The organism is Stenotrophomonas sp. TWI587 (genome assembly GCF_039674145.1).
Lineage (GTDB): Bacteria > Pseudomonadota > Gammaproteobacteria > Xanthomonadales > Xanthomonadaceae > Stenotrophomonas > Stenotrophomonas maltophilia_AY.
The window spans coordinates 285431-396813 of sequence record NZ_JBDJMW010000005.1 but is presented as its reverse complement, the minus strand read 5'-3'; the positions used below and the strand labels follow the sequence as shown (position 1 = coordinate 396813).

Below are 111383 nucleotides of genomic sequence, written 5' to 3'. Positions count from 1 at the left end.
CATCCAGGATGTAATCCGGGGTCGGGCACAGCAGGGTCACGTCCATGCCCATGCGGGTGGCGATGGTCAGGGCCGAGTTGGCCACTGCGGTGTTGAGCGGCTTGGGGTGGTACGTCCAGGTCAGCACGTACTTCTTGCCGCGCAGATCCTGGGTGCCGAAGTGTTCCTGCAGCGCCATCACGTGGGCCAGTTCCTGGCACGGGTGGGTGATGGTTTCCATGTTGATCACCGGCACCGGCGAGTACTTGGCGAAGCTCTTGAGCACTTCATCCTCGCGGTCCTTGGTCCAGTCGATGAACTTCGGGAAGGCGCGCACGCCGATCAGGTCCACATAGCGGCCCAGCACCTTGGCCACTTCAGCGATGTGCTCCTCGGTGTCCCCGTCCATGACCGAGCCCAGGTTGAACTCGATCGGCCAGGCGTCCTTGCCCGGCTGCAGCACGATCGCGTGGCCGCCCAGCTGGAACGCACCCAGCTCGAAGCTGGTGCGGGTACGCATGGAGGGATTGAAGAACACCAGGGCAATCGACTTGCCCTTGAGCTCGTCGCCCAGTTTGTTGCGCTTGAACAACGCGGCCTGGGTCAACAGGGCATCCAGGTCGGTGCGGCTCCAATCCTGGGTGTTCAGGAAGTGCTTCAGGGACATCGATCGATCCTTTGCGGCTGGTTTTCCACCGTTGCCGGCGGAGGTTGGGGGCGCCGGGGCGCGTTCAGGGCTCAACAAAACGTATACAGATGAAACTTTTCAGATCGCAGAAACGAAAAAACCCAGCGCGGGGGCTGGGTTTTCCGAACAGACAGCACGAAGCTCCGGTTACCCAGCGAAAATGTGGGGTTCCGGTCGGCGGGCACGCGACGTCATGCCCGTAGCCATACGGGCGGCGCTGGTGTCGTGCTGGAAGTCGGTGAGTCTCATGGCCGCCCATCTTTGCATGCACCCGGAGTCGGTGCAAGGCCTGAATGGCAATTCAGGTTGAAGGCGACGACGCCCGGGGCGCAGGCACGGGTCACGGGTTGGCGCCGCCGGCCTGCTCGTTGCCCACCCAGGGGGTGATCGAGACCCGAATTTTGAGCCGGTTGCCCGGATCCTCCGGCAGGCGGGAGCGGTACTTGGTGCCCTTGTAGACGTAGTCCACGTCATAGGCGATCGGCCGGCGGAACTCGCGGCCGACCGGGATGATCTTGCAGTCCCGGGTCAGCAGCGGCCCGGTATTGGCCGGCGGCTTCTCGACCACAACGGTCTCCGAATAGGTGCTCTCCTCGGTGCTGCCATCTTCCCGACGGAAGATCGAGCGCACCGAATCCATGAAGCGGCCGAAGCGGCCCTTGTCTTCCTGCGGCTCCTCGCCGGTGACGTTGACCGGGGCCAGGGTGCGGGTGGAAACCGGCTCGCAGTGTTCCTCGGTGCGCGTGGCCCGCAGGGTCTGGAAGATGGGCTCGACGTTGAGCACCTGGGCGTAGTCGAACTTGACGTTCTCCACGATGACCACCCGGTTGCGCACCTCACTGTCCTGGGCGCGCACCCCGAAGGCGGCACTTCCGAGCATGCAGACCAGCGTCAACAACGAAGCGGATTTCATTGGCAACAGGGAAAAGGACAAGGGGGATAGTGTAGGCAGTGGCAGGCACAAGGGGCTGAACATTACCCGTCCGTGACGTTTCTGCCCATAGTCCGGACCGTCCGCTGGGCCGGAAGCCCGCAACGGCGGGCTTCGTGCCCGAAGCGCGCCAGGTGTACCGGTGTCGTTTCAGTCAGGTACCCGCCGACAGCCCCGCCCCGGCCACATCCCCCCAAAGCCCCCGACACGTTCTAAAATCGACCGCTTACCCCCGCCCCAGACCCTCATGACCCTGCGCCTGCACAACAACCTGACACGCCAGCTCGAACCGTTCACCCCGCTCGATCCGACCTGTCCGACCCTGTATGTGTGTGGCCCCACGGTCTACAACTACGTCCACATCGGCAATGCCCGTGGTCCGGTGGTGTTCGGGGTCCTGGCCGATCTGCTGCGGCGCCGCTTCGGCGGCCTGCGCTATGCCCGCAACATCACCGACGTGGATGACAAGATCAACACGGCCGCACGCGAGCAGCAGGTCCCGATCAGCACCATCACCGACCGCTTCGCGGCCGCCTACCGCGAGGACATGGCGGCGCTGGGCGTGGTGCCGCCGGATATCGAGCCGGAAGCCACCGCGCACATCCCGCACATCGTCACCATGATCGAGCAGCTGATCGCCAACGGGCACGCCTACGCGGCTGAAGGCCACGTGCTGTTCTCGGTGAGTTCCTATGCGGACTACGGCAAGCTATCGCGCCGCGACCCGGACGAGATGCTGGCCGGTGCCCGCGTGGACGTGGCCCCGTACAAGCGCGACCCGGGCGATTTCGTGCTGTGGAAGCCCTCCAGCGACGACCTGCCGGGCTGGGCATCGCCCTGGGGCCGCGGCCGCCCGGGCTGGCACATCGAGTGCTCGGCGATGGCCGCCGCGCACCTGGGGCCGACCATCGACATCCACGCCGGCGGCGTGGACCTGCAGTTCCCGCATCACGAGAACGAGATCGCGCAGAGCGAGTGCGCGCACGGCGGGCAGACCTTCGCCCGGTTCTGGCTGCACAACGGCATGCTCAACTTCGGCGGCGCCAAGATGAGCAAGTCGATTGGCAACATCGAACGCGTGCATGATCTGGTCCGCCAGCATGCGCCCGAAGCGCTGCGCTATGCGCTGCTGTCGGCCCACTACCGGCAGCCACTGGACTGGTCCGATGCGCTGATCGAGCAGTCGGTGCGTACCCTGGACCGGCTGTACGGCACCCTGCGCGATCTGGTCGAGGTGGACGCCGCTGCGGTGATTCCGGCCGAGATCGAGGCCGCGCTGGATGACGACCTCAATACGCCGCAGGCACTGGCCGAGCTGGCCCGTATCGCCGGTGAGGCGCGCAAGGCCGCCGACGCCGACAAGGCACGCTGGAAGTCCGCGCTGCTCGGTGCCGGCCGGGCGCTGGGCCTGCTGCAGCAGGATCCGGGGGCATGGTTCGGTACTGCGGGCAGCAATGACGACGATGCGGCCATCCAGGCCCTGATCGACGCGCGGGCGGCTGCCAAACAGGCCCGCGACTTTGCCCGCGCCGATGCGATCCGCGACCAGCTGGCCGCCGAAGGCATCGTGCTGGAAGACACCGCCCAAGGCGTGCGCTGGTCGCGCAAGCGCTGAAAGACCGCCGCCCGACTGATCGTTCGGTGCCACCACACACGGCCCGATCCGCAGGGCGTTGCCACCCTACAGACCCGGCCATGGACGGCCGGGTGCCTCCTTCGAACCACCACGGCCTGACCACGGAAGGCAGCTACCGGCCCGGAGTCCCCCATGACCCTTGCTTCCCCGTTCCCGCTCGAACCCACCGCTGCTGAAGCCCAGGCCGCCATCGCCGAGGAATTCGCGTTCTTCGGTGACTGGTCCGAGCGCTACCAGTACCTGATCGACCTCGGCCGCAAGCTGCCCACGTTCCCAGAGGAATGGAAGACCGAGGAGCATCGCCTGCTCGGCTGCCAGTCGATGGTCTGGATCGTGCCGGAGGGCAATGCCGAGGCGCTGCGTTTCCATGCCATCAGTGATTCGGCGATCGTCTCCGGCCTGATCTACCTGGCCCTGCGCGTCTACTCGGGCCGTTCGGCGGCCGAGATCCTGGCCACCGAGCCGAGCTACATCCAGGACATCGGGCTGTCGCGCCACCTGTCGCCGACCCGCAGCAACGGCGTGGCGGCGATGCTGGCCTTCATCCGCGACACCGCTCAAGCGCAGTCGTGACGCTCTCCGCCGATCCGCAGGAGCCGGACAGCGCCCTGCAGCTTCTGGCCCGCCCGGGCTTTTCGCTGGTGCTGGCGTACCGCATCTTCGCGATGCTCTCCTACCAGATCGTTGCGGTGACGGTCGGCTGGCATATCTACGAAGTCACCCGCAATCCCTTTTCGCTGGGCCTGGTCGGCCTGGCCGAGGTGCTGCCATTCTTTTGCGTGGCCCCGTTCGCCGGCTACCTGGTCGACCACCTGCCCCGCCGCCGGCTGGGCATGGTTGCCTGCAGCGGGCTGGTGATGACTGCATTGGTGCTGACCGCGGTCGCCCAGGGCTGGCTGCCTTTCCACCGGGTGTGGCCGATCTATGCGGCGATCGCACTGACTGGCATGGTCCGCGCGTTCCTCTCGCCGATCTACAACGCGCTGTTCGCCCGCGTGCTGGAGCGCACGCAGTATGCGCGTGGCGCGGGACTGGGCGCAGTGGTGTTCCAGACCGGCATGGTGGTCGGCCCGGCACTGGGCGGCGCACTGGTGGCGTGGGGCGGCAAGGGCGTGGCCTATGGCGTGGCGGTGGGCGTGTCGCTGATCGCGCTGGGCTGCCTGGCGGCGCTGCGCGTCTCCGAGCCGGTGCACACGGGTCCGGCGGCCCCGATCTTCAAGAGCATCGCCGAGGGCGGCCGGTTCGTGCTGGGCAACAAGATCATGGTCGGGGCGATGGCGCTGGACATGTTTTCGGTGTTGCTCGGCGGCGTGGTGGCGATGCTGCCGGCGTTCCTGCACGAGATCCTGCACCACGGGCCGGAGGGGCTGGGGGTGCTGCGTGCCGCGCCGGCGCTGGGTTCGGTGTGTGTGGGGCTGTGGTTGGCGCGCAGGCCGCTGCAGCGCAATGCGGGGCGTGTGCTGTTGTTCGCGGTAGCCGGCTTCGGTCTGTGCGTGATCGGGTTCGGGCTGTCGTCGAATTTCTGGCTGTCGGCGGCGATCCTGTTGTTCTACGGTGCGTTCGACGGGGTTTCCGTGGTGGTGCGTTCGACGATTCTGCAGTTGGCGACGCCGGAGGAGATGCGCGGTCGGGTGTCGTCGATCAATGGCATTTTCATCAGTTCGTCCAATGAGTTGGGCGCGTTCTATGCGGGCACGATGGCGAAGCTGTTGGGGCTGGTCCCGGCGGTGGTGCTGGGCGGCTTTGCGGTGTTGAGCGTGGCGGGGATTACGGCGTGGAAGAATCCGACGCTGCGACGGTTGAATCTGCGCGATCTGCATTGAGGATTTGGCCAACGGGCTGACTGGCAGCTTGGCTGCCTTGCTCGAGGCCGCGCTGGTTGGCGGGCGTTGCGCGGTTGGCTTGCTACACCGTTGGTTTGAGCGCCTGCTTGTTCCTGTAATTGGGGCGGCCGGGCAGCGCAGTGCAGGACCCGCCGTGAACCCATCCATGGGGGCTCGCAGTGCGGCTTGCTCGTGCGTGCCATCCTGCACGCACGGCAAGGCCAGGGTTGGGCGTCCTGCCCAACCCGTCCGGCGCATGCGCCGGACCCATGCCGCACACGGTCCTTCACTGCGCTACCCGTCCACCCATGGACAGTAGGTTGCTTGCGCGGGATTAACGGCGAAGAGCAAACGGCGAACGGCAGATAGCTGACGTCTCACGGCTTATCACTCACGGCGTACGGCGCCGGTTGATGGCTGTTGGCTGTTGGCTGTTGGCTGTTGGCTGTTGGCTGTTGGCTGTTGGCTGTCAGCGCTTGGCTTTTGGCTGTTAGCTGCTGGCTTACGGCTTCGGCTCCCCTTCCGGGTGCCAGCGAATTGCGAATTACGAATTGCGCAATTCTCGGCGCGCCCGCCTCGCCGGTAGATTCACGCCATGCGTGGATATCGCGCGCACCGCTGCACAAGCATCCAGACCAGCGTTCGGTACCCAGGCAACCTTGGCAACTGACTCAGAGCGTGTCGGAAGCGGGAGTCCAGGCTCTTCCGGCCGCCCTCCCGTGAACGTATCGGGAGTGGGTCGGGTAGCCCGGTCCGGGACCGTGTGCGGCATGGATGCCGCACTACGAGCCCCCATGGATGGGTTTACGGCGGGTCCCGGACCGGGCTACCCGACCCACTCAAACGCCAAGTGGCAAGGCGCCAACACCCTTCGCGCCCAACCCCGATCCAACACAAACCAAAAGCAAACGGCCAAAAAAAACCCGGCCGAAGCCGGGTTTTTCGTAGAGCAGCACAACCAACAGCGCGATCAGTCGCCCTGCTGCTTCTGCAGATGCTCCCAACGCTCCTGCGCATCGATCGTGCGCTCAGCGGTCAAGCGGGCTTCCAGACGATCCAGGCCAATCTCTTCGCCCGTATCCACACAGAAACCATAATCGCCATCTTCCAGACGCTTCAGCGTGCTGTTGATCTTGCCGATCAGCTTGCGATAACGATCGCGGGTACGCAGTTCCAGCGAGTTCTCGGTCTCGCGGGTAGCGCGCTCGGCCTCATCGCCGATATCACGCACTTCTTCCTGCAGATTCGCGATGGTCTGCTTGGATTCCTCCACCAGATCATTGCGCCAGTGCTGCAGGCGCTGGCGGAAATACTCCAGCTGCAGCGGGCTCATGTATTCCTCTTCCGCGCTCGGCTTGTAACCGTCGGGCAGGATCGGACGACCGGTGGCTTCGTCAGTCTTGTATTCCACCACCTTCACCTTGGTGCGAGGGGCCGGAGCGGCCGAACGCGCTGCCACGGCAACGGCGACCTTGCCGACCGGACGGGACACGGGCTTGGGGGCGGACTCGGACTTGGCGGGGGTTTTTGCAGGCGATTTCGAAACGGGCACGGGATTCTTGTTTTGCGGGGCCTTGGAGGCGGGGGCCGCTGCCACCGGCGCCGGCGCGGAGGCCGGAGAGGTAACAGGTTTGGCCGCGCTCTTGGCCGGGACAGACTTGGCCGGCGCCGGCGATGCCGGCTTCGGTGCGGACTTCACTACGGGTGCTGCAACCGGCTTGGCAGCCGGCTTGGATGCCACGGGCTTGCTGGCGGTCTTGCTGGCCTTCACCGGCGTGGCCGGTGCCTGCTTGACTGCGGTCTTCTTCGCCGGTGCCGGCTTGGCCGCCGGTTTGGCGACAGCAGGCGTCACGGTCTTCTTGGCTGCCGTCTTGCTGGCAGCGGCTTTCTTGACGGGCGCCTTGCTCACCGGCTTGCCTGCCGCGCGCTTGGCGGGCGTGGCAACCGGCTTGGCGACCGTCGACTTCTTGGCAACGACCTTCTTGGCGACGGTCTTCTTGGCCACCACCGTCTTGGCAGCAGGCTTCTTGGCGACAGCCTTCTTGACGGTCTTGGCCGGCGACGTGCTGGCCGCCTTTTTAACGGGTGCCGTCCTGGCCGCCGGTTGTTTGGATGCGGGCTTGCCCGCCGGCTTGGCGGCCGGCTTCTTGGCAACGGTCTTGGCCGCCAACTTCTTTACAACAGGCTTGGCGGTTTTCTTGGCGGCCTTGACGGCCTTCTTTGCAGTTTTTTTAGCAGCCACGAAACGCTCTTCCTTGGATTCCCCGGGGCCCGGGAAAGCGGGCCTTTATAGCCTACCCGACCAGCAGCAGCAACCACACCGCCTACTCCGTTCAGCCCCGGAGTCGCAAGGCGTGCGACCGGTCCGCCTGGCAGGCGGGCCAACGTGCGCAGTTCGGTACCTGACCCGGCGACACCGCCGGGGCGGCCCGTCGCGCGCGTGGGTGCGGACGGGTCCAACGCCCCATCCTGCGACAAATGCGCCCTTCATGCCAACTGGAATAAGATTGGGGGGTGATCTCACGCCTGCTCATCGCCCTGCTGCGCTTCTACAAGCGCTTCATCAGCCCGCTGCTGGGGCCGCGTTGCCGCTTCATGCCCAGCTGTTCTGAATACGCCATGCAAGCCATCGCCACCCATGGCCCAGCGCGCGGCAGCTGGCTGGCCGCGCGCCGGCTGGGCCGCTGCCATCCCTTCCATCCCGGTGGCATCGACGAGGTGCCACCGCGCGCCGCGCACGACGCCACCTGCCGCTGCACAGGAAAACACTGAATGTCCTCCACGCTTATCGTCAACGCCCGCCTGGTCAACGAAGGCACCATCACCCAGGGTGACCTGCGCATCGAAGATGGCCGCATCGCGCAGATCGGCCCTGGCCTGGATGCCCGTCCCGGTGAAACCGTGGTCGATGCCGCCGGTCGCTGGCTGCTGCCGGGCATGATCGACGACCAGGTCCATTTCCGTGAGCCCGGCCTGACCCACAAGGGCGACATCGCGACCGAATCCGGCGCGGCCGTTGCCGGCGGCCTGACCAGCTTCATGGACATGCCCAACACCAACCCGCCCACGCTCAACGCCGAGATCCTGCAGGCCAAGTACGATGCCGCCGCCGGCCGTGCGCGCGCCAACTACGGCTTCTACATGGGCGCCAGCAACGACAACCTGGCCCATATCCAGTCGCTGGACCCCAAGACCGCGCCGGGCATCAAGGTGTTCATGGGCGCCTCCACCGGCAACATGCTGGTGGACAACCCGGAAACGCTCGACGCGATCTTCCGCGACGCGCCCACCCCGATCATCACGCATTGCGAAGACACGCCGATGATCGATGCCAAGGCCAAGGAGTACGCCGAGAAGTACGGCGATGCCCTCAGTGCCGAGCAGCATCCGGACATCCGTTCGCGCGAGGCCTGCCTCAAGTCCTCGCAGCTGGCCGTGTCGCTGGCCAAGAAGCATGGCACCCGGCTGCACGTGCTGCACATCTCCACTGCCGATGAGCTGGCCCTGTTCGAACGCGGCCCGCTGATCCGCGCCGATGGCAGCCGTAAGCAGATCACCGCCGAAACCTGCATCCACTTCCTGCGTTTCGACCGCAGCGATTACGCGCGGCTGGGCAACCTGATCAAGTGCAACCCGGCGATCAAGGAAGCCAGCGATCGCGAAGCGCTGACCCGCGCCGTGGCCGATGACGTGATCGACGTGCTCGCCACCGATCATGCGCCGCACACCTGGGAAGAGAAGCAGAAGCCCTATGCGCAGGCGCCGTCCGGCCTGCCGCTGGTGCAGTACGCGCTGGTCGCCGCGCTGGAGCTGGTGCACGAAGGCAAGCTGGAGATCACCCAGGTCGTGCAGAAGTTCGCGCACGCGCCGGCGCAGCTGTTCGACGTCAGCCAGCGTGGTTACCTGCGCGAAGGTTACTTCGCCGATCTGGTGCTGGTCGAAGACGTGCCCTTCACCGTCAAGCGCGAAGACGTGCTGTCCAAGTGCGGCTGGTCGCCGTTTGAAGGCACCACCTTCCGTTCCCGCATCGCCTCGACCTGGGTCAACGGGCAGCTGGCGTGGGATGGCGAAAAGCTGGTGGGTTCGCCGAACGGCCAGCGCATGAGCTTCGACCGCTGATGCGGGCACGGGTGTTGAGTGCGGCCCTGGCGGCCGCAGGCATCGCGGCGATGGGCAGCCTGCTGCCCTCGCCCGCCGTGGCCCAGGCCGATGCGCGCGTGGTATTTCCGGCCAGCGCCTCGCAGGGCGCGATGGTGATCGGCAAGGTGCCGGCCGGCAGCACCGTGCAGTACGGCGGGCGCACCCTGCGCGTGAGCGGGTACGGCAGCGTGGTGTTCGGCATCGGCCGCGATGAGAAAGGTCCGCTGCAGGTGCAGGTGACGCGCCCGGACGGCGGCAGTGAAACGGTCAGTGTCGCGGTCACCCCGCGCGACTGGCCGACCGAACGCGTCAACGGCGTACCGCCGAAAACCGTCAACCCGCCGCCGGCGATCGCCGAGCGGATCAAGCGCGAGCAGGCGCAGGTCACCGCCGCGCGTGCCCGCGATGACAATCGCGCCGACTTCGCACAGGCCTTCATCTGGCCGGTGCAGGGCCGCATCAGCGGCCGCTTCGGCAATGCGCGCGTCTATAACGGCCAACCCGGTTCGGGGCACTCCGGCATGGACATCGCGGTGCCGACCGGCACCCCGGTGAAAGCGCCGGCCGCAGGCGTCGTCACCTTCGCTGGCCCGGACCTGTACCTGACCGGCGGCACGCTGCTGCTGGATCACGGCTTCGGGATCAGCTCGAATTTCCTGCACCTGTCGCGCATCGACGTCAAGGTCGGTGACCGTGTCGAGCAGGGCCAGGTAATCGCGGCGGTCGGGGCGACCGGTCGCGCGACCGGCCCGCATCTGCATTGGGGCATGAACTGGTTCGATACCCGCATCGACCCGCTGCTGGTGCTGGAACGCGCAAAGTAACGGAGTGCCGGCCGCTGGCCGGCACGCACCTTCAGCCCCGCGCAGCCCACCAGGTCAGCCACAGCGTACGCATCGGCGTGGCCTGGTACTGGCGGTCCTGCGCCCAGGTCTGCTGGCGGGCACGGGCCAACGCGGCGTACAGCCGGCGAGGCCGCGGGCCGGCAACGCGCGCCGGCCACTTCGCCAGCAACTGCTGCGCCCACTTGCGCGGCGCGGCGGTGTCATCCTCGGCCAGCAGCGAACGCGGAATGGCGGCAACGCCGCTCTCGTGCAGGCGCTGGGCCAGTGTCTGCAGCAGCACCGGCGTGGCGACATCGCCGCGCGCCGGGGTATCGAACATCACCGCTTCGACCGCCGCCACCGCGGCCGCATAGGCCTGCAGCGAGCGCATTGCCTGCGCCGGATCGACCGGCACCGCCCGCGCTTCGATCAGATCCGGCAGGGTCTCGGCCAGCTGCGCCCACGGCGCGCGCACCGGCTCGAGCACACGCCCCAGCGGATGGCGGGACCGCTGTGCGGACCAACTGCGCAGCTCTTCGCCCCACCACGCCAGTTTGGCGTCGGACGGCATGGGGTCGCCGGCGGTATTGAGGATGTCGTCGAACTCCTGCAGCAGCGAGAACCACGCCACCACCAGGGTGCGCTGGCTCTCGGCCACGAAGCGTTCGGCCACCTGCCACTCGGGCCAGCGGGTCCGCCACTTGTCCAGGAAGCTGTCCAGGGCGCTGGAAGTACTCACGGTGTATTCCTTGAAAGGCTAGAGCGTGCGCGGAAGCGGCCACGCCTTGGCATGTTGCAGGTGTTCGGGACGTGCGGTCAGCGTATCGGCGCCCCAGGCCGCGGGATCGTCGGCGTCGAGCCGGTAACCCCACAGGGCGGCGACCGAGGCCATGCCGGCGGCGTTGGCGGCGACGATGTCGCGCTCGTCATCGCCCACGTAAATGCAGGTGCCGGGTGCGATGCCCATGCGCTCGGCGGCGGCCAGCAACGGCAGCGGATGCGGTTTACGCTGGGCCAGGGTGTCGCCGCCGATCAGTACCTTGCAGCGCTGTTCCCAGCCCAGCTGCGGCACGATCAGCCGAGCCAGATACTCGGGCTTGTTGGTGACGATGCCCCAGACACAGCCGGCGGCATCGAGTGCATCGAGCATGCCGGCGACGCCGTCAAACAGCACCGCGTGCTGTCCGATCAGGCCTTCGTAGCGTTGCAGGAACTCCGGCACCAGCGCATCGCGTTCGTCCTGCCCCAGCTCGGGAAAGGCCACCGAGACCATCGCGCGCGAGCCTTTGGAGACCACCGGACGCAGCGCTTCCAGGGTGATCGGCGCGCGCTCGCGGGCGGCCAGCATCGCGTTGGCGGTGGCCAGCATGTCCGGGGCGCTGTCCAGCAGGGTGCCGTCCAGATCGAACAGCACCGCTGGCGGAAAACCGAACTCAGACACGTGCAGCGTCCGGCTTGACCGCGTGGGCCAGGTAATTGATGTCGGTACGGGTGCTCAGGCGGGCACGATTGCGCCACGGCTCATAGGCCATGCCGCTGACATCACGCAGGTTGAAATCGGCCTCGCGCAGCCACTTGCCCAGCTCGGCCGGCTTGATGAAATCCTGGTAGTGATGCGTGCCCTTGGGCAGCAGCCGCGCCACGTACTCGGCACCGACGATTGCCACGGCGAACGCAGCCGGGGTGCGGTTGACGGTGGACAGGAACAGCTGACCACTCGGCTTGAGCAGGCGGTGGCAGGCGGCGATGATCGCGCCCGGGTCCGGCACATGCTCGAGCATTTCCATGCAGGTGACCACATCGAAGCTGCCCGGCTGTTCGGCGGCCAGGTCCTCAGCGGCCTGTACGCGGTAGTCGACGGTGACGCCCGACTCCAGCCCGTGCAGGCGTGCGACCTTGACCAGCTCCGGGGCCAGGTCGATCGCAGTGACGTCCGCGCCTTCCTTGGCCAGCGCTTCGCTGAGCAGGCCGCCACCGCAGCCGATGTCGAGCACGCGGGCGCCGCGCAGGGTCACGCGCTGGGCCACGTACTGCAGGCGCACCGGGTTCAGTGCATGCAGCGGCTTCTGCGGGCCATCGACGTCCCACCAGCGGTTGGCGAGCGCGGCGAACTTGTCCAGTTCGGCCTGATCGAAATTGGTGGAGGCATGGGGGGTATTCATGGGGATCCTTGGTGCATCAAGCACGGATGTGTCGGATACGCTCGCGCCACTGGCGGGCGTTGGCGACGATCGCAGCGGTGTCCATGCCGACCAGTTCGCGCTGGACCAGCTTGGGCTGGCCGGCGATCCAGACATCACTGACCTGATGGCGGCCGGCGGCGTAGACGAGCTGCGAGAGCACATGGTGCAGCGGTTGGGTTTCCAGTGCGGAGAGATCCACGCAGACCAGATCGGCCTGCTTGCCGACCTCGATCGAGCCGATGCGGTCGCCGAAGCCCAGCGCGCGGGCGCCGCCCAGCGTCGCCGCGCGCAGCGTGGTGGCCGCGTCCAGCGCGGTGGCGTCATTGGCCACGGCCTTGGCCAGGATCGCCGCGGTGCGGTTCTCGCTGAACATGTCCAGGTCGTTGTTGCTGGCGCAGCCGTCGGTGCCGATCGCCAGGTTCACACCAGCGCGCTGCAGGGCGCAGGCCGGGCAGAACCCGGAGGCGAGCTTGAGATTGGATTCGGGGCAATGCACCACGCTGACGCCACGCTCGGCGCACAGGTGGATTTCGGCCTCGGTCAGCTGGGTCATGTGCACCGCGATCAGGCGGTCGTTGACCAGGCCCAGGCGGTCCAGGCGCGCCAGCGGGCGCTGGCCGTGCAGCTTGATCGAGTCGCTGATTTCCTGCGCGGTTTCATGCGTGTGCAGGTGCACCTGCATGTCCAGCTGGTCGGACAACATGCGCACGCGTTCGAAATTGGCGTCATTGACGGTGTACGGTGCGTGCGGCGCGAACGAGGTGCCGATCAGCGGATCGTTGCGCCACTGGTCGTGCAGCTCGCCGGCCTTGGCGAAGTACTCGTCGTCGGTCTTTGCCCAGGCGGTCGGGAAATCGATGATTACCGCACCGACCAGCGCACGGAACCCGTGCTGCTTGTAGACGGCGGCCTGGACGTCGGAGAAGAAGTAGTTTTCGTTGGCGCAGGTAGTACCGCCGCGCAGCATCTCGGCGATCGCCAGGGTGGTGCCGTCGGCCACGAACTCCGGCCCGATCACCGCCGCTTCGACCGGCCAGATGTGCTGCTGCAGCCAGACCATCAGCGGCAGGTCGTCGGCGACGCCCCGCAGGAGGGTCATGGGATTGTGGGTATGCGCGTTGACCAGGCCCGGCATCAGCGCCGCGTCCGGGCGTGAGACGGTCTGCTTCGGCGCAAAGCGCTCGCGCGCCTCGGCACGTGGCAGGATCGCGATGATCTCACTGCCTCGCACCGCCACCGCATGGTCTTCCAGCACCACCGCATGCGGTTCGATCGGGACCACGTAACCGGCTTCGATCAGCAGGTCACAGGTTTCGGGAATGCGGGCGGTGTCGGTCATGCGGACTCACTTTGCTGGAGAAACAGGTCAGCCTGCGGCAGGGCCTACCTCGAACCTTCAGAAGACCGGCCCCCTGCTGGACGGCTACCGCGATGCTTCTGGAGGACTGGCCCCTGAGTCAGGGGCGGCCGCGAAGCGGCGGGGTGTGGGTGCTGGTGAGTCGGGGCCCACGATCCGCAGCGCGGACCGTGGGAGCGCCAGCGCGAATGCGCTGGCTCGAACCCGGATTACTTGCCTGCGCGCGCGGAGTATTCGCCCGAGCGCGTGTCGACCTTGATGATTTCATCCTGGTTGACGAACAGCGGCACGCGGACCACCGCGCCGGTTTCCAAGGTGGCCGGCTTGCCGCCGCCGCCCGAGGTGTCGCCACGGACGCCCGGATCGGTTTCGGTGATCTTCAGCTCGACGAAGTTCGGCGGCTGCACGAAGATCGGCTCGCCGTTCCACAGCGTGACGATGCAGGACTCTTCGCCCTTCAGCCACTTCTCGGCGCCGCCCATGCCCGCCTTGGTGGCCTGGACCTGCTCGAAGGATTCCGGGTCCATGAAGTGCCAGAACTCGCCGTCGCTGTACATGAAGTCCATGTTGGTATCCACGACGTCGGCCTTCTCCACGTCGTCGGTGGCCTTCATGGTCATTTCGACCACGCGGCCCGACTTGATGAAGCGGTACTTCATGCGGGTGAAGGCCTGGCCCTTGCCCGGCTTGACGTATTCGGTCTCGGTGATGACCGCTGGTTCATTGTTGACCAGGATCTTCATCCCGTTCTTGACGTCGTTCATGCCAACAGTGGCCATGCTGAAACTCCTGAATGGGCAAACGCCGCGCAGGCGCGGCGAGCCGGATAGAATGGGAAATCCCACCGACACCGGTGGGGTGACTCGATATTTCTGACCCACATGATAACCGCAGGCCCCCATTCCATGCAGCTTTCCGCCACGCCCCTGGCCGCCCCCGTCCGCTGGCAGCAACGGTGGCGCGAGGCGATCCGCGACCCGCGCGAGCTGCTGCGGCAGCTGGGGCTGGATCCGGCGGAACTGGGCGTCTCGGACGAGGCCACCGGCCAGTTCGCGGTGCGTGTGCCGCAGGGCTTCGCGGCCCGGATGCGTCATGGCGACCGCCACGACCCCCTGCTGCGCCAGGTCCTGCCGATCACCGACGAGCTGAAGGTCGTGCCCGGCTTCAGCCTGGATGCGGTGGGCGATGGCGCGGCCAAGAAGGCCACCGGGGTCATCCAGAAGTACCGCGGCCGTGCCTTGCTGGTCACCACCGGCAGCTGCGCGATCAACTGCCGCTACTGCTTCCGCCGCCATTTCGACTACGGCACCGAGAACGCGGCCCGCGAAGGCTGGCGCGATGCAGTGGAGGCGATCGCGCAGGACCCGGACATCGACGAGGTGATCCTGTCCGGCGGCGACCCGCTGTCGCTGGCGACCCACAAGCTGGTCGAGCTGACCCAGGCGCTGAAGCAGATTCCGCACCTGCGCCGCCTGCGCATCCACAGCCGCCTGCCGGTGGTGCTGCCCGAGCGCGTGGATGACGAGCTGGTGCAGTGGATCGCGTCGCTGCCGTGGCCGGTGGCGTTCGTGATCCATGCCAATCACGCCAACGAATTCGATGCGTCCGTGGATGCCGCCATGGCGCGCCTGCGCGCGGCCGGCGCCACCCTGCTCAACCAGGCGGTGCTGCTGCGCGGGGTCAACGATTCGATCGAGGCGCTGCAGGGCCTGAGCGAGCGCAGCTTCGCGGCGGGCGTGCTGCCCTATTACCTCTACCAAGTGGATCGGGTCGAAGGCGTGGCCCATTTCGAAGTAGCCGACGACACCGCCAAGGACCTGCATGCGCAGCTGACCGCGCGCCTGTCCGGCTACCTGGTCCCCAAGCTGGTCCGCGAGATCTCCGGCGACAGCAGCAAACGGCCGGTCTAACGTCAGCTGCCGGACTCGATCATCTGCACCACCTCGGTCGCGCTGACCGGGTGGCTCAGCCAGTAGCCCTGGCCCAGGTCGCAACCGCGCTGGGCCAGCAGGTCGAACTGCACTTCCTGCTCGATGCCTTCGGCGACCACAGTGATGCCCAGTGCATGGGCCATGGCGATGATCGCCGTGGTCAGGGCCAGGTCGTCCGGGTCGCGCTGCATGTCGGCCACGAAGCTCTTGTCGATCTTGACCCCGTCCACCGGCACCTGCCGCAGGTGGCTCAGGCCCGAGAAGCCGGTTCCGAAATCGTCGAGCCACACCTTCACGCCGGTCCGGTGCAGCTTGTCGAGCAGGGCGGCGGCCAGCATCTCATCGCCGATCACCGCCGTTTCGGTCAGCTCCAGGTGCAGGCGCGAGGCCGGCAGGCCGGTGTCGCGCAGGCAATCCGCGACCAGCGTCGGCAGCTCGCCGCCGCGCAGCTGGCGCGGTGACACGTTGACCGAGACGAACAGGCCTTCGCCATCGGCACCCGGCGGCCACTGCACCGCCTCGGTACAGGCTGCGCGCAGCACCTTGGGACCGATCACTTCGATCAGGCCGCTCTGCTCGGCCACTTCGATGAACACCGAGGGTGGAATCGTGCCCAGGGTCGGATGCTGCCAGCGCAGCAGGACTTCCACGCCGACCATGCGGCGGTCGCGGGTGCGGAAGATCGGCTGATAGGCCAGCCGCAGCTCGCCACGCTCCCACGCGCCGCGCAGCTCCTGCTCCATGTGCACGCGGCGCTCGACCGCGTGGTCCATCGCCCGGCTGTAGTAGCGGTAGCAGTTCTTGCCGGCCATCTTGGCCTGGTACATCGCGATGTCGCCGTTCTTGAGCAGCGTGGTGGCATCGGCGGCATCGTCCGGGAACAGGGTCACACCGATCGAGGTGCCCAGGAACAGCTCCCTGCCCTGCACCACCAGCGGCTGCCCCAGCTCGCGGACCAGGAGTTCGGCCAGCTCGCGGGCGCGCGCGGCCACGTCGCCCTCGCCGATCAGGATCACGAACTCATCACCACCGAAGCGGGCCAGCAAGGCCTCATCACCACCGGCCTGCGCGACGGCAGCGCTGATGCGCTGGGCGAACTGCAGCAGCGCTTCATCGCCGGCTTCATGGCCGAGCGTGTCATTGACGCGCTTGAAGTCATCCATGTCGGCGAACAGCAGCCCCAGACGATGCCCCGACGCGCGCGCGGCCATCAGCCGGTGGTCCAACGCCTCACGGAAGGCGAGACGGTTGGTCAGGCCGGTCAGCGCATCGGTGTAGGCCATGTGCCGCACTTCGCGGTCATGCCGGGCGATGGCCTGGCTCATCCGCCCGAACGCCCGCACCAGCTCGCCCACCTCATCCTGGCGATGGCTCTGGCGCATCTGCAGGTTGTAGTCGCCGGCTTCGATCTGGCGTGCCGCGCCGGCCAGCCAGCGGATCGGGGTGACCAGCGTGCGCTGCACATAGATGATCACCACCACGCCAATGCCGACCAGCAGGCCCAGCATCAGCAGCAACCAGCCCAGATGCCGTTTGCCGACCTGCTGCAGGCGCTCGCCCAGGGTCTGGTTGGCCTTCTTCTCCATCGCCTGGACGTCATCCAGCGCCATGCCCACGCGGACACCGCCAATGCGCTGGTTGCCGATCATGATCGGCATCGCGTTGTCGAGCACCTTGGGTGATTGCTGGACCACCAGCTCGCGCGCCTGGACCGCACCGGTCGCCAGTGGATCGCGCATCGGCTGACCGAACTCGAGCACGTCCACCGAGCCGTCGTGGATCAGCCGACCGTCCTCGTCGAACACCAGCACGTAGCGCACCACCTGCTGGCGCGAGGTGTTGCGTACCAGCGCGCCGACCTGCTCCAGATCGTTGTAGTACAGCGGGTTGGCCAGCGCATCGGACAGCTCGCGCGCCAAGGCCTCACCCCGGCTGCGCACGCTGCGGTCGAACAGGTCATGGATCACGTTGCCGCTGAGGTGCTGCACCTCGCCCTGCATCGTCGCCTGACGGCCCAGCACCACGGCCACGATGGCCACCACCACCAGCATCGCGCCGCTCATCGCCAGCACGAACTTTGCCTGCATTCCGGAACCCAACCGACTCATTCCACTTCCATCCGCACGCGCGTCAAGCCCAGTTTCAATTCATCCAGCCGGTGTTGCATCTGCGCATCCACACGGTGGAACCCGGAGGTACCAAAAAACACTTTGAGTGCACTGCGCCCCTGTGGATCCGAGGCGGCCTCCAGCAGGACCTGCTGCAGACGGTCGCGGACCCGCGGATCGAGCCCTTCGCGCACCATTTCAACCGCGCGGGGATAGGGCTCGGTCTGGTGGATGACCCGGAAATCGCGCACGAAGTTGGCCGGGATGCGCTTGCCATCGGACCAGTCCACGCTGCTGACCGCACCGGCATCCACCAGCCCCTTGTGCACGAAGGTGGCGATGTTGGCTTCCGAGCGCGCAAATACATATCCGACCGTGTCCGGCGCGGCCGTGTCGCCCAGCGAGGCCAGGATCTCCGGGGTCTCGCCATGCTGCAGCAGGGTCATTACCGGCACCAGATAGGCGCTGGTGGAGGCCACGTTCTGCAACGCCAGGGTGTGTCCGCGAAGATCCTCCAGCGTCTGGATGGGGCTTTCCCGGCGCACGAAGAACACCGTGTGGTACTCGCGCACCCCACTGCGCTCGGTCAACAGCAGTGGCCTGGCGCCGCTGCGCAGGCCCAGCGCGACGGCGGTGCCGGAGGTTTCTGTGACCCAGTCGACCCGGCCGCGGCGCAGATAACTGGCCATCTGCTGGGCGTCCCGTGCCATCAGGATGCGGCCTTCGGTAATGCCGACATCGCGCATGCGCGGAATCACGTAATCCAGCAGCGGCTGCAGCTGTGCATAGTGAGACTTCGGGTCGTCGCTGATCCTTCCCAGCACCAGCTCATGGGCGGGACCGGCCCAGGCCGACCCCGTCGTCGCGGCGAGGGCCAGACACAGCAATACGCTCTGCAGCAGCCTTCGCAGTCCCGACAAGCCCATCACTCCCCCCAAGGAATCGAGACAGACTACCCGAAAAAGTGAGAACTGCGTCGGCTTACAGAGGCTTATTTGTCGCCAATCTCGCCATGCGCTGTGCATCGGACAGAATGCCGCGCAGCAGCCGCACTTCCTGCTCGCTCAGCTCGGTGCGCAGGAACAGGCGGCGCAACTTGCGCATGGCCGATTCGGGTGCGCGGCCCTTGTGGAAATCGATCTCATCCAGGGTATCGCCAAGCTGACCGAACAGGCCTTCGACCTGGGCATGGCTGGCCGGCGCTTCGCCGAAGCCGGGATCGGCTGGGGCTGCGACCGGGGCGTCGGCCGCGCCGAGAATGGCCATGCGCACTTCATAGGCCAGCACCTGGACGGCGGCGGCCAGGTTCAATGAGCTGAACTCCGGGTTGGAGGGGATGTGCACGGCGGCGTGGCAGAGCTGCAGCTCTTCGTTGGTCAGGCCGGTGCGTTCACGGCCGAACACGAAGGCGACTTCGGCCGGCTCGGCGGCCTTGGCCAGCACGCGCTGGGCCGCCACGGCCGGCAGCAGCTCTTCGAGCTGGACCCGGCGCGAGCGGGCGGTACAGCCCAGCACGAAGCGGCAATCGGCCACGGCCTCGGCCAGGGTCGCCACGACCGGGGCGTCGCCGAGGACGTCTTCGGCGCCGGCCGAGCGGCGGAAGGCCTCTTCGTCCAGCGGTTTTTCCGGGGCGACCAGGACCAGGCGGCCCAGGCCCATGGTTTTCATGGCACGTGCGGCCGCCCCCATGTTTCCGGGGTGCTGGGTGCCGACCAGGACGAAGCGGATGCGGGCGGGAGCGGTTTGAACGGACATGAACAGGCCAAATGCGAGCAGGACAGCGACAAATGGTAAACTGTGCGACCGGCCTCTGCGCCGGGACCGCTCTTTTCCCCCGCCAAACCCCTACTCTGCCTTTACGGGAGCTTTTCGCCATGCAGAAACCCGCCGTCACCGTCATGGTCAAGGCCGCCCGCCTCGCCGGCAACGTCCTGTTGCGCAACATCAACAAGCTCGAGGCGTTGAACGTCGTGCAGAAGGGCCGCATGGACTATGCCAGTGAAGTCGATGCAGATGCGGAAAAGGTCATCGTCAAGGAACTCAAGCGCGCCTATCCCGAGTACGGGATCATGGGTGAGGAAGGTGGCGTGCAGTCGGTCAACCGTTACATGTGGGTCATCGATCCGCTGGACGGCACCAGCAACTACCTGCGCGGCTTCCCGCATTACTGCGTGTCCATCGCCCTGGTCGAGAACGGTGAACCGATCGACGCGGTGATCTTCGATCCGCTTCGCAATGAGCTGTTCACTGCCAGCCGTGGTGCAGGCGCGGTGTTCAATGACCGCCGTATCCGTATTGCCGAGCGCAAGGATCTGGGCGGCGCGATGATCCATACCGGTTTTGCCCCGCGTGAGCGCCAGCGCACGAGTGCGCAGCTGAAGGCGGTGGATGCGCTGCTGGTGCAGGCTGAAGACGTGCGTCGCACGGGTTCGGCGGCGTTGGATCTGGCCTATGTGGCCTGTGGCCGTGCCGATGCGTATTTCGAGGCCGGCGTGAAGGCCTGGGATATCGCCGCCGGTGTGCTGCTGGTCCGTGAGGCCGGTGGCCGGGTGTGCGATTTCAAGGGTGCGACGCCGGCCCGTATGGACAGCCGCGGCCCGGAAACCCAGCAGATCGTGGCTGGCAATGTGAAGATCAGCGATGCGCTGCAGAAGGTGCTGGTCAATACGGGCTACGCGGCGGAGTTCGACGCGAAGTTCTGATCGGGTTGCGCCTGATCTGATCTGCAGGATGACGGCGCCTTCGGGCGCCGTTGTCGTTTGTGGGCTGCGTTTTATGACAGCAACGGCAGCGCTTCCATTGCTGAGGGGCTGTGGCCGGCGGATAGCCCGGGCCAATACACGCCGTAAACCCGTCCATGGGGGCTCGACAAGCGGCATCCATGCCGCTTGACGGTCTTGGCCCGGGCTATCCGCCGGCCTCCCGAAAGATGTTGGTGTGGCGGATGGAAGAGCTCGACGCTTCTGACATCTATTGGACGGCACTGACATCTTTTGATCGCGGGCGCTCGCCCAACAAAAACGCCCGGCGGAAGCCGGGCGTTCTGTTCTGCGCACTGCGGTGTGGGTTACACCACGGTGTTGTTGGCGGCGCGCAGGGCGGCGATGCGCTCGTCCAGCGGGGGGTGGCTCATGAACAGCTTCTTGGCGGCGCCGCCGGCGATGCCGAAGGCGGCGATCTGGGTCGGCAGGGTGCTTTGGCCGTGGTTGACCTTGAGGCGCTCGAGGGCGGCGATCATTTTCTGGCGGCCGGCCAGGTGGGCACCGCCGGCGTCGGCGCGGAACTCGCGGTGACGGGAGAACCACATGGAGATCATGGTGGCGAACAGGCCGAACACCATTTCCAGGACGAACACGATGATGTAGTACGCGAAGCCTCGGCCACCGCCTTCGCGGTTGCCGGACAGGGCGCTGTCGATGAAGCCGCCGACGATGCGGGCCAGGACGATCACGAAGGTGTTGAGCACGCCCTGCAGCAGGGCCATGGTGATCATGTCGCCGTTGGCGACGTGGGCGATTTCGTGGCCGAGCACGGCTTCGGCTTCGTCTTCGCTCATGTTGTGCAGCAGGCCGGTGGACACGGCGACCAGGGCTTTGTTGCGGTTGGCGCCGGTGGCGAAGGCGTTGATTTCCGGGCCTTCGTACACGGCCACTTCGGGCATGCCGATGCCGGCTTCGCGGGCCTGGCGCTCCACGGTGGCCAGCAGCCAGCGTTCGGTGGGGTTGCGCGGCTCGGTGATCACCACCGCGCCCGTGGAGCGCTTGGCCATGAACTTGGAGAGCAGCAGCGAGATGAACGAGCCGCCGAAGCCGAAGATGGCCGCGAAGATCAGCAGGCCGCTCATCTGGTTCGGATTGACGCCCAGTACCGACATCACGATGCCGGCCAGGATCAGCACCGCAAAGTTGGTCAGCAGGAAGAGAGCAATGCGACTGAACATGGGAAAAGGACGCTCATGGGAGGTTGATGAATGCAAATCTGCGGTGACTTCAGCTTGAATTCAAGTCGCAAACTGACCGACGATTCATAGTTCATGTCCATGCCCCCCTACTGCGGCCGATTTGCGCCCTCTCCTACCGGCCCCCTGCACCCCGGCTCGCTGCTGGCTGCGCTGGGCAGCTGGCTGCTCGCGCGGCATGCGGGCGGCCACTGGCTGGTGCGGGTGGAAGACGTCGATCCTCCTCGAACGGTGCCCGGCGCGGTCAGCGGCCAGCTGGCCACCTTGGCGGCATTCGGACTGAACAGTAACGGGCCGATCGTGCATCAGAGCCAGCGCGATGCGCTGTATCAGCAGGCGCTGGACCGGTTGCTGGGTAAGGGCAAGGCGTTTGCGTGCCACTGCAGCCGCAGTGAACTGGCCGCGCAGGGCGGCATCCATCACCAGTGCGTCGCCCGTGCCGAGCGCGCGCAGCCCGCCATCCGGCTGCGGGTGCCGCCCGCCAGCGTGGTGAGCTTCGATGATGGGCTGCAGGGCACGATCGTGCAGGACGTGCACGCCGAGGTCGGCGACTTCGTGCTGCGCCGGGCGGACGGTTATTGGGCCTATCAGCTGGCGGTCGTGGTGGACGATGATGCCCAGCACGTGACCGATGTGGTGCGTGGGGCCGATCTGCTCGACTCCACACCGCGCCAGATCCTGCTGCAGCAGGCCCTCGGGCTGCCGACCCCGCGCTATCTGCACTTGCCGCTTCTGCTAGGCCCGCAGGGGCGCAAGCTCTCCAAGTCCGAGGCGGCACTACCGGTGGACCCGGCCCGGCCACTGCCGGCCCTGCGCAGGGCATGGGTGCAGCTGGGTCAGGATCCGGCGATCGGTGCGCGGGCCGATGCTGTGGACGGGTGGCTTCAGCAGGCGGCTGCCGGCTTTGATCCGGCCCGGTTGCCACCGGGCGACATTTCAACCCTGCACGTGGCTGGCGAGGTTGCCCCTTTTGCCCCCTGATGTTGCAGAATCGCTTTCCCCCTTGTTGGCCCTGCCTTTCGGAGTAGCTGCTCATGACATCTCGCGTCGCACTGGTCACCGGTGGTACCGGCGGTATCGGTACTGCCATCTGCCAACGCCTGGCCGACCAGGGCCATCGGGTCGCCACCAACTACCGTGACGAAGCCAAGGCCAGGGCCTGGCGCGAGAAAATGCTGGCGCGCGGCTGCGACGTGGCGATCTTTCCGGGCGACGTGTCCGACCCCGGCACCGCCGAGAGCATGGTGCAGGCCGTCGAAGCAGCGCTGGGCCCGGTCGAAATCCTGGTCAACAACGCCGGCATCACCCGCGATACCACCTTCCACCGCATGCGTGCGGACCAGTGGCACGACGTCATCAACACCAACCTCAACTCGGTGTTCAACGTCACGCGCCCGGTGATCGAGGGCATGCGCCGCCGTGGCTGGGGCCGGGTCATCCAGATCAGCTCGATCAACGGCCTGAAGGGTCAGTACGGGCAGGCCAATTACGCCGCCGCGAAGGCCGGCATGCACGGCTTCACCATTTCGCTGGCGCGCGAAAATGCCGGGTTCGGCATTACCGTCAATACGATCTCGCCGGGCTATGTCGCCACCGACATGGTGATGGCCGTGCCGGACGAAGTGCGCGCCAAGATCATCGCCGACATCCCCACCGGCCGCCTCGGCAAGCCGGAGGAAATCGCTTACGCGGTGGCCTTCCTGGTCAATGACGAAGCCTCATGGATCACCGGCTCCAATCTGGATATCAACGGCGGCCACCACATGGGGTGGTAAACGCCGAAATTGCTGCACCCCATGCTGCGCAACATAAATGCGACCCCTTGCTACCTATGGCGGTTGCATAGGCTGCTGCACTGCGCCATGCTGCGCGCCTACTGTGATGAGTGACTGCTTCATGGCTGCGACCCGCATTATCAAGAAGTACCCGAACCGCCGGCTCTACGACACGGAAATCTCCAGCTACATCACCATAGAGGATGTGCGCCAGCTGATCCTGGACGGTGAGGACTTCGAGGTGCGTGACGCCAAGAGCGGCGATGACCTGACCCGCTCGGTGCTGCTGCAGATCATCGCCGACCAGGAACAGGACGGCGAACCGATGCTGTCCACCCAGCTGCTCAGCCAGCTGATCCGGTTCTACGGCGACTCGCTGCAGGGCTTCATGGGCAATTACCTGGAGCGCAGCATGCAGGTCTTCCTGGACCAGCAGCAGCAGTTCCGCCAGCAGATGGGCAATCTGCTCGGCCAGACCCCCTGGGCCATGATGAACCAGCTGACCGAGCGCAACATGGAGATGTGGCAGGACTTCCAGCGCAACATGGGCGGCGGCTTCGGCGGGCGTCCCGGTGGCACCGGAACGGGTACCGGCACAGGCGCGGGTACGGGTACCGGCAAGAAGCCGGAAACCCCGGCACCGGGCGCGGGCAAGACCCGCCGCTGAGCCCCCGGCTCCACGCGACAAAGAAAAAGGCGCAGCCCTCGGGCCGCGCCTTTTCTCGTTTCAGGGTCCGGCGACGCCATCGACGCCATCCGGTCAGCCCGAGCGCCGTCCCGCCACGCGCATCAGCGCTTGGGCTTGGCGCAGCCGGTGCAGATGCGCTCCACCTTGTAGCCCTTGGCGCGCAGCTTCTCGACCACGCCGTCGTTGCCGAGCAGGTGCAGCGTGCCGACCACCACCATCGTGCCACCCTGCCCGGCCTGCAGATGGTGCTGCAGCTTGGGCACCCACGCATCATTGCGGTCGGTATTGATGCGCTTGTACAGCTGCGGATACTGGCCGCGCATTTCGGTGGCCATCGAGGTCCACAGCAGCTTGTCGTCGCCACGGCGCCAGGCATCATGAAGCTTGCGGCCCATGTCATCGCCCTTGTCGACCTGCTCCAGCGCCTCGGCGACCATCTGCTGCTGCTCCTTGGCCGACATCCCCGACAGCACGGCGATCTGGGTGTCGATGTCTTCCAGCCCGGCGGTCGCCTTGCCGGCGCTGGCGGCGCGGGTCATGAAGTGGCGATCCAGTCCCAGCGCCGGGTCCAGGCCCATCTTGGTGAACTGGCTCAGGGTGATGGTCAGGCCGACGAACCACGGCTTCATCCCCTGCAACTGGGCCAGCGGCAGCTTGTTTTCCTGCGCATAGGCCTGCAGCCGGGTCCAGGTGGCCGCATCCAGGTCGCGCTTCAACTCCGAGCCATCGGTGCGCATCGCCGCCTGCACCATCTTCTGCGCAAGCTGGGGGGATTCCATGTCCTGCGGCGACAATTCGAACACCACCCGCTGCGAGGCGGCGAAGGCCTGGTCGACGTCCGGCGAGAGCGGGTAATCCGTCGGCTGCAGCAGATGGAACGAACCCAGCAGATACAGCCGGCTGTCGCCGGGGCCGGTGACCTTCCACAGCAGCGGGACCGGGGGAGTGGCTTTCGCCGCTGCCGATGCCTTCGGCGCCACCGGGCGCGCTTCGGCGCTGCCCGTACCGACCCACAGGCCCGCAGCAATCAGCAGCGGGGACAGCACTCGCGACAACATCGAGATCATCAAGCCTCTCCTTCAGGGGCGTGGTACGCCTGCTCACCTGCGTCCACGCGCAGGTCCAGGCGGTTTTCGGGGGGTGTCAGCGGACAGGTCGCAAACGGGGTGAACGCGCACGGTGGGTTGTAGGCGTGATTGAAATCGATCACCACCCGGCCCTGTTCGTCGGGCGCGGGCAGATCCAGATAGCGACCGGCCGGATAACTGCCGTGGCCGCTGGTGCGGTCGCCGAAGATCACGAACAGGTCCCGGCCCGGCTCACCGATCGCTTCCAGCCGCCAGGTGTGGCCATCGCGTTCGAATTCCAGCGCGCCGGCATTGGGCATGTTCGTGGTCAGGCCGGTGATGTCCACGATCGGCAGCGTCTTACCGGCCGGATGGGGCACGAAGCGCGCGGTGATGCGCCAGGACGGGCCGCCCGGCCAATACGTCAGGCCGGTGAAGTTGGTCCGCGAGGGCGCATCGGCATGCTTGACCCGCAGCGCGAAGCGCTCACCGCGATGGATCAGGCTGAGCCGGCCCTTGTCGTCATCGAAGGCGATGACGGTCGGGGTTGGATCGCGGTCGCTGAAGAAGCGGATGCGCCCAGTGACCGGCTTGCCCTCCACGCGCATCGGCACGCCACGTTCGGGCGTGAACCAGACGGTGGTGCCTTCACGGGCAACCATGCCCAACTTGTCGGGCCCGACCGCCAGGCGGATGCCGCTACCGGGCCCGCGGCCGATGTAATGCGCCTTGTGCTCGAGCCAGTGCAGGCCGACTAGGCTGGTCCAGCCATCGGCGGCGTGCAGTGCTTCGTAGCGCTGTTGGCGCCACTGCTGCTGTTCGGCTTCGAAGGCCGGATCGATCGCCACCTTCGCAGGTGCCGCCTCGTTCTTTTCGCCACATCCCGAGATGCTCACTGCCAGCAGCAACGCGGTCGCCCACACTCCCCAGTGCTTCCCCATGACCTTCCTCTCAACGTCCGCGCAGGAACCAGCGGTCGATTTCCGCCAGCGAAAAACGGGCCCAGGTCGGTCGGCCGTGATTGCACTGACCCGAGCGTTCGGTGATTTCCATGTCGCGCAGCAGGCCGTTCATTTCCGGCACGGTCAGGCGCCGGTTGGCGCGCACCGCGCCGTGACAGGCCATGGTGGACAGCAGTTCATCGCGTGCGCTGGCGATGCGTCGGCTCTGCCCATGCTCACGCAGGTCGGTGAGCACGTCGCGCAGCAGCGCCTCGGGCTCGGCATTGGCCAGCAACGCCGGAATGCTGCGGACGTGCAGCGAACCGGGGCCGGCGCGGGTGATCTCAAAGCCCAGCGAGGTCAAGGTCTCCGCCTCGCGCTCGGCAGTGTCGGCATCGCGTTCGCCCACCGCCAAGGTGATTGGCACCAGCAGCGGCTGCGCATGCAGGCCCATGCCGTCATGTGCAGTCTTCAGCCGCTCGTAACCGATGCGCTCGTGTGCGGCGTGCATGTCCACCACGATCAGGCCTTCGGCGTTTTCGGCGAGGATGTAGATGCCATGCAACTGGGCAATCGCATAGCCCAGCGGTGGCACCCCACTGTCGGCCGCGGTCACCGGCAGGCCGTTTTCAGTCGGCATCGGCGGCAGGCTGCTGGCCGCTGCGGTACCGCCCGGCGCGCCATACAGCGCTGCGTAGGCGGACGGCGCATCGGCCACACGCAGCCCCAACGGTGATTGCTGCGGGCGCCAGTCGCCGCCCATGCCACCGCCACCGCCAGCGCCGTTGCCTGCGAGTGCATAGCCGGTGCTGCCCGACGACGGCAGCCCGTAAGCGGGGGCCGCCGTGGCGGCACTCTCGGTGGCATGCACCTGGGGGCCGGCCGCGGTCATGCCGGCACGCGTTTCGGCCAGCGCTTCCTTGAGCGTGCGGTAGACGAAATCGTGGATCAGGCGCGAGTCGCGGAAGCGCACTTCATGCTTGGCCGGATGCACGTTGACATCGACGCGGGTCGGGTCGAGTTCCAGGAACAGCACGTACGCGGGCTGACGACCGTGGAACAGCACGTCGCCGTAAGCCATCTTCACCGCATGGGCAACGCTGCGGTCGCGCACCGAACGGCCGTTGACGTACAGGTACTGCTGATCGGTGCTGGCCCGCGAATAGTGCGGCTGCGCGATCCAGCCGTGCAGGCGCAGGCCGGCACCGCTGTGATCCACCCGCAGTGCCTGGTTGGCGAAGTCTTCGCCCAGCGTTTCGCCCAGGCGCGCATCGGAATACAGATCGCCGGGCTTGTAGCGGCGCGAGGGCTTGCCGTTGTGCGACACGCGCAGTTCGACATCCGGGCGCGCCAGCGCGAGCGAGCGCAGCCACTCTTCGATATGGCCCAGCTCGGTGCGCTCGGCGCGCAGGAACTTGCGGCGCGCCGGCACGTTGTAGAACAGCTCGCGCACTTCCACCGTGGTGCCGGGCGCATGCGCGCGCGGGGTGACTTCGCCGAGCCGGCCGCCCTCGATCTGCAAGGCCGAACCGTGCTCGTCGATGGCGCGGCGCGAGCTCAGGGTGAAGCGGCTGACCGAGGCGATCGACGGCAAGGCTTCGCCGCGGAAGCCGAGCGTGGCCACCGATTCCAGATCATCCAGGCTGGCGATCTTGCTGGTGGCGTGGCGCGACACCGCCAGCGGCAGCTCTTCCGGTGCGATGCCACCGCCGTCGTCGCGGATGCGGATCAACCGCACGCCGCCCTCTTCCAGGTCGATGTCGACGCGGGTGGCGCCGGCATCCAGCGCGTTTTCGACCAGTTCCTTGACCACGGACGCAGGGCGTTCGACCACTTCGCCGGCGGCGATCTGGTTGATCAGGATCTCAGGAAGCTGGCGGATGCTCATGCCTGCCTCCCGTTGGTGGAGGTGGCAGGCGTGGCGGCAAGGCGGAGGCGGGAAACGGACGTCATCCCGTGATGATAGCGTGCGCCGGGCGGTGCAGCCCGGAGGGCTTACTTGCTGCCGCCCGCCACGGTGCCGGCCGCATCGATCTCGGCTTGGGCGCGCGCGGCGTACAGGGTACCCGGCGGCGGCTGACGGCTGAAGAAGGTGTGCACGCCATCCAGCACCGCACCGGCGATCTGGCGCTGGTAAGCCGGATCGATCAGGCGGCGCTCTTCATCCGGGTTGGAGATGAAGGCGGTTTCGACCAGCATCGCCGGCATGTCCGAGGTGCGCAGCACCGCGAAGTTGGCGCGTTCGATGTTGGGCTTGTGGTTCTTGCCGATGCGCTTCAGGCCACCCAGCACATGTCCGGCCGCATCTTCGGAGGCCTTCATGTAGCCGCTCTGTGCCAGATCGAGCAGCACGTTGGCCAGGGTGCCTTCGGTCTGCTGCAGGCGCACGCCACCGACCAGATCGGCGGCGTTTTCCTTGTCGGCCAGCCAGCGCGCACGCTGCGAGGACGCGCCCTTGGTGGAGAGCACGTACACCGACGAGCCGGTCGCTGCGCGGTTCTCGGCGGCGTCGGCATGAATCGAGATGAACATGTCGGCCTTGGCCGCACGTGCCTTCTGCGCACGCATCGGCAGCGGAATGAACACGTCGCTGTCGCGGGTCAGGTAGGCCTTCAGGCCGGGCGTCGCATTGATCTGGCGGGCCAGTTCACGCGCCACGGCCAGGGTGATGTCTTTTTCGCGCTTGCCGGTCGGGCCGACCGCGCCGGGGTCCTGACCGCCATGCCCGGGATCGATCGCGATCACCAGCGGACGCATGCCGGCGCGCATCTTCACGCGCGAGGCGTCGCTGGGCATGGCCGGGCGCGGGTTGTCCTGCACCGCCGGCGTCGGCACTGGCGCAGGTACCGGCGCGCTGGCAACGACCGCGGCGGTCGACTGACCGGCCAGGATTGCGGCCGGCGACGCACTGTTGCTGGCCGCGTTGGCGGTCCCTGCGGCAGCGACGTTGACGGTGGTGGCCGTGGTGGCCGCCGGGCCGGGCGCCGGCGCCGAGGTGGCGACCGTCGCACTGGCCTGCTGGCGCACCGAGGCGGTCAGCAACGCGGTAGCACGCGCGGCATCGCTGCGCGCCTGCGCGGTCTGGGCGGCAGTCTGGGCGGCGGTCGGTGCAGGGGTCGGTGCCGGTGCGGCGGCCGGCGTCGAAGCCGCTGGCGTGGGCGAAGGCGCTGCGGCCGGGGTGGGCGCGGGCGCACTGGCAACGGTGGTCGCGGCCGGCGCATCGCCCGGCCACTCGATCACCAGCCGCGACTCATCGCCCTGCTTGATCATCTGAGGGCGGAACGGCGCGACCGATTCGGCCAGGTCGAACACCACGCGGAACGTGCCCGGCACGGGCTGCCCCGTACGGACCGCCGTGACCACGCCCTTGGGCGCAGGCAGTTTGAGGTTGCGGATCGCGCTGGAGTCCGGGAAATCGACCACCAGGCGGTTCGGGCCGGCCAGGGACAGGGTCTTGTAGCCCCCGCTGCCAGCCAGTGAAATCTCCGCACGGGTACCGGTCGCACCGGTCTCCACGGCCACCTGGCGGACTTCGCCCGCCCACGAGAGCGCGCTCGCCAGACAGAGTCCGACGGCGGTGCAGATGGCGGTGAGAGATTTCCCCATTGGCATGGGTCTGGATTCAATCACCGCGCTGAATGAAATGCAACTCCTTTTCCCTTAATAATCCGTAACCTGCCGGTGTTTCCTAGTGTCAGCCGACAGAAAGGGCCTGCAAGTCGCCCCCTTGGGGGAGCCGTTGAAGCCATTCACGACCGGCCGCGCTGGTCGCCGTAAGCCGGGCACGGCGTCCCTGTCCCTGGATGTCCAATGCCACCTCCAGGTCCGTAGGCGGCAGCGCACCGGCGCCGCGCTCGGGCCATTCGACCAGCCAGAGCGAGGCGCTGCCCTCGTCGAGCCCCAGGAAATCCAACTCCTGCGCGTTCCCGATCCGGTACAGGTCCAGGTGCCATGCCTCATGCCCGTCGGCCAGTGGATAGCGCTCCACCAGGGTATACGTCGGGCTGCGGATCGCGCCCTGCACGCCCAGCGCGCGCAGCAGTGCGCGTGCCAGGGTGGATTTGCCGGCCCCCAGGTCACCCTGCAGCTGCATCACCGCCTGCGGCGGCCGGGTCGCGGCCAGCCATTGCCCGAGCAGGTCGGTGTCTTCGGTCTGCGCGAGGAAAAACTCGATCATGTTCAAACGTCCGGATTGACCAGCCGGCGCAGCGGCGCCAGCAGATCGGTGGGAAGCAGGCCCCGCTGGCCGTCACTGGCGGCGACATCGCCGGCCAGGCTGTGCAGCAATGCGCCGGTGCTGGCCGCATCGAACGCGCCCAGGCCCTGCGCACGCAGCGCCGCGATGATGCCGGTGAGCAGGTCACCCATGCCACCCATGGCCATGCCGGGATTGCCGGCGGCGATCACCCGCGGCACCGCGCCGGGCGCGGTGACCACGGTGCCGGCGCCTTTGAGCACCACCACCGCGTGGAAACGGTCGGCCAGCGCCTTCGCGGCGGTGAAGCGATCCGCCTGCACCTGCGCGGTGGTCAGCCCTAGCAGGCGCGCGGCCTCGCCCGGGTGCGGGGTCAGGATCGCGTCATCGAGCGGCTGCCGCGCCTTGGCCAGCAGATTGAGGGCATCGGCATCGATCACCAGCGGTTTGCCGCTGGCCAGCACCTGCCGCCAGAGTTCGTGCGCCCAGTCGTCCTGACCCAGGCCCGGTCCTATCGCGATCACCCCCGCGCGCGGCAGCAGCGCCTGCAGCTCCTGCGCGTCCTGCACGGCATGCACCATCGCTTCGGGCAGACGCACCAGCAGCGGTGCGACATGCGGCGACTGGGTCGCCACGCTGACCAGCCCGGCGCCGGCGCGCAAGGCCGATTCACTGGCCAGCATCACTGCCCCGCCGCTGCCGAGGTTGCCGCCCACGCACAGCACATGGCCGGATTCGCCCTTGTGGGTGTTGGCGCGGCGTGCCGGCAGTTGCGCGCGCAGGCGCGGTTGCTGCCAGCACTCGGCGCTGTGCTGCACGCCTTCGCCAGCGTCGGCAGGCAGGTCCAGCGCGGCCAGGCGGCGACCGCCGACATGCTCCAGCGCCGCGCCGGTATACATCCCTTGGTGGCGCACGATGAACTGCAGGGTGACCGTGGCACGGATGGCCACGCCCGGCACGTCACCGGTGCGCGCATCCACGCCACTGGGCACGTCCAGCGACAGCACCGGCACCCCAGCGCCGTTGATGGCCGTGATCAGATCCACCGCGGCACCGGCCGGCGCGCGGTTCAGGCCGATGCCGAACAGCGCGTCGACCAGCACGTCGACTGGCGGCAGGGCGCCATCGAAGCGTCCCACCGCACCGCCGGCGGCGATGAACGCCTGCTCGGCCTGCTGCGACAACGGCGTGGCAGGCGCATCGGTATCCAACCGCAGCACCGTCACCGGGCGGCCGGCCTCCCGGGCCAAGCGGGCCAGCACATAGCCATCGCCCCCGTTGTTGCCGGCCCCCACCACCACACCGATCCGCTGCGCCTGCGGCCAGCGCTCCAGCAGGCAGTGCCAGGCGGCGCGGCCGGCCTGTTCCATCAGCGAGGCACCGCCATCGCCCAGCAGGGCACTGGCCTGCGCATCCAGGCGGCGCGCAGCGGCGATATCGAACAGTTCAGCAAGCTCGGGCATGCCGGGATTCTATACTTGTCGCCCAGGCGCAGCCTTGCCGCGCCCTTCCCAGGCTCCGTTTCCGCCCAGGCCATGTCCGCCGTCCCCCTGCCCGCCCCCGTCCACCTGGCCCGCGCCGCCGAACGCATCCGTGCGATCGCGCGCGTGCACGGCTTCCAGCGCTGCGGCGTGTCCGGGATCGATCTGCGCGAAGACGAGGCGCACCTGGCCGATTGGCTGGGCAAGGGCCTGTACGGCACGATGGAGTGGATGGCGCGCCACGGCACGCTGCGTGCGCGGCCGGATGAACTGCTGCCGGGCACGGTGCGGGTGATCTCGGTCGGCATGGATTACGGCCACAAGGACGACGCCGAAGCCTGGAACACCCTGCACGATGGTGACCGCGCCTACGTGGCGCGTTATGCGCTGGGCCGCGATTACCACAAGCTGATGCGCAACCGGTTGCAGAAGTTCGCCGACAGCATCGCCGCCGAGATCGGGCCGTTCGGCTATCGCGTGTTCGTCGATTCGGCCCCGGTGCTGGAGCGTGCACTCGCCCGCAACGCCGGGCTGGGCTGGATCGGCAAGCACACCTGCCTGATCGACAAACAGGGCGGCTCGTGGTTCTTCATCGGCGAGATCTACGTCGACCTGCCGCTACCGGTGGATACGCCGGCCAGCGCGCACTGCGGCACCTGCACGCGCTGCATCGATGTCTGCCCGACCCAGGCGATCATCGCCCCGCACCGCCTGGATGCACGCCGCTGCATTTCCTATCTCACCATCGAACACGACGGCGCGATTCCCGAGGAGATGCGCACGGCGATGGGCAACCGCATCTACGGCTGCGACGACTGCCAGCTGGTCTGCCCCTGGAACAAGTTCGCCAAGCGCACCGACGAGCCGGATTTCCGCGCGCGCAACGATCTGGACACCGCCTCGCTTGCCCAGCTGTTCGCCTGGGAGGAAGACGAGTTCCTGCGCCGCACCGAAGGCAGCCCGATCCGCCGCAGCGGGCATGAACGCTGGCTGCGCAACATCGCCGTGGCGCTGGGCAATGCCCCAACCCACACCGAGACGCTGGCCGCACTGCAGGCACGGCGCGAGCATCCTTCGGCCATCGTGCGCGAGCATGTCGCCTGGGCGCTGCAGCAGCACGCCGACCGCACCACCGCGGGATGAAGCAACGCCGCCGACGTGCGACCATGGCCCCCCGTTCGTACCGTTTGGCCTGATCCCCCCATGGACCGCAGCGCGCAGATTCTCACGCCCAGCCAGCTCAACATCCTGGCCCGCGACCTGCTGGAAGGCGCGTTTCCGCTGATCTGGGTGGAGGCCGAACTGGGCAGCGTGACGCGCCCGGCCTCGGGCCATATGTATTTCACACTGAAGGATGCGCGCTCGCAGATCCGCGCGGCGTTGTTCAAGCCCAAAAGCCAGTGGCTGAAGTTCGTGCCGCGCGAAGGCATGCGCGTACTCGCGCGTGGCCGGCTGACGCTGTACGAAGCGCGCGGCGAGTACCAGATGGTGCTCGATCACATGGAGGAAGCCGGCGAAGGCGCCCTGCGCCGCGCGTTCGAGCAGCTCAAGGCACGCCTGGAGGCCGAGGGCCTGTTCGCGCCCGAACGCAAGCGCCCGATGCCGGCGCATGTGCGTCGACTGGCGGTGATCACCTCGCCCACCGGCGCGGCGGTGCGCGACGTGCTCAGCGTGCTGGAGCGGCGTTTCCCGATGCTTGAGGTCGATCTGCTGCCCAGCCTGGTGCAGGGCGACAGCGCTGCCGCGCAGATCACCTCGTTGCTGCGTGCCGCCGATGCCAGCGGCCGCTATGACGTGATCCTGCTGACCCGCGGTGGCGGCTCGATGGAAGATCTCTGGGCCTTCAACGATGAGCAGCTGACCCGCGCGATCGCGGCCAGCCAGACGCCGGTGGTGTCCGCCGTGGGTCACGAAACCGACTTCAGCCTGGCCGATTTCGCCGCTGATCTGCGCGCGCCGACGCCGTCGGTCGCGGCCGAACTGCTGGTGCCCGATCAGCGTGACCTGCTGCTGCGCGTGCGTCGTCTCGATGCGCGTCTGGCGCAGCTGCAGCGGCACAGCCTGGGGCAAGCGATGCAGCGCGCGGACCGTGCCCTGCTCCGCCTCAACGCACAGAGCCCGCAGTCACGCCTGCAGCTGTTGCAGCGGCGCCAGCAGGATGTCGCGCGCCGTCTGCACGCCGCGTGGACGACACAGCATCAGGGCCGCCTGGCCCATCTGCGCCACGCAGCCACCGTCCTGCGCAGCGGCCATCCCCAGCGCCGGTTGGACGCCCTGCGTGAGCGCCTGCAACGCCTGCAGCCGCGCGCGGACAATGCGATCAGCCGTCAGCTGCAGCGCGACGGCCTGCGCCTGCGTGCGCTCGCCCGTTCGATGGAAGCGGTCAGCCCGCTGGCCACCGTCGCGCGTGGCTACGCGATCCTCACCCGTGAGGACGATGGCAGCCTGGTCCGCTCGCCGTTGCAGGTGCGCCCGGGCGACACGCTCAAGGCGCGCGTGCAGGATGGCGTGATCGACGTGACGGTCAACGAACCGGCGCGCTGATCCGGCGCGCGCCCACCGCCACCCCGTTTGACCTCAGCGCCCCGCGCTTTCGCAGAACTTCTGCCGGTACTCCATCGCCTTGGGCATCAATGCCTGCAGGTTCTGGATGCGCGTGCCGGGGTTGGGATGGGTAGACGCGAATTCCGAGGTCGACTGACCACCGCTGGCCTGTCCCATCCGTTCCCACAGCGGGATTGCCTCCTGCGGATCGAAACACGCCGCCGCGGCCAGCATCAGGCCGACTTCATCGGCCTGGGTCTCATGGCTGCGCGCGTAAGGCAGCAGGTAGCCGTAGCCCATCGCCGACATCATCATCTGCTGCTGTTGCGGGTCCATGCCGCTGGCGGCACCGGCCATCTGGCCGATCTGGGTCATCTTCTGCTGGGCCATGCGCTGGGCACCATGGCGCAGCAGGGCATGCGCGATTTCATGGCCCATCACCACCGCCATCGCATCCACCGTACGCGCCACCGGAATCAACCCGGTGTACACCGCCATCTTGCCGCCGGGCAGGCAGAACGCGTTGGCCTGGTCGGACGGGATCACGTTGACCTCCCACTCGAAATCACGCGCGAAGTGCGCAGGCTTCAGGCCATGCTCTTCGGCGAGCGCGGTTTCCACCACGTCCACCTTGGCGATCAGGCGCTGGGCGATCGCCTGGATCTCGCGCGACTGTGGCGCGCTGGGGTCCAGGGGGCGCTCCTGGGCCAGGATCTCCTGGTAGGCCTGCAGGCCGAGCGCCTTTTCCTGGGTCGCATCGAGCGAGCTGTCGATCAGCACGCTTTCACCCGTATAAGGATCCACGGCGCGGTTGGAGAACCAATAGAACGCGGCATAGCCGGCGAAGGCCAGCAGCACCCACCAGCGGATGTTGCCGAACAGGCCCGGCCGCCGGGCGCGGCCCTGCTGTTGACCGCCGAATGGATCGTTGCGCATGCGCATGGTTCCTGAGATGGCCGCGGCACCCTGCCCGGCACTGCGCCAATCCTAGAACGCGCCGCGTGGTGCCGGGTGAAATCCCGTCACCTCACCGCAGTTGCACCCATCAGATCCCGCGGACCAGGCGGAACCCGATCCGGGCGCTGGTGGTATCCGAGTCCTGCGATTGACGCCACGCCGCGCGGGTCTGCGCCGGTGCATTGGCCCAGTTGCCGCCACGGATCACGCGCTGCCGGCAGCCCGGGTTGAACCAGGCCACACCGTCGGACGGCGCCCGGCGATAGCTGGCATGCCAACAGTCGGCCACCCATTCGCTGAGGTTGCCGGCGATGTCGTGCAGGCCCCACGGGTTGGGATCAAAACTGGCCACCGGCGCCGGGCCCCAATATCCATCGCCGTAGCCGACGAAAGCGTTGTACCAGTGCCGCCCGGACGGCGAGACATCCTCGGCGCCGGTGAAGTTGCCCGCGCGCGGCGGCGGTGTGCCCGCATCGCCCCACGGATAGCGGCCACTGCTGCCGGCGCGCAGGGCGTACTCGAATTCGGCTTCGCTGGGCAGGCGGTACGAGCGCCCGGTCTGCTCGGACAGCCAGGTGGCGTAATTCTCGGCGTCGCGCACGCTGACGTGCATCACCGGCAGGTTGGCGATCGCCTCGGCGCCGTTGTAATCGGACTGCCAATCCACGCCGCTGCGGCGCACGAAGTTGCCGCTGCGCTCGTCGTACACGATCGAATGACCGCGCCGTGTCGCGCGCGGGCGGGCCTTGGTGGCCTGCACGTAGCGGCGGAAATCGGCGACCGTCACTTCGGTGATCGACATCGCGAAGCCACGTTCGAAGCGCACGTAATGCGAGGGCTTTTCCGCATCGGTCGCACCGAGTTCGTTCTCGGCCGCGCCCATCTGGAAGCCGCCATGCGGCACGACGATCATCTGTGGCCCGCGGCCGCCATCGCGCAACGCATCGCTGAAGACCTGCCGCGGCCGGAAGCTGCCGTAATGGGTCACCAGCTCGATGCGCTCGCGCAGCTGGCCCACGACAGGGTCGCCCGGCAAGGCGATGCGCAGGGCATCCTCCAGTTTCTGGCGGGCCGGCTTGAGCCCCTGCGGCGTGGCCAGGTCACGCAGGCCTTCGTTGCGCAGCCGCACCAGGATATCCGACCGGATTTTCTCGATGCGCTCGAAGGCATCGGCGATGGTGATCGATGAGTCGCGGACCTTGGCAGCCTCGGCCAGCCAGGTACCGGCTGCGGCGAAATCGGTCGCCCGCGCGGCCGTCTCTGCACGGCGGATCAGCGCGCTCTCGGCAGCGGCCAGGCCCTGACGGGCGCGCGGATTGTCCGCATCCAGCGCCAGCGCCTCATGGAAATTGGGGATCGCACCATCGCCGTCCTCACCGATGCGGTCAGCGCGCAGATCGTCTTCACCGGCACGGTTGTACGCCACCACCCGCTGGGCGATCTCCACCCGCGACTGGAGCTCACGCACCTTGGCATCGTCCGGGGCCAGCGTCAGCAGCACCAGGGCCATCTCACTGGCCTCGGCCAGTGCTTCACGCTGCTTGAGCGGGCGGTCCAACAACGCGGCCGCCTCCTCCAGCAGCCGCTGCCGGGCACGTTTCAGCCCGGCCTCGGCGGCGCGGTCCTTGGGCTCGTGCTGCAGCAGCGCGAGCCAGATCGGGACAGCGTCGTCGGCGGTGCGGTACAGGCGGCCTTCCTCGAAGGCACGTGCTGCGTCACGGCGAGCCTGGGCGACGTCAGCATCCGCCAGCGTGACAGCGGGCGGCTGCCAGCGTTCCACGGTTTCAGCAGCGTCCTCACCGCCGATGGTGACCTGGGCGACCGGTGCGCTGGCCTTGGCCGGTGCGCTGGCAGGCTTGGCGGCAGGCGCTGCCGAAGGCGCCGGGTCCGGCGCGGGAGAACACGCGGCCAGCAGCATGCCCAGAAGAGCAGTGAACAGCAGCGGCAATGGGCCTGACGGTCGCAAATGGGGGTCCTTGGGGCGTGTCATCGTCTTGCTGGTGCCCACGCCATGTCGCAGCGCGGACAAGGCATCATCATAATCGCCACCGTCGCAGGCGGCGACCGACCGCCGCCCAGGTGTTCATTCCGACCGGGGATGGCGCGGGGTTAGGCTATCCTCCCCGACCTGAGCACCCCTTTGCAGTACATGGAATCCCACGTGGCTTACTGGATCAAAACCCCGGCGGAACTGGACGAGCGCTTCCGCCAGCGCCCCACCCGCATCGGCCTGGACACCGAGTTCATCCGCGAACGCACCTACTGGCCGCAACTCGCGCTGGTGCAGATGGCGGTCGGCGATGAAATCCTGCTGATCGACCCGCTGATTCCCGGCATGAACGAGGCGCTGGCGCCGTGGCTGGCCGACACCTCCATCCTCAAGATCATGCACAGCGCCAGCGAAGACCTGGTCACCTTCAAGGTCGCCTGCGGCGTGCTGCCTCGTCCGTTGTTCGACACCCAGATCGGTGCATCGCTGGCGGGCATCGGTGGTGGCATGGGCTACCAGAAACTGGTCACTGCGGTCACCGGCGTCACGCTCACCAAGGGCGAAACCCGCTCGGACTGGATGCGGCGTCCACTCTCGGAGGCGCAGCTGGAGTACGCCGCCGACGACGTGGAATACCTGTTCCAGATCCACGACACCCTTGATGCGCGCCTGGAGGAGCTGGGTCGCCGCCAGTGGCTGCAGGACGATGCCGAGCGCCTGCTCGCCAGTGTCGAACACGACGAAGAGCGCTGGCCGCACGTGGCAATGCGCTCGGCACAGTTCATGGATACCCCTGCGCAGCTGCGATTGCTGCGGCTGCTGCGCTGGCGCGACGTGCAGGCCCGTGCCAGCGACAAGCCGCGCAGCTGGGTGCTCGACAACGAACTGGCCGCGGTGCTTGCACGCACCCCGCCGGCTGATGTGGACGCCTTGTCCAAGCTGATGGAAGGCTTCCCCAAAGCCCCCCGCAAGCTGGCCGCACAGGTATGGCAGGCGCTGATCACGCCGCTTGCCGACGAAGCCGAGGCACCGCTGGCGCTGCCGGCCACCGATGCCAACAAGCAGGCGCTCAAGCGGTTGCAGGATGCCGTCAGCGCGCGCAGCGCCGAACTCGGCCTGCCCGATGGCGTGCTTGCCTCGCGCAAGCATCTGGAAAGCTATCTGGAAAGCCGCCAGTGGCCGGCGGCGCTGGCCGGCTGGCGCCAGGCGCAGCTCGAACCGATCCTGTCGGCGCTGTTGCCGCCCGTCTGAAACGACAACGCCCCGCATCTGCGGGGCGTCTTTCATCTATCTGCCTCACCGGCGCCGCAGCAATGCGGCACCGGTGAGCGCGTGTCTTACCAGTTCATGTTGAGCGAAACGCCGACGGTGCGCGGCTCGTTGTAGACCGCGGCCATGTAGTTCTCGATCACACCCTTGAGGTTCTTCTCATTGGTGATGTTGCGCGCGAACAGGGCCACTTCCCAGGCACCGTAGTTGGCGGAGTAGCCCAGCTTCAGGCCGCCTTCGAAGCTGCCCTTGGAGTTGAACTCGGCCGAGTCATACAGCACGAAGCTGGTATACCCCTGCTTGTTCCAGTCGGTGGAAACGAAGAACACATCGCTGTCGTTGACCGGCATGTCGTAACGCGCGGCCAGGTTGATGTTGTACTTCGGTGCATTCGGCAGCGGGTTGCCATTGATCTGCGCGAAGGTGTTGGCACCGACCTTGATGGTCGGGTCGTTCACGGTGCACACCACGGCGCCGTTCAGGGCGCAGACCTGCGCGTACACGCGGTCGTCCTGGATTTCGCTGTGCAGCAGGCTGATACCGGCGCTCAGGGCCAGGTTCGGGATCGGGCGCAGCTCCATGTCCGCTTCCAGACCGTAGGCCTTGGCCTTGTCGGCGTTGAACAGCACGCCGTTGCCGTCCGAATCGTTGCCGTTGAGCTGGATGTCGTTGACCACGTAGGTGAACGCGGCGGCGTTCACGCGCAGCCGGTTGTCCCACAGGCTGCTCTTGATGCCGGCTTCCCAGGACAGGATGGTTTCCGAATTCGCCGTGGTGAAATCGGCATTGAACACGGCCGAACGGCCCTGGATGGTCGGGCCGCGGAAGCCACGGGCCACGCGTGCATACACGCTCAGCTGCGGGTTGAACGCATACATCGCGCTCAGGTCCCAGCTCGGCGTGGTGTCGGACATCTCCACGTAGGTGCGGCCCTTGTAGGTCACGGCACCGGCGGCGGTATCGGCGGTCTTGAGCAGACGGGTCTTCTTCTCGTCCTTGGTCTGGCGCAGGCCGGCGGTCAGGGTGAACTTGTCGGTCACGTCATAGCTGACCTGGCCGAAACCCGCCCAGGAGGTGTTGACGTTGCGCAGGCGCACCCAGTTGTTCGGGTTGCGGGCCGCGGTGTTCAGGAACCAGGCGCGCTGGTAGAAATCGGTGGTGTCGCGGCCGTCGAAGTAGAACGCGCCGACCTGCCACTTCAGGCGATTCTCATCGGCGTTGGCCAGGCGGAATTCCTGGGTCCACTGGTCCAGATCGCGGATCTGGCCCATCGACTGGCCGTAGCCGTTCGGCACGCCGTTGACCGGGTAGTTCACTGCGGCGCCGCCATCGGTGTCACCGCGGCTGTAGCCGGAGGTGGTTTCGTAGGCGGTGATCGAAGTCAGCGAGACATTGCCGAAATCGTAGATGGCCTTCACCGAACCACCGTAGGTCTTGTAGGCCTGCGGGTTGTTGTCGGCTTCGTCGTAGGCGACCTTGTCGCGCGGCACGTCGGTCTTGTTGGAGCCCTTGGTCACGGCGTTGCGCAGGAACAGCGTGGACGTGCCGTCGTAGTCGCGTGCATGGGCCGAGGCCAGCAGCGAGAAGTTGTCGCTCGGCTGCAGCAGCAGCTGGGCGCGCACGTTGCGGTCATCGAAGCCGCCCATGGCGTTCTTCTTCGGCGAGACCGTGCCATCGGCGCTCGGGCCGCTGTAGGTGTTGTCGACGTAATCATCGCGGTGCTGGTACAGCGCCGACACGCGGAACGAAGCGATGTCGTTGATCGGGCCGCCGAAGCCGCCATCGATCGCCACGCTGCCGTAGGAGCCGTAGCTGGCCTGCACGCGGCCGCTGTAATCCTGGCTCGGCTTGATCGTGTCGAACTTGACGATGCCGGCGGTGGTGTTGCGACCGAACAGCGTGCCCTGCGGGCCGCGCAGCACTTCGATCTGGTCCACGTCGTAGACCGGGTTGGACTTCAGCACCACGTGCTCAAGCACCACGTCGTCCTGGATGATCGACACCGGCTGCGAGGCACCCAGGTAGAAATCGATGTTGCCCAGACCACGGATGTAGAAGCGCGGGAAAATGCGGCCGGTGGTGGTTTCAGCGTAGAAGCTCGGCACCTTGCCCGACAGGGCCAGCAGGGTGTCATCGCCGCCTGCGGTGTAATCGCGGATCTTCTCGCCCTGCACCACGCCGACCGACACCGGCACTTCCTGCAGGTTGCGCTCGCGGTGGTCGGCGGTGACGGTGATGGTGTCCAGCGAGGTGGCGCTGGCCGGCTGGGCGTCCTGCGCCGAGGCGGCAGCGGACAGCATCAGCGTGGCCGAGGCACAGGCCAGCGCCAGCGCGCGGCGGCGCGGCAGCACGGCGGCGGAGAGGGAACGGGAGAGAAGACGCGTCGACACAGGGGCGTGGCGTAGAGCGGGCATGCAGAGGTCTCGGGTAGTACAGATCGGGGCAGCCGGCGAGATGGCCGGGCACCATAGGAAATCGACATCGCTGTGGAGACAGCGATGCGGCACGGTATTGGCTGGATGTTGCAGATTGGTGTCAGGGCGTTGTGGGCGACGGCTGTCCGGCCCCCCTGGTCCACTGGCTATGCGGCCGCGTTTTCTGGCGCGGATTATGCCCGCACGGCGCGCCGCCCGGAAGGGCGCACGGCGCGATCGGCCCCGCACGTGGGCCGATCGGCGACGGTGTACAGGGGCGGCGACCGCTGCCCCTGCGGGGCTCAGTCCGTCACTGCCTGGCGTCGCGCCGGGGTGTTCCCGGCCAGACGGAAACGCCCCACCGACTGCTGCAGCTCGCTCGACTGCGCGTTCAGTGCGCGCGCCGCGGCCGAGGCTTCTTCCACCAGGGCGGCGTTCTGCTGGGTCACGCCATCCATCTGCATGATGCTCTGGCTGACCTGGTCGATGCCCGCCGCCTGTTCCTGGCTGGCGCTGGCGATCTCTTCGATCAGGCCGCCCAGCTCGCCTACCGCCTGCACCATGCGCTGCAGCGTCTGCCCGGCCTCGTCGACCAGCGCGCTGCCATCGGTGACCTTGGTGACCGAATCGCCGATCAGGCCCTTGATCTCCCGTGCCGCCTGCGCCGAGCGCTGCGCCAGGGCGCGCACTTCGGAGGCGACCACCGCAAAGCCTCGGCCTTCTTCACCCGCACGTGCCGCTTCAACCGCCGCATTGAGCGCGAGGATGTTGGTCTGGAAGGCAATGCCATCGATCACGGTGGTGATGTCGGCGATACGGTGTGACGACGCCTGGATATCGGCCATGGTTTCCACCACCTGCGCGACCGCCGCGCCACCCTGCGCGGCCACGGCCGCCGTCTGCGTGGCGAGATGATCGGCGCGCCGCGCGTGGTCTGCATTCTGCTTCACGGCCGCGGTCAGCTCTTCCAGCGACGCGGCGGATTCTTCCAGGCTGGCCGCCTGCTGCTCGGTACGTCGCGACAGATCCTCGTTGCCCGCCGCGATTTCCGACGAGGCGGTGGCCACCGAGACGGCGGCCTGCTGGATGCCGGCGACAATCGTGGTCAACTGGCTGACGGTGGCATTGGCATCGTCGCGCATGGTGGCAAAGACACCCTGGAATTCCCCCTCGATACGCCCACGCAGGTCGCCGGCGGCCAGCGCGCGCAGCAATCCGGACAGCGAGGACAGATTGTGGTCGGCGGTGACCATCAGGGTATTGAGCCCCTCCACCATCACCCGGAAATCGTGATTGAACGCACCCGCATCGCCGCGCACGCTGAAATCACCCGCTGCCGCCGCAGCGACAAGATGTTTGATCTCGCCATTGATGGCCTGCAGGCGATCGCGCACGCCGTTGACGGCCTCGGTGATCCTGGCCTTTTCCCCCGGCAATGCCTCCATCGAGGGCGACAGGTCGCCATCGGCGTAGCACTGCACCAGCTCCACCATGCGCAGCTTGGTGGACACGTGCGCGTCCACCAGTGCGTTGGTGCCGGTCACCATGGTGCGGAACTCCCCTTCAAATGCATCGGCGTCGATGCGGTAGCTGATCGCACCGTCGGCGTGCCGCTGGCTCATGTCGTTCTGTGCGGCAATGATCGCGCGCAATTTGCCCTGCATCTGCTGCAGGGCGCTCATCAGACGACCCACCTCATCGTGTCCGCGCACTTGGATCTGCCGCTCAAGGCGACCGGCCGCCACATCACGCGCCACCTGCCCCGCCTCGGCCAGCGGGCGGCTGAGCACGCGGCGGACCACCAGGACCATCGCCACAATCACGGCCAGCAGCGCCAGCGCGGAGACCAGTGCGATGTGCAGCATCAGCTTGCCGAGTACAGCCTGCACCACCGAGACCGGCTCCATGCCCAGCACGGCCCAATGCCACGGACCGTACGCCTGGGTCGACACGAAGTACGTCTGGACCGCGCCCTGATCACCGCTGCGCAGCTGCACCTGGCCCTGCGTGGACGTACCGTCCAACAGCGCTTGCAATGCGGCATGGTCGGCGTCGGGCACCCGGGCCTGGATCTTGCTGCCTTCGCCATCCGGCCCTGCGATGATCGTTCCGAAACTCTCGCCAGGCCGGGTATCCACGGCGATGAAGTAGCCATCCTTGCCCAACTGTGCAGCGCGCAGGCGCGTCTTCAGTGCCGCCAGGCCGTCGGAATAGTTCTGCCCGACGAATGCAATGCCCACGACCTCCCCCGCCGCGTCGGTGATCGGCATGTAGTGGGTCATGTAGTCCACGCCGAACAGGCGCGCCGGTCCGGTATAGCGCTGGCCGGCCAGCAACTTGGCGTAGGCCGGATTGGCGTGGTCCAGGACGGTGCCCATGGCGCGGGCGCCTTCGGCATTGCGTACCGAGGTCGATACCCGGATGAACTCCTGCCCGTCGCGGGCGAACACGGTGGCCACACCGCCGGTCGCCTCGGCGAAGCGATCCACATCGGCTTCCTGCAGGTTGACCACCTCGCTGCCCAGTCGAAGGGTCGGCGTGGACCGCTCACCGATCAGGATCGTCCGCGCGGGATCCAGCGTGGCATCGCCCGCCGGCAGCATCGCGCGGAAGGTGCCGGCCATGCGCTCGGTGCTGTCGCTGAGGCTGCGGTCATAGAGCTGCACGGAGTCGCGCATCAGGAGGGTGGCCGACTGCAGCCCGGCCTCGACCCGCTGCTGGTAACTTGCGGCCGATTGCTGATACACCAGCAGGGCCAGGCCGATGAAGGCCACGGCGGTGATCAGGCCCATCAGCAGCGCCAGGCGCGCGCCGATGGAGGAGGAGAAAACGGTGGCGGCACGGGTCGTCATCGTTGGAACTCGAAGGGATTGGATATGAAGGATTGGCTCCCTTTCATATCGGCACCGTTTTGGTCCTCTTTACGCGATGGCGTCTAGTTACATTTCGCTACTCAAGAAATCCAACCCGTTGTGCTGCAAGGCTTTGCGGCCGAACGATCCTCACAAAACCCACTCTACCGTTCAGTTCGAGGCCGTCCGCGGGCGACGCGGATGAAGCCTCGCTCCCACCTCTCCCCTCTTGGCAGCCGCCACTGGCCGGGGCTACACTAGTTCCATCGCACGGCGCTCCAAGACGCGACACGCGAGGCAAGTGCGGTATCCGTGGGGCCATAGCTCAGCTGGGAGAGCGCGTCGTTCGCATCGACGAGGTCAGGAGTTCGATCCTCCTTGGCTCCACCACTATTCAATACAAAGCCCCGGGAATTCTGTTCCCGGGGCTTTGTTTTTCCAGCGACTACAGGACGGGCTTACGCGCCTTCGGGATTATCCTTGCGCTCCGGCCGGCGTGTTCCCGCATCATGGATCGCCTGATCGGTCTGGCCCGGCCGCTGCTTGGCGGTTTCATCCTGCTTGCGGTCCTGCTGACTCTCTTCGATGCCTTCCTGCTTGCCGTGTTCGCTGGGCTTGGTGTCTGCCATGGGTCTACTCACTTGTGCGGTTCCCGGTACGGGGCCTTCATCCGCAGGCTAACCGGCCGATCGTGATGCACGAATCACGATCGGGGCGGCCTTGCACACGGCGCACTCACACGCGACTGAAAGCTCAGTCGAGCTTGACCACCAGCTTGCCGAAGTTGCGGCCCTTGAGCAGCCCGAAGAATGCCTCCGGCGCCTGCTCAAGCCCGTCGGCGATGTCTTCGCGATACTGCACCTTGCCGTCCTTCAGCCACTGCCCCATGTCGCGCAGGAACGCCGGGAAGAAAGCGTTCAGGTCGGACTGGATGAAGCCACGCACGGTCAGGCGCTGACGCAGGACTTGGCTCATGAACCCGGGCAGGCGGTCCGGACCGGGCAGCACCGCCCCACGTGCGTTGTAGGTCGCGATCGTGCCGCACACCGGGATGCGCGCGAAATCGTTGAGCAACGGCGCCACGGCGTCGAATACATGCCCACCCACGTTTTCGAAGTAGACATCGATCCCGTTGGGAACCGCCGCGCGCAACCGTTCGGCGAAATCGTCGGCGCGATGATCCAGCGCCACATCGAACCCCAGGGTTTCCAGGTAGCGGCGCTTCTGCTCGCCACCGGCGATACCCACCGTGCGCGCCCCCTGCAGCCTGGCGATCTGGCCCACCGTCGCGCCGACCGGGCCGCTGGCAGCAGCCACCACCAGCGTCTCGCCCGGCTGCGGCTTGCCGATTTCCTGCAGCCCGACATAGGCGGTGAATCCGGGCATGCCGTACACGCCCAGTGCGGTACTGAGCGGCAGCCCGTTGTCCTCCAGCGTGCGGGTCAGCGCATCGCCGGGCACCACTGCGTGCGTCTGCCAGTTGCCCGAGGCCACCACCTGCGTGCCCACCGCGATGGCCGGATGGTTGGAGGCCACCACCTCGGACACCGTGCGGCCTTCCATCACCGCATCCAGCGCAACCGGCGCGGCGTAGGAAGGTCCCTCCTCCATGCGACCGCGCATGTACGGATCCAACGACAGATAGCGATTACGCAGCAGCACCTCGCCGGGACCCGGCGTGGGAACCGGCACCTGCTCAAGGCGGAAATTGGCGGCTACCGGCTCACCCTGGGGACGCGATGCAAGCACGATGCGGGTGTTGGTCAGGGCATTCATCGTGGAATGACTCCAGGCGAAGCGAAAAGGGAATCTGACAGTACGGGTTCCGAGCGTGCAGGAGTCGTGGGTAAAACAGTGTTCCATCCGTGCAGCACGCCGCGCCTGCGCACTCGCCTTGCGCGACAGCGGCCGGTGCTTCCGATGGGGTCACAGCATTCCATCCGCACGCTGGGCCGATCACGCGTTGCCCGCGCCGCGGGTCAAGGCGCATGATCCCGTCATGACCCCTTCCCCATTCCGTCCACGTCGCTACCTGCTGCCGTTGCTGATGTCAGCCACGACGGTGTTCGGCCTGGCGTGCTGGGCGATCCTTGCCACCGAACCGGGGTGCCTCGCCGCCCAGGGGCATTGGTCATCCGGCACCCGCCAGTGCCACACGCGCCTGTGCCTGCTGCAAGGCGACTGCGGTGAGCGCGCCGCGCCGGTCGCAGGCTGCGCCGCGCTGCAACCCGGCGATTCCCGCGGGAAGGTGTACTTCCACCTCGGCAATCCCCTGCCGGGCGCAGGGGCACAGGCGCGCTGGCCGGCGCACAAGGCAAGCGATGGCAGTATCGCGGCCGACTTCGATGGCGAGCGCCTGACCCGCCTGCAATGCCCCGACGCGCGCTGAGGCTGAGCGACGCGCCGTGATGTCCTCATCGACTGCGCCGCCCTCCCGCGCCCCCTGGCAGGTCATCACTGCCGGCATCTGCGCCCTGGTGCTGACCGTGGGCCTGGCCCGCTTTGCCTATACCCCGTTGCTGCCGCTCATGCGGGAGGATGCCGGCCTGTCCGCGGCCAACGGCGGATGGCTGGCGACCTTCAACTACCTCGGCTACCTGACCGGCACGCTGCTGATTGCCCGCGTCGGTGACATGCAGTTGAAATTCCGCTTCTACCGCGTCGGGCTGGTGCTGGCGGTGATCTCCACCGCACTCATGGGGGCCACCGCAGACATGAAGGCATGGAGCGTGCTTCGATTCGTGGCCGGCCTGTCCAGCACGGCGGGGCTGTTGCTGGCCTCTGGGCTGGTGCTCAACTGGCTGCTCGGGCATCAGCGCCGCCCCCGGCTTGGCCTGCATTTTGCCGGACTCGGCATGGGCATCGCGGTCTCCGGCCTGGCTGCGGCGGCGATGGCCGATCATCTGCTGTCCTCGCAGCAGTGGCTCGCGCTCGGCGCGCTTGCACTCGTGTTTCTGATGCCGGCCTGGGCCTGGATGCCCGCACCGGTGCCGCTCTCCAGCGCGGGCGGTACCGAAGCATCTGCGCCACCTGGGCAGCGTTGGCGCTGGCTGCTGATCGCGTCCTACTTCTGTGCGGGGTTCGGCTTCGTGGTCAGCGCGACGTTCATCGTCGCCATTCTCGTGCAGACCCCTGCCTTCGCCGGTCGCGGCAGTTGGGTGTGGGTGCTGGTCGGGATCACCGCCATCCCCTCCACGTTCGCCTGGGATCGTATCGCGGCGCGGATTGGCCTGATCCGCGCGTTGATGCTGGCCTATGCATTGCAGACCGTGTCATTCGTGCTGCCACTGCTGGGCGACGGCGTGTGGGCCGGCGCAACCAGTGCCGTGCTGTTCGGCATCACCTTCGCGGGCATCGTCAGCCTGACCCTGACCGTGGTCGGGCGTCACTACCCGCACAACCCGGCCAAAGCGATGGCCACGCTGACGCTGAGTTATGGCGTCGCCCAGATCATCGCACCCGCGATTGCCGGCACCCTGGCACGCGACAGCGGCTCCTACCAAGGCGCCCTGGTACTGGCGGCGATCATGATGGCGATCGGCATCGTGCTGTTGTGGTGCATGCCGGATGACGCCCACGCCCGCGATGCGTGAGCGGTGGCCGCTGCGCCGGGCCAGCGTCTGAACCGGGGTTCATGCGTCGCCCTGCTGCCGGCGAACCCGCTGTATCAAGCACTTGCGTGTCTTCGGACAGGGGCTCGGAAACAAATGTGAAATTTTTTTCGCGAAACGCTTGCCGAACCCCTCATACCTCCGTATTATTCGCGTCCTCGCCAGCGGCAACGCAGCGATGAAGTGGCCGGGTAGCTCAGTTGGTAGAGCAGGGGATTGAAAATCCCCGTGTCGGCGGTTCGATTCCGTCCCCGGCCACCACAATTTCAGATGACCTGCAGAAATGCAGGTCATTTTTTTTGTCTGTTGTTCGGTCGCCCCACATCGCACCGCGTTCAACGAAGGCATTTCCGCAGCTGGTTCGTGCTCCATGACGTACTCCATCGGCAGTGCATTCGCGCCGACGGCGCCGCACGCACGCACGCACGCACGCGATGATGAAGCGAACATCGAAACGGCTATCCGTCGCGCAGCGCCGTTCCTTGCCCTGCATTGCAACGCGCTGGCATGCTCACCCTGCGGACAGGGTCGTCTGCGGCCGCGCATGTTCGTCCCCAAGGCCGCGCACACAGGGAGAGGTGAATGTCGGACGGCATCGAAGCACTGCAGGCGCAGATCGCGCAGCTCAAGCGAAACCAACGGCGACTCACGCTGGGCTGCGCAGCGGCCGGTCTGCTGACCATGGCGGCGTTGATGATGGGGGCGACGTCACAGCGCAGCGCCAGCTTTGACGTCATCGATGCACAGCGCATCAACATCAAGGAACCCGACGGAACGCTGCGATTGGCGATATCCAATCGCACGCTGTTTCCTGGCGTGATCATTCACAACAAGGAGCAGCCCCATCCGCGCCCCATGGCAGGCATGCTGTTCTTCAATGATGAAGGAACGGAAAACGGCGGGCTGATCTACAACGGCTCGCTCGACAAAAACGGCAAGCCCTCCAGCGGCATGAGCCTGACCTTCGATCGCTATCAGCAGGACCAGCAGATGCAACTGCTGGGCGTGGATGACGCAGGGACACACTACGCAGGCCTGAGCTTCAACGACGTCGCCGATGGTCTGTCCCGCCCATTCTTCTCCGAGCGCGACGAGTCACTTCATCGGGAGGGCGTTCCTGCGATCACCGAACGCGTGTTCCTGGGCAAATCCGATGCCCGCGAAGCCATGCTCACCTTGCGCGACGGGCGAGGAAAGCCGCGGCTGGAACTGGTGGTCACGCCATCAGGAGATGCCAGCGTGCGCTTCCTTGATGAGAACGGCAACGCAACGCGCGAACTCTCTGCCGACAGCCCGTAGCGAGGGTATCGGATGGCCGGCAGCAGTGGCGCGCGCGTTCCACGCACACCTCAACGCTGTGACAGTGCCACTGGATGACGGAATATTCACAATTTCCGGTCGGCCTGTGCCTAAGCTCGCTGCGTCTTGTCTGGAGTGTCGACCATGCGCAGCCGCCATCTGTTCAGTGCCCTGCTTGCCTTAGCCGCCAGTGCCCCGGCCTGGGCCGCCGCGCCGGTGACCTCGGTGGAGGCGCTGGACATGGACCGCTACGCGGGCCAGTGGCATGAGATCGCGCACCTGCCGGTATCGTTCCAGAAGAAATGCGTGGGCGACATCACCGCCACCTACAGCCTGCGTGCCGATGGACGGATCAGCGTGCACAACGCCTGCCGCGAGGCTGACGGGGATCGCGTTGCCGCCGATGGCGTAGCGCGCCCGGTCGAAGGCCATCCCGGCCGCCTGCAGGTACGTTTCGTGCCGGACTGGCTGTCCTGGGTGCCGCTGGTGTGGGCCGATTACTGGGTGATCGCGCTGGACCCCGGCTACCAGTGGGCCGTGGTTGGCGAGCCGGACCGCAAGTACCTGTGGATCCTGTCGCGCTCGCCGAGCATGGACACGGCCCTGTTCGAGCAGCTCAAGGCCCGGGCCGAGGCGATGGGCTATGACCTGGCCCCCCTGCGGGTGATGGCGCCGCTGGACTGACCCGGCCGGGCCACCCCAGAGGCCCGGGCCCGCCTGCACCTTCCCACGACTAAAAGCACGTGGCGCCGTCATCCCGGTGCCCTACCCTTGCGTCACGCTGCCCCGGGCAGCGCGAACACCATACGCCGTAGTATGCTCATACCCATGCAACACCCGCCTGAGGATTGCGCCATGCCCCACCGCTTCCGTCCCCGCCTCGCCCTTGCCCTGATCGTCATCGCCTCGCTGGCCCTGACCGCCTGCAACAAGACGGTCAAACGTGTCTCCGAGCCGGCCGCCAGCGTGCAGGAGTTGACGGTGCGTGCCGATGGCAGCTGGACGGTCGCGCTGCGCCTGCAGAACTTCAGCTCCATGCCCATGACCTTCGACAACGTCTCGCTGCAGCTGAAGGTGAGTGATCAGGACGCGGGCCAGCTGCAGCTGCAGCCTGCACTGTCCATCGGTGGCGTGTCCGCCGATGTGGTCAACGTCGAGCTCACGCCGAGCTCGGGCGCCCGCCTGGTGATGGCCGACGCACTGGCCGGCAACCGCACCCTGGGCTATTCGCTCAAGGGCACGGTGAGCGCCACCCCGCAGGAAAAGAAACAACGCACGTTCGAGATTGATAGCCGCAGCACGCTCAACCAGGCCCCCGGCCTGCCCGGCGTCCTGCGCTGACCGGCGGGTTTCCGCCACCCTTCGCCACTGATCGAGACTGTCCCCGATGAGCAGCTACACCGCCCCGCTTTCCGATATCCGTTTCGCCCTGCATGACGTGCTCAAGGTCGAGCCGCTGTTCGCGCGCCTTGGCCTGACCGATGCCACTGCCGATGTGGTGGATGCCGTGCTGGAAGAGGCCGGCCGTTTCAGTGCCAGCGTGCTGGCGCCGTTGAACAGCGTGGGCGATGAGATCGGCTGCGTCCTGGACCAGGCCACGGGCGAGGTCACCACCCCGCCGGGCTTCAAGCAGGCCTACACGCAGTTCGTGGACGGCGGCTGGACCGGTTTGACTGCCGCACCGGAACTCGGTGGCCAGGGCCTGCCGCATACGCTGGGCGTGCCGCTCAACGAAATGATCAACGCCGCCAACCTGGCCTGGGGCAACTTCCCGCTGCTCTCGCACGGTGCGATCGAAGCGCTCAAGCAGCATGGCGAGGCCTGGCAGCAGGAGGCCTTCCTCAAGCCGCTGATCGAAGGCCGCTGGACCGGCACCATGTGCCTGACCGAACCGCATTGCGGCACTGATCTTGGCCTGCTCAAGACCAAGGCCGAGCCGAACGCGGACGGCAGCTACGCCATCACCGGCACCAAGATTTTCATCACCGCCGGCGAGCACGACCTCACCGACAACATCGTGCATCTGGTGCTGGCCAAGCTGCCCGACGCACCCGCCGGGGCCAAAGGCATTTCGCTGTTCGTCACCCCGAAATTCAAGGTCGACCGAGAGGGCAAGGTGGGCGAGCGCAATGCGCTGCGCTGCGGTTCGATCGAACACAAGATGGGCATCAAGGGCTCAGTCACCTGCGTGATGAACTTCGACGGTGCCGAAGGCTATCTGGTCGGCCAGCCGCACAAGGGCCTGCAGGCAATGTTCACCATGATGAACACCGCGCGCCTGGGCGTCGGCCTGCAGGGCATCGGTCTGTCCGAGCGTGCTTACCAGAACGCCCTGAAGTACAGCCGCGAGCGTCTGCAGTCGCGTTCACTGAGCGGCCCGAAGAATCCGGAGAAGCCGGCCGACCCGATCCTTGTCCACCCGGATGTGCGGCGCATGCTGCTGACCATCAAATCGCTGGTGGAAGGCAGCCGCCTGCTCGCCCTGCACGCCGCCACCCTGATCGACGTCGCCCACCACGCCGAAGATGCCGGCGAGCGCGAGCGGGCGGACACGCTGGTGAGCTTCCTCACCCCGATCTCCAAGGCCTGCCAGACCGAATGGGGCATCGAGAACACCTACAACGCCCTGCAGTGCTTCGGTGGCCACGGCTACATCCGCGAGCACGGCATGGAGCAGTTGGCCCGCGATGCCCGCATCACCACGCTGTATGAAGGCACCACCGGCATCCAGGCGCTGGATCTGATCGGCCGCAAGACCGCCTCCAGCCAGGGCGCCGGGCTGAAGCTGATGCTGGCCGAGATCGAGGCCTTCGCCAAGGCCAATGAGGGCAACGAAGCGCTGGCCGAGTTCATCGCCCCGCTGCGCGCCAAGGCCGACGAATGGGCCAAGCTGACCTTGGCGACCCTGCAGCGCGCGGCCACCAATCCGGACGAACTGGGCGCCGCCAGCTTCGATTACCTGTTCTACTCGGGCTATGTGGTGCTGGCCTACTGGTGGGCACGCAGCGTTGCCGCCGCTGATGCCTCCGCGCAGAGCGACGCCTTCAAGCAGGCCAAGCGCGAGACCGCCCGCTTCTATTTCGCCCGCGTGCTGCCGCGCACCCTCAGCCACGCCGCCGCGATCCAGTCCGGCGCCGAACCGCTGATGGCCATGACCGACGCGCATTTCGGCGAAGGTTGAACGGCTGCCGGCCGCTGGCCGGCACCCGATGCACCGTATGGAGAAAAGCCCCCTTCTTGTTGAAGGGGGCGCGCCAACGGCGCGGGGTTAAGGTGGAATGCCTGACCGAATCGTTACGAATCGGGTAGGGGCGCAAGCCCCTATACCCAATTCGTAACGATTCGGGTATAAGCTGTTTTCCCGATGGAGACAGACACTACACGCTTGGGTCTGATCGATACCGGAGCCTCGTCCGCCCCGGTCGCTGAGGTATCGCCGATCGTTACGCTGCATCGGCCCGGCTCGGTGCGGTTGTTGGCCCTGGACGCCCACGGGCGCGTACTGGACTGGATCAACTGGCAGGATGCTTCCTGCCTCTACGCGCGCGGCGCGGTGGCCTGGACCCTTGGCGACCCCTGCCTGCACATCCACGGCGGCATCTGCCGCACCACCGGCCTGCAGAGCGGCCTGGACCTGCACCCGATCATCGCTGCCCGCGGCCACGCCCGCTCCCGCGCGATCGACCCGACCCCGAATCTGTCCAATCCGGCATTGTTCGCGCGTGATTCCCACCTGTGCCTGTACTGCGGGCAACAGTTCAATCGCCCGCAGCTGACCCGCGACCACGTCATGCCGATCTCCAAGGGCGGCCTGGATGTCTGGGAGAACGTGGTCAGCGCCTGCTTCCACTGCAACTCGCGCAAGAGCAACCGGACCCCGCAGCAGGCGGGCATGCCGCTGCTGGCGGTGCCGTACCGGCCCAGCTGGATCGAACACATGATCCTGTCCAACCGCAACATCCTGGCCGATCAGATGGCGTTCCTGAAGGCGCAGCTGCCCAAGCGCTCCAAGCTTTCTGCCTGAGCACGCTGCGACGTTCTGTCGCAGCCACCCTCACTGTTTACTCACTGAAAAGGCGGTTTGCTTGCCCCACCCTCATTTGGGGGGGAAAATAGGCGCTCAGAAGAAGCGCGATAAACATGATCGATTCCGCCCGCTATCCCCGCCTTGCGCGCATCCAGTCACCGGATGACCTGCGCAGGTTCGATGAATCCGAACTGCCCGCGATCGCGGATGAACTGCGTGCCTACCTGATCGAGTCGGTGGGCAAGAGTGGCGGCCATTTCGGCGCCGGCCTGGGCGTGATCGAACTGACCGTCGCCCTGCACTACCTGTATCAGACGCCCGTCGATCAGCTGGTCTGGGATGTGGGTCATCAGACCTACCCGCACAAGATCCTGACCGGCCGTCGCGACGAGATCCACACGGTCAAGCAGAAGGACGGCGTCGCGCCGTTCCCCAAGCGCGAGGAAAGCGAGTACGACACCTTCGGCGTCGGCCATTCCTCCACCTCCATCTCGGCCGCGCTGGGCATGGCGATCGCGCGCCAGGCCGAAGGCGATGACCGCAAGGTCGTGGCTGTGATCGGCGATGGCGCGATGACCGCCGGCATGGCCTATGAGGCCCTGAACCACGCCGGCGGCATGGAGCAGGAACCGAACCTGCTGGTGATCCTCAACGACAACAACATGTCGATCTCCGAGGCCGTGGGTGGGCTGACCAAGATGCTCGGCCGCGCCACCGGCAGCCGCACGCTCAATGCGCTGCGCGAAGGCGGCAAGAAGATTCTCGGCGACAAGAAGCACAACCCCACCGCGCGCTTCGTCAAGCGCTGGGAAGAGCACTGGAAGGGCATGTTCGTGCCGTCCACCTTCTTCGAGGAAATGGGCTTCCATTACACCGGCCCGATCGATGGCCACGACGTGCCGGCGCTGGTCGCCACGCTGAAGACGCTCAAGAGCCTGAAGGGCCTGAAGCTGCTGCACGTGATGACCACCAAGGGCAAGGGTTACGAGCGCGCAGAGGGCGACCAGATCGGGTATCACGCGGTCGGCCCGTTCGATCCGGACAAGGGCCTGATCGCCAAGGGCGGGGCCAAGAAGCCGACCTACACCGACGTCTTCAGCGACTGGCTGTGCGATGCCGCCGCGGCCGAACCGAAGCTGATGGGCATCACCCCGGCGATGCGCGAAGGCTCGGGCCTGGTGCGCTTCAGCAAGGAGTACCCGGAGCGCTACTTCGATGTGGCCATCGCCGAGCAGCACGCGGTGACCCTGGCGGCCGGCATGGCCACCCAAGGCGCCAAGCCGGTCGTGGCGATCTACTCGACGTTCCTGCAGCGCGCGTACGACCAGCTGGTCCACGACGTGGCCGTGCAGGAGCTGGACGTGCTGTTCGCGATCGACCGCGCTGGCGTGGTCGGCCCGGACGGCGCGACCCATGCCGGCAACCTGGACCTGAGCTTCCTGCGCTGCGTGCCGCACATGGTGGTGATGGCCCCGTCCGATGAAGCCGAGTGCCGCCAGATGCTGACCACCGGCCTGCGCTATGCCGGCCCGGCCGCGGTGCGCTACCCGCGCGGCAGCGGCACCGGCATCGCCGCCGGCACGGATCTGGCCACGCTGGAGATCGGCAAGGCCGAGCTGCGCCTGCAGGGCAGCCGCATCGCCCTGCTCGCCTTCGGCAGCACCGTGACGGCTGCCGAACAAGTGGGCCGCGAACTGGGGCTGACCGTGGTCAACATGCGCTTCATCAAGCCGCTTGACCGTGCCCTGCTGCTGGAGCTGGCGCAGCGTCACGAAGGCTTCGTCACCATCGAAGACAACGTGGTCGCCGGCGGTGCCGGCTCGGGCGTGGCCGAACTGCTCAATGCCGAGAACGTGCTCAAGCCGTTCCTGCACCTTGGCCTGCCGGACAGCTTCCAGCACCACGCCAGCCGCGAAGACCTGCTGGCCGAAGCCGGCATCGATGCCGATGGCATCCGCCAGGCCGTGCTCAAGCGCTGGCCGATGCTGGTCAAGAGCGGCCAGCCGCTCAGCGCTGCGGGCTGAGCCCGCACGCCCTGCGGCCTGCCATCGTCTGGAGGGCAGGCCGCCTGGATCGGCACGCAGTGCCGATCAATTCACCGCGAACTGACCGCGGCAACCGCCCGAAACCCACACCCCGTTGCGGTCCCAGCCCCAGGTCTGACCTTCGACACAGGCGGTCTTCGAGGTCTGACGGACCAGACGGGCATCACGACGGATGGTCACGTTGCAGCGGCGCTGGCGACGGTCGTTGGAATCGCAGGTGATCAGCTCGCCACGGCTATTGCCATGCCCGCCATTGTTCCAGCCGCCGCCGTTGTTGCCCCAGCCCCCGTGCGAGGGTCGTCCCCGCTCGGCAATGAACTCAGCCCGGCAGCCCTGGGTGACCCATACGCCATCACGGGCCTGGCCCCAGGTCTGCCCTTCGATGCAGGGAGAGCCGGAAATCTGCCGCACCAGGCGGGCACGGCCGGGCAGCGCGCATTGCTGGGTCCGGTTCTTGACCGACTCGCAGCGCACCGGCCCACCGTTGTACCCATCGTCATAACCGCGACCGTAGTCCTGCGCCTGCGCAGCCCCCGCCAACGCCATCAACGCGGGCACCGCAGCCCACAGCCAGCGCTTCGACCCCGTGGGCTTCCTGTTGCTCGTCATGCGTTCCTCGTTACTGTGTTGGGAGGCGCACAGGATCGGTGATCCTCACCGCGCGCGACATAGGCCAGAAGTCGCTGATTTCATCCCCTATTTAGGTACCCGACGCGGGGCTGACTGGGCCGATATCGGACCGTCACATCCAACGCCGCCGCGCCCTGACCGCGCGCTCAGCCGTAGCGGACGGCGTCCACGTAGGTCTCCAGCACCTCTACACGTACGGCGCTGCTGTCGCCGGTTTCAGCGAAGTGCTCGCGCGCCAGTGCGTCGGCGAAATCGAAGGCGATGGCTCCGCTGCGGAAGGCAATCGGCGCGGATTTGGCCGGGTGCACGACGTGCCAGCGGCGTTCGATGTGTTGCAGTTTGATCACCATGCGGATCGTTCCTTTGCGGCATGCCTGGGCGAGAAGCTCACGACGGGAGGGATCCATCCCTCAGCAGGAACGATAGAGCAGCTCGAAGATCGTTGTTATCGGATTAGTCTGATTTTCGGGGCGGAATTACCGGCCGCAGCGCGGCCGGGTGTCCCGGGCGCCTGCTCAGCCCTCGATACCGAGGAACCGGAACGGCTCGGCCGGTTGGAACCGGTCCAGCGCATCCCCTGCGAACACGTTGCGCTGGTCGGGGCCAAGATCCAGCTTCAGCACCGGCGCGCCGCGAGAAAAGTCGGCCTTGTTGAGGTCTACCCAGAAGGTGTTGGGGGTCATCGCCGATTCGAAGAAGTACAGCCTGCGCTTGTGGTCGGCCACGGTGCGCCAGCGCGTGGAGGAGATGTTCGGCTCGCCCGGCGTGGTGATGCCGTACGGCACAGATACGTTGCGGATCACGCTGAACACACTGGCCAGCGCCACCACCGGATCTTCGCTCTTGGGAATCGCGTTGATGTAGAACTTCGCACGGGCGAAACGGTCGGCCGAGCGGTTGGTGCCGGGCAGCATCACCGTACCGCCGATGTCCTGCCAGTAGCTGTTCAGTGCCAGCTGCTGATCGAACACAGGGGAGTTGGTCATCACCTGGTAGGCGCGGTCGTGATGGATCACCTGCTTGCCGTTGATGTACTCCACGATGGCACTGTCGCCGGTCTTATCGGACATCGACAGGTGCAAGGTGGCCAGCCGCGACTCCCCGGGCACCTTGTCGGTCACGATGGTAAACGGCTCACGCTCCAGCGCTGCCACCGCCTCGGCGACGGTCGCGAAGTTGTCGAGCACGTACTGCGCCCACAGCGACATCGACAGCCCCGGTCGGGTGCCGCGCTGCTGCGGGTACTCCGATTCGGCCAGCCACAGCAGGTTGGCCGACAGTCCGGCTTCGTTGAGGCCATCGGTGGTGGAGATGTCATAGCCGGTGGCGACGACGCTGCCGTACCGCGAGGTCCAGCGTATCGAACGGGCGCCGGCTTCGCCGTCGCGGGCGATGCCTTTGGGCAGCACCCACAGGTTGGTGGCCACATCGCTCTTCCAGTCCATCGAGCGGGCGGTGATGACGTCCTGGTTGTCGCCCAGGTACACCACGCGCGTGCAGGCATCGGCCTGGGCGGCGGCACACGTGAACGCGACGGCGAGCGCAACGTGACGCAACGACAACAGAGTCTTCATGCAGTGCCTCCTGGCGGTACACCGTCACCTGCAGGCATTGGAGCGGCGGCGGACGACATCGAGCCTCATCGTCGGAAGGAGCCCGCTCCAACGCATCATCGCTCGCGCGGCCGATCATGTATGACCGTTCCACCTCGGCACGCGTGCTACCGGGCATCTCAGCCCACGCAAGGTGATGGAGGAGTGAACCCAGCGCGACGCACACGGCTGCATCGGCTCGGCTGGGTACCGTTGGTGTGAGCGCACGCAGCAGTGCGAACGGCCGTGGGAACTGGCCAACGCCCAGCGGCTTGAGAACACCACCGAGGCGATCAACGCCTACTGCGCTGCCCCGCCGAGCGCGCCATCGCAACGCTGATCCTGCCAGTCACCTGGCCGTGGTCATGCGGCGGATGAACGTGGCAACGGCCGCGGGTCCACCGGCAGCACCACCAGGAACCGCGCGCCGCCCCCCGGGGCGCTGTCCACCGCGATGGTGCCAGCGTGCCGCAGCACGATCTCGCGCGCGAGGTGCAGGCCCAGCCCGCTGCCGCTGCCACTGGGCCGCAACCGATGGAACGGCTCGAACACGGACAGCCGCTCGGCCTCCGGTACGCCAGGACCTTCATCGCTGACCGACAGGCCCCCGTCATCGCACATCGCCACCGCGATCATGCCGCGGCCGCCGCCATGGGCGATGGCGTTCTGCAGCAGGCTGGCGATGACCCGGTGCAGCGCATGCGGATCGCCACGCACCCAGATCGGCTGATCCGGTGCGTCCACCGAAAAGCCGTAACCGGCATCCACTACCAGCGGCGCTACATCCGCGGCCACCTCGCGGGTCAGCGCGGACAGATCGATCCGCTGGGACTGGCTGCCATGTCGATCCAACCGCTGCAGATCGAGCAGCTGCTCGGCGATGTTGCTCAGGCGACTGAGGTCCAGCTGCAGGCGTGAACGTGCATCGCCGGGCGGCAGATCGGCCAGGCGCGTGGCCAGAATCGCGATCGGCATCCGCAGCTCGTGCGCCGCACCGGCGAGGAAGCGATCCTGCGCGTCGTAGCTTTCGCCGATACGCCGCACCGCGGAATTGAAGGCATCCACCAGCGGATAGATCTCCAGCGGCACCGCATGCGTGTCCAGACCGCTGCCACGCTCGTTGACCTGGATCGCCGCCGCCTGCGCGGCCACGCGGTTGACGCCGCGCAGTGCCCGGTGGATGACCCACGGCGACACCACCAACGTGATCACCAGCACCGGCAGCGCGATCCAGCCACCAAGGTAGCGGACGATCAGCAGCAGCTGACGCACAATGCTGCGTTCGGGAATGCCGCCCATCGCAACATGCAGCCGTCCTTGCGGCCGATCGACGACCACCACGCGTGCGGCAAGTGCATCTGCATGCAAGCGGGTGCGGATGTCGGTCTGCTCGATATGTTCCAGCTGCGCCACCAACGGGCCGTACTGCGCCGGGACCTCACCGTGCACCAAGCGCCGACCCCGCTCATCGGTAGCGGCGAACCAGAAGGTGCTCGGCGGACGGGGCACGGCGACGGCCAGCTTCGCCCGATCCACCTCCAGCCCTTGGCCACTGAATGCGATGGCCGCTGCAATCTGGTCACCGGTCCTCCAGTCGATATAGGCCGAGCGACCGTTGCCGTAGGTCAGGACCATCGCACTCAAGGCGAGCGCGATCGTGGCCACCTGGATCAGGCCGACTTTCCATGCCAGGTTGAATGCGAGCGAGCCGGGTTTGAGCAATCTCATGGTGCATCCTTGAGCAGGTAGCCGATGCCGCGCATGACATGGATCTCCACGCCTGCATCGGCTTCCAGCAGCGCCTTGCGCAGCTTGGAGACATGCGCATCCAGGGCGTTGGACTGGATGGCATCGTCGAACCCGTACACGGCCTCCAGCAGTGAGGCACGCCCCACCGTACGCCCCTGCCGCAGGGCCAGTGCCTCAAGCACCAGCAACTGGCGTCGTGGCAGCGCGAGCAGCACCTCGGACACGCGTGCCTCGCGCGAGACGAAATCGAACTGCAACCGGCCCAACGACAACACGGGCAGGGTGATCTGCGAGGGCCGCCGCGAGATCGCACGGATCCGCGCAAGCAGTTCCTCCACGGCGAACGGCTTGGTCAGGTAGTCATCCGCGCCCACGTCCAGACCCGTCACACGGTCGGCCACCGACGCGCGCGCGGTCAACATGATCACCGGCAGGTTGGGCACGTGTTCGCGTGCCACCTTGACGAAGCTGGCGCCATCGCCGTCGGGCAGCTGCCGGTCCAGCAGCAGGATCTGGTGGACGCCGGCCTTGAGTGCTTCATCGGCCTGCGCCATCGAGCCCACCACGTCCACCACCATGCCGTGGCGCGCCAGGCTGACCTGGATCGCGCTGGCCATTTCCGGGTCATCTTCCAGGAGAAGAAGGCGCATGGGAGCGGTGCCTGCGGGTACGAAGGAGGCGATGGTACCGCGCAGCCGGACGTAACGTTCCGACAATGTAGTGCGCCCACCATGACACTCCGGTTGTTCCCCCTCGGCAGGTCCATGCACGTCCGTTTCCGTTCTCCGCGTCCGCTTTCCGCTCTGTCTGCCCTGGCGCTGGCCAGCGCAATGACCGCCGCCACTGCCCAGGCCGCCGATGCCCCCGAGGCCGGCAAAAAGGGGAGCGTCGGCATCGCCGTCGTCGCCCTCAAAGCCCCCTATGCAGGCTATGACACCGATCGCCTGGCCGCCCCGATCATCAGCTGGGAAGGCCGTTCGTTCTTCTTCCGTGGCGGCAGCGTGGGGTATCGCCTGCACCAGACCGCGCAGTCCGAGCTCGCCCTGACCGCTTCGCCATACGTGATGCGCTTCAAGCGCCGCGACAGCCGCGACCCGCAGTTGCGCCAGCTCGACAACCGCAGCCTGTCCGGCATGCTCGGCGTGTCCTGGCGGCACCAGGCCGATTGGGGCGTGCTGCAGGCCAACGCGCAAGCCGAAGTCACCGGCCACGGGGGCGGGTTCTCGGCCGATGCCAAATACGCCTACCCGATCCCCGCCGGCCGTGTGACCTTCATGCCCGCCGTTGGCGTGAACTACGCCAGCGCCGATCTGAACGACTACTACTTCGGGGTCAGCGGCCGCGAAGCCGCCCGCAGCGGCCTGGCGCAGTACTCGGCCGGCAGCGGTGTTTCCCCCTACATGGACATTGCTGCGGTCATGCCGCTGGGACCGCGTTGGACCGCCACTGCGTCGATCCGGCGCACCTCGCTGGCCGATGCGGTGCGCGACAGCCCGATGACCCGCGGCAACCACATGGATACCGCCGCCCTCTCCCTCAGTTACGGATTCTGATCATGCGTCAGGGAATCGTACGTCGTGTCGCGGATCTGGCCCTGCAGATCGAGCCGGACCGCGCCGCCGTTCTTGAATGGATTCTGCATTCCCCACTGCCCGCGCTCGACGGGCAGACCACGTTCGAACTGGCCTGTGATGGCCAGGGCGAACGCGTGGTGGCGCTGTTGGGCAGCCTGCTGCGGCAGGGTGATCCGGCCCTGCCCCGCACCTGACGTTCCCTTGTTTTCCCCACCGGTGTTCTGGAGGCGCGAATGAACAACGCAACCAATACCTGCCTGCTGCAAGCAGCCAATGATGACCTCGCCGTCCACGCGATCGTGGCCAACCTCCACCGCGCGATCCAGCACCGCATGGACCGCGACGGCCAGACACATGGCCGCTTCTCGCGGGCCTACATTGCCGAGATGTTCGAAGTCGCGCGCACCATCGGCACCGACTGCCGTCCCTACCAGGCCGACGCGGAGTGGATCGCCGCACGACGGGCATGGCTGGATGCAGTGCTGGACGACCATGCCGACGAGCGTCGCGACGCGCGGCTGACGGCCGCACGCCACGCGGCCGATGGCGTCGTGCTCGACGCCTGCCGACTGGGCCGCGATGCGATGCAGGAGGCAGCGGGCGTGCGCCTGCGCGATGCGTTGATTGCGATGACCCGTCCGGCGCATTGAGGCGCACGTCGGCTCACTGGTCAACGCGGCGTCGAAAGGGATCTCCGCTCCACATCGCCCCTGAAATCGGCGTGCTACATTCCGGCCACGGAGCAGGTGCGCTGCTCGTGATGCCGGTATCAGCCGGCCTGGAGCGTTTCATGCGGTGTTCGGTCCTGCTGTTGTTGCTGCTGTGCTCCGGTGGTGTGCACGCCCAACAGGACGCGCCGCCGGACATCGCCTTCGACCGCCCCGGCATCGGTTTCGCCGCCTCCACACTGCCCCGCGGTGGCGTCGCGCTGGAGGCGGGACTGCCCAGCTTCAGCCGCGACCGCGACGACGCGGGTGTGCTGAGCACGCAGTACAGCGCCGATATCAATCTCCGGATCGGATTGGCCGAACATCTCGAACTGCAGGCCTTCACCTCGCCCTGGAACCACCTGCGGGTGGCGCCGCGCGATACGCCTGCCGAGCGCAGCCACGGTGCCGGCGATGTGGGCATCGGGCTGAAGGTTGCCCTGCCCTTGTCGTCGGAAAAGCACGCCGTCGCGCTGCTGGCCAGCACCACCTTCCCCACCGGCTCGCGCGACTTCAGCGAGGGCGCGACACAGTACGCACTGGGTGCAAGCTATGAGTACGATTTCAATGATCGCTGGACCGGCGCGCTGTACGCCAATGTGACCCGCGGTGGCAGCGAGGACAGCATCACGTGGGCGCCCAGCGTGAGCTTCGCCGCCACCGATACCGTCAGCACCTATCTGGAGGTCGGTTTCACCGAAGCCCACGGCGAGCCATCGACCCGGATTGCTGGTGCTGGCGTCACCTGGATGGTGGCCCCGACCGTGCAGTTGGATGCCTCATTCGACGTGGGCTTGGATGATGGCAGTCCGGATACGCAGGCCGGTATTGGGATTTCCGTGTACTTCCAGTAAGCGCCACGCGATGCCAAACACATCAGGCGATCCCAATGAAAAGGCCTGCGCGATATCGCGCAGGCCCTGGTGTTGACCCATAGCGGGTGTGGGACGGGTCAGGTCACTTTCTTGGCGATGGTCATGCCCAGCACGAACAGCACCACGGCGATGATGATGCCGGCCCAGAACAGGAACTTGGCGATGCCGATGGCGGCGCCACCGATGCCAGCGAAACCGAGGGCGCCGGCGATCAGGCCGATGACTGCAAAAATGATGGCCCACTTGATCATGATGATCCTTTCCCCGAATCGGGTTGAATGACAGGCCTTCACGGTAGCCAGCCGGCTGTCTCACCTTCGTGAACGTGTTGCCTGAACGGCGTGAAGTCAGACCGGCGCGGTGAGGCGCATCTCCATCGGCTGGTAGCGCAACCCGGAGGATTCCGCGGGATCGGCGGTGCAGGCAAAGCCGTAACGCTCATACGCAGGCACCGACGACAGCGACGCGCTGACGGTCAGAACCTCCACACGCGCCTGCTCGATCATGGCGGCCATCAGGGCTTTGCCGATGCCCCGCTGCTGGGCGGCCGGATCAACGAACAGCATGGCGACATGGCGACCTTCCTTGAGTTCGGCGATACCGACGATCCGGCCCTCCTGCTCGCAGGCCAACATCAGATTGTCCTGGGCCATGCGCGCACGGAACCCCTCCACCGACGCGATGCGGGAGAACGTCTCGATGCCAAGAGGTGTCAGTGAATCCGCCACCGCGCCCATGAAGGCAGCCATGCACACACGACTGGCCTGTTCGAGATCCGCAACCAACACCGTTCGTACCACCATCTGCACTTCCTTCCACATCCTTGAGGCAAGCAATCACTCTACCTTGATGATCTGCAGCCGCGCACGGCTCGCCACCGGATCGACGCCAATTCAGCGCGCGACCTCGACAAACACCGGGTTGGAATAGAACCACAGGTCCTGCCAGGGATCTTCGCCCGGCACATCGGGCAGCGGCGCCACTTCACGGGTGCTGCTGCCGCGTGCACGGACGAACCCGCCCTGTGCAGGCACCGGCAACACCCAGGATACCGTTCGCCACGCGCCGTCCACCTGCCAGTCGCTGGCGCCGAACACACGCGTCTGCATAACAGGGGCATTGCCATTGCCAAGGCCGCCCACGATCAGCTCGATGTGATCCAGCACCGGGTGCTGGCCCGCGTGATTGGCTGAGGCCGGCACACGCACCCGCAGCGCCACGCGCATGGGCGCCGCAGTGGACAGCGACAGCGTGTCGCCCATCATTGCACTGCGTACGCCCTCTCCGTCCGTACTGACCCGCAGCTCAAGTGCATCGATCAGATCACCGGTCACCGCGAACATGCGCCCGTGGCGAAGGCCATCAAGGATGTCATCGGCATCCCGACGCGCCCAGACCTGGGTCTTGCTGTACTGGCCAGGATCAAAATCACTGCCGCCATCGCGCTGATTGACATGCGAATCGGAGCTGGCCGTGATCCAGAAACGATGGCCTTCCGAGAGCAGCGTGTCCCAGATGCCGCCGACCGTTGCGGTCATCTGGTCAAAGCCGCCCATCGTGGGTGCGTCTGCATTGCGATAAAGACCACGATGGACGCGCGTGGCCTGGTGGCCGGGGGCACCTTCCATGCCGACCAGCACCTGCGGCGCGGTGGCGTGCCAGGCACGTAACTCATCGGGCTCGACATCCCCCCAACGGCCCATCGCCGTGGCGGTGCGCGAGGGGTGATTGATGAACATCAGCGGCAACGGCGACAGTGCGCCCATGTGGGTCAATGCATCGAGCATGGTCTGCCCGTCGTCGCGGCTTCCCTGCACGGGTTCACTGCGGCTGTAATCGCGTTCGATCGTGATCAGCTGCTCGCGCTCGTCAGGGCCGGGCGCGATGATCAGCGAGGCGTGCTCGGCGGCCGGCACATCGAATTCCATGCCGTTGAACTGGATCAGCGTGGGCACATCGCGTCGGGCCTGCAGCAATGCCGGCCACGCGTGATCGCGGGTAACCGCCGAATGGCCAGGCCCACCGTGATCGGTATGGACCATCCAGGTCAGACCGTTGGCCAGCGCCTGCCGGGCGTTGTGGGTGCGGCTGTAGGACGAATCCCCGCCGCGGATCGGGGTCGGCGGCGTGGTGCGATGGTCCCAGTCCACGCTCCACTCGCTGTGGACATGGTGGTCGCCGGCCTGCCAGCTGCGGCCAGCATCGTCATCGGACGCGCGCGAGATCGCTGGCCACGCCAGCACGGCCGCAAGCGGCAGGAAGAAGAAATGTCGCATCGGGGTTTCTCACAGGCGGGCGGCAGCATCCGGGGCGCGCGCACGCGCTCCCGGATGCACCGCGGAGGTGGCTCAGAAGTCCGCGCGCAGGCCGAGGCTGATGCGGCGGCCGGAGCGCTCGTACATCGTCGGGAACGTGGGATCCATCGTGTACCCGGTGGTCGCCTGGTTGGTCAGGTTGATGCCCTTCAGGCTCAGCTTGATGTTGTCGGTGACGCGGTAGCCGATCGACACATCCACCTGGCCGTAGTCATCGCGCCAGATCGGGTACATGTTGTAGCCGATCGACTCCACGTACTCCCCCTTGTGGTTGTAGGACACCCGGGCATCAAAGCGCTCGTTCTCGTAGTACACGGTCATGTTGTATGACTTCTCCGACAGGCCCGGCATCGGCGTGCTCACGCCCAGGTCGGATTCGCCGGCCAGCGAGCTGTCCAGCATCGTGTAGTTGGCGTTGATGCCAAAGCCTTCCAGCGAACGGTGCAGCATGCTCAGCGGCAGCTGCGCGATCAGCTCCACCCCCTTCACCACATAGGTGCCATCGGCATTGATCGGCTGGTACACGTCGAAATCATAGGTGCCGTTGAGCGAGCCGTTGGCGTTGTAGACCGCCACATCCGGTACCACGCCGGTCAGCGCATTGATCACCACGCCGTCGATCTTCTTGTGGAAATAGGACGTGGCGAGCAGGCCACCGTTGTCCAGGTACTTCTCCAGGCCCAGTTCCCACTGCTTGGCATAGGTCGGCTGCAGGTCGGGGTTGCCATCGGTGAAGCGGAACGAGCTCCAGCTGGCGGTCCGCTTGTAGGCGATGTCGGTCAATGCCGGGCGGATGAACGTCTTGGAGGCGGCGCCACGCAGCACGAGGCCCTCGGCCAGTTCGGCGGTGGCATTCAGGCTCGGCAACAGATCGTTGTAGCTGCCTTTGCGCGAGACCGGCGTGTCCGTATACCCGGTGGTGCCGTCTGCCCGCTGGATCGGGTGGAAGCCGGAGGACTGCACCGAGGTGTCCACATAGCGCACGCCGGCGTTGACCGAGACCGGCACGCGGCCCACATCGAAGGCGATGTCGCTCATGGCGTACAGGCTGGTCACGTTCTCATCGACCCGGTAATACTGGCCCGGATCGAACGGCGTCGCGAAGCCCGGATAGCGGAACGCACTGCGTGCATAGTCATTGGAGACCATCTTCCAGTCCAGGTCCTTCACCGAATAGCCACCGCCCGGCACGATATCGGCGATCGACTGCAGCGGGCTGTCGGCAAGCGTGCGCTTGTTCACCCAGCTGTTGTTGCCCGCGCCCGGCCCGTAGATCTTGGCCTCGCCATACTCGCGCTGCTTGGATTTGTCGGTGTAGCGCGCGCCGAACTGCACGCTGCGCAGCGCCGGCAGGAAGGCCAGTTCCAGCGCCTTGGTCACATCCACCTGGGCGGCGTACTTGTCATCGCTGACCTTCTCCAGGGTCGTCTCGTACGCTTCGAACAGGTACTTGTCCGAGGCGTTGTACATGTCGATGCTGGCCGGGTCGGCGCTGGGAATCGTCTCGCCACTCTTGCCGGTCCACCGGGTCCGCGAGGGTGCGTAGGCCACGTGCTTGAGGTTGCTGGCGTCCAGGGTCTTGTCGGCGCCGGAGTAACCGACCATCGCATCCACGCCCCAGGTGTCGCCCTGCCAGTCCATCGCCACGCTGTACTGGCTGAAGTCGGTCTTGTTGATCCGCTCCTTGCTCAGCATCTCGTGCTGGGTGGCGGTGTAGGACACATCGCGCAGTACCACGATGCCGTACTGCGACAACGTGCTGGCATCGTAATCGTGGATGGTCTCCAGCGTGCTGCGGCTGGACGCCGAGTATGCCGCCGCGTCGTACTCGTCTTCAGTGGTGTCGTAGCCGCCGCGCATCGCATCGAAGGTCAGGCTGAAGCGGCTGCTCGGCTTGTACTGCAGTGAGGCGGTAGCGCCCCACTTGTCCTGGTCGTTGACGAAGACGCGGTCACCGACCTTGTCCTGGAACACGATCAGGTTGCTTTCATCGGTGTTGTTGCGGTTCTTGACCACCACACCGGCGTCGCGTGCCAACACGGCCGCGGCCTGCGTTCCGCGCGTGCCAGAGGCGCCGAGGAAGCGCGACATCGGGCGGAAGTTGATCCCGGAAGTTGCATCGGTCCGGTTGCTGCGCTTGGCCGTGGCGAAGGACACCAGGCCACCCCAGTCGCCCCAGGTGTCACTGGCGAGGAAGGAGAATTTCGGGTCGACCTCTTCGGAGATCGAGTTGTGCGCCCCTTCCACCGACGCCACCAGCTTGCGGCCGGTGTAATCGAACGGGCGCGCGGTGGAGATCTGCACCGAGCCGGCGATGCCGCCCTCCTCGTCCGCTGCCGTGGGCGACTTCAGCACCGTCACCTGCTGGATGATCTCCGAGGCGAAGATGTCGAACTCGATGTCACGCCCACCGCTGCCGGATGCGGTGGCCAGGTTGTTGATCGAGACATGGGTGTACTCCGACGGCAGGCCACGCACATTGACGCGGCTGCCCAGGCCCTTGTCGCGTTCGATGGTCACGCCTGGCATGCGCTGCAGGGCTTCGGCCAGGTTCTGCTCCGGAAAGTCGGCCACGTCGGTGGCCACGATCGAGTCGGAGAAACCGATGGTGGCGCGCTTGATGTCCACGGCCTGCTCCAGGCTGCGGCTGTAGCTGCCCACCACGTCAATGCGCTCCAGCTGCTGCAGGCCGGCGCCTTCCGCTGCGGGGGCCGCTTCAAATGCCACGGCCGATGTGGCGACGGGCACGGCAGACGTGCCCGACGGTGCGCTATCACTGCGCGCTTCGATGGTCACCGTGGTGTCGTTGAGATAGCGATAGCGCAGGCCGGTGCCGTCCAGCAGCTGCTCCAGTGCCTGCTGCGGGGCAAGCCCCGCCGGCATGGCGCGGGTGCGCGGGTTGCCGGCCTGCTGCGCGTTGTAGACGAACTGCAGGCCAGTCTGGCGCGACAGATCGTTGAGTGCACGGTCGAGCGGCTGGGCGGGAATCGCCTCGCTGGCCACGCGCGTCTCCTGCGCGGTAGCGGTGACGGCGGCGCTCTGCAGGGCAAGAGCGATCGAAAGGAAAAGAATGCGGCGCATCGTAGAAGTCCAGTGGGGTGGTATGAGCGTCGCGAGACGGAATCGTTCGCGCTTGCCTGGACTACGAGGTCGCAAGGCGAAGATCGGGCACCGATATTTCGATGAATTTTTTTTGACAGCCGCTCGGCGCGCACCGCGCGATGACGCGCGGATAGCTTGTTTACTGCTGTTTAGCGCTGGTTTCCGCCGCCGATCGGCTGCTCACGTGGATCCGCTGGTCGACCACGCGTGTGTGCAGCGATGGCTGTTGATCGAGGAAGGTGCGAAGCGATGCAAGATCGTCGCCGCGCAGGTTGCCGGTCAGTCGCAGTGCCCCGGCGACGTCATCGTCCACCTGTAGGCGCACGCGGTTGAGGCGATTGAACTGCTCGGCCACTTCGCGCAGTGGTTCGTCCTGGAACACCACGCGTCGTCGCCACCACGCGGTCATCGTGTCGGCGTGCTGCTGACGGAGGCTGACGGACTGATCGCGGTAGTCGATGTAGGCACTCTGGCCTGCGCGAAGATCGGCGAGCAGCCGGCCCTGGCCCGAGTCGCCGCGGATCTGCACGCTGCCCTCGGCCACCTCAATCCGCGCCTGCTCGCGCCGCAGCGACACGTCGAACGTCGTGCCGATATCGCGCACCTCCAGCCCTGCCGCATGCACGGCAAAGGGACGGCGTTCCTCGGCCACCACAAAGCTGGCCTGCCCGCGCGACAGCTCCACGCGGCGGCTCAACAAGGTGAAGCGGATCGACAGCTCGCTCTCTGCGTTCAGATGCACCACGGTGTGATCAGGCAGCGCGAAGCTGCGCGGCGCACCGTGCGCCGCCACGTAGTGCAGTGTCTGTGGCCAGGCCATGTGGCCGACAACTCCCACCCCCAGCAGCAACGCGGCCGCGGCGGCGATACCCGGCAGGTGGCGGCGTGATGCGCGCGATGCCACGGGCGGCGGAGGTCGCCGCCGCACCGGCAGCGCCACCACGTTATCGTCCGCTGCTGGTGGCCCTGCAGCGATCAGCGCATCCAGGTCGACCGCCATGCCGCGCAGCGCATCGCTGAGCTCGCTGGCAACCCGGCTGACCGTGATGTACTCGCGCAGATGCGCCGGTGAGGTCACCAGCCACTTCATGAACTGGCGCTGCTGCTCGGGGGTCACCCCGCCCTGGCGCTGCAGCGCATGCCAGTGCGCGGCCTCGTTGGCGAGGGACGGGCGTGGGGCAGGCATCTCGCTCACCACGCCTCCGCATGACCGGCCAGCGCAAGGCGACAGACGGACAGCCCGCGCACCACATGCTTCTTGACCATGTGCGAGGACACGCCGAGCCGCTCGGCGATCTCCTTGTAGCTGAGCCCATCGCGATACTGCATCACCAGCACGGCGCGGGTGTGCTCGGGCAAGGTGCCCAGCAGCGTCTGCAGGTGCGTGCGGCGCTGCTCACGCTCGGCGACGTCCTCCACGGTTTCCTCGCCGGTCAACAGCGTGGTGAGGTTCTCAAGATCATCGATGGGCAGCATCGACCAGCGCCGGCGCGCGGCCTGCTCACGTGCAAGATTCTGCGCGACAGTGAACAGGTACGCCTCCGGATTGGCGATCGCATCGCCTTGATCCTCATGTGCGCGCAGCAGGCGCAGATAGGTTTCCTGCACCATGTCTTCGGCATCCTGACGCGCACCGCGGCGGGTGAAGAATCCCCTCAACACCGGCCCCTGTTCCTGAAACATGCGCGCCAAACGCCGTTTTGCGTGCTCGGCCACGATCCCACCTCACCCCCAGGTGCGGCGAAGGTACGTGGCGTGTATGACGATGGGATGACGCAGAGCGCTTGCATACCTCAGCCGTGCCCGGCCTGCAGCGGCCGACCTCGCCCTGGTAAGAAGCGAAGAGAGGGTCACCGGCCGTTACCATTGCCGTTGCCGTTGAACAGTCAGCGAGCCAGCGGTTTTAAACCTTCTGGCCGCTGACTGCATCCAAGGGGGATGACCCACCGGGAGAGAAGGAACATGACGGCATGGAAGCGGATCCTGTTGGCCCTGCTGGTTGCAGCCGCGCCATTCGGCACGGCTGCTGCGGCTGCTGCGGCACCTGCCGCTTCGACGCAGGTTGTCACCGCTGACATCGAGAACTTCTGGATCGCCCACGACGCGATCCGCCGCGAAGCCGATCCCGCGCGTAAACAGCGACTCATCCAGTCGCTCTACATCGACAGGGGCACGCCCGGCCTGCATGCCCTGATGCAGGCCCGCGGCTATACCGCCGAGCAGTACGTGGCCGCCATCGATGCCTGGCCTCGCTACTGGGCGTCGGTGCGGCCGCTGACCCATCGCGCCTTCGCCGCGACTACCGGGCTGGAAGCTGACCTGGCCAGCCTCAAACGCCTGTATCCGGCCCTGCGCCCGGCCAGCATCACCTATGCGATCGGCGTGCTGCGCACCGGTGGCACTACGTTGGATGACAACGTCCTAATCGGGGCCGAACTGGCGCTGGGCGATGACAGCGTGGACGTCTCCGAACTCCCCGAATCGCTGCAGACCCGGCTGCGCACGTTCTATGCCTCGCAGCCCTTCCACAACAACGGTCAGAACAACATCCACGAGTTCATCCATACCCAGCAAATCGAAGCCGGCGACACGCTTGCGCAGTACGCGCTGCGCGAAGGCGTCGCGGAACTGGTGGCTGAACTCATTGCCGGAAAGAAGCCCGACCTGCCGCTGTATGTGTACGGGCCGGCGCACGAGGCCGAGCTGAAACGGCAGTTCCAGGCCGACCGGCGCGGCAACAACTACCGCGACTGGCTGTACAACAGCAGCGCCAACCGTTTCGGCGTGAGTGACCTGGGCTACTACGTGGGGTATCGGATCGCCAGCGCGTACTACGCCGCCCAGCCGGACAAAGCCAAGGCTGTCGCCACGTTGATCGAGCTGCGGTATGACGATGTGGCGATGGTGGAGGCGTTGATCGACCGCTCCGGGTATTTCCGCTGAAACTTGGGCGCAGTAACCGCAGGCAAGCAGCCCAAAAGAAAAAAGGCCTGCGCATCGCTGCACAAGCCTTTATTCGAATCACCAACATTGGTCGGGACGGCCGGATTTGAACCGACGACCCTCTGCCCCCCAGGCAGTGTGCGAGTTCTACCTATGTCGTTGTTTTAAAAGGCGATCCATTGCATTTCGCCCTGACGGACAGCTCTCAAATCGCCCTATAACAATCAATAGGTTGCACATCATTAGGGTGCGGAGTTGTACGCCTTGCGTCATCGGCGCGTGTCAAAGCGCCAAGGCCTTACGCAGCCTCCTCGTCATCGCCGCGCCGGTTGGCGATGCCCTCGAATCGAGCGGCCTCAGTGCGGAGGCGATCAGCCCCCCTCCTCCGAGTTGCCCTCGCCCGCCAGTCGCCGCTGCGAATGCTTTCCAGATCGTTGGCCTGCTGCCATAGCGAAGCCGCCCTCGCGCGCGCCCAGCGCGCCTTGCCGATGCTCATCTCATCCATGCAGCTATTGTCGCCGCAGGCGGTCGCACGTGCCGATACGCAGGCAACGCCGGCTGACTGGCACCGCTACAGCTTCGGGTTGGGGATCGCTTCCAGCCGTCTCTGCTGCTGGATCTCGGTGCGGGAAAGCTTGCGGACCAGTTCGTCGTTCGCCGCCAGCAGCACCACCGCCTCCTTCAGCGGTAGCCCTTCGAGCACCCGCGCGGCGCACCAGCGCTCCGCGTAGCGCTTACCCTGCCGCACGCTGGCCGCCCGGACCTCCTTATCCTGCCACAGCTTCCTGCAGGACAGGACGACACGGATGCCATGGGGACCAGGCTGTACGATGGCGATTTGACGATTTCCCCACCACAGGCCCCAGTGGTCGCCGTGTTGCACCCAGCCTCGAGGCTGAGGGGCGGTCTTGAAGCCAGTGAGGTCGCGGGGCGGAAGCATTGGCGCAGAATACGCACCTGGGTCTCAAATTCCGCGACGGTCCGTCAGGGCGATGCAAAGGTTCCAGCGGGCTGTTGCTGAGGCGCCCCATCACTAGAGCTGAGCCGCCTGCGGCTTCTGGATTCCGGTCAGTGAGGGTGTTTCAGCCCTGAATCTTAACGCCCATTCAGTTAAAGTGAAGGTCCACGAGCCGCGACGGTGCGACGCGAACTTACGAAAGGACTCTGCGATGGCCAATACCGGGCTTTTCTACTTATACGACGTCGTGAGCGATCGGGGCGAAGGGATTGGAGACAACAGCACTGGGATCAAGGACGTGCGCGCCGAATGCATGGCCTGCCGAACGGCTTTCACCGCGTCGGGCCCGCCTACTCTCGTCAATATCCCCGGCGGAGGTGTGATGCTGCAGTGCCCTAATTGCAGCGTACACCAAGCGATAGCAGCCGCAAGGTTCGCGGAGTTCGCTGAGCGGTTCCCGAAAGGCACATCTGCCAAACCATCCAACGTTAGGCCTCTCGCATTGGACAAGAAACCTGGCTCGTCTTAAGAGAGGGCCGGCGCTCACCTAGCAGGAAAGGCGATCACCACTCGTGGCTACAACTCCAAGGATTTGCCTAGCCACGGTCTCCGCTGTCACCAGAGCCCCTGCACAAGAAGATGCCTTCCAGTTGAGCGGCTTCTCCGCTATCCCCTCAACATTGATGGACAGCAATGTCCAGTCATCATCGCCGTCGCACCTCAGTTCCACTGCGTATTCATGGCCTCCGATAGAGAGCTGAACTTTGTAGGCACCGTCATGCGTAGATTGATGCGTCATCGGCTATACCCTCTGTACCCTCGGCTACAGTCTGCACATACGATAGGTGGTCATCAAGGCCTCGCAACAAGGACTGTTTCTTGGTCCGCATCGTCTCGCCCGCTGCCGGGCAATAGCCGGCAGGAAGACGCCAGCCTCAAACTCGGTCCGGACAATCTGGCACCTTTCCCTTGCTCACCGCCGACAGCAACGGTGTGTCGGCCGATATCCACGATGGCATGCCGGTGTGGCTCACGGTTGGCCAGGCCGATGAGTGGCTCGCGGCCCGAGCCCGACGACGCGCTGGCCATGCTGCTGGCCAGCGAGCCGCCGACGATGGTGGCCTATGCGTCAGCCGCGCGGTGAACACCCCCCGGAACAACCAAGAGCGCCTGCTCGACCAGGTCGCCTGACGACTACGGTCAGGCCGCCTGGGGTTCCTCGTCTTCCTCGGCGGCGAACTTGTAGATTCGCCCGGTCACCAGCCCGGCGGCTGCGAGTGGTGCAACCGTCAAGCTGAGCTGGGGCACGCCCGTCTCGATTGGTACGAAGTTCAGCGTTACGACGCCGGGCTGATCGGCGATCTCCATCTTCATCTGCAGCTTTGCGCGAAATTGCATACGTTACTCCTGGTAATGCGGCGGCTGGGAACGCTGGCCGCCGCGTCAGCGGTCAAACCTCGGTCGATACGATCGACAGGCTCTGATTGGTGGTCTGGACGTCGAAATTGCCGGACTGATGGGTCACGGCCTGCTCGCTGTAGCCGACTATCTCTGCCCGGTACTGGCGCGGCCGGCTGCCATCGATGTTGTCGTTCAGGGTGACGGACCCTGACCAGTAGGACGTTGCGATATCCGGACCATCGGATTCGTTGTAGATCCCGACACCACCGCCGGCGGTAAAGGACGTCCAGAACGTCTCCGGGTCGTTCTCGACCTTGCGATACACGTTGATGGTGCAGGTGTTGTTGCCGGCACCAGCAACGAAGCCTTGGCTGCTGTACTGGTTCTTCCGCCGGGTCACTTCGCGACCGAAACCAACTACGACGCTTTTGTTACGGCCATTGCTGCCGAACGGCCCATTTACGACCTGCGTGCCCACGGTGGTGATCTGCGTGCTCTGCACTGCATTGCGCAGTACGCCGGCGGCAAGGGATCCGCCCCAGTAGGCATTGCCGTTGACGTCCATCCAGACCGTGGCGTTCGCTTTGCTTGCCGCCACAGCGCCAACATTGGGGCCGAAGTAGTCGATCAGCCCCTCCCCGCCGTTGCCGAATCCGTTACCAATGATCCGCTGCGAGTTGCCACGCCACACCCGGAGGTAGCCATTGGTCATCTCGATGCCATCCGCCCCACCCGGAGACAAGATGTTCATCGCACTTGCAAGAACGTTGAACGCCGACTTCTGCCCTTTTGCAGTCAGCTGAAGACCGGACACGTAGCCGTCCGTGTTCATCATGACCTGCCAACTCGCGCTGCTTTCCGTGCCGCCTGCAGACCAAGGCGGTGGCGTAGTGGCGCCCTCTCCAACTTCGGAGAACATGGGCCGGAACAGCCAGAAATAGGGTTGGTTCTCGCCCGTTCCCACCACCCGGCAAATGATGCGGGCGCTGGCTGCATTGGCAGGGGCTTTGCCGATCGCAAACTGCCGCGACAGGTTGTTCAGCGTGACTGGAGCCGATGCCGCTGAACTGGTGTATGGACAGGAAATGTTACCGACGATGTTGCCTGCCCGGTCGTAGAACTCCGCGTAGAGCGCCATCGAGCAGCGGTGATTCGACATGTATCCGCTTACGCAGTACGTCCGGTTTGCATCGATGCCGATGAAGTACTCAGTGCCAAAGTATCCGTCGTACCCGTTGGGCAGCACGCCCGGAACAAATGAGCCTATTCCGGATACGCCGGTGGGCGACCAATTCGGGTCATTGGTCGGATCGCCCAGCTCCCGAAATCCATGGGGATTGCTGTACCAACCCCATCCGTTGCGCTGCCACTGCGGAAACGTCGAGTTGGTGACGAGGTTGCCGCCACGGCCGATGCTCGCCACCGCAGCGCTCATGCTCGCAACCACCGACGCCTCTGCTTTACCCGACAGCGACGCCTGAACCTGATTCAACTGCGTGGCCTGGGCGCTGATCTGCCCGCCTTGTTGGGTGACGGTCGTGGTCAGTGCTGATAGGCCCGTAGCGGCCGCATCGGCCGTAGCCTTTGCGCCATACGCGTCGGTCACGTCCTGCCACATCACGTTGTCGATCAGCAGCGCGACATTCTGCGGCGTCTGCCCGTTCCGGCCTTGGATGGTCGCCCACAGCTGAGCTTTAACCGTCGGGTTGCTGATCGTGATGTAGCCCGAGATCTTCGTCCAGTTTGCCAGGGCATCCATTCGCTGCGAGCCAGTTGTCGGCGCGGAATACCATGCCCGCACGCCCGCCGAATTGACGCCAGTCACGCCGATCGAGTACATCGAGCCACCCGGCGCGACAGCATCCGGATCGTTCTTGAGCCATGCCTCCACGAAGTACACGCGCCCTTCGTTGGTCAGGATCTCAGGACCAAAGTAGGTGTCCGTGTTCGTATTGCTGGGCGCGCCACTCCGCAGCAGGCGCGCAGCACGCGCGCCCACGTAAGCGCGAGCACCGGCTGCACCGGCAATTGCCCGCAGCGTGCCGGTCGACGCTTGGTAGATCAGCGCATCGGCTGCGAAGCCCTCGAAGCCGGCATCGATCATGATGTTCGCACCGGCCTGCTGCGTGGCGGTGAGCTGAGCGTTCACGGTGGTAATCGCCTGCCCTTGGGCGGTGGTAGTTCCCTCCAATGCGGTCACCTTGCCGGTCAGGGTACTGGTAGCGGCAGCGGTCGAAGCGGCAACCGCCGAAGCCTCTCCCACGCTTGGCATCCATTGGGTGGCAACTTCACCCTGCTGAAACTGAACGTTATCAAGCTCCAAGAAGAGCGGCTCGCCGGTTGTTCGTGCGAGCAAGCGACCCACAAAGATTCGCGTGGATGCCGCATTTGCCGGTGTCGAGACAGGTAATTTGTACCGCTGCCATTCCCCGGTGGTCACTATGTCAGGAAGTGTCGCGGTTGCCAGCTGTGCGCCAGCCGCATCGAACCGGATCGCATAGGCTTTGAAGAAGTGCCCAGGGGTAGCTCGGAAGCTGCCAGACAGCACGTACTTCGACGAGCCTTCAACCTTGACCCTGCCAGCCGCATTGTTGGGCAGAGTCATGCCAAAGAACTGATTGATCGCGGTGGCACCCGTCGAATCCAAGCGTACAGCCTTGGTACTGCCGGACAAAGGCGAATCGACGTAGCTGATCGATGTTCCTCCTACCGTCGATTCTTGCGCCCAGCCAGTGGGAGCAGCGTTCTCCGCGGCGCGTAGCTCGAATCCGGCATTCGGAAGCAGATTGTCGCCGCCAATTGCCTGCAAACTGGCTGACACGTTGGTGAGTGCGGTGCCTTGGCTGGTGACGGTGTTCCCAAGCTGCGTCACCTTGCTGTCCAGCGAGGTGAGCGCCGCGTTGCTGGCCTTGCCGGCCACGTCCGCCTGGACCTGCGTCAGCGCGCTTCCCTGCGCGACCAGCGTGCCCTCGATGGCGCCAGTCCGCGTGGTGATGGACTGAAGCCCGGCGGCGTTGAGCTGATTGGCAGCTTGGTCCGTGACGTCGTAAAGCTCGACCTTGTCGAAGGAGACGGTGCCGACGTTGGGGTGGACATACACGCGGAACAAGGCACGGACGGATCCGGCCGGCAGCGCACCGTAGTCGACTGTGAAGTCCGTCCACTCCGAACTCGCGATGATCGTCCGATCGGCTTGGGACTGGGTGTTCTCTGCGTTGCGGTAGATGACCCGCAGCAGCACGCTCCCGTTTCCAGACAGCAACTTCACTCGCACGCGCGCCCGAAAGATCGTCCCCGCCTGCACTGGGAAAAACGCACCGTCATTCGCGTCCATGAAGGGCGCTACGGCTGCCGTCGCCCTCGTGATGGTGACGCCAGGGCCGCCGTCGCCGCTGGCGGCATCGCGGAGGACCGTGTTGCCTCCGCTGTTACCGCCCAGCACCCACCACAGGAAACTATCCGCAAAGTTGCTGTTGGGGAGGAGGTTATCTCCGATCGTACGCAGTCCGGTCAGCTTGCTGTTGACCGCGGTCGTGGCTTGGGCGTTCGCCTGGTCCGCCGCAACCATGGCGTCCTGCAGTGTCGTCACCGATGCGCTTGTGGCCAGGCCGCCACTGCCGGCAGGCATGCGGGCTTCCATCGTGGTGATGCGCTGCACCTGCGCCGTATCAGCAGCCACGCGGGCAGTGCGCTCATCGCCGACGAAGCCCTGCGCCTGGCTGAGATCGCTACCGGCGTAATCGCCACGCATCTGCACGGCCAGCGTGTTGCGCTGGCTGGCCTCGGCCGCGATCGCGGTCACCCGCGCCTGGGTCTCTTCCTGCACCAGCGCCACGCTGGCGCCCGGCATGGGCCGGCCGATCGCCAGCCAGTCGATGAGGTAGTAATCGGACACCCCCTGCGCGGCCCCAAGCTGCAGCCTGATGGCGGCTATCGTGGCGGGGCGCCATGCGATATCGGCGACGTCCATGGTGGCCACGCCGGCGCTGTCCCATGCAGGCTCGCCTACCTCGACCCGCTTGGCGGTGTTCCAAGCGGTGTCCGTGGTGGTGATCCACTGCAGCGCGCCCGACCAAGTCGGGTTGCCCACCTTCTTGATCCGCATCTTCACGAAGCGGTAGGCGTTGCCATCGATCGCCAGCGCGCCGGGCGACTGCACGTAGGGGTTTGCCGCGGCATTGGCCGGGCGCAGCCAGCCGTCCACCAGCGCGGGCGCACCGTTGCCGGTCCAGCTCTCGGTGGTCAGGTTGAAGTCCCAGATGCGCCTGCTGTCGAACTGCGTGCCGCTGCCGGCGGCGACCTCTGACAGCGCGCGCGACAGCGAATCAAAGCCGCTCTGCTGCGACTCGCTGACGGCAGTGATCGCCGCCTCGCGCTCCAGCTTCTCGTTCAGCAGATCCGTGGCCCGCGTCTGACCCTCGTCCGCGATCGCATCCATCGCCAGCCCAATCTGGGTGACGCGGGTCTGTGCCTCCAGCACCAGGCTGGCGTTGACCAGACCGATATCCCGCGCACGCGCAGCCGCTTCGTTGGCATCTGCCAGCGCGCGATCGACGATCTCTTTGTCCAACTTCTGCTGTGCGGAGATCAGCTCCGCGGTGGTCGGAGCCGGCGTGGCCTCCACCACCGTGCCCTGCCCCGGCTTGCCGCGCACCGAAGCGGTGATGCGGAAGTACCACTTTTGCCCGCTGCCGTCGCTGTAGAGGTAACGGGTTTCGGTGGTCCGGTGGATCTCCGTCCACGGTCCATCCTGGGCGGGGCCGCGCTCGATGATGTAGACCACCCCCGCCTGGCCAACGGCGTCCCATTCGATCAGGACGCCGTCGGCGACCGGCTCTGGCGTCACCCCATCCACCGGGGGCGTCCCCGGGGACACGTACACCGTCGGGAACCAGGACGAGTTCTGCGCCGTGACCGGAGTGACAGACGGCAGCGCGCCCGCCCCGATATCGATCAGGGTGAGTTTCCGTTCTTGCATGGGGTTACCTGTTGAGGGTTTCGCGGATGGCGGAGCTGTTGCTGGTGCGCACACCGGACGTGGTCACGCGCAGCAGCTCGCGGAGCACTTGGTTCTGTTCTGCCAGCAGGGCATTGCCCTGCTGCACGGCCGAGGTCGTCTCGGCCTGACCCTTCCCATCGACAACCAGGTCGAACACCGCCCGGCTGAAGTTGTCCGGCAGCGCCTCGATCACGTCAGCCAGCTTGCCCATGCTGGTGCCGTCCTCGAGGTCGAGGTTGCCCACCTTCATGCTGTCGATCAGGCCGGTGACTTGCCCGTAGAGGCTGTTGTAGTCCTTGCCACTGGCGTAGAGGTTCCGACCGAAGCCCAAGGCCGCCTGTGCGGCCGCCTGCGCCGCGCTGCTGTCGCCGCCGGACACGGCGCGCTCCAGCTCCCGCATCGTCTCCTGCAGCTTCTCCTGATCGGTCAGCGGAGACAGGTCGCTGATCGAAAGCCCGTACTTCATGGCCTTCTTGTCGGCGTCGATCTGGGCCTGCAGCTTGCCCATGTTGGTCGCCCGCAGCGCCTCGATCTTGGCCAGGTCTTCCGCCCGGGCGCCGGACAAGCCGAGCGCCTTCGCGTAATCGTTGGCCGCCTTCACCTGCTGGCGGTACGTGCGCTCGATCGTGAGGGCCTGCGACTGGTACTGCGTCAGGTTGCCGGTGAGCAGCTGCGTGGACACGTCGGCCATTAACGTGGCGTAGCTGCCCAGCAAACCCGTGACTTTCTCGATCTGGGTGGCCAGGTCCGTCCCGGCAACGCCGGCCAGGTCCTGGAAGTAGTCCACCGCCTTGTTGACCTTCTCGATCTCCATGCTGTTGAGCGCCCGGCCCAGCTGGTCGGCATTGCCGACGGCCAGCGCGATCGACGCACTCAGCGCGGAGAAAACGTCGGCCGACTCGTAGTACCCGTCCAGCTGATTGCCGAAGCCTGATGCCCGCACCGCCTCGGTGAACAGGCGGTCGGTCATGTCGCCTAGGTAGGCTTCCAGCTGGGCCTTGGCCTCAGCCGAGTCGGCCGACAGCGACAGCTTGCCGAGATTCACCCGCACACCGGCCAGCTGTTGGGTCAGATCCACACCCAGCTGCTTGGCCAGATCGGTGGTTGCGCCGCGCACTTGGCGTGCAGCCATATCGAAGGTGCGGTCAATGTTGGGATCGAGGCCGGTGTACTGCGTCCACTTCTTGTCGCTGCGGAACAGACCGCCCTTCGCCTTGACGTCCGCGTAGCTCTGGCCAGCGAAGCCGTCAAAGCCGTAGCTGCCGGTGATGCCCTGCCCCGTGATCTTGGGCGCGCTTCGGCCGAACAGCTTTGCGTGGATGCTGGACCCCGACAGGATCGACGCCGTCTTGTCGTTGAGGCCCAGTCCACGGAAGCTCTTGTCCGCAAGGCCCACGGCGCCGGCAGTGGCAATCTTGCCCGCCCAGCTTTCGCCATTGGCGATGTCCCAGCCCTGATCGAACAGCTCGGCGTTCTTCATCATGCCGGCGATGATCCAGCCGATTATCGGCACTGCCGCCGCAGCGGTCGAACCCGCAGCACCAGCGCCAGCAGCGGCCGACCCACCCGCCGCAGCCGTTCCGCCGCCGGTAAACGCAGCCATGTTGTTGCCAAAGCCCATCAGCGTATTGGCGCCAGCGCCAGCTGACGAAGCCGCGCCTGCGCCAAACAGCCCCTGCCCCTTGGACAAGAGCCCGGCGATGGTTCCAACGTTCTGGCCACCGGCGGCGGATCCGTTCCCGCCGAACATACCCATGATGCTCTGCATGCTGAAGCCGCCGCCCTGGCTGCCCCAGTTGCTGAAGCCTTCCATGATCCGGGTCTGGATCGGGATCACCAGCTTCTGCTGCAGCAGCTGGCGCGCGAGGTCGCGCAGTCCCTGCTTTGCCACGTCCTTCAGGTCATCCCACAGCCCGTTGAAGTCGCGCAGCCCGCCGGCAACGAAGTCCGCCATGGCATCCGCGGCATCGCCGACGCCGTAGATCACCACGTTGGCCCATGCCTCGACATTGGCTGCGGCCTCTTCCACCTGCAGCGACAGTGCCGCGGAAGCATCAGCCGCGGCCAGCATCGACCGCTCGTACTCTTCATAGCTCGCCGCTCCCTTGGCCAGTGCCAGCGCCTCCTTGCCGCCGGCGGCCTCCACAGCCTTCTGCAGCTCCTGGCGCATGTCGCGCTCATTGAGCAGCTGCCGTCGGTAGAGCTCGCGCGCACGGCCGATCTTGCCCAGCATGGCCAGCTCGCCGTCCATAGTCGCCAGCAGGGCCTCCGGGCTGGCGATAGCCCGATCGACCTCCGCCGCGACCTTGGCGTATTCCATTGCGCTTTGGGCCATCAGCACGTTGGCATCAGCCTGGGCGATGTTGCCCTTGGCCAGCGCGGCGTTGTACTCGGCCATGTTCTGCAGGTGCTTGGCCATCGCCTCGTCGAGCGGGCCATTCATCGCCGCTGCGGCCAGCTCCGCCTGCTGGCGGTAGCGCTCAAGCGCGTCGGTCGCCGTCTTGTGCTCTTTGGTCGCCGCCTTGTCGCCGGCCTTCGCGGCCTGAGCAGCCTTCTGCGCCACCTCCGTCTGGCGGATCAAGTTCAAGCCCAGCGCGATCTGCTTGTTGTACTCAGCGCGCTGTTCCGCGCTCAGCTTGTCCGCGCCGCCGGCGGCGTTGATCTTCTGGCCAACGTCGACCATGAAGGCCGCCTCGGCGCCTTGCTTCAGGCGCACCAGGTTGACGAGCTGGCCATCGATGCTGGACTGCAGGGACTTCAGGTGCTGGTCGATCCCATCAGAAGCGGCCTTGGACGCCACTGCCTGGCGATTCAACGCCGCGGTGGTTGCGTCCGTTTGCCGTTCTGCGTCATTGCTGGTGCCGATGAACGTACCGAGCAGCTGATTCTGCTGCTCGTACTTCAAGCCCAGCGTGGCCGCTGATGCGGTTTGCTCAACAAACCTGTCGGTAATCCGCTTGGCGGCGGGCGCGCCATCCAAGAGTTTGGCGTTGGCATTGGCGAGCTCAGCAGCGAATTGATCTGCACTGACCTTCCCGGCCTGCAACTCCTCGCGCAGCGCACGCACCTGCTTGCCATACTCACGAGCGGGGATGCCACCGACCTCGCTGTTTGCCACGCCGTACATACGATCAATGGCGCTGGCGATCGCGTCGTAGCCCGCCTGCATTTCTTTCTGCAACCGCAGGATCTCGCCCGCCTGCTGCTGCTTGTTGAGCTCACGGAACTTCTCGATGGTGTTATCCATCGTTCCGTTGAAGTCGATGAGCGCTCCCTCGGCATCCTTGGTGCTCTCGCGGATCACCCACCAACCGGCCGCTGCGGTGGCGAGTGCAGCAGCGATGCCAACCGGCCCTCCGAGGGCAGCGTAGGCAGATGACAATCCTTGCGCGACAACGCGGGCGGCGGTCTGTGCCGCCGTGAGACGAACCGTTGCCGGGACCATACCCATCATGCCAACCGACGCGCGATTGGCGACGACTGCGTTGGTTGCCCAAAGCGTATTGAGGGCAGCAAGCCCCTTCGTCAGCTTCCCGCCGCCGTAGAACACGGCCAATCCGACGCCGAGCGGGACGGCGGCCGCTGCCACGACGCTGAGGTTCTCAGCAAACGAGTTGACCGCTGCCGTCGCCGCGGCGATTCCGCCACTCTGTGCCTGGCTGCCCAGAAGGTCGTTGAATGACTCCTTCAAGCCGATGAGCGCACCACCGAGCGTCTCACGCGCGGCCTTGGCCGCTCCCTTGTAGGATTCTTCCATCACTCCCATGACGATGGCCTGCGCCTCGCCTAGCCGTCCGGCCGCCTCCAGCGACGCAAGCATGTCCTTCTGCTGTGCGGTGAACTTGAAGCCTTGCTTGGTGAGCGCAGAAACACCCTCGGCCGGGTATTCCAGCGCCTTGCCGACGGTCTCAGCGGACTGCGTAATGTTCTCGCCCAGGCGTACCGACTGATCGATCGCCAGCTGCAGCGCGCGAGGGAAGTTCTCACCGATGATGCCGGTGTACGAGAGCAGCCGCGTCTGCGCATTGACGATCTCGCCCGACGAGTGAATCGTCGCCTTGGCCATCTTGTCAGCCATCTCGACGAGTTGCTTGCTGTTGAAGCCAGCGGCCTGTCGAGTGGACTTCAAAGCCGCGTTCAGCTGTGCCAGCTCGTTCTGGGCGTTCACCGTTTCGGAAATGAACTTGCCGAGCAAAGCGCCACCGCCGATCGCTCCGAACCCCTTTGCCAAGGTGGCCATGCTCAGATCGATGCTGGTGACCGACACCTTCGCGTCGCGCGCGGCTTGGGCGAAGCTGTCGGACATCTCGCGCTGCATCTGGCGCATAGCCCGCGCCGACCGATCAGATGCCCGGGCGGCTTTGCCCAGGTCCCGCTCAAAGCTGCCCGTTTCGGCCAGCAGATCAACCGTCAGGGTGTAAAGGGCCATATTCTGTCCATAAAAAAGGCCCGCACGTGGCGGGCCTGGTCACAGCGGAGCCTCTGGGGCTACGCGACTATTTGATGTCAAGCTTCCGGCCGATGGCCTCGATCCACCGCAGCGTCGTTCCCGCTCTATATACCGCCCATGAAAGCGCCACGGCCCAGACCGCGCCGATCAGAACAGCCAGGACCGCGAGGGGGTGCCACTCGTAGCTGATGCCCCAACTCGTTACGGTGGGGATTCGACCGAAGGCGAAAATTGCCACGCCGCCAGCTGCAACAGACAGAAAAAGCATGAGCCTCCCAATTTCCTCCAGCGTGTCTCCTGCACGGATTGGCAGATCATCAGGCGCAGACGGCGGCTCATCGTCAGGCACATCCACTTTGCTCGTGTGTTCAATCATCCTTGCTTCCCTTGTTGAAGAACCGCGGATTGTCTCACCGGGAAGTCGAGCAACGGAACCGTCACGCAGGCACCTCCTCAAACTCCATGTATCCGCTGAAGTACTGCCGGCTGATGTTTTCGGCCGAGGGTAGCTGGGTGGCGTAGCCATACATGGCAGCGCGCGCGGCCAGAACCGGATCGAACGCCTTGGTCTGAATTTCGCGGTATTGCGGCACCACACATGAGCGTTGGCGCCCAGCCATCGCCATTGCGACCGTCTCCCAGTCCGTACCGGCCAGGCCGCCCTGGCGCACCACCTCAGTCGCGCGGCCGGACAGCGTGGCGGTCAGCCGGCGGTACAGCGCACCCGCCACCGTGTTCACCTGCCCACCCTTGGTCCGCGTGTGGGTGCTGGCGTCAACCGGCGCCACGGCCCATCCATCCGTGATCCCAACGTCCACCGCGCGGAAGATCGCGATCTCCCCGACCTCAACGTTCGCCGCAGTGGTGTCGATCTCGACCGCCACGCAGCTCACCGCGGCGGTGCCGCCCGGGAACAGCCAAGCACATACGGCCCCGGTCGGTAGCCGTACGGTCTTCCCGGTGGCGCCCGCGGCCCGCACGGTGACACCAGCGGGCAGGTTCAGGCCCAGCACGGCCACGATGCCCGGCACGACAACGTCGGCTAGGGTGATGTTGATGGACAGCGCACCCGTGCGGGCGATGCGCGCCCGGCGCGCGGGCTTACCGTCGAAGAGCGCGGCGCCGCCATCTGCCGTCAGCCACGTCCCACCCACCAGCGCCACCGATTGAGGGGCTGGCATTCCATATCCGATCAGCATCCGATCAACCCCACATCGTCAGGACCACGTCACCCGTGGCCGGGTTGCGCTCAACGCGCCGCACCAGAACGGCCTTGCCCTCGTCCAAGCCATAGCGTGGGTACGTCAGCCGGCCGATCTGCCCGGGCTGCGGGTCCAAGCTCTGATCGCCGCGCACCGTCACCTGGTAGAAGAACCGCTGCTCCCGGTACATGCCCACCACCCGGTCGATCTCCGCCTGCGCGTCGGCTGCGTTCCAGAAGAGCGAGAGCACCGGATCTGCCGCATCGGCCCGGCGGTAGTGCTGGTGCAGCACCCCGCCGCCGTAGACCTGCGCGCGGAACAGGCCGGTCAGTTCGTCGCGTCGCGCCTGCGGCACGTCCACCACGTCCGTAACCAGGTCCGACGCGGCCAACGCCTGAGCGTTCGGCCGGTAGGCCATCCGGCGCGTCAGGTTCGGCGCGTCGTCCGGCACAGCCAGCAGATCCTCAGCCAAGTCGTTGGCAGTGAGCTCGAACGCCGGAGCACCGGCGAACGTCTCGGGGGCCAGCACCCGGGTGAAGCGCAGCACGCCAGTGGCGTCTTGGTAGCAGGCCGCCCCATAGCTGGGGAGGATGGCATTCATGGCATCCCGCCCGGTGATCGCATTGCCGGCGTAATAGCCCACGCCCGCGTAGCCGGTTGCAGCATCCACCGCGGCGCAGTCGCCGCCCGACCATGAGGTTTTGCCGAGGCGGCCCATGATGTCGGCGATCGCCTGCTGGAGCGTCGCCGGACGCTGGCCAGGCCCAACGCTGGACAGGTCGACCACCACCGGCGTGACCGGCGGCGATTTCATGATCAGCTGCTGCCCGTCGGGCGACAGAGCGAACGTGCCCGGCTCCATCAGATCGCCGCGGTCCATCACCGCATCGGCATAGACCAGGCCGTCGGCCACAAACATCGCGGTGGCATCAGAATTGGCACCCATCGCCGGCACACTGGCCACTGCCCCGATCACGACCGGCTGCGGCTTCCAAGCCAGGGCGGCGATGTTTGGCATGAACACGCCGCGGTTGATCGTCTCGTCCAGATCGTCGTGGGCATCGCGGAAGTGAACCGTCTTGCTGCCGTCGTCGTTGATCTCGATGCGGTCCACGGTGAAGCGGAACACGGCAGTGGTGTCTGCCAACATGCCGGCGGAGCTGCCCGCCCGGATCTGGACTGGCATCCCTGAGGCGCCGGACAGCGCCAGGTTGTCGAGCAGCCCGTCGGCGTCGAGCAACACGCACTCGGCGGCGCTGGTCTGGGTCACCGGGTCGCCGCCCCACGGCCAGAAGTTGATCTCGCTGATCAGGTTCACCCCTTCGGCGATCAGCCCCTCGTAGCGGGCATTGGCCGGGAGGTCACCTGGCGCGGTCAGCCAGTCCGCGTCCGCCAGGCGAGTGACAGGGCGGGAGGCGGTGGCGACCTTCCAGCCGGCAAGCGCGGCCCGCCCTCGTGCGTTCCATTGCCCAGCGTTGACTGCCATGCACAGGCCCCCGGCCTTGCTCGACGCCAGCGCGGCGGCAAAGTGCAAAGGACCGGCTAGGTTGATGTCCCGCTGATGCACCTGGGTGGCACCCAAGTAGAGCTGCAGGCGTGAAGGAGTGCCGAACACGACCCGCAGCCCAACGATATCGCCGTGTTTGACGATCGGCAGACCGCTTGCGACGGGCGCGCCGTCCAGCAGTACCCGGCCGGTGCCCAGCTCCCAGCCCACGCCGCCGGCGGCAGCCCCCGGGTAACTGTTGAGCGGCGCCGCTGCAGTAGCCAGGCCGATCACAGCCGACACGTCGTCATCGCCCCAGACGGCGAACTCTACGCCCACCGTGCCAGCGTTCTGCGCCACGTCCGATCGCGCCATACGGTTGAGGTTGGCCTCGGCCGTCGTGGCGAGCGTCAGGCCGCCGTCTCGCGCGGCCAGCAGCGGGCCAATGGGAACCGCCGCGAAGCGTCCGAAGTTGTCAGCCATTGGTCATCCCAGTGAATCGAACCAGTCCTGGGCCTCGTCGTCGTCCGACCTGGGCACCAGCACATCCATGAAGTCCTGCATGCCGCGCTTCGTGCCTGCCTGGCTGTGCGCAGCGAAGGTGAAGGCAGCGAATGCGGCCGGCTTGATGTGCAGCCCCACCGGATCGATGGGGTTACGCTTGTGGAACTCCCACCACCGCAGGAACTCCTTGCGCGACATGGTCCCGCGCAGCTCGGCCACCGTGCGATGAAGATGGCCGGCCAGCACATGCCAGAACCAGTCCTCGCCTCGCTGCCTTAGGCGTTTCCCGCTTCGGCCTGGGCGTCAGAGGCCTTGTCGCCGAATCCTGAGTGCTTCATGGCCACCTGCTGCAGCTCGGCGGCCACCAGCGGCTTGAGCTGCGAGGCCTGGGCGGCCGTCATCACCGGCTTGCCATCCTCATCGCAGATGGTCGCCGCGATCAGCTTGGCACGATCGCCGTCCTGGAACAGCTTGCGGAATTCCGCATCTGGCAGCTCGCGCACGTGGAACTGCGCCTTGTCGCCGCTGGGCAGGGTGATGGTGTCTGCATGCACGTCCTTGGACGCGAACATGCCCAAGCTGGTGAAGGCCTGCAGCACTGTCTGGGAGGTGGCAAGCGTATCGCTCGCCGGGGTGTCGTTGGTCTTGCTCATGGGCCGTTTCCTGAAATGGTGGCTGGGCGCGCAGGCCGCGCACGGCTAACACGCGGAGGTTCCCGCGCGCCCGGCCAAAGAGAAGGCCCGCCGAAGCGGGCCGAAAGAGAGAGCGCCGTTGCGCCGATCAGGGCGCCGGACGGTGAGTGGTGACCGCGCCGGAACCACGAATGGTGATGGTCGCCTTCCAGATGTCGTTGTCCGCCACCTGGACGGCGAAGTTCTGGACGAAGCCCTTGAACTGCTTGGACACCACATCAGTCGGCGGCGTGATGACGCCATCAACTGCGACGGGCTTCTCCACGCCCTCGGTCTCAGACTTCGGTGCAGTGACCAGGAAGTCGACGACGGCGCCGCTGGTGTGCAGGGCCTCGATCTTCTCGTGGTCCACGGCGTCGTAGTTGATCTCGATGGTGGTGCTGCCGGTGCCCTTGCGACCGGCAACGAACTGATCCCAGTCATCGTCGAAATCGGAAACGTCGATTTCCGATGCCTGGCCATCGGGGAAGCCGACCGAACGCAGACGGGTCACCTTGGTGACCTCCTCGAGCGCGGTGGCGATGAACAGCTGGGTGTGCTTGGACTTCAAAACGCCCATTGCGGTTTACCTCTTGTAGAAGCCCGGTCGCCGGGCACAAAAAAACCGGCTTGCGCCGGCGGTTGGGGTTGCGAAGTTGGCCGGCTACCGGATGGCCAGCAGCCGCACGTCGAAGGAAATGCCGAAGGCGCCGGTGTCGTCGTCATCGGGCGTGGGGTTGTAGGACTCGATACTGCCGTGTCGCTCCACCTCGTCGCGGATGGACACGGCAGCGGCGTTCGCTTGGCTCGCGCCGTCGCCCCACACCGTCAGGCGCACGCGCCAACCATCCGCCGGCGGCGGATCGGAAAGCTGCGCCATTGGTGACCCACCCACGACGCCCCACGTCGCGTAGGGCAGCGCCGCACCCTCGGGCGCCACCCCGGGCCACACGCGAATCGGGTCGCCCAACAGCGCGCGCACAGGGCCGCTGGCCTGCAATATCGATTGGATCAAAGGAACCATCACAGCACCCAGCCTTGTCGTTTCAGCGCGCGAGTGATCGCGATCCACGTTTCATTGATGATCGCCTGGGCCGCTTGCGGACCACGGGCCTCCGCCGAAGGCGTAAGGAATGGCTTGGCCGCCATCTTCTTGGTCCCGAACTCGACGTGCCGCCAGTAGTGCGCCCAGCCCGTCGTTTCGTAGACCTTGCCGACGCGCCGCAGGCGCTGGTTACGCTTCGTGTTCGAGTACTTGGCCTTTCGCCCGACCCGGACACCAACGGTGAAGTACTCCCCGTCCTTGCCCACGCCTGCTCGGCGCCGGTTCCTCGCGTTGGCCCTGCGGACCACGATCTCGCTGGCAAGGAAGCCGGAGTGCTTCACGACCCGGTTTCGCGCCTCATCACGGATGATGTTGCCGCCCTTGCGCATGCCGGTGCGCAGTGGCTTGCCGCGGACCTCGTCCGGCAAGCCGCGCAGGGTAGTCAACAAGCCCTTCAGGCCATGAAGCTGCAATTCCTCAGCCATCCGACACCCCGGCATCCACCATGAGGTTGATGTGGCTGCGTGCAGTCGGATCCGGCAGCACCGCGCGAACTGCGTACACCTGGCCGTCGAATATCACCCGCATGGTGTTGAGGACACCCGGCAGATACGGGATCTCCATGCGTGCCGTCACCTGGCCATGTTCAGCACTTGCCGCGGTGAACTCGCGCCCCGACAGCGGCACGACCTCCGCTGGCACGTCCTTGTGCCAGTCCGTCCAGGCCTTCTTGTCTCCACCGAGCTGGTCACGCACCAGGGTGAAGGCCTGCAGCGTGACGCGATGCCGGTACTTTCCCGCCCGCCTCATGGGAACACCCGACGGTAGGGGAACATCAACCGGTCCACGGTGGGGTTCTCCACGTGGATTGTGCCGGTGATGCCCGCTTCACGGTTCGCGTAGAGGTCGCCGACCAGCAGCAGAATCGCCGCCCGCAGTGGCGCCGGCACCGGCCCGGGCACCGTATGGAACAGCACGGGGTACTCACCGGGAGCACTTGTGACACTGCCCGGTTCGATGGGAAGTGGCGCGCGTCGCTCGCCCACGGGGCTCCATTCGTAGCTGGCCACCACTAGCGCGTAGGCAGTCGCGCGCTCAACCACCTCGCGGGCGGCCACGATCAGGGCACCGATGAGAGTGTCGTCGGCGGCGTGGATCACAGCCAGGTGCGCTTTCGCTTCCTCCAAACTCACCGGCTCTTCAGTGGCTGGGGTTCGCGTACGCAGCATGGATCAATCCCCTTCAGCGGAAGCTACGGCATTGGGATGGGTGTCGATAAAGCCGCCCGCCTCGATCGCGGCGGAATGTGCGGCGTCAAATTCCCGGACCTCGCCGCAACGCCCGAAAGCGTTGTCGCTCAGCACCAACGCGCGCACCTTCGCGCCCGGCAGGGTCTGCGCCCGTGGGGACTGTTCATCGTCGGCCTGTTGCTGACCGGATTCCTCGACCGCCAACGCGCCGGCAACCCCGGTGGCGACGCTCTCGGTAGCCGCCTGGGCGGCGACATCGTCGGGCCCTCCGATTGAGTCGCCACCGGGCGTGGTGGCGACAGCAACGCCATCCGCATTGGGCACTTCAGCGACGGACGCAACTGCGGCTTGATCCTCACCCACCGCAGCTTCACTGGCCGACGGGGCTTGGGGTTTCTGTTTTGCCATGGTCCTGCTCCTGGTACAGGCCAGGCGGTCAGCGGACCGCCCGGCCATTCAAGGGTGCCGGCTTACGCCGCGGCGCCGTGCTGGAAGGTCTTGACCGCGCCGCCCACGTCGATCAAGTTGCCGCCGGTCCGCATCCAGGCAAGGAAGCCCACCTGCCCCTTCTTGATGTAGGCCGAATCGTTGAAGCGGAACAGCGTCACCGCCATCACATCGCGGATCTTGTAGTAGCTGAAGTCACCGAAGACGATGGACTTGGCACCAGCAGCCGGGCTGGCCATGTGCTGGTTGATCTCGATATCACGGTTCAGCAGACGATCCGGAGCACCGCCAGGGTTGCCCTGTTCGTAGCCCGGCACGAAGATCGGGCGGCCGCTTTCGTCCTTGACCTTGCGGACCATCTTCAGCATGTCGTCGTGGAACATCCACTTCCCGTTGGCACGGTATGCGGGGTCGATGCTGTGCTCGAGGTCGATCAGGTCGTCATACAGGATGAGCGGGATGGCCGAAGCCGCGCCGATCTTACCGTTGCTGGCGGCAGTGATGAGACCCATCGGCTGGCCGACGCCAGTGCCCACGGTGTAATGACGGTTGGTGACGCGTCCCAGCCGGGTCTGCAGGCGGCCGGTAATGAAGCCCTCGATGTCCGAGGTCGTGTCCTGCAGCAGCTCCCAGGGCACCGTTACGACCTTGGAGCTGTACTTGTGCACGCCCAGGCCCTTGGTGCCGAACTCAACGTCATCGTCGGTCGCCGACTGGTTCTCCGCCACGACCTCACCCTCTTCCGAGGTGCCATCGCTGGTCGGGTACTGCATCGGCTCGCCGCCGGCGGTGCTGAAGACATCCGCGACACGGCGCATGCCGCCGAAGTCCTTCAGGGCTTCGAGGATCTGCGCTGCGAGCGTCGTCGGGACGGTATAGCCGCCCTGTTCCGGGTTCACATTCGGATTGCCGCTCATCGCGGCGTTGACCTGGGTCCAGTCTTCCGCACTCAGGGCCTTGTCGCCACCACGAGCCCACTTGTCGAAGAGCCTGCGATCCTGCGGACGCTCGCTGTTGCTGGGCGCGTCGTGCTCACGCACGCCGGCATCGCGCAGGTGGTTGTCTGCGGTCAGGTCCATGATCTTCTGGTGGCGCTCGATGGACGCGTCGATACGCTCGATTTCGGCGATATTGGTGTCGTACTTGGCCTGGTTCTCGGCGGTCCAGGTGTTGCCGTCACCGGTGCTGGTGTCCAGCAGGTTGCGGGTTTCCTTTGCCAGCGCGGTGCGGCGCTCCCGCTCGGCCTGAATGTTAAGGGGCATGTGTCAATTTCCTTTGGGCGAAAAAAAACCGCCTTGCGGCGGCTGATGAACTGCGGGCGGGAGTCGCTTACGCAGGCGCGCGCTCGAGCAGCGCAAGGCGCCGATCAAGCCCGGTTCGGTGAGCGGCGATGGCGGTATCGTCATCGCTCGCTGTGTTCTTGGGCTTCCCGAGCGCAGCCGGGGCGTTGTTGTAGGCCGAGAGATCCCAGCTGTTGCTGGCGCCCTTTTTGCCCACCACTTCAACCACCCGGTCGGCGAAGCCGTGCTGCACCGCCTCATCAGCGGTGAACCACGTCTCTTCGTCCATCCACTGCACAATCTGCTCGGTACTCTGGCCAGAGCGGCGCGTGTAGTCGCCAGCGAGGCCAGCATCGATCTTGGTCAGCAGCTCCCCGGTTTTCGACATCTCGGCCTTATTGCCGATCGCAATCGTCCAGGCGTTGTGGATCATGAACTGCGCGCCTTGGCTGATTTCCACCTCGTCGCAGGCCATGCAAAGGCCGGTCGCGGCAGACGCTGCGATGCCATCGACGTGGGCAACCACCTTGGCCTTGTGCTGAGCAATGGCCGTCATCATTGAGCGAGACGCGAAAACATCACCGCCCGGGGAATCGATCCGAAGGTGAATCGTCTCCACGTCCATCGCGGCCAGCTCACGCACAAAGGTGGTTTCGTCGATATCGCCCCACCACCCGCCGATCACCCCGTGCAGGTAGATGGTGGCCACGCCGTCGCCAGCTTCGGCGCGCAGCGGCTTGGAGGCGTTCGCGTTGTTACGCGCGAGCTGCAGTAGCTTCGGGATCGGCATCGTCATCAGTCCTATCTGGATCGTTCTTGTTGCCGGGCGGCTTGGCCGCCTCGGTAGGCAGGTACAGCGTGTCTCCGCCGGGGATCGGCGGCAGGTTCTTCAGGCGGCGAACCTCGTTGACGTACATCCAGCCTTGGGCGCCTGGTCCGCCGAGCGCCTTGCTGAAGTACTCCGCTTGGGCCTTGGAATCACCGGCCATGAAGCCGTCGACGTTGTGCTCCACGTAGAAGCGATCGGTCCTGAACAGCTTGCGGTTCAGCTCGTCCTTGACGCGCTTCAGATGGGACCCCAGCGTGTACTTCACGAATCCTATGCCCATGGATTCGATGCCAGTGCCGAAGCTGCTGGCCTTCGTCGTTTCACCGATCATGTGCGGCGGAACGCCGAAGGCGCGGGCGATGTCGATCACCTGCCACTGTCGAGATTCCAACAGCTGCTGGTCCACAGCGGACATGGTCAGCTCTTTGACGTCCAGGCCTTCCGTCAGGATCAGGGGGATGCGGCGGTTCCCTTGGATGCCCCCGTACTTTTTCACCCAAGCGTCGCGGAAGCTCTCCTGCATATCCGGCGTCATCTTGTTGGTGGCAGTGATCGCCACCTCCGGCTTGCCGCCCTCGCTGAAGAACTTGCCGGCGTGTTCGTCGCCTTGAATGGCGATGCCGATTCCGTTCCGGGCTCCCCACTGGATCACCGACATCGAAGAGACGCCGTTGAAACCGAAGCCCGGTATGTGCAGGACGTCGTCTTGATCCACCGTGAAGTAGCCGATGGTGTCGTGGAACGTGTACTGCAGCCGGCGCGGCTCCTTGGGGCTGGAGCGCTCCTGCTCCAAGATTGTTACCCTATCGCGCGGCCAAGGGATCAGCCCGGTTACCGTGCCGCTGCGGTTGCGGGTGGCGTAGGCGATGCCGTCTCCGCGCAACAGCATCTGGGAGATCATGAACTCCCAACCGGTGGATGCGGACCATGCCGGGCCGAACTGCTCGTTCAGGATCCACCAGTAATCGTGCTTGGCTCGCTGGCGACCGTCGTCCATCCGCTCGAATACCGGCAACGGCAGCTGTGCGATCGAGCCAGCGATCAGGTTCACGCAACTGTAGACAGCTGACACCCGCATCGCGGTCTTGTCGGTTACAACAGCGCCAGATGCCGTTGCGGGGTTTCCGAAGACCTCAAACATCCGAAGATCGGACGAGGCCACGGTGTCCCCCTCAGTCAACGCATTTACCGTCGGAGCCTTGGCCCGGAGCGCGCGTTCTATACCGAGGGCAACGTCCAAGCGGTTGCGTGCGATTTTTGCGCTCATCAGTCCATCACCACGAAGCCCTGTTGAATTTGACCGGTGTCCTGCGCTTGCATCGCACGGGCCATGGCCATGATCAGCGCCACTGCGCCGTCGATCTTGTTGTCGTTCGATTCCTTCCGGGGATACACGTGCTCCTTCGCGTCGATCCGCGCCACCACGTTGCCCATCATCCAAGTCAGCGCGGCGTTGCCGTCGTGCCACAGCTGGTGGGACAAGATCAGGGCCTCCACTTCCTTCATCGGCTCGGAGAGGTTGCGGACCGACTGGGCCATCTCCACCACTGGCAGGCCCTCTTGGCCAAGCCTGGTCATGACGTAGGTCGCTTGGGTCGGATCGAAGGCGATGTCCTGAATGTCGATCCCGCGCGCCGCCAGCTCTTTCAGCTCTTCCTCGATGAACGCGTAGTCGGTCATGTTCCCTGGCGTTGCTACCATCAGGCCTTCCAGCACAAACAGCTGGTAGCGCTCGTTTTCCTCTACCGCTGCTTCCGGCACGTAGAAGCGCGGAACAACGTAGAAGGAGCCGTCCTTCTCGAACAGCATCACCACCGCCGCAACGTCCAGTTTCGATGCGAGATCGACGCCGACCCAGCAGCGGCAGCCGTCGAAGTCGCCGAGGTCGAACGACCGCTTCTGCCGCTGCCACGCCAGCATGTTCATCCAGGCGAGCTTGGCGCCCACCCAGTCGTTCAGGTGCTTGGTACGGAAGGCGCTTTGCTTGCTGGCAGACCGTTTGGCCTGCGCCAGCTGCGCCAACAGGAACTCTTCGAAGACCGAAACGCCGTAGTTGGGGTTGGCCTTGCGCAGGCTCGCCGGATCGTCCCACCGATCGCCCTCGTCGATGCCGAAGATCATGCCGAAGATGGTTTCGTCGGTGACCTCGCCTTCCAGAATTCGGATCACATCGCGCCGCTTCTCGTAACACGGCCCGCCCAGGTTGGTCCCGGCGGTGGTGATGATCCCCAGCAAGGGCTGCTCTCGCGCGCCCATCCCAGTCTGCATCGCATCGACCATGTGGTCGGTGTCGTGCTCGTGGTATTCGTCCACCAGCGCCGCGTGCGGGCTGGACCCGTCACCCGGCTTGCCGATCATCGGCTCGAACTTCGACATGTCCTCCATGACAAACATGGAGCCGGGGTTCTTCGGGTTGCCCGACTGCTCGATGCCGAAACGCGCACGCAGCGCGGGCATCTTCTGGACCATCTGCCAAGCCGGCCGGTACACCTCGAAGGCCTGCTTTTCGCTGGTCGCACCCGAGTAGATCTCGGCACCGGCCTCGCCGTCGGCCGCGAACAGGTACAGGCCCCGTGCAGCAAGGCGAAGCGACTTCCCGTTCTTTCGGGGGATCTCTTCGTAGGACTCGCGGAACCGGCGCATGCCAGTGGACTTGCGCACCCAGCCGAACAGGTTGCACTCGATGAAGTGCTGCCACGGCTCGTACACCAGTCGCTGTTTTTTCGCCGCCCACTTGCCCTTCGTGTGGGGCATCAGCTCTTGGAACTTGACCGCGCGATCGGCCTTGGCCGCGTCGTACTTGTACGGCCAGTCAGGGCCCGTGCGCTTAAGGTCATCCAGAAACCGCTGGCAAGCCAGGATGATGTACCGTCCGGCCGGAATCTTCCCGGCCACCACGCTGCGTGCGTAGGCCTTGGCAGATTCGCTCGGGGTCATGCATCAGAACTCGTCGAATGGATTGCCCTCCCGGGGCTTCTCGGTCCCGAGCTTCTGGCGATCCGCCGGCGTGAGGCCGAGCCGCGCCAGGCAGCCGATCAGGTGCGAGTACTTGGCCGCCTTGAAGTCGGCGCGGTTGGCGCGGAACTCAGCAAGCAGCGACGCGGCCACCTCCATGACGAACCGGTCGGCGCTGGTCAGCACCCCTGGCAGCGAGCACTTGTCCAGTTCCTTCCAGACGTCGACCACGTCGTCGGGCAGGTGCCCCGGCGGCTTGCCGAGTGCCTTGCCCGTGGTCGGGGCGACCTTCTTGTAGCGCTGGGGGTTCTTTTTCTCGGCCCCTTTTAGCTTGGCCAGCTCGGCCGGCTGCTTGTGCCTCGCCATCGGGGCCAACCTCGAAATTCAAATTCTGTGGAAATGCCACCAAAAGAGGGGGCGCGTATCGCGAGGCGTTCAGCCTCAACTTTCACCCTCCCCCCTCCCTTGGCGACCTCCGCCGTGGAACGCGTCACGCCCGTTGGGGTTCCACGCGGGCCGCCCGAACCCGCCGTTCTCGCGCGCAGTCTTCGCGCTGTGGCAGGGCCTGCAGAGGGACTGGTGGTTGCCCGTGTCGTTGTTGGCGTCGTCGCCGTCGATGTGGTCAACGTCTGTAGCCGCCCTGACCCTGCCCAATGCGGCGCAGTGTCGGCACAGCGGCTCCCGCGCCAGGTGGGCGGCCCGCATCTTTCGCCATGCTGCCGAATTGGTCGGCAACGCCCGGCGGGTCTGTCGCCGCCTCACCTGCCGAGCGTCTTCCTTGTAGGGCTTCCAGCCGGTCGGCCGGTGCTGGGCGGGCCTGGTCGGCATCAGTACGGGTTTCCGTCCATGTCGGTACGCTGCGGCTCGGGCGCGGCGTCTCCTTCAGACACCGGCACGCCGACTTCCTCGCCCAGCAACAGCACGACCGACTGCGCGAGCAGACCGATATGTTCAGCCTGCTGAGCGATTTGGCGCCCCTGCTCCACGATAGTGGCCTGCTGCTGAGCGTTCTGCCGTCCCTGCTCCACGATTGTGGCGTGCTGCTGCTCGGCCAACGACAGCAGGCGATCTATGCGCTCGTCCATCAGAACTCCTCGACGGCCCAGCCGCCTCCATCGCGCTTCGGCTTTACCCGGACCGCAATGAAGCGCATGGGGTAAAGCGCGGCAGCCATCTTGATCTTGACCCTGGCATCGTCCATCCAGAAGCCTTTGACCTCGTGCAGCTCCATCACGCCATCAGCGGCTAGCACCGCAAAGTCGGGCGTGTAGAACATGCCGTCAGCCAGGCGCAGCTTGATGCCCTCGAACTTGTGCCACTGGATCTCACCGGCGGCCTCTAGCTGGCGTAGCCGCTCCGCGTAGGCGGCCTCGGTCTTGTTCATCTGGCCGACCTTGAGCCGGCCAAGCGCCAACATGGCCTTGCCCTGCCCCGCCATCAGCGCGGGCTGCGGCGGCGGACCTGGGCCTTGGCCTTCTTGCTCTTGGGTAGCGGAGGCAGGCGGTCCTGCACTTCGATCAGCACCCCATTGATCGCGGCCAGCTGGCTGGTGAGCGAACTGATCTGCGAGCCGGCAGCGGAATCGACATCCTCGCCGTGCGCCTTGACCGCGGCGAGCTCGCTGCGCAGGGCCTCACCTTCCACCTCGAGGGTGCGCAGGCGCTGTGCAAGCCGCTGGGAGAGAGTCGGCCACAGGGTGACGCCGAGTAACTTGATGGTTCGGGACATGGTGATCTCCAAGGATCAGGGGCGCTTGGCGCCATTGATGGCCGCCTCGACGGCCCGGTATCGGTCTACGGTTTCGTCCCGCTCGGACTGGGCGAGTTCGCAGGCCCGTACAATTCCAGCCGCACCGAGCCGGCGTAGTCGGTCTTGTTCTGCAGCCGCTGCGGCAGCGGCGGCACCGTCGGCCAGGCGGTCGGTTTCGCAACTGGCCCAGTGGCCGCGCAGCCGGCCAAGCTCACCATCGCGGCCAGCAACAGCAGCCGCGATGCGCTCTTGATAGTCAGCATTGATCTTTTCCTCTCGCACGTTGGCGGTATCTCCCGCCTGCTGGACGCCTACCACCTGGACGCGATCGACTGACCGCGCCACCTGCTCCCCAGCCAAGGCCTCCCGTCCGTCGGCAACCTCGGCCATGGCAGCACTGAGAGCCGCGCGATCGCCGCGCCATGACCAGCCTGCCGCGAACGACAGCAAACAGCACACGAGCCATGCGATCAGTAGGCCAACGAGCACTTGGCCCCGGCTCACGGGGTAAGCTCGGCAACGCACTTGGCGTGCCGCTCCAGCTGCCGATCCCACACTCCCCAGCACACCTTGTTGGGCTTGCCGTTGATCAGCGTCGAGCAGTCGTATCCGCCGGCGCGCTTCCACAGCAAAAGGGCGTCACAGGCGGCACGGTAGTTGCCCGCCAGCAGCTGGCGCCGCATAGACGACGTCTGCCAGTTTCCTGGCCCGTACTGGTACGTGAAGTCCAGATAGAGGTCGTACTCATCCTGCGTGAGGTACACGCCAGGGAGCGAGGCGCGGAATCGCTTTTCCTCGCCGGCGATGTGCGCCTGAGCCGTGTGCAGGGCGCGATCAGGGGTGATTCGATCACCGAGCCGCACCGGCGTCCCGTCAGCGTGGAAGGTCGATCCGAAGCCGACGGTGGGGCGGTCGTTCTTGGTGGGGATGACGGCCGTATCGGTGTAGCCCTCCCTCGATACGATCGCGACCAAGCCGGCCGCGCTCAGGACCAGAAGCGCCACCAGCGACCGACCTGGCGCGCCACCGGGCCCGCTCATGCCTTCGCCTTGGCAGCCTGCCGCCACTCGCGGACCCAGCGCCAAACCAGATAGGTGATCTGGCCGACCAGGTACACGACAGTCAGGATCACGACCAGACGGTCGAGGTTGACGCCGCCGGCGACGGCCCCGGCCACCGCGACCGGCGGGGTGACCTTTGCCGCAGCACTGGCCGCGGTGCTGATGATTTCGTCCCGCATGGTTGCCCCGTGGATTGTCCGGTTCGGCATATCGCCCCTCCCGGTTTGGTCAATAGGTGCCCGCCCCGCTGCCGGCTTGGCGCGAGGGTTAATCCGGTCTGGGAAGCGGGCAAAGAAAAAGCCCCGTCATTGCTGGCGGGGCTGGTTTAAGGCTGCAACTGAGCGGGAACTACTAGTCGCCGTTGGATTTGTTCACTTGGAACGCCAACGAGTGCCGCTGCTGATCCGCATCTTGGGGGGTATCGAACACGAACACGGTCTTCTCGCCGTCGTGCCACACCACCTCGAAGAGGCCTACCCCATTGGGGCGAGATAACACCTCCCCGATTTTTAAAACAAATCGAGGGTTATAGAACACGCCATTGTGCTCGAACACGCAAAGCTCCTTTTGACTGCTCGGAGCCTTGATCGTAGCACTCACAAAAAGCCCCGGCTGTGGCCGGGGCTTGCGTCTGGATAGTGGCAAGAATGCCCGCGTTTCCGATGACCCTTCAAGTCATCGCTATGCAGCGCGCGAAAGCGCCTGACCGAACTGCCGCGCAGCTTCGTTCTCTGCGGCTCGCATCTGGATGAGCATCCACTCGTACACTGGCTGCCAGAACCTGCTGTATGCCGAGCAGTCGGCCCCGATGGCTGTTGCGCGCTTCCGGCCGCTCAGTTGCTCCAGGCCACTCCCCTCGCATGCTTCGCACTCCACGACGCCGGTGCCCTCTGGCGCAGCCTGTGTGCGCAATCCCTCGCATCGCTTGCAGCAGCCGGCAGCGGCCATTTCACCGATCACCGCCACCGCCAGTCCGCCAAGCTGCTCCATGGTGCTGATGGGCCAACACAGCGCGCGCGTGGCCTCCAGCTTTGCCTCAGCGCGCGCGAACTCCCGGCGCTGCATGTCCGTAACCGCATTGCCCGCCCAGCCCATACAGGTTTTGGCAATGCCGTATTCCGTCCGCGCCAGGCTCAGCATCTGCTGGTGTCGGTTGTACTCTGGCGCGACCAGCGCGATCACTGCCTTTCGCAGATGGTCGATGCGACGGGCCGCACTCTCTGGCCACCAAAGGGCCTCTAGCAGTTCACGACCGAGGCCCGCCGGCACCATTCCCAACGCCGCGGCAATATCCTGCGTGGTCAGATCCGGCGTGCCGCCACGGCCGGTGTCGAGCTTCACGGTTGTTGGCCCCATCCTGCTGGACAGCAGCTCACGTACATTCCCCATGGCCTTTCCCCTTGTGCTCTCGTTGATTGAACTCACCGCCCTGACCAGTTCCAGCACGCGCTCAGCCAACAAGCACCTCCGGGCGGGCGGCGATCATTGCGGCATAGCGGCGGTGCATCGCTTCACTGGTGAAAGACTTCACCAGGTGAATCTCCTGCAGCATTGCCTCGGTTGGCTCCACTGGCACTAGCACGTAGCCATCGGGCGGTGTGAGGGCGGCGGCAGCCTTGCGCAGCAATCGCGGCAGCTCGTTCTCGCCAAGCAGCTCATACACCACCGCGTTCTTTTCGAGCTGCTGGACCAGCGCCCTCTTCTCGATGTCGCTCATGCCGCACATTCCATCTGCTCCCAGTGCGTCGGCAGGCGCTGCACCCGGCCGCCGCGCGCCAGGAATTGCTCAATCGTCTCCACCTGCGGCGTTGCCTTCACCGCGGTCGGCGCCGGGGTGTTCGCTGCCTGCATCGCCACACGTGCAGCGCGCGACCGCTTGGGAGCTGCTACGGCATGCTGTTGCGGACGGCGGCGCGACCTGGCGCGGCCCGCATCCCTCTCGCGCTGGCGCTCTTTCCGCTCAGCATCGGTCAGCACCACTCGTGGCATCCCCTGCCCCGTCAGCTCGTACACAGGGCCAATCTTGGTCTCTGTGCGCGCAATGAATCCCGCGCCCACGCAGTACCGCACGGCATCTCGGACGGCTCTGCGCTGGTCAATCGTTTCCGCTGCACATCCTTCGCAAATCGCCACCATCGTCCAGGGCGCATCGATCACGTTCGCGGTCAGCCAAGCGCGCACGGCAGCCGGGGTCGGATTGGTTTTGCTGGTCATGCTGCCTGCCTCTGTTCGTTGATGAAGGTCTGTTGCTCAATCAGCTCGTCGTCACTGCCATACGTTTCGTGGAAGGTGCGCGAGCCGTCCATCAGGCTCGGTCCCCACGTTTCCCGCATCTCGGCGAAGGTCTTGCCCTGCATCGGATGGCGGCGGTGGTGCCACACGCACAGGGCGTACCCGAATGCGTGCCCACGGCGCTTGTTCCCGCTCTTGGCGTGGTTGTAGTCGCAGCCGTAGACCACTTGGCTGCCCGACAGCAGGCGCATGGCGGCCAACACAAGGCAGGCCATGCACGGTCCCACCTTGGCTGCCTCGATGCGCGCGCCCTCCGCGGCAGTCGGCGGCGGTGCTTTCGACCACATCAGCGCGCGCCTCCCGTGGAACGGGCGCGGCGGCGCGGCGGCCGGGCCAATTGGCGCGCCTCAGCCTCAAGTCGCTTGGCTTCGGCCATGTAGTGCTCGTGGCGCTCTTTTCGGATGGCCGCGCTGAACTGAAATTGCTTCAACGCCTCGTCAGCAGACTCGCGGTGGGCCTTGGCCAGCTTCCTGAGCGCCGGCGCCTGCAGGCGTGGGTCGTGGTCGAATATGTCCAGCTGGCTGTTGTCCGAGCGCATCAGGCGGCCAGCCCTTCCCCATCGAACCCGAGATCCGCCGCAGCGCGCGCCATGGCTGCGCGTGCTGCATCGCGGTCACGCACCGGGTTCACGACCGGCTGCACCAGCGGTAGGGCCAAGGCGGGTTCAGGCACCGGCTTACCGTCGACCACATGCCGCACGGCGCGCTCGTAAGCGTCCTGCAGCATGCGGCTCTGCTGATACCCATCCTCGGCGGCGGCGTAGACGTGAAGGTCCAGCAGAGACCGAACCAGCACAGTGAAACCGGTTTGAGGGCGGCCAAGCCGCATTTCCTGCTGCACCTGGGGCAACGCCGGCACGTCAAAACACATGGCGCGGAAGCGCGGTGGGTTCGGCGGCCAGTCCAGGGCGTCCCGCATGCAGGCGGACAGGCCGGCGGCCAGCTTCTTCGGACTCAGACCGGTAATGCCCTGCAACCAGACTTCGCCGGCCGTGGTCAGTGCCCCAGATTGCGCCACCGGTGCCGCACCGTTCGCACGCGCCCACTTGCCCGGGAACATTGCCGCCATTCGCTCCCACAGGGTCCACAGCGCAGACATTGCCCGCGCGTCGGACTCACCGGACGACGGTGAATTCACCGTCAACAATTCCTGCGCCGCCAGCGTGGCCACCGCCTCCCTGCTCTCGCTCGTACTGCTGGCGGAGCTGGGTGACGTGGTCGGCAGAACCTGGGTGAGCGATTGCATGGTTGGCTCCAGCGTTTCGGTGGTTGGTCGGGGTGTCACGGACAAGCCAAGCGGCTTCAAAGCCCTGCCAATTGCGGTTGCAGCACTTCGTCAGGCAGTCATCGACGGAGAAACCCATCTGCGCGGCAAGATGTAGCTCGGTGCCGAAGCTGGCCAGCACGGTCGGCGTGACCGGAGCGCGGCGCTGGCGGCGGAGGTGGAGCCAGTCACCCAGGACCTGGGTAGAGGGCGGGTTGGGCCAAGTCGAGAAATCGAGATCCACCGCGACCACAGGCGGCGCGCTTGCGCGCTTCTTTGCTTTTGGTGGGTCTACTGATGGATCTATGGTGGTTAGGGTGACACCCGTGTCACCCGTCGCGGTTTCATTTGTCACCCGTCTCTTACCCGTGGTGTCACCCCTCTCCGCCGGATTTGTCACGGGTGACAATTTGTCATCCGTCGCGCCGACATACCCACGGAGGATCGCCGGGGCATTCAATTGGTACTGGCGCGTCATCCCTGGCTTCCCGCCCATGGAATTACCCACCACCGAAAGCCAGCCGGCTTCGATCAAGGTGTGCAGTACTCGCTTGGCGTTGCGCTCACTCATCGATGCGCGAACCGCCACCTTCCCCACCGATGGAAAGAGGCTTGCGCCCTCATCGTTTGCCCAGTCGCACATGGCCAGCAGCACCAGCTTCGGGGATGCAGGCAGGTCAATCTTCCATGCGGCGGTCATCAGGGAAATGCTCATGGATCAAACCGCCAGGGTGTAGTTGTCGCCTTGGGCCACTGGCCACCAGGTGCAAACGGTGATGTTGCTGATAGGGCACACGGTCTTGGCGCCGCGGAATGCTCGACCCTCCTTCATCAGATCCGGGAGCCTGCGGGCAACCATGTGCCGGTCTAGGCCAGTGGCGCGAGCCAGCTGCATACTGGTCATGCCCGGATAGCGCTTCACAGCGGCCTCGGTGCGATCTTTCTGCGCGGCGTGGCGGCCACTCCGGACAATGCTGACGGCAGCCTCATGGCTGCCGCCGGAATCCGTAGCGCGGGCCAAGGCGCTCATGCGAGCTGCTCCAAGCCCATCGCGCGGATCACGGCCTTGCGGAAAGTCAAGGCACTGATGACCAAGTCAGTCGATTCATTGATGATCTTCTGACCGTGCGGACGATCCTTCTCATCGATGACGCCGTCGGCAACCGCCGGGCTGATTGCGGCACATAGGTCGCCAAAATCCTTCATCAGCTGCCCAACTCCAACCGTATCGGCGGCCGTATCAATGGCATCCATCCGGATCGGCATCAGCCCTCGTCGACGTGCCAGCTCCCGCTCGCAATTGCTCAAGTACGGCTCCTGGAGGCTCATTACCCACGCGTCTTCGAGGTTTGCTGGCAGGGTCTTCACGACGCCATCCAAGTACCTCCCCAAGATTTGGCCGTTATGCTTTTTGTCCGCGTCACCGTCGCCACCTCGCGTGATCCGGAATGGCACTTCACGGTCGTCTTCGGCCACCAACCGCAGATAGAGATCGGCAACAGACATGGCAAACGACCGCCTGTTGGTGCCTGTGTCGCGCAGCATCTGCTGGGTAAAGCCGTAGATGACATCCTGACGCTTGGGCAGGAAATGGGTCGCGTGCTTCATGACGGGGTCTCGGATTGGCCCCACACTGGCGGCCATGGACAAATTGAACTCAGGGATCGAGGGTGCCGCCCTCCTTGCGCTACGCTGGTCGTGCCAACAACACAGCCCACAAGGAGGGCGACATGGAAAAGGAACAGTTCGAGCTGATCGCAACGAACATCGGCGCGCTAACAGCGCGCACGTGTGTCAACGAATTTGTGCTGGCGTCACTTCTTGCGTCTCACCCAAACCCAACAGGAGCTCTGGAGTTCTGGAATCGGCACCTTGCGGAAGCCTCAGATCGAGGGTTCGAAAGTTCAGGGCTTCCGGCGTTCCCAGCTGTTCTTCAGGAGCAACTGGCCCACTGGTCAAAGGCACTTGCTGCGGCGGTCGCTCGAGAGAGCTGATTAGCTGTGAGTGCAGTGCGCGGCTACGGGTGGCGCACTGCATATCAAGCGCATCGAACATCTGTCGGGCGGCAGCCTCGGCGGCACGCCTCTCACCCAGCTCCACCTGCGAAGGACGGTTGATCCAGTCCCTCAGCCACAGGCGGGGGTTCCACTTATCGGACAGCGCGCGCATCTCAGGCAGCCTCCACGTTGATGATTCGGTCAGCGTCCGGGTCGCTCGGTGCGGCCTCGGCGGCCGGCGGCTCTTCCTGCACGCCCAGCAGCTTCAGCACCTGGGGCAGAGCCGGGACGCCCTGCTCTTCCGGCCAGGCCTCGACCTCGGCCACCGGCAGCCTCAGCACCTTGGCCAAGTGCGCATCGGTCTTGAACCCGAACTTCGAGCGCAGCGCCCGCTTGCTCATTCGGGTATCGACGAGGGCCGCGACGGCCTGCCGACCAGACTTGATCTGCATGGCTTCGAAGGCCTCCGGACGCAGCAAGGCCAAAAACTGCCGGCGAGCCGACGGGATGCCGCTGGAGCGCCATTCGCTGACGGAGGGCGGCTTGATCTGGCAGATGCGCGCAACTTCTGTAGTTCCGCCGAGGCGGTCGATGATTTCGGAGTCGGTGGGCTTGTCCATGCAGCAAAGATTAGGACTAGCTAATCATCAAGTCAATAGCCAGTCCTAACCCAACTATCGTTAGCCTTGCCTAATGAGCACACTCGCCGAAAGATTGACCATCGCTATCGCGAACGCAGGAATCACCAAGGCCGAATTGGCCCGACGCGTTGGGATCAGCGCGCCCAGCGTGAACGGATGGTTCACTGGGAAAGCAAAGTTCCTTCGGGGAGAGAACCTTCTCGCGGCGGCCAGGGCTCTGTCAGTAGACGAGGACTGGTTAGCCACAGGAAAAGGCTCTTCCGTTCGGGGCTTCCATGTCGCCGAGCAAGCTCCTGAGTACCATGTCTCACCAGTCTTAGAGACTGAGACCCGGCCGGGCTATGTTCGCTTCGACGTTTTCGAAGGGGGCGCAGGGATGGGTGCAGGATTGGTGAACCAGGACTACCCCGAGGTGGTACATACGATCGAGGTGGCCGAGTGGGAGGTTCGCCGGAAGCTGGGATACCTGCCAAAGCCTGGGCGGATCCAACTGATCACGGGCCGTGGCCCGTCGATGAAGCCAAAGCTGGAAGATGGCGACATCATCTGGATCGACACGAGCTGCAACTACTTTGACGGCGACGATTACTACCTGATCAACATAGGCGGCGAGACCCAGATCAAGATGCTGCAGAAGCGCGGTGACGGATTGTACGTGGTCAGCATCAACCCAGATTTTCCCACCTTCAGGTCCGACGAAGGGGACGTGAGCATCTTGGGGAAGGCCCTGATCCATGCAGGACTAAGGCGATTCTAATAATCCCACGCTACACGGCATACACAAAAAACCCCGCACAAAGCGGGGTTTTTTCTGACGTTAAGCAACTTTTCCAGCAGACAAATCCCCGCCTAAGAACCTCTTGGCTTCATCTGCCATCCACTCCATCAACTCCCTATCTGCAGGGGTCTTCATTGCCATCACATCATGCGCTTCTGGCTCAGGCAGCACGTAGAGCCAAAGATGGTTGTTATAACGATCACTGGCATACATCAAGACGCAGTCGCTGGTCTTACGAGTGCCGTTGTCGTGGTAATACATCCACTGCTCATTCGCTGCATCGTCAAACGGCGGCAAGTGAACATGGCGCAGTGCATACGCTATGCCGTCAACCAAGGGTGTGCGATTACCACCATCCTTGCCGAAGTAACGACTCTCGAACTCGCGACAATTCGGGCCGCCCGTCCAGCCACCCAAGTCCCCTCTTCGAGGATCCCAGGTCTCCTTCCACCACTTGAACTCTTCGATCAACTCGGCAAGAACGAACTGAGCATTCTCTACCGATTCTTCAAGCAACTCTGAAATGAAAATTTGCATCCATGCACCCTTAGCGTCAGCGAGATCGAATCAACCTCACACGAGCTAAGGCGCTTTCCCTGTTGAACGTCTTCTTAGACGTTAGCGCTCTCACCGCGTCGTACTTGGCAACACCGCTCGCGCCCTCTTCGAAAGCGCGCGAAGCGAGGGACACAGCAGACTTTCCGGACGCGCGACGAACGCGCTGATCATGCCTTTCAGTGGAACCTATGAGCGCACGGGCTGCATCCGCCAAATTCTTAAGCGATCCTATGACATCCATCAGCGCTGCCTCCAAACATTGCTTACTAGCATTGTTCACGTCCACGATGCTGGGGACAGTGCCCAAGGTCTTGGTCAGCTGGGACTCGTATTCCAAGCCAACCTCGACAACGGAGTCCAAAGCCAAGATCGCCTTGCAATCAAGGTCAACAGGTTCACACGCAGTCGCAGACTTCTCGTCAAGCGTCGTAGCAACGCCGACCATGACAGCGCACATACCGCGAAGGCGATCGCGAAACAGCACAAGCTGTGTTAGCAGAGGCTCGACATGGCTGTCAGCAGCTTCGCAGCTACTGGTCTGAATTGTTACAGCCGCATTCTTAAATTCCTGCTTCACGTAAGCAGCGACGCTGCCGACCAAGTCGACATCCCGGATCTCGGGAACTTCATCCATTAAACGGAGGGCGTGCATTACGCATCCTTAGTTGGGTCACTTCTTGTGACCCTTGTGGCCTCGACCCCCAACTGCTCGTATCAGCCAAGCCAGGGTTCGACGATATTAACGATGAAACGGGGGTATCACAACTGCGGTACGCATCAACGGTTGACCGATGCTCAGGTTGGTTTCATCGGCTACGTAACCCTTGCTTGCAGTATCGGTCAGCCCTGCGGAAAGTTGAGTGAACCCTTGTGGCGCAAGGGTTTCACTGATGGCGTCCCTCCCGCAAATCAGGGTTTCAATGATCTGAGAAGCTCCTCGTCCATTTGCGGGGCTCAAAATATTAGCCACTCCTATTGACTGCGGCGTTAGCTTCTCCTAACCTAACTTCGGCGCCCCCAGTAACAGTCCATCCGGGCCGGGGCACGGAGACTTCATGGCCACCCTCACCCTCAGCAGCTCGACCGGGCCTGTCCGGTTCGAAGCGCAGCCCATCTCCAACAAGGTCGCGATGCACGTCGGTGCCGCCGGCCGCGTCTACCTGACAGCCGACGAAGCCGACACCGCCGCCGCTGAGCTGCAGCGCGCGGCGGCCGAGCTCCGCCAAGCGAACACCGGCGAGGTCGCCGCATGAGCGTCACGACCGCCGAGCAGTTCTACCGCGCCCAGTCCGTCCGCCGGCAGGCCATCGCATGCGGCTGGGATTCCCGCGCCGCTGTCGGCCAGCTGGTCCGCGCAGGGTATTCGAAGGAAGTCCAGAACCGCATGGCAGCGCGCGCCCTCGCCGCCCGTCCTGCGCCGGGAGGCGATGCAGCATGAGCGGGATCGACTTCGCCTTCGGTCTGATCGTCGGCTTCACCGCCGGTGCCATCGCGGCCACCGCCTGGCTGCAGCGCCGCCACGACGAGCACTTCGCCGCCCTGATGGAGCAGATCCGATGCGCGGGGTGATGCGCCACTGGCGCGCGGGCGGGCTGGCACTGCTGGGCGCCCTGCTCGCGACCGTTGCCTTCGCCATGGCCTGGGCCGGCATCGAAGACACCGGCGTCTACCTGCTCATGGGCGCCCTGCTCTGCGCCACCCAGGTGCCCGACGCGTGGAGGCGCGGCCGCGATGGCTGATCCACTCAACGTCGCCTCCTGCGTGCGCGCCATGCGCCGGGCTGGCGCCACCGGGGAGCCAGTGCCCGCAGAGATGGCAGCTACGTGGGCAAAGGTGTTCATGGAGCAGCTGTATGGCATGCAGAAGCCGGTGCGCTACGAATGCCGGCTGCGCGGCAGCAGAGAGCCATGGGAAGAGGCCAAGCTCGATGACGTGGCCAACCCGCGTCGCCGGGGCCTTGTGATCCGCGCGCTCTACCTGCACCCGCCGGTCGCCAAGCAGCAGCACCGCTGGCCGACGGACAGCAACGGCGACGGCCACTGCCTGGACTGCCACGAAGCCAAGTGGCTCGCAGCGGCGGAGTGCAGGCCGCACGCCCCGCTCCGCGACCACCGCTCCGACATGCCGTTCCGCATCACCTGGCTGCTACAGCCGCTCGAAAAGCTCCTTTATCTGACCAAGTTTCTCAACCCGTTTGATCGCGCCAAGTGGCGCAAAGAAACCACCTACCTCATCGACCGCATCAAAGACCACGAGAAGGGAAGCCAGCCATGACGACCGATAAAAACAACAGCCCGTTGTCTGCGCCCATCGACGTTACCGACCCGTGGCGCGGCCTCTACCAGGCGTCGCGCCTGGCTGCCCCCACGGAGTATGGCGACATCGCTCACCCGGATATCCCGTGCTGGCCTGATGATCGCGAAGATGCGCTGGACAAGCTGGTTCACGCTCAGGGCTTTGACTTCCAGATCGTTGCCGGCGAGTTCACCGAGGCGGCTCTAGAGGAAGGAGACGAACTGTACTGGGCGGAAATGCGCGCCTGGAACCCGGAAGCGCCCGAGGGCGAGTGGCGCCTGGCATGGAAGGGCGACACCGAAGATGGCCCCTATGCGTGGTTCGTCCGGCCAATGGCGCTGCGTCCTGACCCGGTCGCCCTCGCCACAACTGGCAAGCAGCAGGTCGGTGAGGCGGTGAACATGGCAACGCTGGATCAGATTCTTTTCGACCCGGAGAACCAGCCCAGCCAGGTCGGAACGGTGCCAACGGGGCTGCTGGAACACTGCGAGGAAATGATCTCGGATTTGGTTCACCAGTTCGGCGACCGTGGGTGCACCTGCACGTTTCCGGAAGATGACTGCTGCGCCTATGCCCGGGCCGAACATTATGCTCGTAACCCTAAGCTCGTCCAGCAGCCCGCGCAGGGCATCGATCTGGGGCAGCAGCAAGACGCCGCACGCTGGCGCGCCATCGCGCCCCACCTGTCGGTTGAATGGGATGAAGACGATCAGCTGAAGCGCTGGACGTGGCTCGACTTCAAGGGCGACGCCCCAACCATTCCTAGCCCCACACGTCAGGAATACACCAGCGTGGACGAAGCCGTGGACGCCCTGATCAGACAGCGCGCCGCAGCAGCGGGGGCCGAGTCGCGGGCCGATCACCTGCTGGATAGGCGCAACCGGCTGATGAACAGCTACGGCAACGGTGATCGTGAGGATGCCGCTATTGATGCGCAGATCGCCCAGGTGGACGCCGAGCTCGCCGTAATCGACAGGCGCAATGCAGCGCCGGGGGTGGGGTCGTGACCTTGCCCATGGTGCTGGACCCCTGCTGCGGCACCCGAATGATGTGGTTCGACCCGGCCGATCAGCGCGGCCTATTCGGCGACCAACGGCACGAGACCATCACGGTGATCGACCGCACGCACCGCGCTGATGGAACCCGCGTGCTGTCCATCCATCCGGATTGCCTCATGGACTTCCGGGCGCTGCCTTTCGCAGACGAGTCGTTCCCGCTGGTCGTGTTCGATCCGCCCCACCTGGTGCGCGCCGGCAAGGAAAGCTGGCTGGCCGCCAAGTACGGCAAGCTCGGTGCCAACTGGCGCGACGACCTTCGCGCAGGCTTTGCCGAGTGCTTCCGTGTGCTCCGCCCAGAGGGTGTGCTGGTCTTCAAATGGTCGGAGGTGCAGGTGGCCACTCGTGACGTGCTGGCCCTGACCGACCGCCGGCCGTTGTTCGGGCATCCCTCGGGCAAGCGGGCGGGCACCCACTGGATCACCTTCATGAAGGAATCAGTGCCCACCACCCTGGCCACCGTCAAGCCGCCGCGTAACCGGCGCACCAGGCTGCGGGAGGACGGCTGATGCGAGTCCTCGTTGCTTGCGAGTACAGCGGCGCGGTCCGTGACCAGTTCATCGGGGGGGGGCATGAAGCCATGAGCTGCGACCTGCTCCCTACCGACGTCCCGGGGCCGCACTACGAGGGCGACGTGCGTGATGTCTTGGACTATCCGTGGGACCTGATGATTGCGCACCCGCCCTGCACACACCTGTCCGTCAGCGGCGCTCGGCACTTTGAGGCCAAGCGCATGGATGGTCGGCAGCAGTCCGCCGTGTCGTTCTTCATGATGCTGGCCAAGGCCGATATCCCGATGACCGCCATCGAGAACCCGATCTGCATCATGTCGTCTCTGTGGCGGCGACCGGATCAGACCATCCAACCGTGGCAGTTCGGACACGGCGAAACAAAGGCGACCTGCCTCTGGCTGAAGGGGCTTCCGCTGCTCCGCCCCACGAACATTGTTGACGGCCGCGAGCATCGCATCCACCGCATGCAGCCCGGACCTCACCGCTGGAAAGAACGAAGCAAGACCTTCCCTGGCATCGCCGCAGCAATGGCGGACCAGTGGGGCCAGATTCTCAACCTCCGCAGGAGCGCAGCATGACCCAGCGACACATCAGCCACCCCGAGTCGCTGCCGGCCTGCACCGCTGGTCACAGCGCACGCCACATCCACGATCTGCGCAGCATCGCCGCAGGCGGTGGACACTTCGTGGAGTGCCGATGCAAGGCCACTCCGCGCCACGCGGATGCAGAGGCCGCGATCGACGACTGGGACCGCATAAACAAGCGCCGTCGCCGGCGGTCGCCCACGGCACCGACGAACGTCGTGCAGCTTCCCCTTCAACTGGCCGCGGCGAACGCCGCGAGCAGGAGGCAAACATGCGCCTGATCACCGCACAGATTTGGCTGGAGAGGTACTTCGAAGAGGGTAGCCGCCCGGCAGATTTAACCCTGCAGCGCTGGCTGCGCTCCGGCAAGATCCCCGGCAAGAAGGTCGGGGGCTCTTGGTACGTTGACGAACATGCGTGGCTGGCCGAGGGCGATGACCTCGTCGAGCGCGTGCTGAAGGCAGGTTGATACGAATGGCACCGCGACCACGCAGCAAAAGCCGCCAAGGATGGCCGGCAAACCTCTACCCCAACCGGGAAGGATTCAAGTATCGGCACCCCGTGACAAAGCGGGAGACGTGGATGGGCACGGACAAGACACGAGCGTTTGCCGCTGCCAAGAAACTCAACGCGCTCCTCATGCCCACGAACGATCTTGTCGATCGGGTAATCGGCTCAAAGGAAACCGTAGCCGATGCGATTGCCGTCTTCCGCCGGGACGATATCCCTGGACGGAAGTGGGCGCCGAAGACGGCCGAGGTGTACGAAAGCGTGATCCGGCGAATTGAAACGGGCATCGGTGCCCGCCCGGTTGAGCAAATCACGGTAAAGGATTGCGCAGAGTTCATACGCGCTGTGACGCAATCTACGCGCTCTCGACAGCAGTTCCGGTTGGTACTGGGCTGGATCCTCGCATGCGCGATCGAGGAGGGCTGGATGGATAGCAACCCGGCCCTGGCGACCCGCAAGTTCACTCACGAGCGCCAACGCGATCGACTGAGCGTCGACACATATCTAGCAATTCGAGCAGTAGCAACTCCATGGCTACAGCATGCGATGGACCTATCCTTGATGACGCTGCTCCGGCGGGAAGACATCGTGAACCTTCGATACTGCGATATCCGCGATGGCGCCATCTGGGTGATCCCAACCAAAACAGAGCGTACCAGCGGCATACGAATCAGAATCAGCATGACACCGTCGCTCGAGGAGCTGATCGGTCGCACGAAAGACTCCGTCTCGTCTCCGTATGTAGTGCATCGATTGCCGGAGAAGGCTAGGCCGGCAAACATGCGCGCGAAGGAACGAAGTCACCATACCCAAGTCTTACCAGAACAGCTAACCCGGGCCTTTCAGGACGCGCGCATGGCCAGCGGTCTCGTCAGCTGCAATCCGCCCAGCTTTCACGAAATCCGCAGCCTCGGCGCGGCACTACTCCAGCAGTCTGGTCGATCGATAGTGGAGGTACAAGCTCTTCTCGGACATACCGACGAGGAGACGACCAAGATATATCTCGACGGGCACGAACCGGTCTGGACTAGTGCAACTTCAGGAACGGCAATCGACGGAGTTTTCGGGGTCAGTGCTCGCTCTGGCACTCCGACTGCTACTACAGAGAAGAGCAAGTCGAAAGCGCCAACCGCCGAGCAATCTCTGCCCGGATCAAAGAATAGTCCCCTCCGAGAGTCCCCATAAGACGGTGCACCACTCTATGACAATTTGCGCACAGCATGACAAAGTCCTGGACTGAGACTTCCACCAATCCCTCACGGGCTCCCAGCGGAACCACGTGATGCGCCTCAATATAGTCGACGCCATATTGCTCATCGAACGACATGCAGCAAATTTCACAGCACCATGAGTGAAGCTTCTTTGCCGCCTTTACCGCGGCTCCACTTCGCTCTATCAACAGATGTGTCCTCAGAGTCCGCGCGCCCTCAGCGAACAGGCCAGTCATCTCGTGCGATTCACTTGAGGTGAGATTTAGGCGAGGTGCTAGAAGAACGGAAGTGGCATCGCACTGCCGGACGTCGTATTCGCCGAAAAACTCCCAACCATCGGAGTGGTCTACAAGCAGCAGCACTGGATATCCCACTTCCGGCTGACGTATGAGAGCTTGATTTGCCCGCTCACCCCTCCTCACGACGCCATTCGTCGCCTTCAAGGCGTACCGGAAAAGCCCCCCGACCTTCTCTGACCATCCATTGTCCGCATAGGAATTACTCTTCGCCTTAACAATGGCACAGCGAAAATTGTCACCTTCACCAACCCAGTGAATTCCCTGCTGTGGTGTATTGTTGATGGCCCATTCCCGACCTTCCCACGATTCACTTCCGAGCACTTTCGATCTTACGACCAAGTTGTAGAGCTCACGCTTTGAAATTAGAGCCCCCACATCCATCAAGAATAAATCGCTCGGCCTCATTCACCCCCCTCTATTATCGATTCACATCAAAACGAAATACCAAGGGAACGCGCGAGTACGCCTTACTTTGACGCTTCAAAGAGAACGAACACCCTCTTAATAATCATCATGATTGTCAGCGACACATTAATCCAGATGAAGGCATTCCAAGCGTACGCAGCACTCTCGATCACATCTACGCCAACAGCATCCTCGCGCATCGAGAACAGCAGAAGACTAATAAGCGAGCCGATACAGAGAAGGACAGTGAATGAAATGTTTGCCACCGACTCATCTATTACTTCGCACCGGAGACTCAGGTGTCCGAGTCTCTTTTCGTCCAATGGCTTCTGGCCGTTCAACTTATCCATGTCGTCTGATGCTTTGCTGCGCAAGTCAAACATGAGAACCAAAAGGTTCAAGAGCAGACCAAGAAGGATCGCTGACGCGTTAATCAGCGCCGATATCAGGCTCGACCCGAAAGGCATGCGGGCGTAGAAAACCAGGCATGCAATCG

General features: G+C 65.5%; 117 protein-coding genes, 2 tRNA genes and 1 pseudogene (2 of these 120 running past the window's edge). 43 read left to right on the top strand and 77 right to left on the bottom strand.

Translation table 11 applies throughout. From position 1 onward, the window contains the following. Positions 1–646 carry the 5' portion of an N-acetylornithine carbamoyltransferase gene (locus ABE464_RS11240; RefSeq protein ID WP_346472005.1) on the bottom strand. 365 nt of this gene lie to the left of the window's left edge, so 646 of the gene's 1011 nt are visible here — the first part of the coding sequence; it begins with the start codon at positions 644–646; the stop codon falls past the left edge of the window. Between the two features lie 361 nt (positions 647–1007). Further along, positions 1008–1580 (bottom strand): hypothetical protein, encoded by a 573-nt coding sequence (locus tag ABE464_RS11235; RefSeq protein ID WP_346472004.1) that lies wholly within the window; start codon positions 1578–1580, stop codon positions 1008–1010. A 265-nt stretch (positions 1581–1845) separates the two neighbouring features. On the opposite strand from ABE464_RS11235, the gene cysS reads away from it, so the two are divergent. From cysS to ABE464_RS11220, 3 genes are all read left to right on the top strand, one after another. Beyond that, complete coding sequence (cysS, locus tag ABE464_RS11230) at positions 1846–3213, top strand: cysteine--tRNA ligase (protein ID WP_346472003.1); 1368 nt, start codon at positions 1846–1848, stop codon at positions 3211–3213. Between the two features lie 153 nt (positions 3214–3366). Next, positions 3367–3807: a SufE family protein gene (locus tag ABE464_RS11225; protein WP_346472002.1), complete on the top strand. Its 441-nt coding sequence runs from the start codon at positions 3367–3369 to the stop codon at positions 3805–3807. Continuing rightward, positions 3804–5057, top strand: a complete 1254-nt coding sequence (locus ABE464_RS11220) for an MFS transporter (protein ID WP_346472001.1) — start codon at positions 3804–3806, stop codon at positions 5055–5057. Before ABE464_RS11225 ends, ABE464_RS11220 begins: the two co-directional genes overlap by 4 nt. Positions 5058–6027: 970 nt before the next feature. On the opposite strand, the gene dksA is transcribed toward ABE464_RS11220, so the two are convergent. Beyond that, a complete protein-coding gene (gene dksA, locus ABE464_RS11215) occupies positions 6028–7299 on the bottom strand; it encodes an RNA polymerase-binding protein DksA (protein WP_346472000.1) in 1272 nt (423 codons plus the stop codon). Between the two features lie 272 nt (positions 7300–7571). Here dksA and yidD point away from each other — a divergent pair, with 272 nt between their 5' ends. The 3 genes from yidD to ABE464_RS11200 are packed head-to-tail and all read left to right on the top strand — an operon-like array spanning position 7572 to position 10021. Continuing rightward, complete coding sequence (gene yidD, locus ABE464_RS11210; RefSeq protein ID WP_121038212.1) at positions 7572–7829, top strand: membrane protein insertion efficiency factor YidD; 258 nt, start codon at positions 7572–7574, stop codon at positions 7827–7829. After that, a complete protein-coding gene (locus ABE464_RS11205) occupies positions 7830–9176 on the top strand; it encodes a dihydroorotase (RefSeq protein WP_346471999.1) in 1347 nt (448 codons plus the stop codon). It abuts the gene before it with no gap. Continuing rightward, positions 9176–10021 carry a M23 family metallopeptidase gene (locus ABE464_RS11200; RefSeq protein ID WP_346471998.1) on the top strand — a complete coding sequence of 282 codons (846 nt, stop codon included), beginning with the start codon at positions 9176–9178 and terminating at the stop codon, positions 10019–10021. Before ABE464_RS11205 ends, ABE464_RS11200 begins: the two co-directional genes overlap by 1 nt. A 31-nt stretch (positions 10022–10052) precedes the next feature. On the opposite strand, the gene ABE464_RS11195 is transcribed toward ABE464_RS11200, so the two are convergent. The 5 genes from ABE464_RS11195 to efp form a co-directional block, all read right to left on the bottom strand. Then, the gene (locus tag ABE464_RS11195) at positions 10053–10760 is read right to left on the bottom strand and encodes a squalene/phytoene synthase family protein (RefSeq protein WP_346471997.1); all 708 of its coding nucleotides are present in this window, start codon (positions 10758–10760) and stop codon (positions 10053–10055) included. An 18-nt stretch (positions 10761–10778) separates the two neighbouring features. After that, positions 10779–11462: a phosphoglycolate phosphatase gene (locus ABE464_RS11190; RefSeq protein WP_346471996.1), complete on the bottom strand. Its 684-nt coding sequence runs from the start codon at positions 11460–11462 to the stop codon at positions 10779–10781. Then, a complete protein-coding gene (ubiG, locus tag ABE464_RS11185) occupies positions 11455–12183 on the bottom strand; it encodes a bifunctional 2-polyprenyl-6-hydroxyphenol methylase/3-demethylubiquinol 3-O-methyltransferase UbiG (RefSeq protein ID WP_346471995.1) in 729 nt (242 codons plus the stop codon). The genes ABE464_RS11190 and ubiG overlap by 8 nt, the downstream gene beginning before the upstream one ends. Before the next feature lie 16 nt (positions 12184–12199). Next, a complete protein-coding gene (locus ABE464_RS11180; RefSeq protein ID WP_346471994.1) occupies positions 12200–13543 on the bottom strand; it encodes a TRZ/ATZ family hydrolase in 1344 nt (447 codons plus the stop codon). A 227-nt stretch (positions 13544–13770) separates the two neighbouring features. Next, complete coding sequence (gene efp, locus ABE464_RS11175; protein WP_019182820.1) at positions 13771–14340, bottom strand: elongation factor P; 570 nt, start codon at positions 14338–14340, stop codon at positions 13771–13773. Between the two features lie 126 nt (positions 14341–14466). Here efp and epmB point away from each other — a divergent pair, with 126 nt between their 5' ends. Next, a complete protein-coding gene (gene epmB, locus ABE464_RS11170; protein WP_346471993.1) occupies positions 14467–15471 on the top strand; it encodes an EF-P beta-lysylation protein EpmB in 1005 nt (334 codons plus the stop codon). A 2-nt stretch (positions 15472–15473) separates the two neighbouring features. Here epmB and ABE464_RS11165 read toward each other — a convergent pair whose 3' ends face one another. Genes ABE464_RS11165 through ABE464_RS11155 form a run of 3 tightly spaced genes read right to left on the bottom strand, consistent with a single transcriptional unit; the run spans position 15474 to position 19355 of the window. Beyond that, entirely contained in the window at positions 15474–17600 is a 2127-nt protein-coding gene (locus ABE464_RS11165) for an EAL domain-containing protein (protein ID WP_346471992.1), read from the bottom strand. Next, complete coding sequence (locus ABE464_RS11160; protein ID WP_346471991.1) at positions 17597–18529, bottom strand: phosphate/phosphite/phosphonate ABC transporter substrate-binding protein; 933 nt, start codon at positions 18527–18529, stop codon at positions 17597–17599. The genes ABE464_RS11165 and ABE464_RS11160 overlap by 4 nt, the downstream gene beginning before the upstream one ends. Positions 18530–18581: 52 nt before the next feature. Next, a complete protein-coding gene (locus ABE464_RS11155; protein WP_293980439.1) occupies positions 18582–19355 on the bottom strand; it encodes an RNA methyltransferase in 774 nt (257 codons plus the stop codon). A 119-nt stretch (positions 19356–19474) separates the two neighbouring features. Between ABE464_RS11155 and ABE464_RS11150 the strand changes: the two genes are divergently transcribed. Then, on the top strand, positions 19475–20302 hold the full coding sequence (locus ABE464_RS11150) for an inositol monophosphatase family protein (RefSeq protein WP_019182815.1): 828 nt from the start codon (positions 19475–19477) through the stop codon (positions 20300–20302). Positions 20303–20667: 365 nt separating this feature from the next. On the opposite strand, the gene htpX is transcribed toward ABE464_RS11150, so the two are convergent. Further along, positions 20668–21540 carry a protease HtpX gene (gene htpX / locus ABE464_RS11145; protein ID WP_346471990.1) on the bottom strand — a complete coding sequence of 291 codons (873 nt, stop codon included), beginning with the start codon at positions 21538–21540 and terminating at the stop codon, positions 20668–20670. 93 nt (positions 21541–21633) lie between these two features. On the opposite strand from htpX, the gene gluQRS reads away from it, so the two are divergent. The 3 genes from gluQRS to phaR all read left to right on the top strand — a co-directional run bounded on the left by gluQRS (position 21634) and on the right by phaR (position 24000). Beyond that, complete coding sequence (gene gluQRS, locus ABE464_RS11140) at positions 21634–22539, top strand: tRNA glutamyl-Q(34) synthetase GluQRS (protein WP_346471989.1); 906 nt, start codon at positions 21634–21636, stop codon at positions 22537–22539. A gap of 53 nt (positions 22540–22592) precedes the next feature. Continuing rightward, positions 22593–23333, top strand: a complete 741-nt coding sequence (phbB, locus tag ABE464_RS11135; RefSeq protein WP_346471988.1) for an acetoacetyl-CoA reductase — start codon at positions 22593–22595, stop codon at positions 23331–23333. 121 nt (positions 23334–23454) lie between these two features. Continuing rightward, the gene (gene phaR / locus ABE464_RS11130) at positions 23455–24000 is read left to right on the top strand and encodes a polyhydroxyalkanoate synthesis repressor PhaR (RefSeq protein ID WP_346471987.1); all 546 of its coding nucleotides are present in this window, start codon (positions 23455–23457) and stop codon (positions 23998–24000) included. Between the two features lie 122 nt (positions 24001–24122). On the opposite strand, the gene ABE464_RS11125 is transcribed toward phaR, so the two are convergent. The 6 genes from ABE464_RS11125 to ABE464_RS11100 form a co-directional block, all read right to left on the bottom strand. Next, a complete protein-coding gene (locus tag ABE464_RS11125) occupies positions 24123–25085 on the bottom strand; it encodes a TraB/GumN family protein (RefSeq protein ID WP_346472021.1) in 963 nt (320 codons plus the stop codon). A 2-nt stretch (positions 25086–25087) separates the two neighbouring features. Beyond that, positions 25088–26029 carry a DUF1684 domain-containing protein gene (locus tag ABE464_RS11120; RefSeq protein ID WP_346471986.1) on the bottom strand — a complete coding sequence of 314 codons (942 nt, stop codon included), beginning with the start codon at positions 26027–26029 and terminating at the stop codon, positions 25088–25090. Between the two features lie 10 nt (positions 26030–26039). Further along, positions 26040–27917 (bottom strand): DNA mismatch repair endonuclease MutL, encoded by a 1878-nt coding sequence (gene mutL, locus ABE464_RS11115; RefSeq protein WP_346471985.1) that lies wholly within the window; start codon positions 27915–27917, stop codon positions 26040–26042. A 107-nt stretch (positions 27918–28024) separates the two neighbouring features. Beyond that, positions 28025–29635, bottom strand: coding sequence for an N-acetylmuramoyl-L-alanine amidase (locus tag ABE464_RS11110; RefSeq protein WP_346471984.1), 1611 nt, complete (start codon positions 29633–29635; stop codon positions 28025–28027). A gap of 88 nt (positions 29636–29723) precedes the next feature. Next, a complete protein-coding gene (tsaE, locus tag ABE464_RS11105; protein WP_346471983.1) occupies positions 29724–30206 on the bottom strand; it encodes a tRNA (adenosine(37)-N6)-threonylcarbamoyltransferase complex ATPase subunit type 1 TsaE in 483 nt (160 codons plus the stop codon). A gap of 2 nt (positions 30207–30208) precedes the next feature. Next, positions 30209–31687, bottom strand: a complete 1479-nt coding sequence (locus ABE464_RS11100; RefSeq protein WP_346471982.1) for an NAD(P)H-hydrate dehydratase — start codon at positions 31685–31687, stop codon at positions 30209–30211. Positions 31688–31759: 72 nt separating this feature from the next. On the opposite strand from ABE464_RS11100, the gene queG reads away from it, so the two are divergent. Next, a complete protein-coding gene (gene queG, locus ABE464_RS11095; RefSeq protein ID WP_346471981.1) occupies positions 31760–32848 on the top strand; it encodes a tRNA epoxyqueuosine(34) reductase QueG in 1089 nt (362 codons plus the stop codon). A gap of 60 nt (positions 32849–32908) precedes the next feature. After that, entirely contained in the window at positions 32909–34249 is a 1341-nt protein-coding gene (gene xseA, locus ABE464_RS11090; protein ID WP_346471980.1) for an exodeoxyribonuclease VII large subunit, read from the top strand. A gap of 33 nt (positions 34250–34282) precedes the next feature. Here the strand turns inward: xseA and ABE464_RS11085 are convergent, their stop codons facing one another. Beyond that, positions 34283–35185, bottom strand: coding sequence for a M48 family metallopeptidase (locus ABE464_RS11085; protein ID WP_121038276.1), 903 nt, complete (start codon positions 35183–35185; stop codon positions 34283–34285). A gap of 109 nt (positions 35186–35294) precedes the next feature. Continuing rightward, a complete protein-coding gene (locus ABE464_RS11080; RefSeq protein ID WP_346472020.1) occupies positions 35295–37124 on the bottom strand; it encodes a formylglycine-generating enzyme family protein in 1830 nt (609 codons plus the stop codon). Between the two features lie 243 nt (positions 37125–37367). Here ABE464_RS11080 and rnd point away from each other — a divergent pair, with 243 nt between their 5' ends. Then, positions 37368–38447 carry a ribonuclease D gene (gene rnd, locus ABE464_RS11075; RefSeq protein WP_346471979.1) on the top strand — a complete coding sequence of 360 codons (1080 nt, stop codon included), beginning with the start codon at positions 37368–37370 and terminating at the stop codon, positions 38445–38447. An 86-nt stretch (positions 38448–38533) separates the two neighbouring features. Here the strand turns inward: rnd and ABE464_RS11070 are convergent, their stop codons facing one another. Further along, on the bottom strand, positions 38534–40879 hold the full coding sequence (locus ABE464_RS11070; RefSeq protein ID WP_346471978.1) for a TonB-dependent receptor: 2346 nt from the start codon (positions 40877–40879) through the stop codon (positions 38534–38536). A 302-nt stretch (positions 40880–41181) separates the two neighbouring features. Next, the gene (locus ABE464_RS11065) at positions 41182–43731 is read right to left on the bottom strand and encodes a Cache 3/Cache 2 fusion domain-containing protein (protein WP_346471977.1); all 2550 of its coding nucleotides are present in this window, start codon (positions 43729–43731) and stop codon (positions 41182–41184) included. A 314-nt stretch (positions 43732–44045) separates the two neighbouring features. Between ABE464_RS11065 and ABE464_RS11060 the strand changes: the two genes are divergently transcribed. Continuing rightward, positions 44046–44121 (top strand) — tRNA-Ala (locus ABE464_RS11060). 68 nt (positions 44122–44189) lie between these two features. Here the strand turns inward: ABE464_RS11060 and ABE464_RS11055 are convergent. Continuing rightward, a complete protein-coding gene (locus tag ABE464_RS11055) occupies positions 44190–44360 on the bottom strand; it encodes a hypothetical protein (RefSeq protein WP_183073677.1) in 171 nt (56 codons plus the stop codon). A gap of 124 nt (positions 44361–44484) precedes the next feature. Continuing rightward, positions 44485–45507: an NADP-dependent oxidoreductase gene (locus tag ABE464_RS11050; protein WP_346471976.1), complete on the bottom strand. Its 1023-nt coding sequence runs from the start codon at positions 45505–45507 to the stop codon at positions 44485–44487. A gap of 223 nt (positions 45508–45730) precedes the next feature. Here ABE464_RS11050 and ABE464_RS11045 point away from each other — a divergent pair, with 223 nt between their 5' ends. From ABE464_RS11045 to dxs, 9 genes are all read left to right on the top strand, one after another. Continuing rightward, a complete protein-coding gene (locus ABE464_RS11045) occupies positions 45731–46120 on the top strand; it encodes a hypothetical protein (RefSeq protein WP_346471975.1) in 390 nt (129 codons plus the stop codon). Positions 46121–46139: 19 nt separating this feature from the next. After that, complete coding sequence (locus ABE464_RS11040; RefSeq protein WP_346471974.1) at positions 46140–47324, top strand: YbfB/YjiJ family MFS transporter; 1185 nt, start codon at positions 46140–46142, stop codon at positions 47322–47324. A 203-nt stretch (positions 47325–47527) separates the two neighbouring features. Further along, a tRNA-Phe gene (locus ABE464_RS11035) sits at positions 47528–47603 on the top strand. Between the two features lie 321 nt (positions 47604–47924). Next, positions 47925–48641 (top strand): hypothetical protein, encoded by a 717-nt coding sequence (locus ABE464_RS11030; protein ID WP_346471973.1) that lies wholly within the window; start codon positions 47925–47927, stop codon positions 48639–48641. A gap of 144 nt (positions 48642–48785) precedes the next feature. Continuing rightward, complete coding sequence (locus tag ABE464_RS11025) at positions 48786–49325, top strand: lipocalin family protein (RefSeq protein ID WP_346471972.1); 540 nt, start codon at positions 48786–48788, stop codon at positions 49323–49325. Positions 49326–49496: 171 nt separating this feature from the next. Next, a complete protein-coding gene (locus ABE464_RS11020; RefSeq protein WP_346471971.1) occupies positions 49497–49982 on the top strand; it encodes an LEA type 2 family protein in 486 nt (161 codons plus the stop codon). Between the two features lie 46 nt (positions 49983–50028). Then, complete coding sequence (locus ABE464_RS11015; protein WP_346471970.1) at positions 50029–51822, top strand: acyl-CoA dehydrogenase C-terminal domain-containing protein; 1794 nt, start codon at positions 50029–50031, stop codon at positions 51820–51822. A 183-nt stretch (positions 51823–52005) separates the two neighbouring features. Beyond that, entirely contained in the window at positions 52006–52665 is a 660-nt protein-coding gene (locus tag ABE464_RS11010) for an HNH endonuclease (RefSeq protein WP_179458428.1), read from the top strand. A 116-nt stretch (positions 52666–52781) separates the two neighbouring features. Next, positions 52782–54692 (top strand): 1-deoxy-D-xylulose-5-phosphate synthase, encoded by a 1911-nt coding sequence (gene dxs / locus ABE464_RS11005; RefSeq protein WP_346471969.1) that lies wholly within the window; start codon positions 52782–52784, stop codon positions 54690–54692. Between the two features lie 66 nt (positions 54693–54758). Here dxs and ABE464_RS11000 read toward each other — a convergent pair whose 3' ends face one another. The 3 genes from ABE464_RS11000 to ABE464_RS10990 form a co-directional block, all read right to left on the bottom strand. Beyond that, entirely contained in the window at positions 54759–55322 is a 564-nt protein-coding gene (locus ABE464_RS11000) for a DUF3011 domain-containing protein (protein ID WP_346471968.1), read from the bottom strand. Positions 55323–55489: 167 nt separating this feature from the next. Beyond that, complete coding sequence (locus tag ABE464_RS10995; protein ID WP_346471967.1) at positions 55490–55693, bottom strand: hypothetical protein; 204 nt, start codon at positions 55691–55693, stop codon at positions 55490–55492. 165 nt (positions 55694–55858) lie between these two features. Continuing rightward, positions 55859–56917 (bottom strand): linear amide C-N hydrolase, encoded by a 1059-nt coding sequence (locus ABE464_RS10990; RefSeq protein WP_346471966.1) that lies wholly within the window; start codon positions 56915–56917, stop codon positions 55859–55861. A 193-nt stretch (positions 56918–57110) separates the two neighbouring features. On the opposite strand from ABE464_RS10990, the pseudogene ABE464_RS10985 reads away from it, so the two are divergent. Next, positions 57111–57275: pseudogene (locus ABE464_RS10985) on the top strand (peptidase); the annotation flags it as partial. A 23-nt stretch (positions 57276–57298) separates the two neighbouring features. Here the strand turns inward: ABE464_RS10985 and ABE464_RS10980 are convergent. Next, complete coding sequence (locus tag ABE464_RS10980; protein ID WP_346471965.1) at positions 57299–58663, bottom strand: HAMP domain-containing sensor histidine kinase; 1365 nt, start codon at positions 58661–58663, stop codon at positions 57299–57301. Next, on the bottom strand, positions 58660–59334 hold the full coding sequence (locus tag ABE464_RS10975; protein WP_346471964.1) for a response regulator transcription factor: 675 nt from the start codon (positions 59332–59334) through the stop codon (positions 58660–58662). The genes ABE464_RS10980 and ABE464_RS10975 overlap by 4 nt, the downstream gene beginning before the upstream one ends. A gap of 180 nt (positions 59335–59514) precedes the next feature. Here ABE464_RS10975 and ABE464_RS10970 point away from each other — a divergent pair, with 180 nt between their 5' ends. The 4 genes from ABE464_RS10970 (at position 59515) to ABE464_RS10955 (ending at position 61819) form a co-directional block, all read left to right on the top strand. After that, complete coding sequence (locus ABE464_RS10970) at positions 59515–60237, top strand: MipA/OmpV family protein (RefSeq protein WP_346471963.1); 723 nt, start codon at positions 59515–59517, stop codon at positions 60235–60237. A 2-nt stretch (positions 60238–60239) separates the two neighbouring features. Next, the gene (locus ABE464_RS10965; protein ID WP_346471962.1) at positions 60240–60452 is read left to right on the top strand and encodes a hypothetical protein; all 213 of its coding nucleotides are present in this window, start codon (positions 60240–60242) and stop codon (positions 60450–60452) included. Positions 60453–60491: 39 nt separating this feature from the next. Then, the gene (locus ABE464_RS10960; RefSeq protein ID WP_346471961.1) at positions 60492–60908 is read left to right on the top strand and encodes a hypothetical protein; all 417 of its coding nucleotides are present in this window, start codon (positions 60492–60494) and stop codon (positions 60906–60908) included. A gap of 140 nt (positions 60909–61048) precedes the next feature. Further along, positions 61049–61819 (top strand): transporter, encoded by a 771-nt coding sequence (locus tag ABE464_RS10955; RefSeq protein WP_346471960.1) that lies wholly within the window; start codon positions 61049–61051, stop codon positions 61817–61819. Positions 61820–61917: 98 nt separating this feature from the next. Here ABE464_RS10955 and ABE464_RS10950 read toward each other — a convergent pair whose 3' ends face one another. The 6 genes from ABE464_RS10950 to ABE464_RS10925 all read right to left on the bottom strand — a co-directional run bounded on the left by ABE464_RS10950 (position 61918) and on the right by ABE464_RS10925 (position 68973). After that, positions 61918–62091 (bottom strand): DUF1328 family protein, encoded by a 174-nt coding sequence (locus ABE464_RS10950; protein ID WP_019182774.1) that lies wholly within the window; start codon positions 62089–62091, stop codon positions 61918–61920. A 96-nt stretch (positions 62092–62187) separates the two neighbouring features. Beyond that, on the bottom strand, positions 62188–62661 hold the full coding sequence (locus tag ABE464_RS10945) for a GNAT family N-acetyltransferase (protein WP_346471959.1): 474 nt from the start codon (positions 62659–62661) through the stop codon (positions 62188–62190). A 72-nt stretch (positions 62662–62733) separates the two neighbouring features. Next, positions 62734–64116, bottom strand: a complete 1383-nt coding sequence (locus ABE464_RS10940) for a hypothetical protein (protein WP_346471958.1) — start codon at positions 64114–64116, stop codon at positions 62734–62736. Positions 64117–64188: 72 nt separating this feature from the next. Beyond that, complete coding sequence (locus ABE464_RS10935) at positions 64189–67236, bottom strand: TonB-dependent receptor (protein WP_346471957.1); 3048 nt, start codon at positions 67234–67236, stop codon at positions 64189–64191. A 160-nt stretch (positions 67237–67396) separates the two neighbouring features. After that, entirely contained in the window at positions 67397–68443 is a 1047-nt protein-coding gene (locus tag ABE464_RS10930) for a FecR domain-containing protein (RefSeq protein ID WP_346472019.1), read from the bottom strand. Positions 68444–68448: 5 nt separating this feature from the next. Next, on the bottom strand, positions 68449–68973 hold the full coding sequence (locus ABE464_RS10925; protein ID WP_346471956.1) for a sigma-70 family RNA polymerase sigma factor: 525 nt from the start codon (positions 68971–68973) through the stop codon (positions 68449–68451). 246 nt (positions 68974–69219) lie between these two features. On the opposite strand from ABE464_RS10925, the gene ABE464_RS10920 reads away from it, so the two are divergent. Next, complete coding sequence (locus ABE464_RS10920; protein ID WP_346471955.1) at positions 69220–70200, top strand: hypothetical protein; 981 nt, start codon at positions 69220–69222, stop codon at positions 70198–70200. Positions 70201–70498: 298 nt separating this feature from the next. Here the strand turns inward: ABE464_RS10920 and ABE464_RS10915 are convergent, their stop codons facing one another. The 38 genes from ABE464_RS10915 to ABE464_RS10730 form a co-directional block, all read right to left on the bottom strand. Then, the gene (locus tag ABE464_RS10915; protein ID WP_346471954.1) at positions 70499–70705 is read right to left on the bottom strand and encodes a hypothetical protein; all 207 of its coding nucleotides are present in this window, start codon (positions 70703–70705) and stop codon (positions 70499–70501) included. Positions 70706–70771: 66 nt separating this feature from the next. Further along, a complete protein-coding gene (locus tag ABE464_RS10910) occupies positions 70772–71083 on the bottom strand; it encodes a hypothetical protein (protein WP_346471953.1) in 312 nt (103 codons plus the stop codon). Positions 71084–72358: 1275 nt separating this feature from the next. Then, positions 72359–72556, bottom strand: coding sequence for a hypothetical protein (locus ABE464_RS10905; protein ID WP_346471952.1), 198 nt, complete (start codon positions 72554–72556; stop codon positions 72359–72361). Positions 72557–72608: 52 nt separating this feature from the next. Continuing rightward, a complete protein-coding gene (locus tag ABE464_RS10900; protein WP_346471951.1) occupies positions 72609–77537 on the bottom strand; it encodes a hypothetical protein in 4929 nt (1642 codons plus the stop codon). Between the two features lie 4 nt (positions 77538–77541). Then, positions 77542–81987 carry a phage tail protein gene (locus ABE464_RS10895; protein ID WP_346471950.1) on the bottom strand — a complete coding sequence of 1482 codons (4446 nt, stop codon included), beginning with the start codon at positions 81985–81987 and terminating at the stop codon, positions 77542–77544. Between the two features lie 67 nt (positions 81988–82054). After that, positions 82055–82384 (bottom strand): hypothetical protein, encoded by a 330-nt coding sequence (locus ABE464_RS10890; protein ID WP_346471949.1) that lies wholly within the window; start codon positions 82382–82384, stop codon positions 82055–82057. 61 nt (positions 82385–82445) lie between these two features. Beyond that, positions 82446–83207, bottom strand: a complete 762-nt coding sequence (locus ABE464_RS10885) for a hypothetical protein (protein ID WP_346471948.1) — start codon at positions 83205–83207, stop codon at positions 82446–82448. Positions 83208–83211: 4 nt separating this feature from the next. After that, positions 83212–85179 (bottom strand): hypothetical protein, encoded by a 1968-nt coding sequence (locus tag ABE464_RS10880; RefSeq protein ID WP_346471947.1) that lies wholly within the window; start codon positions 85177–85179, stop codon positions 83212–83214. Positions 85180–85182: 3 nt separating this feature from the next. Continuing rightward, a complete protein-coding gene (locus tag ABE464_RS10875) occupies positions 85183–85419 on the bottom strand; it encodes a hypothetical protein (RefSeq protein WP_261997040.1) in 237 nt (78 codons plus the stop codon). Between the two features lie 56 nt (positions 85420–85475). Further along, a complete protein-coding gene (locus ABE464_RS10870; protein WP_346471946.1) occupies positions 85476–85853 on the bottom strand; it encodes a hypothetical protein in 378 nt (125 codons plus the stop codon). Positions 85854–85980: 127 nt separating this feature from the next. Next, positions 85981–86451: a phage tail tube protein gene (locus ABE464_RS10865; RefSeq protein ID WP_346471945.1), complete on the bottom strand. Its 471-nt coding sequence runs from the start codon at positions 86449–86451 to the stop codon at positions 85981–85983. A gap of 84 nt (positions 86452–86535) precedes the next feature. Next, complete coding sequence (locus tag ABE464_RS10860; RefSeq protein WP_346471944.1) at positions 86536–86895, bottom strand: DUF3168 domain-containing protein; 360 nt, start codon at positions 86893–86895, stop codon at positions 86536–86538. Next, complete coding sequence (locus ABE464_RS10855; RefSeq protein WP_261997044.1) at positions 86895–87401, bottom strand: HK97-gp10 family putative phage morphogenesis protein; 507 nt, start codon at positions 87399–87401, stop codon at positions 86895–86897. The genes ABE464_RS10860 and ABE464_RS10855 overlap by 1 nt, the downstream gene beginning before the upstream one ends. Then, positions 87394–87726, bottom strand: a complete 333-nt coding sequence (locus ABE464_RS10850) for a phage head closure protein (protein ID WP_346471943.1) — start codon at positions 87724–87726, stop codon at positions 87394–87396. Before ABE464_RS10850 ends, ABE464_RS10855 begins: the two co-directional genes overlap by 8 nt. Continuing rightward, entirely contained in the window at positions 87723–88145 is a 423-nt protein-coding gene (locus ABE464_RS10845; RefSeq protein ID WP_346471942.1) for a head-tail connector protein, read from the bottom strand. Before ABE464_RS10845 ends, ABE464_RS10850 begins: the two co-directional genes overlap by 4 nt. Before the next feature lie 3 nt (positions 88146–88148). Then, positions 88149–88574: a hypothetical protein gene (locus tag ABE464_RS10840; protein ID WP_346471941.1), complete on the bottom strand. Its 426-nt coding sequence runs from the start codon at positions 88572–88574 to the stop codon at positions 88149–88151. A gap of 62 nt (positions 88575–88636) precedes the next feature. After that, a complete protein-coding gene (locus ABE464_RS10835) occupies positions 88637–89875 on the bottom strand; it encodes a phage major capsid protein (RefSeq protein WP_346471940.1) in 1239 nt (412 codons plus the stop codon). Between the two features lie 67 nt (positions 89876–89942). Next, a complete protein-coding gene (locus ABE464_RS10830) occupies positions 89943–90689 on the bottom strand; it encodes a head maturation protease, ClpP-related (protein WP_346471939.1) in 747 nt (248 codons plus the stop codon). Next, positions 90649–91989 carry a phage portal protein gene (locus ABE464_RS10825; protein WP_346471938.1) on the bottom strand — a complete coding sequence of 447 codons (1341 nt, stop codon included), beginning with the start codon at positions 91987–91989 and terminating at the stop codon, positions 90649–90651. Before ABE464_RS10825 ends, ABE464_RS10830 begins: the two co-directional genes overlap by 41 nt. Further along, positions 91989–93659, bottom strand: coding sequence for a terminase TerL endonuclease subunit (locus ABE464_RS10820; RefSeq protein WP_346471937.1), 1671 nt, complete (start codon positions 93657–93659; stop codon positions 91989–91991). The genes ABE464_RS10825 and ABE464_RS10820 overlap by 1 nt, the downstream gene beginning before the upstream one ends. 3 nt (positions 93660–93662) lie before the next feature. After that, complete coding sequence (locus ABE464_RS10815) at positions 93663–94043, bottom strand: hypothetical protein (protein ID WP_261997052.1); 381 nt, start codon at positions 94041–94043, stop codon at positions 93663–93665. A gap of 75 nt (positions 94044–94118) precedes the next feature. Next, the gene (locus ABE464_RS10810) at positions 94119–94382 is read right to left on the bottom strand and encodes an HNH endonuclease signature motif containing protein (RefSeq protein ID WP_346472018.1); all 264 of its coding nucleotides are present in this window, start codon (positions 94380–94382) and stop codon (positions 94119–94121) included. 122 nt (positions 94383–94504) lie between these two features. Beyond that, positions 94505–94762 (bottom strand): hypothetical protein, encoded by a 258-nt coding sequence (locus tag ABE464_RS10805; protein ID WP_346471936.1) that lies wholly within the window; start codon positions 94760–94762, stop codon positions 94505–94507. Further along, on the bottom strand, positions 94762–95094 hold the full coding sequence (locus tag ABE464_RS10800) for a DUF1064 domain-containing protein (protein ID WP_346471934.1): 333 nt from the start codon (positions 95092–95094) through the stop codon (positions 94762–94764). The genes ABE464_RS10805 and ABE464_RS10800 overlap by 1 nt, the downstream gene beginning before the upstream one ends. A 20-nt stretch (positions 95095–95114) precedes the next feature. Next, positions 95115–95405 carry a hypothetical protein gene (locus ABE464_RS10795; protein ID WP_346471933.1) on the bottom strand — a complete coding sequence of 97 codons (291 nt, stop codon included), beginning with the start codon at positions 95403–95405 and terminating at the stop codon, positions 95115–95117. A 15-nt stretch (positions 95406–95420) separates the two neighbouring features. Beyond that, the gene (locus tag ABE464_RS10790) at positions 95421–95816 is read right to left on the bottom strand and encodes a hypothetical protein (RefSeq protein ID WP_346471932.1); all 396 of its coding nucleotides are present in this window, start codon (positions 95814–95816) and stop codon (positions 95421–95423) included. Positions 95817–95926: 110 nt separating this feature from the next. After that, a complete protein-coding gene (locus ABE464_RS10785; RefSeq protein ID WP_346471931.1) occupies positions 95927–96430 on the bottom strand; it encodes a lysozyme in 504 nt (167 codons plus the stop codon). Between the two features lie 32 nt (positions 96431–96462). Beyond that, positions 96463–96666 (bottom strand): hypothetical protein, encoded by a 204-nt coding sequence (locus ABE464_RS10780; protein ID WP_346471930.1) that lies wholly within the window; start codon positions 96664–96666, stop codon positions 96463–96465. A 172-nt stretch (positions 96667–96838) separates the two neighbouring features. Continuing rightward, positions 96839–97042 (bottom strand): hypothetical protein, encoded by a 204-nt coding sequence (locus ABE464_RS10775; protein WP_346471929.1) that lies wholly within the window; start codon positions 97040–97042, stop codon positions 96839–96841. 126 nt (positions 97043–97168) lie between these two features. After that, the gene (locus ABE464_RS10770) at positions 97169–97945 is read right to left on the bottom strand and encodes a hypothetical protein (RefSeq protein WP_346471928.1); all 777 of its coding nucleotides are present in this window, start codon (positions 97943–97945) and stop codon (positions 97169–97171) included. Then, positions 97938–98204 (bottom strand): hypothetical protein, encoded by a 267-nt coding sequence (locus ABE464_RS10765; RefSeq protein WP_346471927.1) that lies wholly within the window; start codon positions 98202–98204, stop codon positions 97938–97940. Before ABE464_RS10765 ends, ABE464_RS10770 begins: the two co-directional genes overlap by 8 nt. Beyond that, the gene (locus ABE464_RS10760) at positions 98201–98701 is read right to left on the bottom strand and encodes a hypothetical protein (RefSeq protein WP_346471926.1); all 501 of its coding nucleotides are present in this window, start codon (positions 98699–98701) and stop codon (positions 98201–98203) included. The genes ABE464_RS10765 and ABE464_RS10760 overlap by 4 nt, the downstream gene beginning before the upstream one ends. Beyond that, positions 98698–99066 carry a Ref family recombination enhancement nuclease gene (locus tag ABE464_RS10755; protein ID WP_346471925.1) on the bottom strand — a complete coding sequence of 123 codons (369 nt, stop codon included), beginning with the start codon at positions 99064–99066 and terminating at the stop codon, positions 98698–98700. The genes ABE464_RS10760 and ABE464_RS10755 overlap by 4 nt, the downstream gene beginning before the upstream one ends. Beyond that, entirely contained in the window at positions 99066–99317 is a 252-nt protein-coding gene (locus tag ABE464_RS10750) for a hypothetical protein (protein WP_346471924.1), read from the bottom strand. The genes ABE464_RS10755 and ABE464_RS10750 overlap by 1 nt, the downstream gene beginning before the upstream one ends. Further along, the gene (locus ABE464_RS10745; RefSeq protein WP_346471923.1) at positions 99317–99949 is read right to left on the bottom strand and encodes a hypothetical protein; all 633 of its coding nucleotides are present in this window, start codon (positions 99947–99949) and stop codon (positions 99317–99319) included. Before ABE464_RS10745 ends, ABE464_RS10750 begins: the two co-directional genes overlap by 1 nt. Continuing rightward, positions 99894–100757, bottom strand: coding sequence for a helix-turn-helix domain-containing protein (locus tag ABE464_RS10740; protein WP_346471922.1), 864 nt, complete (start codon positions 100755–100757; stop codon positions 99894–99896). Before ABE464_RS10740 ends, ABE464_RS10745 begins: the two co-directional genes overlap by 56 nt. Before the next feature lie 3 nt (positions 100758–100760). Continuing rightward, entirely contained in the window at positions 100761–101072 is a 312-nt protein-coding gene (locus ABE464_RS10735; RefSeq protein WP_346471921.1) for a winged helix-turn-helix domain-containing protein, read from the bottom strand. Beyond that, a complete protein-coding gene (locus ABE464_RS10730) occupies positions 101069–101650 on the bottom strand; it encodes a hypothetical protein (protein ID WP_346471920.1) in 582 nt (193 codons plus the stop codon). Before ABE464_RS10730 ends, ABE464_RS10735 begins: the two co-directional genes overlap by 4 nt. 122 nt (positions 101651–101772) lie before the next feature. Between ABE464_RS10730 and ABE464_RS10725 the strand changes: the two genes are divergently transcribed. After that, entirely contained in the window at positions 101773–102036 is a 264-nt protein-coding gene (locus ABE464_RS10725) for a hypothetical protein (protein WP_346471919.1), read from the top strand. A 176-nt stretch (positions 102037–102212) separates the two neighbouring features. Here ABE464_RS10725 and ABE464_RS10720 read toward each other — a convergent pair whose 3' ends face one another. Continuing rightward, positions 102213–102659, bottom strand: coding sequence for a hypothetical protein (locus tag ABE464_RS10720; RefSeq protein ID WP_346471918.1), 447 nt, complete (start codon positions 102657–102659; stop codon positions 102213–102215). Between the two features lie 73 nt (positions 102660–102732). Between ABE464_RS10720 and ABE464_RS10715 the strand changes: the two genes are divergently transcribed. Continuing rightward, a complete protein-coding gene (locus ABE464_RS10715) occupies positions 102733–103437 on the top strand; it encodes a helix-turn-helix transcriptional regulator (protein WP_346471917.1) in 705 nt (234 codons plus the stop codon). Positions 103438–103497: 60 nt separating this feature from the next. On the opposite strand, the gene ABE464_RS10710 is transcribed toward ABE464_RS10715, so the two are convergent. Next, complete coding sequence (locus ABE464_RS10710; protein WP_346471916.1) at positions 103498–103995, bottom strand: hypothetical protein; 498 nt, start codon at positions 103993–103995, stop codon at positions 103498–103500. A 16-nt stretch (positions 103996–104011) separates the two neighbouring features. Next, a complete protein-coding gene (locus ABE464_RS10705; RefSeq protein WP_346471915.1) occupies positions 104012–104668 on the bottom strand; it encodes a hypothetical protein in 657 nt (218 codons plus the stop codon). A gap of 403 nt (positions 104669–105071) precedes the next feature. On the opposite strand from ABE464_RS10705, the gene ABE464_RS10700 reads away from it, so the two are divergent. From ABE464_RS10700 to ABE464_RS10650, 11 genes are read left to right on the top strand one after another with little or no spacing between them, the layout of a single operon-like run. Then, positions 105072–105269 carry a hypothetical protein gene (locus ABE464_RS10700; protein ID WP_346471914.1) on the top strand — a complete coding sequence of 66 codons (198 nt, stop codon included), beginning with the start codon at positions 105072–105074 and terminating at the stop codon, positions 105267–105269. After that, positions 105266–105454 carry a hypothetical protein gene (locus ABE464_RS10695; protein ID WP_346471913.1) on the top strand — a complete coding sequence of 63 codons (189 nt, stop codon included), beginning with the start codon at positions 105266–105268 and terminating at the stop codon, positions 105452–105454. Before ABE464_RS10700 ends, ABE464_RS10695 begins: the two co-directional genes overlap by 4 nt. After that, positions 105451–105585, top strand: coding sequence for a hypothetical protein (locus ABE464_RS10690; protein WP_346471912.1), 135 nt, complete (start codon positions 105451–105453; stop codon positions 105583–105585). The genes ABE464_RS10695 and ABE464_RS10690 overlap by 4 nt, the downstream gene beginning before the upstream one ends. Then, on the top strand, positions 105573–105755 hold the full coding sequence (locus ABE464_RS10685; RefSeq protein ID WP_346471911.1) for a hypothetical protein: 183 nt from the start codon (positions 105573–105575) through the stop codon (positions 105753–105755). The genes ABE464_RS10690 and ABE464_RS10685 overlap by 13 nt, the downstream gene beginning before the upstream one ends. Then, positions 105748–106290, top strand: a complete 543-nt coding sequence (locus tag ABE464_RS10680) for a hypothetical protein (RefSeq protein ID WP_346471910.1) — start codon at positions 105748–105750, stop codon at positions 106288–106290. The genes ABE464_RS10685 and ABE464_RS10680 overlap by 8 nt, the downstream gene beginning before the upstream one ends. Continuing rightward, positions 106287–107318: a hypothetical protein gene (locus ABE464_RS10675; RefSeq protein WP_346471909.1), complete on the top strand. Its 1032-nt coding sequence runs from the start codon at positions 106287–106289 to the stop codon at positions 107316–107318. Before ABE464_RS10680 ends, ABE464_RS10675 begins: the two co-directional genes overlap by 4 nt. An 8-nt stretch (positions 107319–107326) precedes the next feature. Further along, positions 107327–107875 carry a class I SAM-dependent methyltransferase gene (locus ABE464_RS10670; protein WP_346471908.1) on the top strand — a complete coding sequence of 183 codons (549 nt, stop codon included), beginning with the start codon at positions 107327–107329 and terminating at the stop codon, positions 107873–107875. Beyond that, positions 107875–108456: a hypothetical protein gene (locus ABE464_RS10665; RefSeq protein WP_346471907.1), complete on the top strand. Its 582-nt coding sequence runs from the start codon at positions 107875–107877 to the stop codon at positions 108454–108456. The genes ABE464_RS10670 and ABE464_RS10665 overlap by 1 nt, the downstream gene beginning before the upstream one ends. Then, positions 108453–108743 carry a hypothetical protein gene (locus ABE464_RS10660; protein ID WP_346471906.1) on the top strand — a complete coding sequence of 97 codons (291 nt, stop codon included), beginning with the start codon at positions 108453–108455 and terminating at the stop codon, positions 108741–108743. The genes ABE464_RS10665 and ABE464_RS10660 overlap by 4 nt, the downstream gene beginning before the upstream one ends. Continuing rightward, positions 108734–108931 (top strand): hypothetical protein, encoded by a 198-nt coding sequence (locus tag ABE464_RS10655; RefSeq protein WP_319624149.1) that lies wholly within the window; start codon positions 108734–108736, stop codon positions 108929–108931. The genes ABE464_RS10660 and ABE464_RS10655 overlap by 10 nt, the downstream gene beginning before the upstream one ends. 5 nt (positions 108932–108936) lie before the next feature. Next, positions 108937–110157 carry a tyrosine-type recombinase/integrase gene (locus ABE464_RS10650; protein WP_346471905.1) on the top strand — a complete coding sequence of 407 codons (1221 nt, stop codon included), beginning with the start codon at positions 108937–108939 and terminating at the stop codon, positions 110155–110157. A gap of 792 nt (positions 110158–110949) precedes the next feature. Here the strand turns inward: ABE464_RS10650 and ABE464_RS10645 are convergent. Then, positions 110950–111383: the 3' portion of a hypothetical protein gene (locus ABE464_RS10645; protein WP_346471904.1), read on the bottom strand. 118 nt of this gene lie beyond the right edge of the window; only the last 434 of its 552 coding nucleotides appear in the window; the start codon falls outside the window, past its right edge; the stop codon is at positions 110950–110952.

Bases quoted from the DNA above. Each gene is read 5' to 3' on its own strand.
- ABE464_RS10830 (WP_346471939.1), bottom strand. From the start codon at position 90,689: ATGACGATGCCGATCCCGAAGCTACTGCAGCTCGCGCGTAACAACGCG.
- ABE464_RS10895 (WP_346471950.1), bottom strand. From the start codon at position 81,987: ATGGCCCTTTACACCCTGACGGTTGATCTGCTGGCCGAAACGGGCAGC.
- ABE464_RS10730 (WP_346471920.1), bottom strand. From the start codon at position 101,650: ATGAAGCACGCGACCCATTTCCTGCCCAAGCGTCAGGATGTCATCTAC.
- ABE464_RS10795 (WP_346471933.1), bottom strand. From the start codon at position 95,405: ATGTCCCGAACCATCAAGTTACTCGGCGTCACCCTGTGGCCGACTCTC.
- ubiG (WP_346471995.1), bottom strand. From the start codon at position 12,183: ATGAATACCCCCCATGCCTCCACCAATTTCGATCAGGCCGAACTGGAC.
- ABE464_RS10975 (WP_346471964.1), bottom strand. From the start codon at position 59,334: ATGCGCCTTCTTCTCCTGGAAGATGACCCGGAAATGGCCAGCGCGATC.
- ABE464_RS10735 (WP_346471921.1), bottom strand. From the start codon at position 101,072: ATGAGCGCCTTGGCCCGCGCTACGGATTCCGGCGGCAGCCATGAGGCT.
- ABE464_RS10870 (WP_346471946.1), bottom strand. From the start codon at position 85,853: ATGAGCAAGACCAACGACACCCCGGCGAGCGATACGCTTGCCACCTCC.
- ABE464_RS11225 (WP_346472002.1), top strand. From the start codon at position 3,367: ATGACCCTTGCTTCCCCGTTCCCGCTCGAACCCACCGCTGCTGAAGCC.
- ABE464_RS10685 (WP_346471911.1), top strand. From the start codon at position 105,573: ATGCGCGGGGTGATGCGCCACTGGCGCGCGGGCGGGCTGGCACTGCTG.
- ABE464_RS11080 (WP_346472020.1), bottom strand. From the start codon at position 37,124: ATGCTGCTGGCCGCGTGTTCTCCCGCGCCGGACCCGGCGCCTTCGGCA.
- ABE464_RS10950 (WP_019182774.1), bottom strand. From the start codon at position 62,091: ATGATCAAGTGGGCCATCATTTTTGCAGTCATCGGCCTGATCGCCGGC.
- ABE464_RS11065 (WP_346471977.1), bottom strand. From the start codon at position 43,731: ATGACGACCCGTGCCGCCACCGTTTTCTCCTCCTCCATCGGCGCGCGC.
- ABE464_RS11010 (WP_179458428.1), top strand. From the start codon at position 52,006: ATGGAGACAGACACTACACGCTTGGGTCTGATCGATACCGGAGCCTCG.
- ABE464_RS10990 (WP_346471966.1), bottom strand. From the start codon at position 56,917: ATGAAGACTCTGTTGTCGTTGCGTCACGTTGCGCTCGCCGTCGCGTTC.
- ABE464_RS10715 (WP_346471917.1), top strand. From the start codon at position 102,733: ATGAGCACACTCGCCGAAAGATTGACCATCGCTATCGCGAACGCAGGA.
- ABE464_RS10855 (WP_261997044.1), bottom strand. From the start codon at position 87,401: ATGGCTGAGGAATTGCAGCTTCATGGCCTGAAGGGCTTGTTGACTACC.
- ABE464_RS10920 (WP_346471955.1), top strand. From the start codon at position 69,220: ATGACGGCATGGAAGCGGATCCTGTTGGCCCTGCTGGTTGCAGCCGCG.
- mutL (WP_346471985.1), bottom strand. From the start codon at position 27,917: ATGAGCATCCGCCAGCTTCCTGAGATCCTGATCAACCAGATCGCCGCC.
- ABE464_RS10885 (WP_346471948.1), bottom strand. From the start codon at position 83,207: ATGCTGATCGGATATGGAATGCCAGCCCCTCAATCGGTGGCGCTGGTG.
- ABE464_RS10655 (WP_319624149.1), top strand. From the start codon at position 108,734: ATGCGCCTGATCACCGCACAGATTTGGCTGGAGAGGTACTTCGAAGAG.
- ABE464_RS10850 (WP_346471943.1), bottom strand. From the start codon at position 87,726: ATGAGGCGGGCGGGAAAGTACCGGCATCGCGTCACGCTGCAGGCCTTC.
- ABE464_RS11100 (WP_346471982.1), bottom strand. From the start codon at position 31,687: ATGCCCGAGCTTGCTGAACTGTTCGATATCGCCGCTGCGCGCCGCCTG.
- epmB (WP_346471993.1), top strand. From the start codon at position 14,467: ATGCAGCTTTCCGCCACGCCCCTGGCCGCCCCCGTCCGCTGGCAGCAA.
- ABE464_RS10765 (WP_346471927.1), bottom strand. From the start codon at position 98,204: ATGAGCGACATCGAGAAGAGGGCGCTGGTCCAGCAGCTCGAAAAGAAC.
- ABE464_RS11235 (WP_346472004.1), bottom strand. From the start codon at position 1,580: ATGAAATCCGCTTCGTTGTTGACGCTGGTCTGCATGCTCGGAAGTGCC.
- ABE464_RS11205 (WP_346471999.1), top strand. From the start codon at position 7,830: ATGTCCTCCACGCTTATCGTCAACGCCCGCCTGGTCAACGAAGGCACC.
- ABE464_RS11200 (WP_346471998.1), top strand. From the start codon at position 9,176: ATGCGGGCACGGGTGTTGAGTGCGGCCCTGGCGGCCGCAGGCATCGCG.
- ABE464_RS10995 (WP_346471967.1), bottom strand. From the start codon at position 55,693: ATGGTGATCAAACTGCAACACATCGAACGCCGCTGGCACGTCGTGCAC.
- ABE464_RS11085 (WP_121038276.1), bottom strand. From the start codon at position 35,185: ATGCGCAACGATCCATTCGGCGGTCAACAGCAGGGCCGCGCCCGGCGG.
- ABE464_RS10945 (WP_346471959.1), bottom strand. From the start codon at position 62,661: ATGTGGAAGGAAGTGCAGATGGTGGTACGAACGGTGTTGGTTGCGGAT.
- ABE464_RS11070 (WP_346471978.1), bottom strand. From the start codon at position 40,879: ATGCCCGCTCTACGCCACGCCCCTGTGTCGACGCGTCTTCTCTCCCGT.
- ABE464_RS10755 (WP_346471925.1), bottom strand. From the start codon at position 99,066: ATGTGGTCGAAAGCACCGCCGCCGACTGCCGCGGAGGGCGCGCGCATC.
- ABE464_RS10805 (WP_346471936.1), bottom strand. From the start codon at position 94,762: ATGGACGAGCGCATAGATCGCCTGCTGTCGTTGGCCGAGCAGCAGCAC.
- ABE464_RS10860 (WP_346471944.1), bottom strand. From the start codon at position 86,895: ATGGTTCCTTTGATCCAATCGATATTGCAGGCCAGCGGCCCTGTGCGC.
- ABE464_RS10815 (WP_261997052.1), bottom strand. From the start codon at position 94,043: ATGGCGAGGCACAAGCAGCCGGCCGAGCTGGCCAAGCTAAAAGGGGCC.
- queG (WP_346471981.1), top strand. From the start codon at position 31,760: ATGTCCGCCGTCCCCCTGCCCGCCCCCGTCCACCTGGCCCGCGCCGCC.
- efp (WP_019182820.1), bottom strand. From the start codon at position 14,340: ATGGCCACTGTTGGCATGAACGACGTCAAGAACGGGATGAAGATCCTG.
- ABE464_RS11050 (WP_346471976.1), bottom strand. From the start codon at position 45,507: ATGAATGCCCTGACCAACACCCGCATCGTGCTTGCATCGCGTCCCCAG.
- ABE464_RS10650 (WP_346471905.1), top strand. From the start codon at position 108,937: ATGGCACCGCGACCACGCAGCAAAAGCCGCCAAGGATGGCCGGCAAAC.
- xseA (WP_346471980.1), top strand. From the start codon at position 32,909: ATGGACCGCAGCGCGCAGATTCTCACGCCCAGCCAGCTCAACATCCTG.
- ABE464_RS11015 (WP_346471970.1), top strand. From the start codon at position 50,029: ATGAGCAGCTACACCGCCCCGCTTTCCGATATCCGTTTCGCCCTGCAT.
- ABE464_RS10930 (WP_346472019.1), bottom strand. From the start codon at position 68,443: ATGCCTGCCCCACGCCCGTCCCTCGCCAACGAGGCCGCGCACTGGCAT.
- ABE464_RS11110 (WP_346471984.1), bottom strand. From the start codon at position 29,635: ATGGGGAAATCTCTCACCGCCATCTGCACCGCCGTCGGACTCTGTCTG.
- ABE464_RS10695 (WP_346471913.1), top strand. From the start codon at position 105,266: ATGAGCGTCACGACCGCCGAGCAGTTCTACCGCGCCCAGTCCGTCCGC.
- ABE464_RS10980 (WP_346471965.1), bottom strand. From the start codon at position 58,663: ATGAGATTGCTCAAACCCGGCTCGCTCGCATTCAACCTGGCATGGAAA.
- ABE464_RS11120 (WP_346471986.1), bottom strand. From the start codon at position 26,029: ATGGGGAAGCACTGGGGAGTGTGGGCGACCGCGTTGCTGCTGGCAGTG.
- ABE464_RS10690 (WP_346471912.1), top strand. From the start codon at position 105,451: ATGAGCGGGATCGACTTCGCCTTCGGTCTGATCGTCGGCTTCACCGCC.
- ABE464_RS10800 (WP_346471934.1), bottom strand. From the start codon at position 95,094: ATGTTGGCGCTTGGCCGGCTCAAGGTCGGCCAGATGAACAAGACCGAG.
- ABE464_RS10790 (WP_346471932.1), bottom strand. From the start codon at position 95,816: ATGGCCGAGGTTGCCGACGGACGGGAGGCCTTGGCTGGGGAGCAGGTG.
- ABE464_RS10900 (WP_346471951.1), bottom strand. From the start codon at position 77,537: ATGCAAGAACGGAAACTCACCCTGATCGATATCGGGGCGGGCGCGCTG.
- ABE464_RS11000 (WP_346471968.1), bottom strand. From the start codon at position 55,322: ATGACGAGCAACAGGAAGCCCACGGGGTCGAAGCGCTGGCTGTGGGCT.
- phaR (WP_346471987.1), top strand. From the start codon at position 23,455: ATGGCTGCGACCCGCATTATCAAGAAGTACCCGAACCGCCGGCTCTAC.
- ABE464_RS10820 (WP_346471937.1), bottom strand. From the start codon at position 93,659: ATGACCCCGAGCGAATCTGCCAAGGCCTACGCACGCAGCGTGGTGGCC.
- ABE464_RS10960 (WP_346471961.1), top strand. From the start codon at position 60,492: ATGAACAACGCAACCAATACCTGCCTGCTGCAAGCAGCCAATGATGAC.
- ABE464_RS11150 (WP_019182815.1), top strand. From the start codon at position 19,475: ATGCAGAAACCCGCCGTCACCGTCATGGTCAAGGCCGCCCGCCTCGCC.
- ABE464_RS10955 (WP_346471960.1), top strand. From the start codon at position 61,049: ATGCGGTGTTCGGTCCTGCTGTTGTTGCTGCTGTGCTCCGGTGGTGTG.
- ABE464_RS10680 (WP_346471910.1), top strand. From the start codon at position 105,748: ATGGCTGATCCACTCAACGTCGCCTCCTGCGTGCGCGCCATGCGCCGG.
- ABE464_RS10665 (WP_346471907.1), top strand. From the start codon at position 107,875: ATGCGAGTCCTCGTTGCTTGCGAGTACAGCGGCGCGGTCCGTGACCAG.
- tsaE (WP_346471983.1), bottom strand. From the start codon at position 30,206: ATGATCGAGTTTTTCCTCGCGCAGACCGAAGACACCGACCTGCTCGGG.
- ABE464_RS10700 (WP_346471914.1), top strand. From the start codon at position 105,072: ATGGCCACCCTCACCCTCAGCAGCTCGACCGGGCCTGTCCGGTTCGAA.
- ABE464_RS11055 (WP_183073677.1), bottom strand. From the start codon at position 44,360: ATGGCAGACACCAAGCCCAGCGAACACGGCAAGCAGGAAGGCATCGAA.
- ABE464_RS10935 (WP_346471957.1), bottom strand. From the start codon at position 67,236: ATGCGCCGCATTCTTTTCCTTTCGATCGCTCTTGCCCTGCAGAGCGCC.
- ABE464_RS10840 (WP_346471941.1), bottom strand. From the start codon at position 88,574: ATGGCAAAACAGAAACCCCAAGCCCCGTCGGCCAGTGAAGCTGCGGTG.
- ABE464_RS10970 (WP_346471963.1), top strand. From the start codon at position 59,515: ATGACCGCCGCCACTGCCCAGGCCGCCGATGCCCCCGAGGCCGGCAAA.
- ABE464_RS11020 (WP_346471971.1), top strand. From the start codon at position 49,497: ATGCCCCACCGCTTCCGTCCCCGCCTCGCCCTTGCCCTGATCGTCATC.
- ABE464_RS10865 (WP_346471945.1), bottom strand. From the start codon at position 86,451: ATGGGCGTTTTGAAGTCCAAGCACACCCAGCTGTTCATCGCCACCGCG.
- ABE464_RS10760 (WP_346471926.1), bottom strand. From the start codon at position 98,701: ATGACCAGCAAAACCAATCCGACCCCGGCTGCCGTGCGCGCTTGGCTG.
- ABE464_RS10725 (WP_346471919.1), top strand. From the start codon at position 101,773: ATGGAAAAGGAACAGTTCGAGCTGATCGCAACGAACATCGGCGCGCTA.
- ABE464_RS10670 (WP_346471908.1), top strand. From the start codon at position 107,327: ATGGTGCTGGACCCCTGCTGCGGCACCCGAATGATGTGGTTCGACCCG.
- ABE464_RS10660 (WP_346471906.1), top strand. From the start codon at position 108,453: ATGACCCAGCGACACATCAGCCACCCCGAGTCGCTGCCGGCCTGCACC.
- ABE464_RS10825 (WP_346471938.1), bottom strand. From the start codon at position 91,989: ATGAGCGCAAAAATCGCACGCAACCGCTTGGACGTTGCCCTCGGTATA.
- ABE464_RS10710 (WP_346471916.1), bottom strand. From the start codon at position 103,995: ATGCAAATTTTCATTTCAGAGTTGCTTGAAGAATCGGTAGAGAATGCT.
- ABE464_RS10915 (WP_346471954.1), bottom strand. From the start codon at position 70,705: ATGGATGAGATGAGCATCGGCAAGGCGCGCTGGGCGCGCGCGAGGGCG.
- ABE464_RS10780 (WP_346471930.1), bottom strand. From the start codon at position 96,666: ATGCGGGACGAAATCATCAGCACCGCGGCCAGTGCTGCGGCAAAGGTC.
- ABE464_RS10750 (WP_346471924.1), bottom strand. From the start codon at position 99,317: ATGCGCTCGGACAACAGCCAGCTGGACATATTCGACCACGACCCACGC.
- phbB (WP_346471988.1), top strand. From the start codon at position 22,593: ATGACATCTCGCGTCGCACTGGTCACCGGTGGTACCGGCGGTATCGGT.
- ABE464_RS10845 (WP_346471942.1), bottom strand. From the start codon at position 88,145: ATGCTGCGTACGCGAACCCCAGCCACTGAAGAGCCGGTGAGTTTGGAG.
- ABE464_RS11180 (WP_346471994.1), bottom strand. From the start codon at position 13,543: ATGACCGACACCGCCCGCATTCCCGAAACCTGTGACCTGCTGATCGAA.
- htpX (WP_346471990.1), bottom strand. From the start codon at position 21,540: ATGTTCAGTCGCATTGCTCTCTTCCTGCTGACCAACTTTGCGGTGCTG.
- cysS (WP_346472003.1), top strand. From the start codon at position 1,846: ATGACCCTGCGCCTGCACAACAACCTGACACGCCAGCTCGAACCGTTC.
- ABE464_RS10720 (WP_346471918.1), bottom strand. From the start codon at position 102,659: ATGGACAAGCCCACCGACTCCGAAATCATCGACCGCCTCGGCGGAACT.
- ABE464_RS11040 (WP_346471974.1), top strand. From the start codon at position 46,140: ATGTCCTCATCGACTGCGCCGCCCTCCCGCGCCCCCTGGCAGGTCATC.
- gluQRS (WP_346471989.1), top strand. From the start codon at position 21,634: ATGTCCATGCCCCCCTACTGCGGCCGATTTGCGCCCTCTCCTACCGGC.
- ABE464_RS10705 (WP_346471915.1), bottom strand. From the start codon at position 104,668: ATGCACGCCCTCCGTTTAATGGATGAAGTTCCCGAGATCCGGGATGTC.
- ABE464_RS11165 (WP_346471992.1), bottom strand. From the start codon at position 17,600: ATGAGTCGGTTGGGTTCCGGAATGCAGGCAAAGTTCGTGCTGGCGATG.
- ABE464_RS10890 (WP_346471949.1), bottom strand. From the start codon at position 82,384: ATGATTGAACACACGAGCAAAGTGGATGTGCCTGACGATGAGCCGCCG.
- ABE464_RS10835 (WP_346471940.1), bottom strand. From the start codon at position 89,875: ATGCCCCTTAACATTCAGGCCGAGCGGGAGCGCCGCACCGCGCTGGCA.
- ABE464_RS10905 (WP_346471952.1), bottom strand. From the start codon at position 72,556: ATGCAATTTCGCGCAAAGCTGCAGATGAAGATGGAGATCGCCGATCAG.
- dxs (WP_346471969.1), top strand. From the start codon at position 52,782: ATGATCGATTCCGCCCGCTATCCCCGCCTTGCGCGCATCCAGTCACCG.
- ABE464_RS11030 (WP_346471973.1), top strand. From the start codon at position 47,925: ATGTCGGACGGCATCGAAGCACTGCAGGCGCAGATCGCGCAGCTCAAG.
- ABE464_RS10675 (WP_346471909.1), top strand. From the start codon at position 106,287: ATGACGACCGATAAAAACAACAGCCCGTTGTCTGCGCCCATCGACGTT.
- ABE464_RS10740 (WP_346471922.1), bottom strand. From the start codon at position 100,757: ATGAGCATTTCCCTGATGACCGCCGCATGGAAGATTGACCTGCCTGCA.
- ABE464_RS10940 (WP_346471958.1), bottom strand. From the start codon at position 64,116: ATGCGACATTTCTTCTTCCTGCCGCTTGCGGCCGTGCTGGCGTGGCCA.
- ABE464_RS11025 (WP_346471972.1), top strand. From the start codon at position 48,786: ATGCGCAGCCGCCATCTGTTCAGTGCCCTGCTTGCCTTAGCCGCCAGT.
- ABE464_RS11045 (WP_346471975.1), top strand. From the start codon at position 45,731: ATGACCCCTTCCCCATTCCGTCCACGTCGCTACCTGCTGCCGTTGCTG.
- ABE464_RS10810 (WP_346472018.1), bottom strand. From the start codon at position 94,382: ATGCGGGCCGCCCACCTGGCGCGGGAGCCGCTGTGCCGACACTGCGCC.
- ABE464_RS11155 (WP_293980439.1), bottom strand. From the start codon at position 19,355: ATGTCCGTTCAAACCGCTCCCGCCCGCATCCGCTTCGTCCTGGTCGGC.
- ABE464_RS10965 (WP_346471962.1), top strand. From the start codon at position 60,240: ATGCGTCAGGGAATCGTACGTCGTGTCGCGGATCTGGCCCTGCAGATC.
- ABE464_RS10880 (WP_346471947.1), bottom strand. From the start codon at position 85,179: ATGGCTGACAACTTCGGACGCTTCGCGGCGGTTCCCATTGGCCCGCTG.